At 27.7% G+C, this 115,343-nt stretch carries 102 protein-coding genes, 1 rRNA gene and 3 riboswitches (1 of these 106 running past the window's edge); of the genes, 86 read left to right on the top strand and 17 right to left on the bottom strand.

All coding sequences use genetic code 11. The features are described from left to right. The 11 genes from I4U66_RS05255 to I4U66_RS05205 all read left to right on the top strand — a co-directional run. Positions 1-662 carry the 3' portion of a M24 family metallopeptidase gene (locus I4U66_RS05255; RefSeq protein ID WP_195928576.1) on the top strand. 409 nt of this gene lie to the left of the window's left edge, so 662 of the gene's 1,071 nt are visible here — the last part of the coding sequence; its start codon lies beyond the left edge, outside the window; its stop codon occupies positions 660-662. A 4-nt stretch (positions 663-666) separates the two neighbouring features. Then, positions 667-1,863, top strand: coding sequence for a MalY/PatB family protein (locus tag I4U66_RS05250; RefSeq protein WP_195928575.1), 1,197 nt, complete (start codon positions 667-669; stop codon positions 1,861-1,863). A 114-nt stretch (positions 1,864-1,977) separates the two neighbouring features. Continuing rightward, the gene (locus I4U66_RS05245; RefSeq protein WP_092922759.1) at positions 1,978-2,163 is read left to right on the top strand and encodes a helix-turn-helix domain-containing protein; all 186 of its coding nucleotides are present in this window, start codon (positions 1,978-1,980) and stop codon (positions 2,161-2,163) included. A 30-nt stretch (positions 2,164-2,193) separates the two neighbouring features. Then, positions 2,194-2,394, top strand: coding sequence for a hypothetical protein (locus I4U66_RS05240; protein WP_092922762.1), 201 nt, complete (start codon positions 2,194-2,196; stop codon positions 2,392-2,394). Between the two features lie 25 nt (positions 2,395-2,419). Further along, on the top strand, positions 2,420-3,580 hold the full coding sequence (locus tag I4U66_RS05235; protein ID WP_092922765.1) for an iron-containing alcohol dehydrogenase: 1,161 nt from the start codon (positions 2,420-2,422) through the stop codon (positions 3,578-3,580). Positions 3,581-4,015: 435 nt separating this feature from the next. Continuing rightward, entirely contained in the window at positions 4,016-4,684 is a 669-nt protein-coding gene (locus I4U66_RS05230) for a response regulator transcription factor (protein ID WP_195581512.1), read from the top strand. Between the two features lie 2 nt (positions 4,685-4,686). Beyond that, positions 4,687-5,724 (top strand): sensor histidine kinase, encoded by a 1,038-nt coding sequence (locus I4U66_RS05225; RefSeq protein WP_195581513.1) that lies wholly within the window; start codon positions 4,687-4,689, stop codon positions 5,722-5,724. Between the two features lie 223 nt (positions 5,725-5,947). Continuing rightward, complete coding sequence (locus I4U66_RS05220; RefSeq protein ID WP_092922774.1) at positions 5,948-6,715, top strand: ABC transporter ATP-binding protein; 768 nt, start codon at positions 5,948-5,950, stop codon at positions 6,713-6,715. Further along, complete coding sequence (locus tag I4U66_RS05215; RefSeq protein ID WP_195581514.1) at positions 6,705-8,735, top strand: ABC transporter permease; 2,031 nt, start codon at positions 6,705-6,707, stop codon at positions 8,733-8,735. Before I4U66_RS05220 ends, I4U66_RS05215 begins: the two co-directional genes overlap by 11 nt. A gap of 250 nt (positions 8,736-8,985) precedes the next feature. Beyond that, positions 8,986-10,101, top strand: coding sequence for a 4-hydroxybutyrate dehydrogenase (locus I4U66_RS05210; protein WP_092922780.1), 1,116 nt, complete (start codon positions 8,986-8,988; stop codon positions 10,099-10,101). 276 nt (positions 10,102-10,377) lie between these two features. Continuing rightward, positions 10,378-10,818 (top strand): N-acetyltransferase, encoded by a 441-nt coding sequence (locus I4U66_RS05205; RefSeq protein ID WP_092922783.1) that lies wholly within the window; start codon positions 10,378-10,380, stop codon positions 10,816-10,818. 201 nt (positions 10,819-11,019) lie between these two features. Here I4U66_RS05205 and I4U66_RS05200 read toward each other — a convergent pair whose 3' ends face one another. Further along, positions 11,020-12,381 carry a D-serine ammonia-lyase gene (locus I4U66_RS05200; protein WP_195581515.1) on the bottom strand — a complete coding sequence of 454 codons (1,362 nt, stop codon included), beginning with the start codon at positions 12,379-12,381 and terminating at the stop codon, positions 11,020-11,022. 300 nt (positions 12,382-12,681) lie between these two features. On the opposite strand from I4U66_RS05200, the gene I4U66_RS05195 reads away from it, so the two are divergent. The 4 genes from I4U66_RS05195 to I4U66_RS05180 all read left to right on the top strand — a co-directional run bounded on the left by I4U66_RS05195 (position 12,682) and on the right by I4U66_RS05180 (position 16,796). Continuing rightward, positions 12,682-13,236: a helix-turn-helix domain-containing protein gene (locus I4U66_RS05195; protein WP_195581516.1), complete on the top strand. Its 555-nt coding sequence runs from the start codon at positions 12,682-12,684 to the stop codon at positions 13,234-13,236. A 200-nt stretch (positions 13,237-13,436) separates the two neighbouring features. After that, positions 13,437-14,240, top strand: coding sequence for a hypothetical protein (locus tag I4U66_RS05190; protein ID WP_195928574.1), 804 nt, complete (start codon positions 13,437-13,439; stop codon positions 14,238-14,240). Positions 14,241-14,252: 12 nt separating this feature from the next. Then, positions 14,253-15,383 carry an ATP-binding protein gene (locus I4U66_RS05185; protein ID WP_195928573.1) on the top strand — a complete coding sequence of 377 codons (1,131 nt, stop codon included), beginning with the start codon at positions 14,253-14,255 and terminating at the stop codon, positions 15,381-15,383. Positions 15,384-15,386: 3 nt separating this feature from the next. Continuing rightward, complete coding sequence (locus I4U66_RS05180; protein ID WP_092922798.1) at positions 15,387-16,796, top strand: vWA domain-containing protein; 1,410 nt, start codon at positions 15,387-15,389, stop codon at positions 16,794-16,796. A gap of 316 nt (positions 16,797-17,112) precedes the next feature. Here the strand turns inward: I4U66_RS05180 and I4U66_RS05175 are convergent, their stop codons facing one another. Continuing rightward, on the bottom strand, positions 17,113-17,871 hold the full coding sequence (locus I4U66_RS05175) for a SagB/ThcOx family dehydrogenase (protein ID WP_195928572.1): 759 nt from the start codon (positions 17,869-17,871) through the stop codon (positions 17,113-17,115). 258 nt (positions 17,872-18,129) lie between these two features. Continuing rightward, positions 18,130-18,216, top strand: a riboswitch (cyclic di-GMP riboswitch). A 210-nt stretch (positions 18,217-18,426) separates the two neighbouring features. Between I4U66_RS05175 and I4U66_RS05170 the strand changes: the two genes are divergently transcribed. From I4U66_RS05170 to I4U66_RS05150, 5 genes are all read left to right on the top strand, one after another. Then, complete coding sequence (locus I4U66_RS05170; RefSeq protein WP_195928571.1) at positions 18,427-24,870, top strand: NPCBM/NEW2 domain-containing protein; 6,444 nt, start codon at positions 18,427-18,429, stop codon at positions 24,868-24,870. A 562-nt stretch (positions 24,871-25,432) separates the two neighbouring features. Then, positions 25,433-26,824: an MFS transporter gene (locus tag I4U66_RS05165; RefSeq protein WP_092922807.1), complete on the top strand. Its 1,392-nt coding sequence runs from the start codon at positions 25,433-25,435 to the stop codon at positions 26,822-26,824. Between the two features lie 263 nt (positions 26,825-27,087). Next, positions 27,088-27,927, top strand: coding sequence for an HAD family hydrolase (locus I4U66_RS05160; protein WP_092922810.1), 840 nt, complete (start codon positions 27,088-27,090; stop codon positions 27,925-27,927). Positions 27,928-27,983: 56 nt separating this feature from the next. Further along, positions 27,984-29,753 (top strand): glycoside hydrolase family 3 protein, encoded by a 1,770-nt coding sequence (locus I4U66_RS05155; protein WP_166504794.1) that lies wholly within the window; start codon positions 27,984-27,986, stop codon positions 29,751-29,753. Between the two features lie 221 nt (positions 29,754-29,974). After that, complete coding sequence (locus I4U66_RS05150; RefSeq protein WP_195928570.1) at positions 29,975-30,559, top strand: helix-turn-helix domain-containing protein; 585 nt, start codon at positions 29,975-29,977, stop codon at positions 30,557-30,559. 134 nt (positions 30,560-30,693) lie between these two features. Here the strand turns inward: I4U66_RS05150 and I4U66_RS05145 are convergent, their stop codons facing one another. Beyond that, positions 30,694-31,068: a MerR family transcriptional regulator gene (locus tag I4U66_RS05145; RefSeq protein ID WP_092922819.1), complete on the bottom strand. Its 375-nt coding sequence runs from the start codon at positions 31,066-31,068 to the stop codon at positions 30,694-30,696. A 170-nt stretch (positions 31,069-31,238) separates the two neighbouring features. Between I4U66_RS05145 and I4U66_RS05140 the strand changes: the two genes are divergently transcribed. The 20 genes from I4U66_RS05140 (at position 31,239) to I4U66_RS05045 (ending at position 55,130) form a co-directional block, all read left to right on the top strand. After that, complete coding sequence (locus I4U66_RS05140) at positions 31,239-32,999, top strand: 1-deoxy-D-xylulose-5-phosphate synthase (RefSeq protein ID WP_195928569.1); 1,761 nt, start codon at positions 31,239-31,241, stop codon at positions 32,997-32,999. Positions 33,000-33,435: 436 nt separating this feature from the next. Continuing rightward, entirely contained in the window at positions 33,436-35,937 is a 2,502-nt protein-coding gene (locus I4U66_RS05135) for a heavy metal translocating P-type ATPase (RefSeq protein WP_195928568.1), read from the top strand. Positions 35,938-36,366: 429 nt separating this feature from the next. Continuing rightward, on the top strand, positions 36,367-36,822 hold the full coding sequence (locus I4U66_RS05130) for a C-GCAxxG-C-C family protein (protein WP_092922828.1): 456 nt from the start codon (positions 36,367-36,369) through the stop codon (positions 36,820-36,822). Between the two features lie 18 nt (positions 36,823-36,840). Then, positions 36,841-37,794, top strand: coding sequence for a TDT family transporter (locus I4U66_RS05125; RefSeq protein ID WP_195928567.1), 954 nt, complete (start codon positions 36,841-36,843; stop codon positions 37,792-37,794). Positions 37,795-38,038: 244 nt separating this feature from the next. Then, entirely contained in the window at positions 38,039-38,230 is a 192-nt protein-coding gene (locus I4U66_RS05120) for a (2Fe-2S)-binding protein (protein ID WP_092922834.1), read from the top strand. A gap of 207 nt (positions 38,231-38,437) precedes the next feature. After that, positions 38,438-39,532, top strand: coding sequence for a sensor histidine kinase (locus I4U66_RS05115; RefSeq protein WP_195928566.1), 1,095 nt, complete (start codon positions 38,438-38,440; stop codon positions 39,530-39,532). A 4-nt stretch (positions 39,533-39,536) separates the two neighbouring features. Beyond that, the gene (locus tag I4U66_RS05110; protein WP_195928565.1) at positions 39,537-40,181 is read left to right on the top strand and encodes a response regulator; all 645 of its coding nucleotides are present in this window, start codon (positions 39,537-39,539) and stop codon (positions 40,179-40,181) included. Positions 40,182-40,398: 217 nt separating this feature from the next. Next, positions 40,399-41,331, top strand: coding sequence for an ABC transporter ATP-binding protein (locus I4U66_RS05105; protein WP_092922843.1), 933 nt, complete (start codon positions 40,399-40,401; stop codon positions 41,329-41,331). 13 nt (positions 41,332-41,344) lie between these two features. Then, positions 41,345-42,463, top strand: coding sequence for an ABC transporter permease (locus tag I4U66_RS05100; protein ID WP_092922845.1), 1,119 nt, complete (start codon positions 41,345-41,347; stop codon positions 42,461-42,463). Position 42,464: 1 nt separating this feature from the next. Further along, the gene (locus I4U66_RS05095) at positions 42,465-43,595 is read left to right on the top strand and encodes an ABC transporter permease (RefSeq protein WP_092922848.1); all 1,131 of its coding nucleotides are present in this window, start codon (positions 42,465-42,467) and stop codon (positions 43,593-43,595) included. 186 nt (positions 43,596-43,781) lie between these two features. After that, complete coding sequence (locus tag I4U66_RS05090) at positions 43,782-45,065, top strand: hypothetical protein (RefSeq protein WP_195928564.1); 1,284 nt, start codon at positions 43,782-43,784, stop codon at positions 45,063-45,065. Positions 45,066-45,221: 156 nt separating this feature from the next. Then, positions 45,222-46,148 carry a chemotaxis protein gene (locus tag I4U66_RS05085; protein ID WP_092922854.1) on the top strand — a complete coding sequence of 309 codons (927 nt, stop codon included), beginning with the start codon at positions 45,222-45,224 and terminating at the stop codon, positions 46,146-46,148. A gap of 246 nt (positions 46,149-46,394) precedes the next feature. Next, positions 46,395-47,339, top strand: coding sequence for an iron-hydroxamate ABC transporter substrate-binding protein (locus I4U66_RS05080; protein ID WP_092922857.1), 945 nt, complete (start codon positions 46,395-46,397; stop codon positions 47,337-47,339). A gap of 154 nt (positions 47,340-47,493) precedes the next feature. Continuing rightward, on the top strand, positions 47,494-48,507 hold the full coding sequence (locus I4U66_RS05075; protein ID WP_195928563.1) for a FecCD family ABC transporter permease: 1,014 nt from the start codon (positions 47,494-47,496) through the stop codon (positions 48,505-48,507). Between the two features lie 3 nt (positions 48,508-48,510). After that, on the top strand, positions 48,511-49,524 hold the full coding sequence (locus I4U66_RS05070; RefSeq protein WP_166504805.1) for a FecCD family ABC transporter permease: 1,014 nt from the start codon (positions 48,511-48,513) through the stop codon (positions 49,522-49,524). A 47-nt stretch (positions 49,525-49,571) separates the two neighbouring features. Then, positions 49,572-50,357: an ABC transporter ATP-binding protein gene (locus tag I4U66_RS05065; RefSeq protein ID WP_092922867.1), complete on the top strand. Its 786-nt coding sequence runs from the start codon at positions 49,572-49,574 to the stop codon at positions 50,355-50,357. Between the two features lie 9 nt (positions 50,358-50,366). Continuing rightward, the gene (locus I4U66_RS05060) at positions 50,367-51,710 is read left to right on the top strand and encodes an MATE family efflux transporter (protein ID WP_195928562.1); all 1,344 of its coding nucleotides are present in this window, start codon (positions 50,367-50,369) and stop codon (positions 51,708-51,710) included. 169 nt (positions 51,711-51,879) lie between these two features. Further along, positions 51,880-52,182, top strand: coding sequence for a hypothetical protein (locus tag I4U66_RS05055; RefSeq protein ID WP_092922873.1), 303 nt, complete (start codon positions 51,880-51,882; stop codon positions 52,180-52,182). Positions 52,183-52,567: 385 nt separating this feature from the next. Continuing rightward, positions 52,568-53,962: an MATE family efflux transporter gene (locus I4U66_RS05050; RefSeq protein WP_195928561.1), complete on the top strand. Its 1,395-nt coding sequence runs from the start codon at positions 52,568-52,570 to the stop codon at positions 53,960-53,962. Between the two features lie 103 nt (positions 53,963-54,065). Next, complete coding sequence (locus I4U66_RS05045) at positions 54,066-55,130, top strand: 4Fe-4S dicluster domain-containing protein (RefSeq protein WP_240276177.1); 1,065 nt, start codon at positions 54,066-54,068, stop codon at positions 55,128-55,130. Positions 55,131-55,202: 72 nt separating this feature from the next. Here the strand turns inward: I4U66_RS05045 and I4U66_RS05040 are convergent, their stop codons facing one another. Genes I4U66_RS05040 through yedE form a run of 3 tightly spaced genes read right to left on the bottom strand, consistent with a single transcriptional unit; the run spans position 55,203 to position 56,636 of the window. Next, positions 55,203-55,370, bottom strand: coding sequence for a hypothetical protein (locus I4U66_RS05040; protein ID WP_243278790.1), 168 nt, complete (start codon positions 55,368-55,370; stop codon positions 55,203-55,205). Between the two features lie 11 nt (positions 55,371-55,381). Beyond that, entirely contained in the window at positions 55,382-55,564 is a 183-nt protein-coding gene (locus I4U66_RS05035) for a sulfurtransferase TusA family protein (RefSeq protein WP_195928560.1), read from the bottom strand. Continuing rightward, entirely contained in the window at positions 55,548-56,636 is a 1,089-nt protein-coding gene (yedE, locus tag I4U66_RS05030; protein WP_195928559.1) for a YedE family putative selenium transporter, read from the bottom strand. Before yedE ends, I4U66_RS05035 begins: the two co-directional genes overlap by 17 nt. Before the next feature lie 200 nt (positions 56,637-56,836). Here yedE and I4U66_RS14925 point away from each other — a divergent pair, with 200 nt between their 5' ends. The 5 genes from I4U66_RS14925 (at position 56,837) to I4U66_RS05010 (ending at position 59,487) form a co-directional block, all read left to right on the top strand. Beyond that, entirely contained in the window at positions 56,837-57,112 is a 276-nt protein-coding gene (locus I4U66_RS14925) for an aminotransferase class V-fold PLP-dependent enzyme (protein WP_330617295.1), read from the top strand. A 142-nt stretch (positions 57,113-57,254) separates the two neighbouring features. Further along, the gene (locus tag I4U66_RS14920; RefSeq protein WP_334298730.1) at positions 57,255-57,521 is read left to right on the top strand and encodes an aminotransferase class V-fold PLP-dependent enzyme; all 267 of its coding nucleotides are present in this window, start codon (positions 57,255-57,257) and stop codon (positions 57,519-57,521) included. Between the two features lie 83 nt (positions 57,522-57,604). Then, positions 57,605-58,165: a DUF4269 domain-containing protein gene (locus I4U66_RS05020; RefSeq protein ID WP_195928558.1), complete on the top strand. Its 561-nt coding sequence runs from the start codon at positions 57,605-57,607 to the stop codon at positions 58,163-58,165. Between the two features lie 137 nt (positions 58,166-58,302). Further along, positions 58,303-58,767, top strand: a complete 465-nt coding sequence (locus I4U66_RS05015) for a methylated-DNA--[protein]-cysteine S-methyltransferase (RefSeq protein WP_195928557.1) — start codon at positions 58,303-58,305, stop codon at positions 58,765-58,767. 36 nt (positions 58,768-58,803) lie between these two features. Beyond that, positions 58,804-59,487 carry a DNA alkylation repair protein gene (locus I4U66_RS05010; protein WP_195928556.1) on the top strand — a complete coding sequence of 228 codons (684 nt, stop codon included), beginning with the start codon at positions 58,804-58,806 and terminating at the stop codon, positions 59,485-59,487. A 192-nt stretch (positions 59,488-59,679) separates the two neighbouring features. Here the strand turns inward: I4U66_RS05010 and I4U66_RS05005 are convergent, their stop codons facing one another. Beyond that, positions 59,680-60,501: a nitroreductase family protein gene (locus I4U66_RS05005; RefSeq protein ID WP_166504814.1), complete on the bottom strand. Its 822-nt coding sequence runs from the start codon at positions 60,499-60,501 to the stop codon at positions 59,680-59,682. Between the two features lie 221 nt (positions 60,502-60,722). Between I4U66_RS05005 and I4U66_RS05000 the strand changes: the two genes are divergently transcribed. After that, a complete protein-coding gene (locus tag I4U66_RS05000) occupies positions 60,723-61,631 on the top strand; it encodes a LysR family transcriptional regulator (RefSeq protein WP_166504815.1) in 909 nt (302 codons plus the stop codon). A 44-nt stretch (positions 61,632-61,675) separates the two neighbouring features. Here the strand turns inward: I4U66_RS05000 and I4U66_RS04995 are convergent, their stop codons facing one another. Continuing rightward, positions 61,676-63,142, bottom strand: coding sequence for an amino acid permease (locus tag I4U66_RS04995; RefSeq protein ID WP_195928555.1), 1,467 nt, complete (start codon positions 63,140-63,142; stop codon positions 61,676-61,678). A gap of 276 nt (positions 63,143-63,418) precedes the next feature. Next, a riboswitch (Lysine riboswitch) is annotated at positions 63,419-63,589 on the bottom strand. A gap of 190 nt (positions 63,590-63,779) precedes the next feature. Between I4U66_RS04995 and I4U66_RS04990 the strand changes: the two genes are divergently transcribed. The 8 genes from I4U66_RS04990 to I4U66_RS04955 all read left to right on the top strand — a co-directional run bounded on the left by I4U66_RS04990 (position 63,780) and on the right by I4U66_RS04955 (position 73,642). Further along, positions 63,780-66,347, top strand: a complete 2,568-nt coding sequence (locus tag I4U66_RS04990) for a cell wall-binding repeat-containing protein (protein WP_195928554.1) — start codon at positions 63,780-63,782, stop codon at positions 66,345-66,347. A gap of 174 nt (positions 66,348-66,521) precedes the next feature. Next, positions 66,522-66,734, top strand: coding sequence for a hypothetical protein (locus tag I4U66_RS04985; RefSeq protein WP_195928553.1), 213 nt, complete (start codon positions 66,522-66,524; stop codon positions 66,732-66,734). 206 nt (positions 66,735-66,940) lie between these two features. Continuing rightward, entirely contained in the window at positions 66,941-67,321 is a 381-nt protein-coding gene (locus tag I4U66_RS04980) for a hypothetical protein (protein ID WP_195928552.1), read from the top strand. Between the two features lie 418 nt (positions 67,322-67,739). Continuing rightward, positions 67,740-69,869 carry an anaerobic ribonucleoside-triphosphate reductase gene (gene nrdD, locus I4U66_RS04975; RefSeq protein WP_092922912.1) on the top strand — a complete coding sequence of 710 codons (2,130 nt, stop codon included), beginning with the start codon at positions 67,740-67,742 and terminating at the stop codon, positions 69,867-69,869. 16 nt (positions 69,870-69,885) lie between these two features. Then, a complete protein-coding gene (nrdG, locus tag I4U66_RS04970) occupies positions 69,886-70,389 on the top strand; it encodes an anaerobic ribonucleoside-triphosphate reductase activating protein (RefSeq protein WP_092922915.1) in 504 nt (167 codons plus the stop codon). 690 nt (positions 70,390-71,079) lie between these two features. Then, the gene (rpsD, locus tag I4U66_RS04965; protein WP_092922918.1) at positions 71,080-71,673 is read left to right on the top strand and encodes a 30S ribosomal protein S4; all 594 of its coding nucleotides are present in this window, start codon (positions 71,080-71,082) and stop codon (positions 71,671-71,673) included. A 137-nt stretch (positions 71,674-71,810) separates the two neighbouring features. Further along, on the top strand, positions 71,811-72,146 hold the full coding sequence (locus I4U66_RS04960) for a winged helix-turn-helix transcriptional regulator (protein ID WP_092922921.1): 336 nt from the start codon (positions 71,811-71,813) through the stop codon (positions 72,144-72,146). A 128-nt stretch (positions 72,147-72,274) separates the two neighbouring features. After that, positions 72,275-73,642, top strand: coding sequence for a cation:dicarboxylate symporter family transporter (locus I4U66_RS04955; protein ID WP_092922924.1), 1,368 nt, complete (start codon positions 72,275-72,277; stop codon positions 73,640-73,642). 76 nt (positions 73,643-73,718) lie between these two features. Here the strand turns inward: I4U66_RS04955 and brnQ are convergent, their stop codons facing one another. Next, entirely contained in the window at positions 73,719-75,008 is a 1,290-nt protein-coding gene (brnQ, locus tag I4U66_RS04950; protein ID WP_092922927.1) for a branched-chain amino acid transport system II carrier protein, read from the bottom strand. Positions 75,009-75,614: 606 nt separating this feature from the next. On the opposite strand from brnQ, the gene I4U66_RS04945 reads away from it, so the two are divergent. Both I4U66_RS04945 and hpf read left to right on the top strand, forming a co-directional pair. Then, on the top strand, positions 75,615-77,066 hold the full coding sequence (locus tag I4U66_RS04945; protein WP_166504819.1) for a DEAD/DEAH box helicase: 1,452 nt from the start codon (positions 75,615-75,617) through the stop codon (positions 77,064-77,066). A 140-nt stretch (positions 77,067-77,206) separates the two neighbouring features. Next, complete coding sequence (gene hpf, locus I4U66_RS04940) at positions 77,207-77,737, top strand: ribosome hibernation-promoting factor, HPF/YfiA family (RefSeq protein WP_092922933.1); 531 nt, start codon at positions 77,207-77,209, stop codon at positions 77,735-77,737. Positions 77,738-77,825: 88 nt separating this feature from the next. Here hpf and I4U66_RS04935 read toward each other — a convergent pair whose 3' ends face one another. After that, a complete protein-coding gene (locus I4U66_RS04935) occupies positions 77,826-78,602 on the bottom strand; it encodes a CPBP family intramembrane glutamic endopeptidase (protein WP_092922936.1) in 777 nt (258 codons plus the stop codon). Between the two features lie 224 nt (positions 78,603-78,826). Further along, a riboswitch (TPP riboswitch) is annotated at positions 78,827-78,938 on the top strand. 130 nt (positions 78,939-79,068) lie between these two features. On the opposite strand from I4U66_RS04935, the gene thiS reads away from it, so the two are divergent. The 5 genes from thiS to I4U66_RS04910 are packed head-to-tail and all read left to right on the top strand — an operon-like array spanning position 79,069 to position 82,604. After that, positions 79,069-79,263, top strand: a complete 195-nt coding sequence (gene thiS, locus I4U66_RS04930; protein WP_092922939.1) for a sulfur carrier protein ThiS — start codon at positions 79,069-79,071, stop codon at positions 79,261-79,263. Between the two features lies 1 nt (position 79,264). Beyond that, positions 79,265-80,077 carry a sulfur carrier protein ThiS adenylyltransferase ThiF gene (thiF, locus tag I4U66_RS04925; protein WP_092922942.1) on the top strand — a complete coding sequence of 271 codons (813 nt, stop codon included), beginning with the start codon at positions 79,265-79,267 and terminating at the stop codon, positions 80,075-80,077. 19 nt (positions 80,078-80,096) lie between these two features. Beyond that, positions 80,097-80,873, top strand: coding sequence for a thiazole synthase (locus I4U66_RS04920; RefSeq protein WP_092922945.1), 777 nt, complete (start codon positions 80,097-80,099; stop codon positions 80,871-80,873). A 1-nt stretch (position 80,874) separates the two neighbouring features. After that, the gene (gene thiH / locus I4U66_RS04915; protein WP_195928551.1) at positions 80,875-81,978 is read left to right on the top strand and encodes a 2-iminoacetate synthase ThiH; all 1,104 of its coding nucleotides are present in this window, start codon (positions 80,875-80,877) and stop codon (positions 81,976-81,978) included. Further along, positions 81,978-82,604 (top strand): thiamine phosphate synthase, encoded by a 627-nt coding sequence (locus I4U66_RS04910; protein ID WP_092922951.1) that lies wholly within the window; start codon positions 81,978-81,980, stop codon positions 82,602-82,604. The genes thiH and I4U66_RS04910 overlap by 1 nt, the downstream gene beginning before the upstream one ends. 150 nt (positions 82,605-82,754) lie before the next feature. Here the strand turns inward: I4U66_RS04910 and I4U66_RS04905 are convergent, their stop codons facing one another. Beyond that, a complete protein-coding gene (locus I4U66_RS04905; RefSeq protein WP_195928550.1) occupies positions 82,755-83,579 on the bottom strand; it encodes a MerR family transcriptional regulator in 825 nt (274 codons plus the stop codon). Positions 83,580-83,941: 362 nt separating this feature from the next. Here I4U66_RS04905 and I4U66_RS04900 point away from each other — a divergent pair, with 362 nt between their 5' ends. The 7 genes from I4U66_RS04900 (at position 83,942) to I4U66_RS04870 (ending at position 90,318) form a co-directional block, all read left to right on the top strand. Beyond that, positions 83,942-84,142, top strand: coding sequence for a hypothetical protein (locus I4U66_RS04900; RefSeq protein WP_092922958.1), 201 nt, complete (start codon positions 83,942-83,944; stop codon positions 84,140-84,142). Positions 84,143-84,175: 33 nt separating this feature from the next. Then, positions 84,176-84,364 (top strand): hypothetical protein, encoded by a 189-nt coding sequence (locus tag I4U66_RS04895; protein ID WP_092922961.1) that lies wholly within the window; start codon positions 84,176-84,178, stop codon positions 84,362-84,364. 264 nt (positions 84,365-84,628) lie between these two features. Next, a complete protein-coding gene (locus tag I4U66_RS04890; protein WP_092922964.1) occupies positions 84,629-85,582 on the top strand; it encodes an ABC transporter permease in 954 nt (317 codons plus the stop codon). Continuing rightward, on the top strand, positions 85,572-86,585 hold the full coding sequence (locus I4U66_RS04885; protein WP_092922967.1) for an iron chelate uptake ABC transporter family permease subunit: 1,014 nt from the start codon (positions 85,572-85,574) through the stop codon (positions 86,583-86,585). Before I4U66_RS04890 ends, I4U66_RS04885 begins: the two co-directional genes overlap by 11 nt. Then, positions 86,585-87,340 carry an iron ABC transporter ATP-binding protein gene (locus I4U66_RS04880; RefSeq protein WP_092922970.1) on the top strand — a complete coding sequence of 252 codons (756 nt, stop codon included), beginning with the start codon at positions 86,585-86,587 and terminating at the stop codon, positions 87,338-87,340. The genes I4U66_RS04885 and I4U66_RS04880 overlap by 1 nt, the downstream gene beginning before the upstream one ends. Before the next feature lie 67 nt (positions 87,341-87,407). Then, positions 87,408-88,367, top strand: a complete 960-nt coding sequence (locus tag I4U66_RS04875) for a siderophore ABC transporter substrate-binding protein (protein ID WP_092922973.1) — start codon at positions 87,408-87,410, stop codon at positions 88,365-88,367. Between the two features lie 250 nt (positions 88,368-88,617). Continuing rightward, positions 88,618-90,318, top strand: a complete 1,701-nt coding sequence (locus I4U66_RS04870; RefSeq protein ID WP_195928549.1) for an ABC transporter ATP-binding protein — start codon at positions 88,618-88,620, stop codon at positions 90,316-90,318. A 50-nt stretch (positions 90,319-90,368) separates the two neighbouring features. Here the strand turns inward: I4U66_RS04870 and I4U66_RS04865 are convergent, their stop codons facing one another. Next, positions 90,369-90,563 carry a zinc ribbon domain-containing protein gene (locus I4U66_RS04865; RefSeq protein WP_092922979.1) on the bottom strand — a complete coding sequence of 65 codons (195 nt, stop codon included), beginning with the start codon at positions 90,561-90,563 and terminating at the stop codon, positions 90,369-90,371. Positions 90,564-90,783: 220 nt separating this feature from the next. Between I4U66_RS04865 and I4U66_RS04860 the strand changes: the two genes are divergently transcribed. Further along, the gene (locus tag I4U66_RS04860; RefSeq protein WP_092922982.1) at positions 90,784-91,551 is read left to right on the top strand and encodes an ABC transporter ATP-binding protein; all 768 of its coding nucleotides are present in this window, start codon (positions 90,784-90,786) and stop codon (positions 91,549-91,551) included. Beyond that, complete coding sequence (locus I4U66_RS04855; protein ID WP_092922985.1) at positions 91,541-93,550, top strand: FtsX-like permease family protein; 2,010 nt, start codon at positions 91,541-91,543, stop codon at positions 93,548-93,550. Before I4U66_RS04860 ends, I4U66_RS04855 begins: the two co-directional genes overlap by 11 nt. Before the next feature lie 147 nt (positions 93,551-93,697). On the opposite strand, the gene I4U66_RS04850 is transcribed toward I4U66_RS04855, so the two are convergent. The 3 genes from I4U66_RS04850 to I4U66_RS04840 all read right to left on the bottom strand — a co-directional run bounded on the left by I4U66_RS04850 (position 93,698) and on the right by I4U66_RS04840 (position 96,093). After that, positions 93,698-93,922 carry a helix-turn-helix domain-containing protein gene (locus I4U66_RS04850; protein ID WP_092923282.1) on the bottom strand — a complete coding sequence of 75 codons (225 nt, stop codon included), beginning with the start codon at positions 93,920-93,922 and terminating at the stop codon, positions 93,698-93,700. 13 nt (positions 93,923-93,935) lie between these two features. After that, positions 93,936-94,427, bottom strand: coding sequence for a DUF2975 domain-containing protein (locus I4U66_RS04845; RefSeq protein WP_092922988.1), 492 nt, complete (start codon positions 94,425-94,427; stop codon positions 93,936-93,938). A 145-nt stretch (positions 94,428-94,572) separates the two neighbouring features. Beyond that, positions 94,573-96,093 carry a hypothetical protein gene (locus I4U66_RS04840; protein WP_092922991.1) on the bottom strand — a complete coding sequence of 507 codons (1,521 nt, stop codon included), beginning with the start codon at positions 96,091-96,093 and terminating at the stop codon, positions 94,573-94,575. A 333-nt stretch (positions 96,094-96,426) separates the two neighbouring features. On the opposite strand from I4U66_RS04840, the gene I4U66_RS04835 reads away from it, so the two are divergent. From I4U66_RS04835 to trxA, 4 genes are all read left to right on the top strand, one after another. Continuing rightward, on the top strand, positions 96,427-97,725 hold the full coding sequence (locus I4U66_RS04835; RefSeq protein WP_195928548.1) for a conjugated bile salt MFS transporter: 1,299 nt from the start codon (positions 96,427-96,429) through the stop codon (positions 97,723-97,725). Between the two features lie 226 nt (positions 97,726-97,951). Further along, positions 97,952-99,115, top strand: coding sequence for a class I SAM-dependent methyltransferase (locus tag I4U66_RS04830; RefSeq protein ID WP_092922997.1), 1,164 nt, complete (start codon positions 97,952-97,954; stop codon positions 99,113-99,115). Between the two features lie 110 nt (positions 99,116-99,225). Beyond that, on the top strand, positions 99,226-99,594 hold the full coding sequence (locus I4U66_RS04825; protein ID WP_092923000.1) for a C-GCAxxG-C-C family (seleno)protein: 369 nt from the start codon (positions 99,226-99,228) through the stop codon (positions 99,592-99,594). A 171-nt stretch (positions 99,595-99,765) separates the two neighbouring features. Next, positions 99,766-100,077 (top strand): thioredoxin, encoded by a 312-nt coding sequence (gene trxA / locus I4U66_RS04820; RefSeq protein WP_092923003.1) that lies wholly within the window; start codon positions 99,766-99,768, stop codon positions 100,075-100,077. A 607-nt stretch (positions 100,078-100,684) separates the two neighbouring features. Here trxA and I4U66_RS04815 read toward each other — a convergent pair. After that, positions 100,685-101,410, bottom strand: coding sequence for a hypothetical protein (locus I4U66_RS04815; RefSeq protein ID WP_092923006.1), 726 nt, complete (start codon positions 101,408-101,410; stop codon positions 100,685-100,687). Positions 101,411-101,621: 211 nt separating this feature from the next. Between I4U66_RS04815 and I4U66_RS04810 the strand changes: the two genes are divergently transcribed. The 4 genes from I4U66_RS04810 (at position 101,622) to I4U66_RS04795 (ending at position 106,351) form a co-directional block, all read left to right on the top strand. Then, complete coding sequence (locus I4U66_RS04810; RefSeq protein WP_092923009.1) at positions 101,622-104,798, top strand: ligand-binding sensor domain-containing protein; 3,177 nt, start codon at positions 101,622-101,624, stop codon at positions 104,796-104,798. 92 nt (positions 104,799-104,890) lie between these two features. Then, on the top strand, positions 104,891-105,067 hold the full coding sequence (locus I4U66_RS04805) for a hypothetical protein (protein ID WP_176698638.1): 177 nt from the start codon (positions 104,891-104,893) through the stop codon (positions 105,065-105,067). A 398-nt stretch (positions 105,068-105,465) separates the two neighbouring features. Beyond that, a complete protein-coding gene (locus I4U66_RS04800; RefSeq protein WP_195928547.1) occupies positions 105,466-105,837 on the top strand; it encodes a VOC family protein in 372 nt (123 codons plus the stop codon). Positions 105,838-106,051: 214 nt separating this feature from the next. Then, positions 106,052-106,351 (top strand): PTS sugar transporter subunit IIBC, encoded by a 300-nt coding sequence (locus I4U66_RS04795; protein ID WP_092923015.1) that lies wholly within the window; start codon positions 106,052-106,054, stop codon positions 106,349-106,351. Positions 106,352-106,709: 358 nt separating this feature from the next. On the opposite strand, the gene I4U66_RS04790 is transcribed toward I4U66_RS04795, so the two are convergent. Then, positions 106,710-107,162 (bottom strand): MarR family winged helix-turn-helix transcriptional regulator, encoded by a 453-nt coding sequence (locus I4U66_RS04790; RefSeq protein ID WP_166504835.1) that lies wholly within the window; start codon positions 107,160-107,162, stop codon positions 106,710-106,712. A 316-nt stretch (positions 107,163-107,478) separates the two neighbouring features. Here I4U66_RS04790 and I4U66_RS04785 point away from each other — a divergent pair, with 316 nt between their 5' ends. From I4U66_RS04785 to I4U66_RS04750, 8 genes are all read left to right on the top strand, one after another. Further along, positions 107,479-109,701, top strand: a complete 2,223-nt coding sequence (locus I4U66_RS04785; RefSeq protein WP_195928546.1) for an ABC transporter ATP-binding protein — start codon at positions 107,479-107,481, stop codon at positions 109,699-109,701. After that, complete coding sequence (locus I4U66_RS04780; protein WP_202819465.1) at positions 109,691-111,541, top strand: ABC transporter ATP-binding protein; 1,851 nt, start codon at positions 109,691-109,693, stop codon at positions 111,539-111,541. The genes I4U66_RS04785 and I4U66_RS04780 overlap by 11 nt, the downstream gene beginning before the upstream one ends. 259 nt (positions 111,542-111,800) lie before the next feature. Then, complete coding sequence (agaB, locus tag I4U66_RS04775) at positions 111,801-112,277, top strand: PTS galactosamine transporter subunit IIB (RefSeq protein ID WP_092923024.1); 477 nt, start codon at positions 111,801-111,803, stop codon at positions 112,275-112,277. A gap of 22 nt (positions 112,278-112,299) precedes the next feature. Then, complete coding sequence (locus I4U66_RS04770; RefSeq protein ID WP_092923027.1) at positions 112,300-113,067, top strand: PTS mannose/fructose/sorbose/N-acetylgalactosamine transporter subunit IIC; 768 nt, start codon at positions 112,300-112,302, stop codon at positions 113,065-113,067. Continuing rightward, positions 113,057-113,896, top strand: coding sequence for a PTS system mannose/fructose/sorbose family transporter subunit IID (locus I4U66_RS04765; RefSeq protein ID WP_092923030.1), 840 nt, complete (start codon positions 113,057-113,059; stop codon positions 113,894-113,896). Before I4U66_RS04770 ends, I4U66_RS04765 begins: the two co-directional genes overlap by 11 nt. Before the next feature lie 9 nt (positions 113,897-113,905). Next, complete coding sequence (locus I4U66_RS04760) at positions 113,906-114,307, top strand: PTS sugar transporter subunit IIA (RefSeq protein ID WP_092923033.1); 402 nt, start codon at positions 113,906-113,908, stop codon at positions 114,305-114,307. Between the two features lie 128 nt (positions 114,308-114,435). Beyond that, on the top strand, positions 114,436-114,717 hold the full coding sequence (locus I4U66_RS04755; protein ID WP_166504837.1) for a hypothetical protein: 282 nt from the start codon (positions 114,436-114,438) through the stop codon (positions 114,715-114,717). 426 nt (positions 114,718-115,143) lie between these two features. Next, positions 115,144-115,343 (top strand): 16S ribosomal RNA (locus tag I4U66_RS04750); the annotation flags it as partial.

Below are 115,343 nucleotides of genomic sequence, written 5' to 3'. Positions count from 1 at the left end.
TTAAAAAAGCTTGTGAGATTACAGATGAAGTATTTAGTGAGGTCATATCTGAAATAAAAGAAGGTATGACTGAACTAGAAGTTTCAGCCCTACTTCAATATCATGCACTTAAAAAGGGTGCAAGTGGCATGTCATTTGAACCAATAGTAGTATCTGGTGAAAGGGGAGCAATGCCACACGGAAGACCTACAACTAAAAAATTAAAAAAAAATGAAGCTATAACAATAGATTTTGGTGTTGTTTACCAAGGATATCAATCTGATATGACTCGTACAATATCTATAGGTAAGCCACCTAAAATTATTCAAGAAATATATGATGTAGTTTTAAAAGCACAACTATCGGCAATAGGGTCAATTAAACAAGGTATGAAAGCTAGTGATGTTGATAAAATTGCTAGACAAATTATAGAGAATCATGGATTTGGTGATTATTTTAACCACGGATTAGGTCATGGAATAGGTCTTGGTGATGGGGAAGTGCCAACACTAAACCCAAGAAGTGATGATATTCTAACAGAAGGTATGGTAATGTCCTGCGAGCCAGGTATTTATATTCCAGATGTAGGGGGAGTTAGAATAGAAGATGATATTGTCATAATCGATGGTAAAGGTATTTCACTTAATAAGACATCTAAGGACTTTATAATATTAGGAGAGTAAAGCTATGAAATATAATTTTGACAAAGTATTAAATCGTAAAGAAGGTAATTGTAGAAAATGGAGCAATAATGTAATTCAAGAAAAATTCGGATTAGGTGAATATGCAATTCCTATGGATTTAGCTGATATTGATTTTGAGTGTGCTCCAGCTATAAAAGAAGCTATTACAAAAAGAGCATCTGTGGGAGATTATAGTTATACCTTTATAGGAGATGACTTCTATGAAGCCGTGATAAATTGGAACAAAAGGAGATTTGATGTTCATATAGAAAAAGAGTGGATAAAATTAACTTTCGGAACAGTTTCAACTCTTCATTATATAGTTCAAGCGTATACTAAAGAAGGAGAAGGAGTATTAATAAATACACCTGCTTATGATCCTTTCGCAGAAGCTGTAGTTAATAATAGTAGAAAGTTATATTGTAGTCCATTAAAGCTAGAAAATAATAGATATTACCTTGACTTTGAGGATATGGAAAATCAAATGAAGTCTGGTAATATAAAGGTATTTATATTCTGCAGTCCACAGAATCCATCAGGCCGTATATGGACAAAAGAAGAACTATATCAAGTGTCAGAATTATGCTTGAAGTATAATGTACTTTTAGTAAGTGATGAAATTCATAGAGACGTAGTATTTAAAGGTCATACATTTATATCTTTATGGAATGCTCATCCAGAAATTTATAAAAATAGTATAATATGTGTATCTCCTAACAAAGGATTTAACTTAGGTGGGCTAAAAACATCTTATGTAGTAATAAGAGATGCTAAGGTTAGAGAAACTTTATTGGAAAGACTAAAAAGTAACTCAATAACTTCTCCAAATGTATTTGCTATTCCAGCCATTGTTGCAGCATACAAAGAAAGTGAAGAATGGTTAGATGAGATGAGAGATTATGTAGAAAGTAATTTCGAAATAGTTTATGACTTCTTTGAGAAATATATGCCAAAAGCAAAAGTTATGAAGTCTGACTCTTCTTTCTTAGCATGGATAGACGTAAGAGAAGTATTTAAGGATGAAGAAGAGTCTAAAGAATTCTTTAGAAGTGCAAATTTAACTATGGTAGTTGGAAGTTATTTTATAAAAGATGGAGAAGGATTTATTCGCCTTAATATAGGATGTCCTAAAGAAACATTAAATGAAGCTCTAAATAGAATAAAAGAAACTTATATAAGTATGTATTGTCAAAAAGCTTAAATCAATTTTAAGGCATAAAAGGTAAGTCCCATATATATTGAATTTTAATCGATATATATGGGATTTATTTTTATTTAGGAGCTATGATGACAAGTCAAATTTTATTTGAGGAAAATGGGAATTAATCTTATCGAATATTTAAATATGAAAAAGATAGCAGGGGCAAAACCACTGTCAATGGATATAGACAAATCAATAAATAGTATTTCTTTATATTTAAGATTTGAAAATTGTGGCTACCTTATAAGGGTATTTAAAAAGTTAGAGGGAATAACGCCAAAAGAATTTAGATATATATAACTAGTCTTATTGAAAAATAGGACTTTTTTTATGGGAAAAATAGCAAAGAACAAAAAATTACATTTTTTAAATAAAAATAGACTAAAATTTTACATAGAAAAACAAGATATTAAGATGTATTTGATAAGAAAAAAAGTTAAAATTATAACAAGGAAAACGAAAACATTAAATTGGGGTAGGATACAAAATTTAATCCCAAAATATTTTATGCTTTTTATAAATAAAAAATAATGTATACAAATTGGAGGAATATAAAATGGGCAGAATGTATGATTATTTAGTACCAAGTGTCAACTTTATGGGACCAGGATGTTTAAAAGTTATTGGCGAAAGGGCTAAAATGTTAGGCGGGAAAAAGGTTTTAATAGTTACAGATAAATTCTTAAGAAACCAAGAAAATGGAGCAGTTGAACAAACTATAAAATATTTAACAGAAGCAGGTCTTGAAGTTGTTATATACGATGGAACTGAACCAAATCCAAAAGATACAAATGTAGCTGATGGTTTAAAAGTTTTCAAAGATAAAAACTGTGATATGATAATTACAGTAGGTGGAGGTTCTTCTCATGACTGTGGTAAAGGTATAGGTATAGCTGCAACTCATGAAGGTGATTTATATGAATATGCAGGTATAGAAACTTTAACTAATGCACTACCACCAATATTAGCAGTAAACACAACAGCAGGAACTGGAAGTGAAGTTACTAGACACTGTGTTATAACTAATACAAAGACAAAAGTAAAATATGTTATAGTAAGTTGGAGAAACTTACCATTAGTATCTTTCAATGATCCAGAATTAATGGTTGGAAAACCAGCAGGACTTACTGCAGCTACAGGAATGGACGCTTTAACTCATGCAGTAGAAGCATATGTTTCTAAAGATGCTAACCCTGTAACAGATGCTTCTGCCATACAATCGATAAAATTAATATCTAATAACTTAAGACAAGCAGTTGCTATGGGTGAGAATTTAGAAGCTAGAACAAATATGGCTTATGCATCATTATTAGCTGGTATGGCATTTAATAATGCTAACTTAGGTTATGTTCATGCTATGGCTCACCAATTAGGTGGATTATATGATATGCCACATGGTGTTGCTAATGCAATGTTATTACCTCATGTTTGTAAGTATAATATAATATCTAACCCACAAAAATTTGCTGATATAGCTGAATTTATGGGAGAAAACATAGATGGTTTATCAGTTCATGAAGCAGCTGAAAAAGCGATAGATGCAATGTTTAGATTATCTAAAGATATAGGTATACCAACTTCACTAAAAGAAATGGGAATAAAAGAAGAAGATTTTGAATATATGGCTGAAATGGCCCTTAAAGATGGAAATGCATTTAGTAATCCTAGAAAAGGTAACAAACAAGATATAATAAATATATTTAAAGCAGCATATTAATAAAAACATCTCATAATATTTAAAATACCATATCAAAAAGGGAATGTTAATTAACAATATAAAAGTTGGGACAAGTATTTATTTACGATACTTGTTTCAACTTTTTTATTTTAAAAATTTCGTAAATACTTTATTAGAGATTTTCAAGCATGCTTACTATTATAAACCTATAAAACAAAATGAAATAAAAAGTACTGCACAATTAAACTAGAAAAAGAAAGTAATTTAATAAAATTAACAATATTAATAATGATTAATAAAAATGAATACTCAATACCTAAAAATATATTTAAAATATTAGAAACTTATATTTTGCTATAAAATATGTATTTTAGCTAAAACTTATTAAACTGTTCATATAATATTTAAAATTAATAAATTGAAAGAATCAACCAAAATGATATAATTATCTTTAAAATGGAGGTAAAAAATATTATGAAGAAAATTATTATAGTAGAAGATGAAGAAAAAATTAGAATGGAGCTAAAAAATTTCTTATTAAAATATAAATATGACGTTGTATGCTTAACAAAATTTGAAAATATTATAGAAGATATTTTAAAGTTGAATGGACATCTAATTTTATTAGATATAAATTTACCTATATATGATGGGTATTATATTTGTAGAGAAATAAGAAAAAAATCTGATATACCTATAATTGTAGTAACGAGTAAAGATACAGAAATGGATGAGCTTATGAGTATGAATTTAGGAGCAGATGATTTTATAACAAAGCCGTATAATACTCAAATTTTATTAGCACGAATAAATTCAATTTTAAAAAGAACATATAAAGAATCTAATACAAACATACTTTTATATAAAGAGTTGGCATTGGATTTATCTAAAGATATTGCTATATTTGAAAATCAAGAAGTAGACTTAACTAAAAATGAATTTAGAATACTAAATTGTTTAATGAAAAATAAGGGGAAGATAGTATCAAGAGGAGATTTAATGGATTATTTATGGGACTTAGATTTATTTATAGATGATAATACTCTAACTGTTAATATAAATAGGCTTAGAAAGAAATTAAGTGAAATTGGATGTAGTGGATATATAGAAACTAAAAGGGGGAGAGGCTATATAATGCCGTAACTATGAATATAAAATATTATTTAAAAGATAGAAGCTTAGGTATATTATTAAATTTTATATTTCTTGCTTTTGTAATTTTTATACTAAAAGCATCTCAAGTTGAAAGAGTAACAATAATTTTTACAACAATGCTTTGGATAGTTTTAAGTAGTATAGAAATTTTTTATGGATATTTTAAAAAGAAAAGTTACTACGATCAAGTAATAAATTCCTTAAATGAACTAGACAAAAAGTATTTACTACCAGTAGTTATAAAAAGACCATCTTTTTGCGAAGGAAAAATTTTATATGATGTACTTAGCATTACAGATAAATCTATGAATGAAGAAGTCAATAAATATAAATTTAATCAAGAAGAATACAGAGAATACCTTGATTTGTGGGTTCATGAAATAAAAACTCCAATAGCAGCTAGTAAGTTAGTTATAGAAAATAATAAAAATGAACATACATTAAGTATTTTAGAAGAAATAGAAAAAGTAGAAGGTTTTATAGAACAAGCTCTTTATTATTCAAAATCTAATGAAATAGAAATAGATTACATAATAAAAGAAACAGATTTAAGAAAGTGTATAAATAACACTATTAAAAGAAATAAAAACTTAATTAGGGAAAAGAAGATTTGTATAGATATACAAGATTTTAGAGAAATAGTTTATTGTGATGCAAAATGGATGGAGTTTATACTAAATCAAATTATAGTAAATTCTATAAAATACATAGGAGATAAAACTATAAATAAAAAGTTAGAAAAAGAACTTCCAAAGATATCTATATACACAAAGCTTAAAGACAATAGCCTAGAATTGTATATAAAAGACAATGGAATTGGAATTGATAAGAAGGATTTAAAAAAAGTTTTTAACAAAGGTTTTACAGGGATTAATGGAAGAAAACTAAAAAAATCAACAGGAATGGGACTTTATATATCAAAACGATTAGCAGAAAAGATGTATTTAGGATTAGATATATACTCTGTTGTTAATAAAGAAACTACTGTAAAAATAACTTTTCCAAAAAGTAATATGATTCAAATATAAAAAATTCGCTTTGCTCATGTTGCCAACGACCTTGAAAAACAGGTCCGTTACTCAAGTTTATATGTTGGAAATTATATTTATCCACAAATCAGGATTAAATATAATTTCCTAAGAAGTAAATAAACTTACATTTTCGTAAGATAGTCGTAAGGTTATCTTATTAATTAAATCCTCTAAAGACTATAAAATAAAGTTATAAATTAAAAAATATGGAGGAGATAAAATGAGTACAGTTCTTAAGGTTAAAAATATAGAAAAATATTATGGGAATAAGAAAAATCTAACAAAAGCTATTAATAATATTTCGTTTGAAGTTGATAAGGGTGAATTTATAGGGATTATGGGACCTAGTGGAAGTGGTAAAACTACACTTTTAAATTGTATAGCAACAATAGATAAGGTAACTACCGGAAACATACAAATTGAAGATAAAGATATAACAACTTTATCAAGAAAAAATATAGAAAAGTTTAGAAGAGAACATTTAGGATTTATATTTCAAGAGTTTAATTTACTAGATACTTTAACTGTATATGAGAATATATCCTTAGCATTATCTATACTAGGAGTAAAGGGATCAGAAATAGATAAAAGAGTAAAAAGTGTATCAAGTAGACTTGGAATATCAGAGATATTAAGTAAATTTCCATACGAAATATCAGGAGGACAAAAGCAAAGAGTAGCTTGTGCAAGAGCTATAATAAATGAGCCGTCTTTGATTCTTGCAGATGAACCAACAGGGTCTCTAGATTCAAAATCAGCAAGAGTTTTACTTGAAAATTTATCTGACCTAAATGAAAGTATGAATTCTACAATAATGATGGTAACTCATGATGCTTTTACAGCTAGTTATTGTAAAAGAATTTTATTTATAAAAGATGGAAAAATCTTTAATGAGTTAGTAAGAGGAAATGATGATAGAAAAGAATTTTTCAAAAGAATTATAGAAGTTGTTACTCTTTTAGGAGGTGACAATAACAATGTTATTTAAGCTTTCCAAAAGAAATGTTCAAAGAAGTATGAAAGATTATAGTATTTACTTTTTTACACTTGTTCTAGGAGTTTGTATATTTTATATATTCAACTCAGTAGAAGCTCAAACAGCTATGATGGATATGACAGAAAATCAAAAAAAGCTAATGGAAGTTACAACTATGATAATTTCAATAGTATCAGTTTTTGTGTCTTTCATATTAGGTTTTTTAATAATATATGCAAATAACTTTATAATTAAAAAAAGAAATAGAGAATTTGGTATATATATGACACTAGGTATTAGTAGAAGTAAAATTGCTTTTATGCTATTTTATGAAACTATAATAGTTGGGGTTATGTCTTTAGCAGTAGGACTATTTGTAGGTGTATTTTTATCTCAAGGACTAGCTTCAGTTACTGCAAAATTATTTTCACTGGATATGAAAAAATATCAATTTATATTTTCAAAGGAAGCTTGTATAAAAACAATAATATATTTTAGTATAATGTTTTTTATAACTATGATTCTAAATTTTGTAGTAGTTTCAAGATATAAACTTATAAATTTAATAAATAGTCAAAGAAAAAATGAAAAGTTAAAAGGCACAAATTTAATATTATCTGTAGCACTATTTATAATATCTATAGTTTGTTTAGGATTTGCATATAAATTAATTTTAGAAAATGCTCTTGTAGACATAACAGATAATAATTTTAAACTATCTATACTTTTAGGCGTTGTAGGAACAGTATTATTTTTTAGATCTTTGGCAGGATTTTTAATAAAATTAGTTCAAAATGATAAAAACTTATATCTAAAAAATCTTAACACTTTCACTTTAAGACAATTAAACAGTAAAATTAATACAAACTATATATCAATGAGTATTATATGTTTAATGTTATTTATATCAATTGGGATGTATTCTTCAGCAATAGGACTAAAAAATGCCATGGAAAAATCAGCAGAGTCTCAAACCCCATATGATGCAACTTTTATAGAAACGTACAATCCTCAAGAAAAAACAAACTATAACAATGAAAAATTAAGTGAAATACTTAAAAAGTTAGATTTAAATGTAAATGATTATTCAAAAGAATATTTAGATTATAATTTTTACAAATCTCCTATAAAGTTTATTAAAATGTTTGAAAATACTTCAGATGATTTTTTATCTAAGCAATTAAAAGTTACGATGGATCATAATATTCCTATTATAAAACTATCAGATTATAATAAGCTAAATAAAATGGCAGGTAAAAAAACAATAAATTTAAAAGATAAAGAAGTACTTTTTGTTACAAATTCATCTACTATGGAGAACCCAATAAAAGATTATATAAAAAATAATAAAAGTATAAAAATAGGAAATGATGAATTTAAAATAAATGAAAACTATCAAAATCAATCTTTAGAAAATGATTTAGCAAAAGATAATTTTATAACATTTGTAGTTGAAGATAAATACGCAGATAAATATGATATAAGTCAAAAGTGTTTAAGTTTTAATTATGTAGGAGATAAAAAAGATACAGAAAATAATCTAACTAAAAATCTTGAAAAAAGTAAAAATAAACAAATTCAATATCAAAAAGACAATGGTTCAATCTTAATATTTATAAGTAAACAAATGGTTTTAGAAATTAATATGTCTAATGCAGCTATGTTTTTATACATTGGTTTATATATAGGGATAATATTCTTAATATCTAGTGCAGCAGTACTTGCACTTAACCAATTATCAGGAGCAACAGAAAGTTTAGGAAGATATGAAATACTTAAAAAACTTGGAGTAAGCTCAAAAATGATAAACAAATCAATTTTTATACAAGTATTTATATATTTCTCACTTCCAATAGCCTTAGCCTTAGTTCATAGTTATTTTGGAATAAAGGTAGCAAATAACGTAATTAAAATATTTGGAGACTATGATACAGTAGGAACTAATGTGGTTGCAGTAGTGAGTATATGTGTAATTTATGCTATATACTTCTTTGGAACATGTAAAGGATATAGGAGAATTGTAAATAAGTAATTAAAGTATGTACTATTGAAAGAACATAGATAGTCAATATTGCATATGATTCTTAATGATTGTATCAACCATTGAATAAAAATAACTCATCCTATAATTGAAAGTTTAAGTTATCGGATGAGTTATTTTCTATATTTAAATTATAGCATATAAATAAATTTAATTATAGACTAGTTGGATAGACTGTATTTTTATATACTATTTTAAGTACAAATGATATACAGAAAATATAAACATCGGGGGTAAAATAATGAACTTATTTATGGCAAAGACAAATATTCATAAATTTGAAAAGGCAAAAGAGTTTATTGAAGAATTTAAAATAGGAGAGAATGACTTTATTTTTGCAAGTAAAGGTATATATGAACGAAATTTTAAAGAGTTAGACATAAAGGCAACGGTAGCTTATAAAGATACATATGGAAATGGTGAGCCTACAGATATAATGATGGATGCTCTATTAAAAGATTTTAATAAAGGTAACTACAAAAGAGTTATAGCCATTGGTGGTGGTTCAGTAATAGATATGGCTAAAATATTAGTTCTAAAAAATGGAAAGTGTACAGCAGATTTATTTGAGAAAAAGATAAAGTTAGAAAAAGTAAGAACATTGATAACAATTCCAACAACTTGTGGATCGGGGTCAGAGGTATCAAATGTTAGTATAACAGAAATAACTAAGTTAAACTCTAAACTTGGACTGGCAATTGATGAGTTATATCCAGATTATGCGGTACTTATTCCAGAGTTACTAGTAAATTTACCATATAAATTCTTTGCAACAAGTGCAATAGATGCGTTAATTCATTCTATAGAATCATTTCTTTCACCAAAGGCTAATGTTTATACAGAGATGTTTAGTAAGCAAGCTATGGAAATAATAATAAAAGGGTTTAAAAGAATTGTTAAAGAAGGGCAAGATGCAAGAGTTTCGATGCTAGATGATTTTCTTATTGCTAGTAATTTAGCTGGAATTGCTTTTGGTAATGCAGGAAATGGAGCAGTGCATGCTTTATCATCTCCTTTAAGTGGAACATATCATGTACCTCATGGTGAAGCTAATTATCAATTTTTCACATCTGTTTTTAAAGTCTATAATAAAAAAAATCCAAGTGGAAAGATAATGGATTTAAATATTATTTTAAGTGGATTACTAGAATGTGAAGTTTGTAATGTATATGATGAAATGGAAAAGTTACTAAGTAATATTATAGAAAAAAAATCTTTAAGAGAGTACGGTATGAAGGAATCTGACATATTACTATTTACTGAAAATGTTATAGCTAACCAACAAAGATTACTTAGTCAGAGTTATACTTCATTATCAAAAGAAAATATTAAATGTATTTATAATGAGTTATTCTAAATGTCTAATGTTAAATTTTACATTTATTTTATTTTTATATAAATATAAATAAGCTTTTATATTTAATAAAGTAAGATGTATTTTTTAATCTGAAAACATAGATGAATATATTTATATTAGATTAATAAAAAATAGGTGCGTTAAAGTAATTAAAAAATTAGTTAATGCACTTTTTTATAGTACAAAAATTATACAAAGTATATATGTACTAAGTATTACTTAAAAGTTAATGATAACATTAAAATAAAATACGTAGGTAGGGGGAAAGAAGTCAATATGATAAGAATGTTAGAGAATAAAGATATAGATAGAATAATGGAAATATGGTTAGAAAGTACTATAAAAGCTCACGATTTTATAGAAAAAAAATATTGGGAAGATAATTATAATACAGTAAAACATGATTATATACCTGTATCAGATGTCTTTGTTTATGAAGATGAAGAAAATATAAAAGGATTTATAGCAATTATAAATAATGAATTTATAGGTGCATTATTTGTTGATAATAATTACCAAGGTTGTGGAATTGGTAGAAAGTTAATTGAACATACAATTAATTTATACGATAACTTAACTTTATCTGTTTATAAAGATAATACAAAATCTGTTGAATTTTATAAAAAGATGAATTTTGAAGTTGTTAGTGAAAGTATTGATGAGGGCACTATGTGTATTGAATATACTATGAAAAATAAAAGTAAAATTCATAGATAAATTAGTTGGTTAGGTAAGTAATATAGCTACACTTGATAAATAGATACAGTTGTTAGATTTAGTCTGAAGATTTATATAGAAGAATAATTTAAAATTTAAAAAAATGAAATCGAAGTCATATAAAAAGTAGGGGAATTTAAATAGAAAATTAAATTTATAAATAAAAGGTATTATCAAAATCTTGATAATACCTTTTATTCACTACTTAAGTAGTGAAACACCTTTGTTATAGTATTCATCCATCATATCCTTAGGAACCATACTTCCTCCAGTTGCCCAAGCTATATGAGTTATATTTTCTATCTTATCTTCAAGATTATTAGCTTTTAAATATTTCTTACCTTCTTCAGAAGTAAGTACATTTATTATACCTGGGACACCAGCAAGAGCTGAAGGTTCTAAGAATATATTTTCACTATCAGCCATTTTAGTTAATAATCTGTACATATTTTCATCAGTAACAGAGTAGCATCCACTCATTAATTTTTCTAATGTTTTACCAACAAATCCAGAAGCTCTACCAACAGCTAATCCATCAGCAGCAGTTATATTGTCTATTCCAAAGTCTTGAACAGAAACTTTATCATGCTCACCAGTCATGCATCCTATCATCATACATGGAGAGTGTGTTGGCTCAGCAAAGAAGAAATGTACATTATCTTTGTATAAAAGCTTAAGTCCAAAGGCAACTCCACCAGGACCTCCACCAACACCACATGGTAAGTATACAAATAATGGATGATTATCATCTACTTTTACATTCATATCTTTTAATTGTTTATCTAATCTTTTAGCGGCAACAGAGTATCCTAAGAATAAGTTTTTAGAGTTTTCATCATCTACAAAGTAGCTATTAGCATCTGCTTCAGATTGTTTTCTTCCTTCTTCAACAGCTTTGCTGTAATCAGACTCATACTCTATAACTTCAACGCCTCTGCTTCTTAATAAATCTTTTTTCCATTGTCTAGCATCTGCAGACATATGAACTGTAACTTTAAAACCAAGTTTAGCACTCATTATACCTATACTTAAGCCTAAGTTTCCAGTAGATCCAACTACTACAGAATATTGAGAAAAGAACTTTCTAACTTCATCGCTATCTAATTTAGCATAGTTGTCTTCTAATGATATTATATTGTTTGCTAAAGCTAAATCTTCAGCATGTTTTAATACTTCATATATTCCACCTCTAGCTTTTATAGATCCTGATACTTTAAGGTGACTGTCACATTTTAATAATAGATTTCCAGCAAGTTCTTTACCACAGATTTCTTCTAGCTTAGCTTTCATGTTATCTATTTTAGCTATTGGAGATTCTATTATTCCATTTTCTGATTGAGTTTCAGGAAATACCTTTGCTATGTATGGAGCAAATCTATTTAATCTTGCTTCTGCATCTAGTACATCAGCTTTAGAAAGCGAAACATTTTCCATACCTTTATCAAAATTAGTATGAAGTGGATTTATCCATATTGATTCTTTTAAATCTATTATTTCTTGTAATAAAGGATATTCATCAATCCAAGTTGATATTTCTTTGTTTAAAACTTTTGTATTAGACATAATAATAACCACCTTTATATTTTTATTTTTAATTCTTAAAGATAAATATTTATATAAATTTACCTAAGATAAATGAAGTTTATATTAAAACTATTTGTTAATTCAAATAAGTATTAATTAATTTTATTTCAAATAATTAAATAATACTTAACTAATACTAACATTTTTTATGATTGACGTCAATTGAATTTAATTATTATTATAAAATTTAAATAAAATTTAATTAAATTGATAAGAATAAGTTATATTGATATAATATGTAATGATAATTTCAAATACACAAAAGAGGTAAATTAACATATGAATGAAGTAGATATATCAAGAAATATTACTGAATATAGAAAAAGTAAAAATTTAACCATAAAAGAATTAGCTAACTTAACAGGTGTAACACCTTCTTTACTTAGTCAAATAGAAAAGGGAACATCAAACCCGTCTATAAATACGCTAAAACAAATTTCTAAGGCTTTAGATATACCCCTATTTAATTTTTTTATAAATGATAATCCTACTGAAAATTTAGTAGTTAGAAAAGATAGTCGAAAAAAAATAATGTTTGCTGAGGATGATAGCTTTGCTTATGAATTATTGACTCCAAACTCGCGAGGAACCATAGAGTTTATGCTTATGAAGATACCTAAAAGAGAGTCATCTTCAAAAGAACTTTTTAGTCATAAGGGCGAAGAAGTGGCTTATGTTATGAAAGGCTGTGTAAGTTTACATTTGATGAATACAGTTATTGAGTTAAATTGTGGAGATAGTGTAAAAATACCACCATACTCAAATCATAAGTGGGAAAATAATTCTGATGAGGATTGTGAGGTTATATTTGCAGTAACACCGCCATCATTTTAAAAAATAAAAAATTTAAAATAAATTAGAAAAATAGAAGGATTTGTATAAAAAAGTACCTAAAGCTAAAATAGTTTTAGGTACTTTTTTTATATATTGCCATAATTATTCTGTTTAAATTTATTAAAAAGGTATATTAATTATAATAAGAAATAATTAAAATAGATAAAAATTAAAAATAAACATAGAGGGAAAGGTATGCTATGGAAGAAGCAAAACTTATAAAGATGATAAATAATAATCCATTTGTTATAAAAACTATAAACAATCCGACAGATGAGATTAAGTTATTAGCTATAAAGAAAAATGGGCTTGTATTAGAGTATATAGAAAATCCAACTATAGAGATGCAAGAATTAGCTATAGACAACAATGCTAGAGCAATTAAATATATAGATAAACCAACAGAAGATATGATGATAAAAGCTGTAAGTGATGGATGGACTATTTTAGAGTGCATTAAAAATCCAACTGATAAGGTAATTAAATTAGCTATAGATAAAGCTGGATGGGCTATTAAATATGTTGAAAATCCAAATGAGGAGCTACAATTATTAGCAGTAAGAAAAGATTATGATTCATTAAAATATATAAAAAATCCTTATGAAAGTGTTCAAGAAGAGGCTGTAAAAATAAATTATACTGCATTAAGATATATAGATTCACCTAGCTATAATGCACAGATTTTAGCTATTAAAAGCAATGAATCGGCTATTAGATTTATAAAAAACTTAGATAAAAATAAAATGTTAGAATTTTTAAAGGCAAACATTTTAACCATTAAATATATTTCAAATAAGATATCTAAAGAAGAATTAGAAGAAGTATTAAAAGAAATGCTATTAAAGGAAGATGTTGAAGAAAAATATGTTAGAGATTTTTTAAACTGTAAAACTATAGATAAAAATAATGATAATATATCCATGGATAAGATAATATTCATTCATAAATACGGAAGTAAAAAAGCTAAAAAAATAGCTGTAGATGAAAAACTTAAGATGATATAGGAGAAATAAAAAATGAATTTTATAGAGACATTAAAAAGCGTTGACTTAGTTTTAGCTACTGGGGAAGTACCTTTAGTAGTTGGCGAAAGTGGAATAGGAAAAACTGCATTAGCAAAAAAGCTTGCTAAAGAAAATGAGTGGAGTTTAATTGTTATTGATGGAAACTTACTTAAAGAAGGTGAAATAGGAGGCTTGCCAACTGTAGAATCTTATATAATGAGTGATTCTAATGGTCAGGAGATAGTAAAGAAAACAACAGTATATGCTGTTCATAACAAGTTAAGAGAAATTGATGAAGAAATATCTAAAGGAAGAAATGTTCTTTTATTTATAGATGAAATAAATCGTTGTGAGCATACGGTACAACAAGAGCTTATGAACTTAATATTAAATAGAGAAATAAATGGATATAAGTTACATGATGATGTAAAGATTTTAGCAGCAATGAATCCATCAAGTAAGTATGGTTCAGATTTTGATTATCAAGTTGTAGATATGGATGCAGCTCAAGAAAATAGATTTGTATGGTTAAATATGGAGTCTGATTATAATCAATGGCTAAAATGGGCAATAGATGAAGGGCTTGAACAAAAGGTTATAGAGTTTATTTCAACATTCCCAGAATATTTACACAAAACAAATGAAGGAGATGTATCTGCAACTCCAAGAAGTTATGAAAGAGTTTCTAAAAGTTATAAAGCATACAAGGATCAAAAGGACTCAATACCAAAAGCTGTATTTTTAAATGTTATAAAAGGAAATGTAGGTAAAGTTATCGCAGAGGAATTTATAAGTTTTGTTGAATCAGATTATAGCCCATTAATATCTTATGAAGATGTTTTTTGTGGAGATACTTTAAGTGAATCTGTTATAGAAAGAGTAAAAACTGAAAGTCATACAAGACTTTACTTAGCAGCAATGAATATTTTAAGAAACTTAGAATCAAATATTAAAAGTGAAAATTATGAATCAAGCTATTATATTAGTAGATTTATACAGTTTTTAAAAGTATATCCTATAGATTTAATGGTAGGAATTATGAAAGAGATTAAAAATAGCTATAAAAAAGTATACGAAAAAGCTATAGAAAATGAAGAATTCGTAGAAGCTTACTTTGAATCTTATAAATTAATAAGGGGATAGCCTATGGAAACTTACTTTGATAAACAAAAAAGAGATCTTTATTATAAAGCAGAGAAAATTATAGATACGTATGCTATGTTAAAGGCAAATCACAAGGGTGAAAAATTTGAGATAGATATACCACAAGATTTCAAAAATGAATTTTTTAGTTTAGTAGATAAAGTTAATCTAAGCCTTATGGAAGATAAAGATAATTTCTATGGATATTTTTTATTTCAAACATCAAGAGAAATAAGATTTGATATAAGTAGTCCCACTGCTATAAATTTTAAAGGTGCTAAGTATGTCATATACTTTAACCCAATAATTTTTTTAGACCTTAATATGAGACAAATGGAAAGTACAATTAAACATGAAATTCTTCATGTAATATCTATGCATTTAGTAAGAGCAAGAGAATTAAAAGGAAAATACAGTACATTAGCTATTAATATGGCGATGGATATAGTGGTTAATAAATATTTAAATAATTTACCACCATATGCTGTTACTTTAGAAAATGTAAATGTAAAATATAATTTAAAACTTGAGCCTTATGAGCCTTTTGAATACTATGTAGAAAAAATTCAAACTGAATTAGATTTACAAGAAGTAGATAAAGATGGCGAAGAAGATGATACTCGTCAGTCTGATGATATAGAAACTGAATACAATCCAGAAAAAACTCATGATATTTGGGAAGATTCTAGTAATATAGATGAGGAAACTCTTAAAGAATTTACCCAAAAAGCTATTAATAATTCTCAAAAAGGTAAAATTCCAGAATACTTAGATGGTATGATATCATCACTTAAAAATAGTAAAGGTGAATTGCCTTGGAACTTATATCTTAATAGATTGATGGGAACAATCGAAAGTAATAAAAAGAAGACTATAACAAGAAGAAATAGAAGACAGCCAAATAGATTAGATTTGAGGGGGCAGTTGAGATCTCATAAAGCAGAGATAGCTGTTGCACTTGATATAAGTGGAAGCATTAGTGATGAAGAATTTAAACAAGCTATTAAGGAAGTACTTAATATAGTAAAAAATTATAACCATGAAATTACAATCATAGAATGTGACAATGAAATTAGACGTGTGTATAAAGTCAAATCTGTAAAAGATATAAAAGAAAGGCTTAAAAGAAGAGGATCAACTAAATTTAGCCCAGTTTTTGAATATGCTAATAATAAAAAAATTAATTTATTGGTATACTTTACTGATGGTAAAGGAGAAGATAAGTTACAAGTAATACCTAGAGGGTATAAGATTTTATGGGTTATTTCTGGTAGAGGAGATAAACTTTCATTAAGAGAGCCTTATGGAGCAATTAAAAAACTTAGCAAGGTTAAAATAAAAGATGATACATTAGATATGAGTGATGTTAGAAATGATGGATATTCAATGAATAACCAAGCTCCAATTTTATAAATTTATGTATTAAATTCTGGTTATTCTAATAACATAATAATAAAATTTCAATGAGAAATATAATTTCTAAAGGAGATAATAATATTATGAAAGAAGCAGAAAGATTATTAAATGAATAATTTGCGATTATTTTAAATATTTCTCCTGATGAAGTAACCTCATATATATTAAGTCAAATATCAAAATAAAGTACTTTATACTATACTTTATTTAAAAATATTAAAATTAAAAAATCTCAAAAAGTATCTTAATTTAAGATATTTTTGAGATTTTTACTTTAAAGTAATACAATTATATTAATAATTAAGCTAATTTATTAAAGTTTTTTACCTAAACAAGCCATATAAATTACAAACTCATTTTCTCCATCTAAATCTAACATATTATCAATTATATCCTGATCATATATTCCGATAGCACAAGTCCCGTAATTAAGAGATTCTGATGCTATGTAAAGATTCTGGCAAACATGTCCAATATCTATAAGTATTTTCTTATGAGCAGTTATACTAAATCTATGTTCACTTCTATATGGAATACAACTCCAAGCAAACACAACGGCACTTTTAGATACGAAACCTTGAACAAAAGGTTGGTTTGGAGTTGCTTTATCTATTTCATCATCTATATTGCTTAAAGTCTTTATAAATAAAAGTTTATGTTCTAAAGGTAAATATCTGTAAACTCCACTCTTTAAACCATCAACATTATTTATTATTAAATATGTTTCAAATGGGTGAGTGCAACCAGCAGAAGGTACAGTTCTTAAGGCACTAAATTTATCTTTTACAGTTTGGATTCCTTGAGTAGCCCATAGTAAATACGAAAGTTCAGATAAATTTATTTTTTCATCACTATATTTTCTTATACTTCTTCTATCATTTATACAATCTAGTACGTTAGGTTTAACTAAAATGTCTTTGCTTACAGGAGGTAACTCTATTAAATTAGAATTTGAATCATATTCTTTTTGGAAAGAAGGAGTGGGTATTCCTTTTTGTTTATCCGTTTTTATCTGTTTTAGTATTTCAAAATCAGCTTTGAAAAATTCTCTGTTTTGTGCAATTTTATCCATAGATGTCTCCTTATTAAAATGTATAAATTTTTACACTTATTATACCATATATATAAATATAAGTGGAAAAAGCCTAAATGGTAAAAATTTCATATTAGAAGCTTAATTACAGATAAAAATTAATAAATATTTTTGTGTAGTAATAATTAATATTTGCTTTAATAGAATATATTCAAAAATATATTAAAATTATTTTAAATTAAAAAAAACTATTTTAATTTATAAAAAATTATGTATAATTAATATAGATGACTAAAAATTACATATTAGCAAACCTAGAGAAATCTAGCGACGCAAAGCTAAAGGGGCTAAGGTAAAATTAGACTATGCCAGCCAGTTGCCAAAGAATTGATATTCTTTGTTTTTATAGAGTTATCTTATGATATAATTGTAAGATTGTTTTATAATGTTTACTTTAGATGGCAACTACCCTTTATAAAGGGTAGTTTTTTATTTAATAAAAACAACTATAGCTCTATAGCAAGACTATATTTTGAAATTTGGGGTAAAATATTTAGTTATTGTAAATTCATATAATATAAGAGGGAGAATATTATGAAGAAAAAGATAGCATCAATATTGGCCATATCTGTTATAGCAACAAACAGCACACCTGCTTTAAATGTTTTTGCTAACGAAGTAATAAAGGAAAAAGCATTAGCGATAGAGGAACAAGTTTCTAAAAGTATGACAGTTAGTGATTTTAAAATTAAGAACAATCCTAACTTCGCTAAGTATAATGAACTTTATAGAGTTGAGATACAGTCTATAACAAACAATGGAAGAAGTTACCCAGGAACTAAGATAGAAAATGCTATAGATGGAAAACTTAATACACATTGGGAAACATACACTAGAAATACAAATGAATTTAAAAATGAAGTAATTGTGGAGTTTAAAGATATAGCCGAGATAAATAGATTAGCTTATGCTACAAGACAAGACGGGGCTAAAGGTAAAGGATATCCTACTAGTGCAGAGATATATGTTTCAGAGAGTGAAATAGGTGAAGATTTTAAACTAGCAGGAAAAATAGAAGGAAGTAAAGTTACAGGTGGAATGGTTGAATTTAAATTTGATACTGTAAGAGCAAAGAGAGTTAAATTCAAATTCGTAGAAGCACATGACGAGTGGGCAAGTGCCGCAGAGTTTTGGTTCTATAAAGAGGATAGAATTCTAGATAAGATGGAAAGATTATTTACTAATGCAAACATGAATGAAGTAAGTAAAGAGTTTGCAACTCCTGAAGCATTAAACACTTTAGAGAAAGAAACTGAAGGACATCCATTCCGCGATAGCTTTAAAGAATATATAGATAATGCAAGACTTGTTCTAGAGAACAAAGAGGTTAACTTTATTGAAACTAAAGTATCTAAGTTATTAGGGTATGGAACTGAAAACCAAAAAGCTTATGATGACAAGTTTATGTTAGGTAAAGACCACATCGTTAATACACAAGTAAATGGTGGAACTTACTCTACAACAAAAATAGAATATATGTATGATGGTGACCCTAATACACATTGGGAAACAAACAGAAGCAATGGTAATGGTTTCACTAATGAAGTGGTATTCACTTTTGATGAAATAGAACAACTTGATAGAATAGCATTATTACCTAGAAGCGGAAATCAAAAAGGATTTCCTACTAAGTATGAAATATATGCTTCAGAAACTTCTCAAGGGGATACATTCAAATTAGTTTCTAGCGGTACTGCAGAAGTTACTAAAGACTTTATGCAATTTAAATTTAACCCAACAAACTTTAAGAGACTGAAGTTTGTATTTAAAGAGTGCCATGAAAATAGACCATTCATATCAGAAGCTAGGTTCTATAAAGAAGATGCTTTATCAGAGAAAATGGATAAACTATTTACAGACAGTAATAAGAATACAGTAAACCCTGATTTTGGGACTTTAGAGAAACTTACTGCTTTAGAGAATGAAGCGAAGGCACATCCTTTATACAGTAAGTTCAAAGAAGATTTAGATGATGCTAAACTTGTATTAGAAGGTAACGAGGTAACTTATGCAGATGCTAAAGTTTCGAAGTTTAAAGCTTTTGGAACTCCAGAGTTAGCAGAGTATGATAAGACTTATAAGATAGATAATAGTCATATAAAGAATATAACTACTAACGGTAGACATTGGTCAAATCAAACTATAGATAAAGCTATAGATGGTGATCCTAACACTAATTGGCATTCTGATGCTAGAAATAGCGAAACTCATACAAACGAAGTTATAATGACTTTAGACCAAATAAGAACTTTAGATAGAATAGTATATTATTCTCCGAGAGATAGAGGTTTCGCAGAGAAGTTCGATATCTATACTTCTAAGACTAGTGCAGGAGACACATTTACTAAAGTAACTAGTGGTAGTGCTTCAAGAACTGGAGACTCTATATCTATAAAGTTTAATCCAACTCAAGCTAAAAGAGTTAAGTTTGTTTATAAGCAAGGATATGAAGGTTGGGCTTTAGCGTCAGAGTTTGGTTTATATACTCAAGATGTTACAATGGATAAAATGGATAGATTATTTACTGACAACACTATGAGTGCCTTAAGCGAAGAGTTCAATAGTATAGATAAGCTTAATGCTTTAGAAGAAGAATGTAAGAAGCATCCATTTTATAATGACTTCAAAGAGGATTTAGAAAATGCTAGAAATATTTTAGAGCAAGAAGAAATAGTAAGTGGTGTTGCATTTACTAAATCATTTACTCATTTAGATAATAAGGAATATATAGAACAATTTAGAATTCCTTATGAAAACATAAAGAGTATAACTAATAATGCCGGGAGATATGCATCACAAACTATAGATAAAGCGGCAGACAATGACATAAATACTTACTGGGAAACTAATAAGTCTAACGATACAAATTGGAGTAACGAAGTAACAGTTGAATTCGTTAACCCTGTAACTATCGATAGATTAGCTTACGGTGCTAGACAAAGCGATGCTAAAGGTTTTGCTCAAGAGTTTGAGATTTATGGTTCTACAACTAGCAAAGGTGAGACATTTAAGTTAGTTGCTACAGGTAAAGCTAACAAGACTAAAGACTTAATAGAAGCAAAATTCCAACCTACTAAGTTTAAGAGAATAAAATTAAAATGGACTAAGGGTGACCAAAACTGGGCTACTTTAAATGAAATAATGTTCTTTAGAAAAGATTTAGTTTCGGATAATGTTAACGATATGTTTACAGATGGATTAATGAGTGAGCTTAAAGACAAATACAAATCTCTAGAAGCAATAGAGTCTTTAGAAAAAGAAGTTATGAAACACCCTTTAAAGGATAGTTTAATGCCTACTATAGAGTTAGCTAAGAAGGTTTTAAATGGCGAACAAACTGAAACTGAAAATATGTCTAGAACTTTGGTAGGAGAGCAAAGAGGTAATTTCGGTACAGAAGGTGCTAAGAGAAGTATTAACGGTGGAGCATATACTTCATTAGAGTCTTTCGGAAGATACGTAACTCCAGGTGAAGAAATAATAGTATATGTTGATGCAGACCCAACAGGTAAAATGCCTCAATTAGGATTTGGTCAAGTAGGTAAGACACAAGGTACCTGGAGAAGAACAGTAAACTTACATCCAGGTAGAAATGTTGTTAAAGTTCCAACTGACATGAACTGTGCGGCAGTTTATTTAATAAATGAAGCATATCCTGAAGAACAAGCTTATGCTCCTAAAGTAAGATTTGAGGGTGGAACTAAATTTCCTACGTATTTCCATGGTGAAACTGACCCTAAGGAATTTGCTAAGGAATTGGAGGAATACGAAAGAAAAGTAGCAGTTAATGACGAAGATTTTGTTAATGGAAACCCTAAAGGTAAAGTTTACAATATAGCTGAGTTCGTATCTGAGAACGTTGTAATAACTACAACTGCAAAAGGTGCATTGAAAGGAATTAAACAAGCAGAAGCAAAAGGGTATGACTCTGCGGATACTATGGCAGGTTGGGAAGAAATATATGACATGTTCCAATCATTTATGGGATTTGAAGAAAATGCAAAAGAAGAGAAGGATAGTCTTTTCCCTAATAAGTTCGTAGCCAGAGCATTCCAAGGAGGACCTCATGCATATGCGGCTTATGGTTATACAGGATATAGAGGTTCAGATAATATAGAGAAAGACGAAGGTTTCTTTAAGTTATTAGCAATGCCACCACAAATGCCAGGTAACGATAACTGGGCTTATAACCATGAATTTGGACATATATTTAATACTAAGCATATAGTTCATGGAGAAGTTACAAATAACCTTTATGCTCAAGAGTATAGAAGATTACACCCAGGTACAGGTGGAGACCGTGCAAACTGGAATGAGGTACTAAAGAGATTTAAAGGAGAAGAGTATAACTTAAGTCACTTTGAGAACTTAGCAATACTATCTCAATTAAACATTGCTTATGGATACGACGCTTATACTAAAGCATCTAAAGCAGTTAGAGATAACACAGATTTAATTAAGTCTATAAAAGGTTCAGATACACAAAGATTAACAGTAGCTTATTCTTTAGGATTAGGTGTAAACTTAATGGACTTCTTTGAAGGATGGAAGTATGTAGAAGTTACTCCTCAAATGAGAGAAGCAGTTGCTCACTTACCTAAGCCTGATAAGAAAATAGAATATCTTCATGGTGGTGCTTATGATTATAAAGGCACAGGCTTTAGTGAAGATGTTAAGGTTACAGTATCTTCTAATATAAACAAAGAGGATAAAACCAATACATTAAAGTTTAATATAGATACTAATAACAGTGACGATTTATTAGGTTATGAAATACTTAAAGATGGTGAAGTTATAGGTTATACAAAGGATAGTAGTTTCGTAGTTAAGAATATAGATATAGAAGAGAATGCTAAGTATGATGTAGTGGCTTATGCTAAAGATTTAAGTACTGCAAAACCAGTAAGTATAGAAGCATTCCAACCGATAGTAAAAACAGTTGGTGGTTTAACTTTAGGTTTACGTGAAGAGTTTAATCCTCTAGATTATGTTAAAGCAACTGATTATGAAGGAAATGATTTACGTGACATTAAGGTTGTAAATAATGTTGATAATACTAAAGCAGGAGTTTATGATGTTGTTTATGAAGTTAGTTACAAAGGGTCAACAACTAGAGAAACTATGAAGGTAACAGTTGCTAGTGCTTATGATTATCTATCTGACAGAGAATGGGATAGCGTTAAAACTGACTGGGGAACTCCTTCTCGTAACAATTCTATAAAAGGTAGAACTTTAGGTGAAATTAAAGATTACGATAAGGGTATAAGACTTCATGCTAATGGTAATGTAGTTTACGATTTAGGCGAGCACAACTATGAAGAGTTCGAAGTTAAAGTTGGCGTGGATATGAATATACCAGTCCAAAACAATTCAAGTATAACTTTCAAAGTTGTAGGTGACGGAAAGACTTTAGCTACTACTAAAGTAATAAAACATGAGGATGATTTACAATATATAAAAGTACCTATTAAAGGAGTTAAACAACTTAGATTAGAAGTTAACAATGGTGGAAACGGAAATACTTCAGATCACGGTGTATTTGTAGAACCTAAGTTAACTACTAATAATGCTAAGCCTGAATTAACTATACCTAAATCTCAAACAGTTAAAGTTGGTCAAACTTTAGAAGATTTAGCAGGAACATATAAAGCTACTGATGCGGAAGATGGAAATATAACTGGAAGTGTTGTAGTTACTGGTCAAGATAAAGTTAACTTTAATAGAGTTGGTAACTATCCTATAGTATATACTGTAACAGATAGAGATGGTAACAAGACAGAGAAAAATAGAATTATAAGTGTAGTAAACCCTGAAGACTTTAGATACTTATCTGATTATGACTGGAAGTCTGCAACATCTGGATACGGTGGAGTTAAGAAAGATAAATCTATAAGTAACAACAAAATAAGACTTAATGGCGAAGATGGAAGTGAAGTGGTTTATACTAAGGGATTAGGTACACATGCACATTCCGAGATAGTATATGATTTAACAGATAAGAATGTAAATATGTTTAGTTCATTTGTAGGTGTAGACCGCCAAGTATATAACAGAGATATAGCTTTAAGTTTCGAAGTTCATTTAGATGGCGAGAAAGTTTATGATAGTGGCGTAATGAAAGCTAAAGATGCACAGAAGTTTGTGGAGGTAGATACAACTGGTGCTAAGCAGTTAAAGTTAATAGTTAGAGATGGGGGCAATGGTACTGACTATGACCATGCAAACTGGGCAGATGCTAAGCTATACTTTGTTAATACTGACAGAGTTGATACTACTGAATTAACTAAGACGATAGAAGAAGCTAAGAAGGTTGATAAAGATAATTATACTGAGGACAGTGTAAAAGTTTTAGAAGACAAATTAGCTAAAGCAGAAGCTTTATTAAAAGAAGAGAAGCCTAGCCAAGAAGCTATAGATAATATGACTATTGAACTTCAAGATAGTGTAAAAGGTTTAATAGAAATAAATCTACAGGAAGTTGTTAATATTCCAGATAAATATTTAGTTAAATCTATCCAAAATCAATTAGGTAAAACTGAAAATATAACTTTAGGTGATATGCGTAGTTTAACTACTTTAAGGTTATCAGGTGTTGTTGATTTAACAGGTATTGAACATGCTAGAAACTTAGAGACTCTAGAAATGAGCTATAATGAGGTTAAAGATTTAAGACCATTAGCAAATCTAAAAAAACTTAAGACATTAAATGCAAAAGATCAAATTATTGCAGTAGGAGAATTAACTCCATCTAATGGTAAAGTTGTAGTTGACTCTAAAGCATATAATAGAGAAGGAAAAAATGTAGCTAAAACTGTTAAACTTGTAGATAAAGATGGTAATACAGTGATAGAACAAGATGCTAAAGATGAGTCTGTTATAAGTATAGAAGGTTTACCTAAAGGTTTATATGGTGTTCATGTATTATTTGAAGATGAAAATTTTGATGGCATAATGATATATCTATTTGATATAAATTAAAAAAGTATTCAAAATATTACTTTTGTAACTGTAGAAAATCACTGCTTATTTTTAATAGGCAGTGATTTTTTTATTTTATTAAGCATATTGAATTATTAGAAATATATTTTCAAATAATTTTATGAAAAAGGCACACCACATTAATGGTTTTGTTTTAAATATATAGGTGAATGATTAAATAAATAATTAATATCAGAGTGATATAAAATATTAAAGCTAAAAAAACGTGACAAAACTTGATAAATTTCTAGAAAACGGTTGCAAAAAAAACAAAAAGTGTGTTAGTATACTAGTATAAATGCGAAGGACTTGGATAGATAAAAAAATAACAAAGGTAATTATACGGATAATGACTAAGTCCAAATCAGATATTTCAAATTACATACTAAATTGTACTTAGTAATAATTAATAATTAATAATTAATAATTAATAATTAATAATTAATAATTAAAAAGGCTGCCAATTCATTTTAAAAGTATTAGTATACTAGTATAAAACATGATGGGTATTTGAAATATTATAAGGAAAAAAGAATAATAATATGTTCTAAGGAGTGGGGAAATGGAAATATCAACAGAGAAAGTTCTAAAGCAGGATGTAGTAAAACCTTTTGGTATGCAAGACAAGATAGGATATATGTTAGGGGATTTAGGAAATGACTTATTCTTCCAATTTGTAAGTGGATATTTAATGCTTTTCTATACGGATGTATTAGGAATAACTGCAGGGGCAGTAGGGACTATGTTAGTAGTTGCTAGAATATGGGATGCAATAAATGATCCAATGATGGGGACATTTGTAGATAGAAGAAAAGTTGGTAAAAATGGTAAGTTTAGACCTTATTTATTATACGGAGCATTACCTGTAACAATTATGGGATTTTTAACATTTACAGCTATACCTGGAATACCAGATAATTTAAAGTTAGTATATGCATATGTAACTTATATAGGTTTTGGTATGTGTTATACAGCTATAAACATACCTTACGGGTCATTGGCATCAGTAATGACAACAGATCCAGTGGAAAGAACATCTTTATCTACGTTTAGATCAATAGGGGCATTAGTTGCAAATTTAGCAATAATGATTATAGTACCTAAATTAGTATTTAGTGATGGTGTGGCCACAGCAGGTGGGTTTATGAAAGCTTCGGCTGTCTTTGTAGTATTTTCTAATTTATGTTATTTTGGGGCATTTAAATTAACAACAGAGCGTGTTAAGCATAAAGTTCAAGAAACAAAAGAAAAGTCAAGTTTTATAAAAACAGTTAAAACTTTACTAAGTAATAGAGCTTTAATAGGGTTAATGTTAGCTTCATTTGGTATGTTAGCATCTATGATGGCAGTTAATGCTTTAACACCATACTTATATAAAGATTATTTTAAAGCACCAGAACTAATATCTCTTGGTGGTGTAATTGGAATGATTTCATCATTTTTAATATTACCATTCTTATCACCACTTGTTAATAAGTTTGGAAAGAAGGAGCTTTCAGTAGGAACTATGTTAATTGCTGTAGCAGCAAACTTAGCATTATTCTTAATGCCTATAAAAAGTCCATATGTGTATATGGCTATAAACTTTATAGCATCTATAGGAACTGGGTTCTTCAATGTATTAATTTGGGCATTAGTAGGTGATGCAATAGATTATCAAGAATATATAACTGGTAAGAGAGAAGAAGGTATTGTTTATGCATCTTACTCTTTAGTTAGAAAGCTAGGTCAAGCTATAGCTGGTGGAATAGGTGGATTTGCGCTTACTTTCATTGGATACAAAGCAGGGGTAGCAACACAAACACCAGAAGTTGCTCAAGGGATAAAATACATAATAACAATACTACCTTTCGTATCAGCTTTAATTTCAACTATAGCTATGACATTTGTGTATAACTTATCAAAAACTAAATTAGCAGAAATGACAAAGGAGTTAGAACTTAGAAGGGGATAAATATAGGAAATTACTATAAAATTATAAGAAAATTAAGCAAAACAGATATAAATACTTAATTAGCCCTTGTATGTACAAGGGCTTATAGTTTATAGGCTAAATTATATTAGGTATTAGAATTTTATCAATTTATTTTTTATTAACTTTAAAAAGCAAAATTTTTGTAGAAATGAATTGAAAAACGATTGCCTTTAATTATTGCGTATGTTAGTATACTAGTATAAAGGAAAGAGCTATATAATTGCTTACTAATGGAGGATATTATGGCGAATATATTTGATAAGTATGAAAAGACACAAGAATTTTTAATATGTATTGACTCTGATGGATGTGCAATGAATACTATGGAAATAAAGCATAGAAGATGTTTTGCACCAGAGATGATAAAAACATGGAACTTATATGAAAAAGAAGATTATATATTAAACCTTTGGTATGACATAAATCTTTATACAAAAACTAGGGGTATAAACAGATTTAAAGGTTTAGCTGAAACCTTTAAAATCATAAGCAACGAAGGTATAGAAATAGATGACCTTGATAGTCTTGTAAATTGGGTTGAGACTACAAATGAATTATCAAACAAATCCTTAGAAAGAGAAATAGAAAAGACTAATAGTAAGGCCTTAAAAATGGCATATGAATGGTCTTTAAATGTAAACAAATCTATAGAACAATTACCAAAGGGTGATGAACCATTTGAAAATGTAAAAGAAGGATTAGAAACATTATCTAAGTTAGTAGATGTTGCAGTAGTATCATCAGCAAATGGAGAAGCTTTAGATGATGAGTGGAATAGACATAATTTTGTTAGGCATCTTAAAGCACTACTAGGGCAAGAAGCTGGAACAAAACAATATTGTATATCTGAGCTTAAGAAAAAAGGATATGATGAGAAGAAAATATTAATGGTAGGAGATGCACCAGGAGATTTACAAGCTGCTAAAAATAATAATGTAAATTTCTATCCTATATTAGTAAATAAGGAAGGTTATTCTTGGAAAAGATTAGTAAATGAAGTAGTTCCTAAATTAATGAATGGTACATTTGATGAAGCTTATCAAAATCAATTAATAAAGGAATTTAATGATTCATTAAAATAATAAAAATATTTGTAATAAAAAACATCCATAATAAATACAATAGGGGGAATAATTATATGTTAAATTTAAAATCAAAACCTTATAATCTTGATGAACAATCTATACAATGGGTAAAAGACACAATTGCAAATATGACAATAGAAGAAAAAATAGGTCAACTATTTGTAAATATGGGTGCAAGCCGTGATGAACAATACTTAAAAGGTGTTTTAAATAATTATCATATAGGGGCAGTTAGATACAATCCAGGTAAAGCTGAAGATGTATATGATCAAAATAAAATATTACAAGAAAATAGTAAAATACCACTATTAATAGCTGCAAATACTGAAAATGGTGGTAATGGAGCATGTACAGATGGGACATATGTAGGAAGCCAAGTTAAGATAGGAGCAACAAATGACCCTAAATATGCTTATGAAATGGGGCGTGTTTCTGGTGTGGAAGCAGCAGCAATAGGATGTAACTGGAGCTTTGCACCAGTAGTTGATATAAATAGAAACTGGAGAAATCCAATAATATCTTCTCGTTGTTATTCATCTAGTGCAGAGCAAGTATTAGAATTTTCTTTAGAGTACATGAGAGGAATAATGGAAAGTGGTATTATGCCTGCGGCGAAGCATTTCCCTGGAGATGGAATTGATGAACGTGATCAACATTTATCATTTGCTCCAAACTGGCTTTCAGTAGACGAATGGGATGCTACATTTGGAAAGGTATACGGAGGATTAATAGATGCAGGTCTTCCATCAATAATGGCAGGACATATAGCTTTACCTGAATATGTACGTTACTTTAATCCAGAAGCAACTATTGAAGAATTAACTATGCCAGCCACATTAAGTAAATATATATTAACAGATTTATTACGTAAAAAAATGGGATTCAATGGAGTAATAGTAACAGATGCAAGCCATATGGTAGCTATGACATCGGCAATGAAGCGTAGTGAAATGTTACCAACAGCTATAGCGGCAGGTAGTGATTTATTCCTATTCTTCAATGATCCAGATGAGGACTTCAAGTGGATGATGGATGGTTATAAGAATGGAATAATAACTGATGAGCGTCTTGAAGAAGCATTAACTCGTATATTAGGATTAAAAGCTGCTTTAGGATTACATAAAAAAGCTAAAACAGAAATACTACAACCAAAAGAAGAAGCTATGGCTAAAATAGGATTAGAAGAAAATAAAATACCTGCTTTAGAAATAGCAGATAAAGCTATAACATTAGTTAAGAATAAAGAAGATATATTCCCTATATCTCCAGAAAATCAAAAACGCGTATTACTTGTAGAGCCTAAAGGTCATGACGGTGGATTTGGAAAACTAATGGCTATGATGGGTGGAAAAGGTAAAAATGCAATCGAGTTAATGAAAGAGTTATTAGAAGCAGAAGGATTTGTAGTTGAAATATATGAATCTCCAATGGAAAAAGCAATGAAGTTACCACCAGAAGAGATGATGAAATCAATGATGGATATTTACTCAGGAAAGCGTCCTATATCTGAGTTAACTAGCAAATATGATTTAATAATAAACATAGCAGATATTGGACCAGGAACAGACCAACGTATACAATGGCCAATGAGTAAAGGTACTCCTGATATACCATTTTATGTAAATGAAATACCAACAATATTTGTGTCAGTACAATGTCCATTCCATTTAGCTGATGTACCTCAAGTAAAAACTTATATAAACACTTATGATAATAAAGAATACACTATAAAAGCATTAGTTGAAAAGATGTTAGGTAGATCAGAATTTGTCGGTGTAAGCTCAGTAGATGCGTACTGTGGATTATTAGATACACAATATTAATTTATAAATATAAATAATCAAATACTAATAGTTGTAGTTAAATATTGTATTTAACTACAACTATTTTTAATATATTACAAAACTTTTTATAATGATTAATGGATATAGTTAAATGATGTAAAATAAATAATATAAAATAAAATAACATAATACAAACTCTACGATTAGTTTATTGAAAGATTTTCTCTAATAGTTTAAATTATTAACAAGAGGTGAAACTGATGGATTGTAAGAAAGTTGGCAAATTAATATATGAACTAAGAAAAGAAAAAAACATGACACAAAAACAAATTGCCGAATTAATGAATATAAGTGATAAAACAATAAGTAAATGGGAACGAGGATTAGGTTGTCCGGATATTTCTTTACTTTTAAAGTTATCAGATATATTTGGTGTGAGTATAGAAGGAATTCTATCAGGAGAAATAAATTTAAACGAATTAGAAGGAGGAAATATGAAAAATATAAGATTTTATATATGTGATAAATGTGGAAATTTAATAACAACAACAGGTGAAGCATCTATATCTTGTTGTGGTAAGAAAATAGAACCATCAATTGCAAAAAAAGTAGAAGATGGACATAGACTTAATGTAGAAAATATAGAAAATGAGTTATTTATTACATCAGAACATGAAATGAAGAAGGAACATTATATTTCTTTTGTAGCACATGTAAAAGGAGATAGAGTTCAGATTGTAAAACAATATCCAGAGTGGAATATGCAGTTTAGGTTAAATCAAAATGGACGTGGAAAGTTATATTTTTATTGCACAGAACACGGACTATTTTACCAAATAGTATAGAGAAAAGATTAGTTATAAAAACAAATCTATTTATATAGATATATTAATTTTAAAGATAAAACCTACTATCGATTTATTGATGGTAGGTTTTTTTATAAGAAAATAATAGTAGAAAAATACTATATAAATTTTAATTATTTACATATGTTAGATTTTTGTTCTTTAATATAAAAGTTTATCTTATTATTGACAATTTTAAGAGAAGAATTAAAATTTTTTATCTCATCTTCGATATATTTTTTATGTTTTAAAAGTATATCTTCACGTTGGCATATAGTATCTGGACCTTCTATACATAAATTAACATATTCTTTAATTTTAGAAATAGGCATATGAGTATTTCTTAAACAGCATATTAGATTAAGCCACTCCAAATCTGTATCTTTAAATATTCTATTGCCTTGTTCATTACGTTCAATAAAAGGAAGTAACCCTTCTTTTTCATAGTATCGAAGTGTATGAGGTGACAAGTTATATTTTTGTGCTACTTCTTTAATAGTATATGACATATATAGCCTCCTAAAATATATGATAATATATTATACCTTTATAGTTAATTGTAAGCAAAATCAAAATAGATAAACTAAAAAATACTTATTGACTTAGAGTTTACTCTAAGGGGTATACTTATTAAAACAACGAAAATTACTTTAAAGACTAGCATCTAGGAGGAATTAATATGATATTAAATGTTTTAAATAAAATCGATGGACCAAAAGACTTAAAAGGACTTTGTAGTAATGATTTAAAAGTATTAGCCGATGAAATAAGGGAAATTTTAATAAAAAAAGTAAGTACAACAGGTGGTCACTTTGGTCCTAACTTAGGGATGGTTGAAGCAACTATAGCGCTACACTATGTATTTAACTCACCTATAGATAAGATAGTTTATGATGTTTCTCATCAATCATATACACATAAAATTTTGACGGGAAGAAAGAATGCATTTATAAATCCAGATAAATACAACAGCGTTACAGGATATACTTCACCTCAAGAAAGTGAACATGACTTCTTTACAATTGGACATACATCAACTTCAGTTAGTTTAGCATGTGGATTAGCAAAGGCTCGTGATTTAAAAGGCGGTAATGAAAATATTATAGCAGTTATAGGTGATGGTTCTTTAAGTGGTGGAGAAGCTTATGAAGGATTGAATAATGCAGCAGCATCAGGAAAAAATATAATAATAGTAGTTAATGATAATGATATGTCTATAGCTGAAAATCACGGAGGTCTTTATCAAAACTTAGCTTTACTTCGTGATACTAATGGAAAATCAGAAAATAACTTTTTTAAAGTATTAGGATTTGATTATCATTATATTAAAGATGGAAATAATATTGAGTCTTTAATTGAAACATTCTCAAAAGTTAAAGACACAAATCATCCAGTGGTAGTTCATATGCATACTATCAAAGGAAAGGGATATAAAGATTCAGAGGAAAATAAAGAAGCTTTCCATTGGGTAATGCCATTTGATTTAGAAACAAAAGAAACAAAATTTAAAAGTACAGGTGAATCTTACTCAGAGGTTGCAGGCGAATTTTTATCACAAAAGGCAAGAAAAGATAGTAGTATCGTAGCAATAACAGCTGCAACTCCTGGACCAGTTGGTTTAGGTTCATTTAGACATGAATTTAAAGATCAATTTATAGATGTTGGAATAGCTGAGGAACATGCAATAGCACTTGCATCAGGTATAGCATCACAAGGTGGTAAACCTGTGGCATCTTTTGTTAGTTCATTTATACAAAGAACTTATGACCAATTATCTCAAGATCTTGCTATAAATAATAATCCTGCACTTATCATGGTTTATTGGGGAGGAATAACAGATAGTGATGTAACTCATCTTGGATTATTTGATATACCTTTAATATCTAATATACCAAATATAGTATATCTTGCACCAACTAATAAAGAAGAGCATATTGCAATGATGGAGTGGGGAATAGAGCAAGATAGACATCCAGTTGCAATACGTGTTCCTAATATGGAGGTAGTGTCAACGGGTATTAGGGTAGAACCTAACTTCGATAAATTAAACACTTATGAAAAAGTTAAAGAAGGAAGTGAAGTAGCAATTATTGGACTTGGATCATTCTACCATTTAGGAAATAGGGTACAAGAGATGTTAAAAGAAACAACAGGAATAAATGCTACATTAATAAATCCTAGATTTATAAGTGGAATAGATGAAAAATTATTAACTGAGTTATTAGATAACCATAAATTAGTAGTAACATTAGAAGATGGAATACTTGATGGTGGATTTGGTGAAAAGATATCAAGGTTCTATTCAAATAAAGATATGAAAGTATTAAACTTTGGGGCAACAAAAGAATTTACAGACAGTGTATCATTACAAGAATTATATGAGCGTTATCACCTAACTGAAGAGTTAATAATTTCAGATATAAAGGATGCTCTTAAATAAGATTAAAATTTGATTATAGAGAGACTATAATCAACCTCATTATTGCGAATATTCAGAGGTAAGAACAGGAGTAGCTTTCACTAATAAGAGCCATATTGATGAATTTATCAATATGGTTTTTATTTATGTAAAAATAATTTATGTATAAATAAGGTATTGTATAACAAAGAACCATCTCAATTTAAATAAGGATTCATATCAATTTGATATAAAATTTAATTATAGCGTTAATTTTTACTGTATAGTACGTACCTAAATTAATTAAAATTACTTTAAGAGTATATTTTATTAAAATTATTGACAAATAAAAAAAAATAGATATACTTATAAATATAAATACCCCATGGGGGTATAAAAGATAGTATTCAAGCGGCTGAAATAAAAAATAAGACTTATAGATATATAAAGTCAATAAAAATATGAAAGGAGATTAAACATGAGTAATATAGTAAAAAAAAGTTACAAAGTAACAGGAATGACATGTTCAGCCTGTGGTAAAGCTGCAGAAAGGGCTATCAAAAAAATAGATGGTGTAGTTAGCCAAAGTGTAAATATGGCAACAGAAAAAATTAATATAGAATACGATAAAAATAAGGTTAGCTTTGAAGAATTGCAAAAGGCAGTAAAAAAAGCAGGTTACAATTTATTAGAAGATGTTAGTTATAGCAAAATAGATTTTAAAATAGGTGGTATGACTTGTGCTTCTTGTGCAAAAGCAATAGAGAGAGCGGTCAATAAATTGGATGGAATACAAAGTATTAATGTAAATGTAGCTACTGAAAAAGCAACTATAAGTTATGATTCATCTAAGCTAAAATTAACCGAAATAAGAAATACTATTGAAAAAGCAGGATATAAAGTATTAGAAAAAAGTATAGATAGTAAATCAAACAATGTAGATGAAGATAAATTAAGAAAAGAAAAAGAAATGAAAACACTATTTATAAAGTTTTTAGTGGCAATAGGATTTTCAATACCGCTATTTTATATAGCAATGGGACCTATGGTACCAAGTCCAATTGGACCGTGGCCAGTTCCGGATATTATAAACCCAATGACAAATTCTCTAAACTATGCTTTAATCCAAATAGTACTAGTAATACCAGTAATGATAGCGGGAAATAAATTTTACACTAATGGATTTAAAGCACTTATAAATAAAAGTCCAAATATGGATTCACTAGTAGCAATAGGAACATTATCAGCATTTTTATATAGTTTATATACAACAGTTCAAATGGCTACTACAAATATGGTAGCAGGACATGAACATCACCAATTATATTATGAAAGTGCAGGGATAATAATAGCGCTAATATTACTTGGTAAATATTTAGAGTCAAGATCAAAAGGAAAAACAAGTGAAGCTATAAAGAAACTTATGGGGCTTCAGCCTAAAACAGCAATAGTTATAAAAGATGGAAAAGAAATAGAAACTCCAATAGAAGAAGTAGAAGTTGGGGATGTAATAATAGTTAAACCAGGAAGTAAAATACCAGTGGATGGTATAGTAATAGAAGGACATACTTCTGTAGATGAATCTATGCTTACAGGTGAAAGTATACCTGTAGAGAAAAGTGTAGGAGATAAAGTTACAGGGGCAAGTATAAATAAAAATGGTAGTATAAAGTTTAAAGCAGAAAAAGTTGGATCGGATACAGCTTTATCTCAAATTATAAAATTAGTTGAAGATGCACAAGGTAAAAAAGCACCAATAGCAAAATTAGCAGATACTGTATCTGGATATTTCGTACCAACAGTTATAATAATAGCTGTAGTAACAGCATTACTTTGGTTTACAGTTGGAGGAAAAGGTGTAGAATTTGCACTTACAATATTTATATCAGTACTTGTAATAGCTTGCCCATGTGCACTAGGACTTGCAACACCTACAGCGATTATGGTAGGTACAGGCAAAGGTGCAGAAAATGGTATATTAATCAAAGGTGGAGAAGCATTAGAGTTAGCACACAAGATAGATACTATAATATTTGATAAAACAGGAACAATAACAGAAGGTAAACCTCAAGTTACAGATATAGTAGTAACTAACAATATTGATAAAGATTATTTATTAAAAATAGCAGCAAGTGCTGAAAAAGGTTCAGAACATCCATTAGGAGAAGCAATAGTAAGATTTGGTGAACAAAAAAATATTGGATTTATGAAAGTAGATAAATTCAAAGCTATACCAGGTCATGGTATAGAGGTAACTATAGATAATAAAAATGTATTACTTGGAAATAAAAAGCTTATGGATGATAGAAAAATAAGCTTAGGAAATTTAAGTAATAAATCAGATGAATTAGCAATGCAAGGTAAAACACCTATGTATATAGCTTTAGAAAATGAATTAGGTGGAATAATAGCAGTAGCCGATGTAGTTAAAGAAAGTAGTAAAAGAGCAATAGATAAACTTCACAGCATGGGAATAAAAGTTGCTATGGTAACAGGAGATAATAAAAAAACTGCTGATGCAATAGCAAAAGAAGTTGGAATAGATATAGTACTTGCAGAAGTTTTACCACAAGATAAATCAAATGAAGTTAAAAAACTTCAACAGCAAGGTAAATTCGTTGCAATGGTGGGAGATGGAATAAATGACGCTCCAGCGTTAGCACAAGCAGATATAGGTATAGCAATAGGTAGTGGAACAGATGTAGCCATGGAATTTGCTGATATAGTTTTAATGAGAAGTGACTTAATGGATGTTCCAACAGCTATAAAATTAAGCAAAGAAACTATAAAAAATATAAAACAAAATCTATTCTGGGCATTTGCATACAACACAGTAGGAATACCAGTAGCAGCAGGTGTATTATATATGTTTGGTGGACCATTATTAAATCCAATGCTTGCAGCAGCGGCTATGAGTTTAAGCTCAGTATCTGTAATAACTAATGCACTTAGACTTAAAGGATTCAAAGCATATAAATAATATTCTAGTTAATATAAGTTGATTAGACAGATATAAAGTATGAACATTAAATTAACTTATGAAATACAAAATATTCTTTTACAAAATGAATTTACGTAAATATCCATAAAAGATGATTCCATAAATTTAAAGGTCAATGAAAAAACTATAACTTTTATAATCATAAGGATAAAATGTATTTTTAATATAGTAAAAGATTAATAAATACCAAAGTGGTAAGATTATATCAAAATAAAATCATATATGGATTTTCAAGAGCTAGGGTAAAATCTAGCTCATTTTTATGTATAAATTTTTAAAAAATATTTTATAGGGAAAACTTATTCAAGTATTATTTCTATATTCAAGTACTTAATTATAGAAAATATCTATTTAACGTGGGAAAATTCCAATGTTATAATAATAACCAGAAAAAATAGGAGGGATATTATGAATAATATTGAACAAAAAGCAAAAGAAATAAGAAAAATAGGCGAAGGATACTTTGAAAGAGGAGAATTTTACTGTTCTGAAGCAGTAGTAAAAACTATAAATGACGCTTTAGGTAATCCTTTTAGTGATGATATAACTAAACTAGCATCAGGTTTTCCTATAGGAATAGGTAAAGCTGGATGTTTATGTGGAGCAGTAAGTGGTGGAGTAATGGCCCTAGGAATGGTATATGGTAGAAAACATGGAGAGCCTATGAATGAGGATATGTTTAAACGTTCATCTGGATTACATGACCACATAAAAGAACTTTACAAAAGCACTTGTTGTAGGGTTATGACTAGAAATTTTGAATTTGTATCAGAAGAAAGAAGACAACATTGTATAAAAATAACTGGTGAAGTTTGCGAATATGTAGCAAAAACTTTAATGGAAGATAATAAATTAAATAAATAGTCGAAGGATTTAGTTACTATGAAAGATAATTTTAAGAATATACCAATAGCATTATCAGCTATATCATTAGGTTTTATGGGATTGGGAACTGCCTTTGCAGGATTTAATATTTTATGGGTAAGACACATAGCAGTTTTATTTTCAGTAATTTGTTTAGGACTTATATTTTTAAAGTATGTTATGCACCCAAAAGTAGTTTTAGAAGAAATAAAACACCCTGTATTAGGAAGTGTTTATCCTACTGTCTGTATGACACTTATGGTTATAGCTGTCTATTTTAATGATTTTAATCATATGATAGGAAAAGGAACATGGGTATTTGCAATAGCTCTACATTTTATAATAAGTATATTTTTCTTTAAAGAAATGTTTAAAGAGTTTAAATTAGATAAAATGATACCAGGTTGGTTTATCCCTAGTGTAGGAATAGGAGTAGGAGCCGTTACCAGCGGTCCAATGAATATGCCTTTACTTTCGGACATTGTATTTTACTATGCATTAGCTATGTTTGTAATAATAACACCAGTTATGATTTATAGACTAAAAAAACATTCTAAATTACAAGGGCCTGCAAGATCTACAATAATGATATTTACAGCCCCAGCTAGTGTATGTTTAGCGGGTTGTTTAGCTACTAGCAGTATGGAAAATCAAATACTTGTAAGTATTCTTGCAATATTAACATACATATCTATTATTTATAGTTATGCATTATTACCACAACTTATAAGGGAAAAATCACTTCCGCATTTAGCACCATTGACATTCCCATTATCTATAGGAGTTATAGCTTCTCAAAGATATGTAAAATATCTTGGAAATAAAAATTCAAATTTACAAGGGATATGCGAAATATTATTATATGTCCAGTGTGTAGTGGCTACTTTAGTTATAGCATATGTAGTAATTAAAGCTGTTTGTTTATTATTTAGTAAATTTAAAACAGTAGATGACAAAGGATTAAGTGTATAAAGAAAGCAAGTGTAGTTTTTACACTTGTTTTTTATATGCCATTTTATATAAAAGAGTATAATGCGGATTTTGAATAAACGATTATTTATAGTCATTTTTATGTTAGTAAATAAATAAAAAACACATTTAATATTATAAAAATTTAAGGTAATAAAGATTTATTTAAGAATATAGAATTTCCATAGTTTAATTAAGTGTTTACTAGGTATAAATAAAATATACTTTAGCCTAGGGAGGTTTTACTATGAATAATGATAGAATATGTGGTTGCTGCAATGTGACTATTGAAGATATAATAAAAGCTAAAGAAAATGGATGCACAAGTGTTGAAGAGATAGTTAAAGAAACAAATGTAGGAAGAGCCTGTGGTAGATGCAAAGATAAAGCAGAGTTAATGATTTTAAAAGTACTTTTAAATAGACTTTATATAAAGTAATAATTGGCCATATTGATGAAAGATTCAATATGGTTTTTATTTTACAAAAAAATTATATTAGTTTTTAAGTATTAAATAATATATAATTTATGTGATATGATTGAAAAGAACACAATTAAGTAATTGAATAAAGTTTAAATAGGATTAAAGTGGGGGGCTTAAAGCTAATTAAATCATAGCTTTAAATTTTATATTGGGAGAATAATAATGATACTTAGAATAATTGTAAACATTATTTTGGCAGTAAATATATTTTTATATGGTATGGAAAATGATATATACTTCGACAAAGTAAGTTATCCAATATGTATAGCTTTAATTAGCATAAGCTTATCAGTTTATATGCTATACATAATCAAACTTAAAAATAAAAAAATACTATTAGGAAATATTTTATATATGATTATAGTAACCTACCTTTATCCTCCATCTTTAGTGATTTTGACATATATGATAACTGAATATATACAAGTTAAAGGCTATAAATGTAGGTATATTTTACTTTTTGTATATATAATGTTATCTATAAAGATAGGATTAAATTATAATGATATATTTATAGGAATAATTGCTAGTATTTTTACTTATGAAATTATGAGATATGAACAAAAAATCTTGAAAATAGAAAAAATTAACTATGATTTAAAAGAGAAAAACTATAACATTGAAGAAAGAAGAAAAAAAGAAAATCGTATAAGACATCAAAATGTTGAAGTTGTAAAAATCGAAGAAAGAAATATGATATCTCAAAAACTTCACGATAAGATAGGACATACTTTGGCAGGGAGTATAATGCAGCTAGAAGCTTTAAAAATAGTAATTGTAAATGATAAAGAAAAAGGCAATGAAATGCTAGAAAGTATAATTACAAACTTAAGAAATGGTATGGATGATATAAGGCAAACTTTAAGAAGAATAAAGCCAGATCAATCGCAAGTTAATATAAATAATCTAAGGTTAATGTTAGAGGATTTTTCTAATAAATCTAATATAAATACTAAATTAAATATAGAGGGAGATTTAAATGAGATAAATTTAGTTTATTGGAAAGCTATAATAGAATGTTGTAGTGAAATATTGACAAACAGCATGAAATATTCCAATGGGGAATTAATTAACATTGACATTAGCGTATTAAATAAAATTATAAGATTACATATAAAAGATAATGGTTGTTATCAGGGTGAAATAAAAAAAGGAATGGGGTTATTAGGGATTGAAGAGAGAATCATCAATTTAGGTGGAGATATTTATTTTAATAATGAAGATGGATTTTCAAACCTAATAATACTTAAAAGGTGAGAAAATGATAAAATTAATTATAGTAGATGATGATGTTTTAATAAGAGAAAGTCTAAAAATAATAATAGGGATAGATAATGAAATTGAAGTAGTTAAAGCTTTGGAAAATGGGAAAGAATGTATAGATTTTTTAAGTGAAAATGAAGTAGATGTAGTACTTTTAGATATGAGAATGCCAGTGATGGATGGTGCAGAAGTGCTAGAGGAAATTAGCAAGAGGAATATAAAGGTTAAGGTATTAATACTTACAACTTTTGATGAAGAAAAACTAATAAGTAGTGCTATAAAGCATAAGACTAGTGGATATCTGCTAAAGAGTAGTAAGCCAGAGAAAATCATAAGTGGGATAAAATCTGTTTATCTTGGAAATGGTGTGTTTGAGTCTGATATAGTGTCAAAATTGATAGTGGGTAGTAGTAATAAAAATGATAAGTCAGATGATGAGGGTTTAAATATTTATGGGTTAACAGATAGAGAAAAAGACATAGTAAGACTTATATCAAAAGGCTTATCAAATAAAGAAATTGCAAATAAGCTTTTTTTATCTGAAGGAACCATAAAAAATCATATAACATCTATTCTGTCTAAAATGGATTTGAAACATAGGACACAGATAGCTATAGAGTATTTAAATAGTAAAATACACTAATTACATAATTGATTTTGAAGGAAAACCACTTAGGTTTTCTTTTTTATTTAACAAGGAATTATTTTAAATGAAATTAGTAAATGATTAAGGTTATTTGATAATCATGAAATTTATGACTTTAGTCATGGTTAATCAATGACTATGTGCACTTAAGGAATTTATATATCTTTAATATAATTAAAATATAAACTAATGTAAATAAATGGGAGTGATATTTATGAAATATATTGAGATAAGTGGCTTATATAAACGTTTTGGGGATGTAAATGCTATAGAAAATTTAAATCTATATATAGAAAAGGGGGATATATTTGGCCTGCTTGGACCAAATGGAGCTGGAAAAAGTACAACAATAAATATACTTTGCCAACTACTAGAAAAAGATAGGGGAAGTATAAAAATATGTAATGAAGAGTTAAGAAGGAGTGATGCTAACATAAGAGGTAAGCTTGGGATAGTTCCTCAAGACTTAGCTATATTTGAAGATATGACAGCATTAGAAAATACAATGTTTTTTGGTAGCCTATATGGGCTAAGAGGAAAAGACTTAAAAGAAAAAGCATTAAAAGCTTTGGAATTTGTAGGATTAGAAGACACTAAAAAGTTAAGCAAGACTTTTTCAGGAGGAATGAAAAGAAGATTAAACATTGCTTGTGGAATAGTACACAATCCAGAGTTATTAATCTTAGATGAACCAACTGTTGGAATAGATCCACAATCCAGAAATCATATAATGAAATCTATAAAATTTCTAAATAAAAACGGATGCACAATAATATACACAACACATTATATGGAAGAAGTAGAAGCTATTTGCAATAATATCGCAATAATTGATAAAGGGAAGGTCATAGCAAGTGGAAGTAAGGAAAGCTTAAAATCAATTATTACAGATAAAAACAAGTTTGAAGTAATGGTTAATGATATTACAGAAATAAATGAAAAAGAGTTAATGGATATAAAAGGAATAGATAGTGTTGAATTTAAAGACAATAAAATTATTGTAAGTATAGATAGAGAAATTAATGGTTTAAATGAGTTCATACTTTATATAAGTAGTAAATCCATTAAAATTTTAGATATAAAAAGTAAGGCACTAACACTTGAAGATGTGTTCTTAAATCTCACAGGAAGAAAGCTTAGAGATTAAGGAGGAGGAAAAAATGAGTATAATACTATCTGCAATAAAAAGAAGTTTAAGAGATAAGAATACAATCATTGGTACTATATTTTTAGTTATAATGCTTCCTTATATATTCTCAATAATTTTTAGCTTTGATAGTGTAAAGGAAAGCCTTGATATAAGTATAGTAGGAAACAAAAATAGTGAAATAAACAAATCATATGTAAAAGCATTAGAAGAATTTGATAAAGAAAATGAGATGATAAGCTTAGATTATAAAATCTATAACAAAGAAGAACTTGATAAAAATATTGAAGAAGTAAATAAGAGTAATTTAACTGTAATTATAGATGATAAAAATAGGAATATAAAGTTTGAAGGAAGCAAAAAACTTAGTATGGGTGAAGAAGTTATTGAAGGGATTACAAAAGAATTTTTTAATTTAATGTCTGTATACGAATCAGTGGCCAAAGAAGGTGAAGTACCTAGTATAAGTAATAATTTAGTAAAGGTATCAGAATACAAAAGTGAAGGAAACAAAAACTTAATAGCAGAAGATATAGATTATGGTAAATACTTCAGTGTAGTCATGCTTCAAATGGCAATCCTTGCAGTAAGTGCTTGTTCTTTTAAAAATACCTTTTACATAAAAGAAAATATAGGAGAAAGGGCAAAGTCCTCTCCAATGAAAATATCTAAACTTATGTCACTAGAGTTAATAGGCTCATTCATAGTTATTTTTGGTCAAGGAATTATAATGTTACTTGCAATATCCATTTTATATGGTGTAAATATTACTAAACAAAATTTATTAGGAATGATAGCCTTGATAAGTGTACTTAGTATGCTTTCTGTTTGTATAGGACTATTTGCATCATCTATATGTAAGAAAAGAAGCGTTGGAGAAAATGTCTGCTCTATAATTGTAACTGTTATGGCTTTAGCTTCAGGCGAACTTATGCCGAAAATAGAACAATTTGCAAAAAATATTCCAATATTAAAGTTAAATCCATTTGTATGGATCAGTAAAGAATTTAATTCATTAGTAACTTTAAATTATAGTGAAAATTTATATACTGCATTAGGTGTTGGAATTATAGCATCTATTGTGTTAATGGCTATATCAATACTAATTTTAAGTAGAAAAGTGGTGAAATAATATGAAAAATATCATGATTATATTAAAGCATAATTTAAAAGGTACTATGAAAGGGTGGTTTTGGTTAGTATTAATATTTCCAATAGCTATTAATATACTTGTTAGCGTGTTGGTTGATAAAGTAGACTCATCTCTAGAAGATTCAAATAATAGTTTTAATGTAGGGATATATACAAAAGACAATAGTGAAATAGTAGATGGTTTATTGCCACCAGATAAAGTAGGTAGTTTTTTTAAAGTTAGTAGTGTAAAAGAGCTTAAAGAAACTTTAGATAAAGGAGATATATCTGTTGGAGTCATAATAAATAGTAAAGATATATATAAAGATATAAAAACTAATAAAGAAGGAACAATAGAAGTCATTTCTCAAAGTAATTCAGGAAACAAAGAGTATATACTTAGCGTTATAAATACTGGAATTATGCAAATTCAATCTTTTGGAGATAACAAAGATGAATACCTAAAATTATATAAAGAATATGAAAAGAATAGCTATAAATTTACTTATGAAAATAGTGATTTATCGTATGCTTTCCATTATATAATCATGTTTGGTTTATTTGAAATGGCATTTTTAATTATAGGAGGAAGATGTATAGCACCATTATTAAAAGAAAGGGAGCTCAAAATAGACAGGAGAATTTTAATGTCTAAGATAAGTAAGGTAGAATATACATTAGGACACATATTAGGATGCTTTGTATTATTGTTGTTTCAAGGTGTAACTTTAGTAGCTACTTTTTATATACTAAATCCACAGTTTGATATTAACTTAATATGGATGATGCTACTATCGTTTGCATTATCCATTGTAGGGATAGCAGTAGCTTTAGTAGTTTTAAGTATATCTAATAATTCAACAATGTATTATACACTACTTTCTGTAATAGTAACTCCAATGTGCTTATTAAGTGGTGGATTTCTTCCTATAGAATTTATGCCAGAATCAGTTCAACATTTTTCACTGATTTTACCACTAACTTGGATAAATTCAGCATTTAAAAAGATTATTATGGAGGGGAGTTATTTAAGTATAGGGTTAGATTTATTAGCAGCAGTATCAATATCATTAGTATTAATTATGCTATATTTAGTATTAGAACGTAAAAGAAAGAATAAATTAACTTATTAAATAATATCATTAAGAATAGAGAAGTTTTTATTTATATTATTTAATATTAGATACCACTTTTTCATAAATAAACTGAAGCTAATATTTAAGACGGTTTATAATGGATAGGTGGTTTTTATTTTTGTAATAAAATATAATAAAAGATAGTTTTACTTAAAATAAATATAATGCTAAAGAGGAGACAAGGTGATTAATAATATAAATAGTAATTCATATAGCAATTTATCTAAAGCAGTATTAACAAATAGAAATAATCAAGCTAAGACAATACAAGATAAGTCAGCAATAAAAATAGATTTAGAGGCAGTATCAAAGGAACAATTTGCTAAATTAAATAAATCTCAAAAAGAAGAAGTAGCAAATTTATTAAAGCGAATTCAAGGAGAGATAGCAAAGGCAGAAATAATAGCAGTAAAAATAGTTAAGGGAGAGACATTAAATTTTGAAGAAAAAAAGTTTATAAAAGAAAAATATCCAGATTTAAAGCAAGTAGCAGAAGAATCTGCAAAAGAGGTAAAAGAATTAAAGCATGAAATAAAAAATTTAAAAAGTGAAGAACAAAAACAACAAGTAATATCAAAAGCAATAAATAATATAAAACTAATGAATAAAAAAGGAATACTTTCTGAGGTACAAACTAGAATTAAAATGTCAGGAATAGAAGAAGTTGAAAAGTTCATAAAGAATATTCAAAAAGAACTTAAAAAGGCAGAAATGATAGCAGTAAAAATAGTTAAAGGAGAGATATTAAATTCTGACGAAAAAAACTTTATAAAAGAAAAATATCCAGATTTAAAGCAAGTAGCAAAAGAATCTGAAAAAGAAGTAAAAGAATTAAAGCATGAGATAAAAAACTTAAAAAGTGAAGAACAAAAACAACAAGTAATATCAAAAGCAATAAATAATATAAAACTAATGAATAAAAAAGGAATACTTTCTGAAGCACAAACTAGAATTAAAATGTCAGGAATAGAAGAAGTTGAAAAGTTCATGAAGAATATTCGAAAAGAACTTAAAAAGTCAGAAATAATAGCTATCAAAATGATTAAAAGTGAGAAATTAACTCCTAAAGAAAAAAATCTTATAAATGAAAAGTACCCAGAGTTAAGACATGAAGTAGAAAAATATATAAATAAAAGTAATAGCTTAAAGGAACAATTAAAGTTATGTAAAAATGAAGAAGAAAGGCAACAAATAGTATCAAAAGAAATTAAGAATATAGAAAATATGAGCAGTAAATGCATTATTTCAGAAAGTGAATTAAAAATAAATATGGCAGCAATAGAAGAAGCTGCCATATTTATAAAAGATAGCAAATTAGAAATAAATAAAGAAGAAAGAGAAAATGATGAAGGTAAGTTATTAAAGTTTATTATAAATCCATATTTCTATGTAGGTACGGTTTCAGATAATCTATCAAGCATATTTATTATCATAGCAATAATAACAATTATTTATCTGTTTTTATAAACATGCTATTCATATTAAAGAAGAGTATTTTTATTTATAGCGTTACAAGAGTTTAGTTACAATAGATGATTAATAATCCTATAGATTTATACATAAAAGACGTATATAGAATATATATACATCAAAATAGTTAGTAGAGAAAATTGGAGGATTATAATGGGACTTTCAGAAAATACAAGCCAAACGAAAATACTTTTAGAGTCTGGCACTAATGAACTTGAGATTATGGAGTTTACAATTTCAGGTGAAGTATTTGGTATAAATGTAGCAAAAGTACGTGAAATTTTAATGGCTCAAGAAGTAAAGAAAATGCCAAATTCACATGACGTTGTAGAAGGTGTATTTAAGCCAAGAGATGAGATTATCACGGTTATAGACCTTGGAAAATATTTAAATCTTCCTAAGCCAAAAGATATAGGACATGATATATTTATCGTTACTCATTTTAACAAGTTAAACTTTGCATTCCGTGTAAATTCAGTAGTTGGGATTGATAGAGTTTCTTGGAAAGATATAAAAAAACCTGATAGAGTTATATATGGTGGAGATGAAGGCGCAGCAACAGGTATTGCAGAATACAAGGATAGACTTATAACTATATTAGATTTTGAAAAAATAATTGCAGAAATTAGTCCGGAATCAAGTATTCAATTTGAAGCTATAGAAAAGTTAGGCGATCGTAAATGTAATGATAAAACTATTTTAATAGTAGAAGATTCAATGTTACTTTCAAAACTTATAATCGAGTGTTTACACAAAGCAGGCTATAAAAACACAGTTAAGGCAGATAATGGACAAGAAGCATGGGATTATTTATTAGAAGTAAAAACTTGTGGTGACCCAATTGAAAATCATGTTTCTTGTATAGTATCAGATATTGAAATGCCTCTAATGGATGGTCATAGGCTAACAAAACTTGTTAAAGAAGACAGTGTTTTAAAAGATATTCCACTAATACTATTCTCATCTTTAATAAGTGAAGAAATACGTATTAAAGGTCAGGCACTTGGAGCGGATGAACAGATAACTAAGCCAGAAATAGTTAATCTTGTTAGCATTATAGATAGATTAACAGAAAAATAATAAGGAAAAATTAAATAGGGTTAAGTAAAATACATTTTAAATATATCAAATATAAGAAAATATTATCATAAGCGTATGATAATATTTTTTTATTTATTTTAAAATATATAAAAAAATTTATAAAATAAAAATATATTGACTATAAAAAATTAGATGATATAATAATTATATAAATCAAATGATAATAATTATTAATAACAAAAAATAATGATAATAATTACATAAATAACAACACGGAGGAATGACATGAAAAGATTAAAATCATTAGTAGTATTAGGTGTAACAATAGCTACTCTTGGAATTGTTACTGGTTGTTCGGGAAACAGTAACAATGAAGATAGTAATAAAAAAGAAGAAACAAGAGTAGTACAATCAGTAAAAGGGGAGGTAGAAATACCAGCAGATCCTAAAAGAATAGTTGATATATCTGGAAGTAGTGAGGAGCTAGTTTTACTAGGTCACACTCCAGTAGCTACAGCAAATGTAGATTCATATGAAACAGATAAAGTTCCATCATACGTAGAGGATAAGTTAGGAAAGTCAAAAGTAGTTGGTCACTCAATGATGGATACTATGGATATAGAAGCAATATTAGCATCTAATCCAGATTTAATAATAATGGCACCAAGACAAGAAAAGATATATGATCAATTAAAAGAAGTAGCTCCAGTAGTTATGCTAAAAGATGAAGCAAATGATTGGGAAGCTAAACTTAAAGATGTAGCTAAGTTATTTGGACAAGAAGAAGAAGCTCAAAAATGGTTAGATAGCTACTATACAAAAGCTAAAAAATTAGGTGATGAAATAAAGAAAGCTAATGGGGACAAAACATACTTAACAGTATTAGCTAGTCAAGGTCAATTTATGGTATTTACTGAAGGTGGTATAGGGACAATATTAAAAGATGATATGGGATTACCTCAACCTGCTAATATGCCTAAGCAAGATGGAATAACTTTACCAACTGTTACTATGGAAGGTTTAACAGAGATAGATGCAGACCATATAATAGTTATAGCTACAGATTCAGATAAAGCCGATTTAGAAAAAAGTACAGTATGGCCAGAAATTAGAGCTGTAAAAGAAGGTAACGTAACAATACTTGATGCAAGTCCATACTTTAGTCAAGCATACAATCCAATAGGAAGAGAATTATTATTACAATCAATAAAAGATGAAGTTGTAAAATAATATAAGTATATAAAGTAGGTGGTAAAAGGATATAACTTTTGTCACCTACTATTTAATTTATAGAGAATTAATTTCAATTAAAAAATAATTACAATTAAATTTTATGGGTATATTTAAAAGAGTATTTCAGTTAAATTTAATCTAAGGAGGAACTATGAAAAAATTAAGCAAAAAAACTTTAGCTTATTCATTTATGCTTATAGGAATAATATTGCTTATAGCTGGAATAGTTATGTCTATTTCACTAGGAGCGAAAGATATAGATTTTCAAACAATAATACATAGCATATTTACAAATAGTAATGATGTAAGTATTAAGATAGTTAGAGATGTTAGGATACCAAGAGCTATTTGTGCAGCTCTTGTTGGAGGATTCTTAGCAGTAGCTGGAGCTATAATGCAAGGTATAACTAGAAACCCTATTGCAGAACCATCTGTAATGGGTATAACACAAGGAGCTACGTTTATGATAGCAGTAGCTTTTGTATTACAAAGGGTATATAAAAATTTAGTTATAGGAAGTTTTGGGTTGATGATATTTGCATTTTTAGGAGCTAGTATAAGTGGACTTTTAGTTTATTTTATAAGCTCAAGGTCGGCAAGGAAAGTAGATCCAGTAAAGCTTGCTCTTGCAGGAACTGCATTAGGTACTTTACTTATATCATTAGCTATGGGAATCTCAATGTACTTCAACTTATCTCAACAGCTAAGCTTTTGGATTTCTGGAGGACTAGTTAGTGCTAAGTGGGAAGGTGTTAAACTACTAGCTATAGTAGGAGGAACTGCATTTATAGGGGCTATGTTTATGGCACCTAAGATAACTATTTTAAGTTTAGGAGAAGAAGTTGCCATAGGATTGGGACAAAGAACAAATGCAGTTAGGTTTGTGAGTTTAATAATAGTAATATTTTTAACTGGAGCATCTGTTTCTGTGGCTGGAAATATAGTATTTGTAGGATTAATAGTTCCTCAAATTGCTAAAAGAGTAGTAGGAGCGGACTATAAATATATAATACCTAGTTCAATGATATTAGGTTCAGTTTTACTTGTATATAGTGATATTATGGCTAGAATGATTAATCCTCCTTATGAAACACCGATAGGTTCTTTAACAGCATTATTAGGAGTTCCTATGTTTATATACCTTGTTAGAAAGGATACAAAATAGATTATGAATATAAAAAAGAATAAAAAATTTATTATGATTATAGGCATTTTAATGGTATTAATATTTGCTACATTTTTAGTTAGTTTAAATATGGGATCGCTGTCTATAGAGCCATTAGATGTTATAAAAACTTTAGTAGGACAAGGATCTAAAAGTCATGAAATTGCTATATTTAAACTACGATTACCTAGAATAGTGATTGGAATTCTAGTTGGAACAGCTTTGGCAATAGCAGGTACTATTTTACAAGGTGTTACTAAGAATGATTTGGCAGACTCAGGAATACTAGGAATAAATTCAGGAGCTGCATTATTCGTTGTTATATACATTTATATTATGAATGGAAATGTATATGATGGTATAAGTAATATGACTATATTTACAATGCCAATAGTTGCATTATCAGGGGCTATATTTGGAGCATTTTTAATTTATATACTTGCATGGAAAAACGGAATAAATTCATCTAGATTATTGTTAATAGGTATAGGTATAAATGTAGCATTTACATCATTGCTTACAATATTCCAATTAAGATTTACAACACAAGAATTTAATAGAGTAATGGCGTGGACTTCAGGAAGTATATGGGGAGCAAGCTGGAAATATGTATTAGCAGTTTTACCTTTTATATTAATATTTACTTTGCTTACAATATATAAATCTAGATATTTAGATGTACTAAATTTAGGAGATGAAGTGGCAACAGGGTTAGGTATAGAGGTTGAAAAAGAGAGAAGAAGATTAATAATATATGCTGTAATATTAGCAGGTGTAGCGACTTCTGTAGCAGGAAGTATAGGCTTTTTAGGATTAGTTGCACCGCATATAGCTAGAAAATTAGTTGGGCCTAAGCATAAAAAGTTAATTCCTACAGCTGCACTTGTGGGAAGTTTAATTTTACTAGTGTCTGACACTATAGCTAGAAATTTAATAGCACCTATGGAAATCCCTGTAGGAATAGTAGTAGCAATAATAGGTGTTCCATACTTTATTTATCTGATGCTATCAGAATAAATAATTTCATTTTAAATAATCGAAATAATTAACCAAAGGAGATAAAAATGAACTGTATAAATACTAAAGATTTAAATATTTCATATGGAAATTTAGATATAGTAAAAGATTTAAATTTAGACATACCAAAAGGAAAAATAACTACGATAATAGGGTCTAATGGATGTGGAAAATCAACTATATTAAAAACTATAGCTAGAATTATACAACCTAAAAGTGGTGACATATATATAAATGATAAAAATATAAAGGAACAAAGTCCAAAAGAATTAGCAAAAACTATGGCAGTTCTTCCACAAAGTCCTCAGGCTCCAAGTGGCCTTACTGTAGAGGAGTTAATAGCTTATGGAAGATTTCCTCATCAAAAGGGATTTGGTAAATTAAAAAAAGAAGACAATGATATAGTTACATGGGCATTAAAATCAACGGGAATAGAGGAATTTAGAGATAGACCGATGGAAGCCTTATCTGGAGGTCAAAGACAAAGAGCTTGGATTGCCATGGCACTAGCTCAACAAACAGATATACTTATACTTGATGAGCCAACAACATATTTAGACTTAGCTCACCAATTAGAAGTATTAAAGTTATTAGAAGAATTAAACAGAAAACAGGGAACAACTATTGTTATGGTAATACATGAACTTAACAATGCAGCTAGGTTTGCAGACTATATGATAGGTGTTAAAAAGGGTAAAATAGCATGTCAAGGTAGTGCACATGAGGTTATGACAAAGGAAAATCTTAAAGAGTTATTTAATATAGATGCTGAGATTGTTGAAGATCCTAGAACTCAAAAACCAGTATGTATAACTTATGACATGGTGGTATAGGAGTAATTTATGGAAAGTCAACAAGCTTTAAAAGAAGATAAAATAGGAAGGTTACTACTTAAGTATTCAGTACCTGCTATATTAGCAATGATGGTAACATCTTTATATAATACAGTAGATAGAGCTTTTATAGGTTCTATTAAGGATGTAGGAGCACTTGCTATATCTGGACTTGGAGTGACAATGCCTTTATTTACAATACTAGGAGCATTTTGTGTAGGAATTGCTATTGGAGGAAGTACTAATATATCTATAAAGCTCGGTGAAGGTAATAAAGAAGAAGCTGAAAGAATATTAGGAAATACATTTGCTTTAGAAATAGTTGTTGCTATAGCAATAATGATAATAGGAGCATTCTTTTTAGATGATATACTTTATATGTTTGGAGCTAGTATTGATACTATTAAATATGCAAGAGATTATATGAGTGTAATATTCTTTGGTGCATGGTTTAATTTGCCAGGGTTTGCACTTAACAGCGCAATAAGAGCAGAAGGTAGACCTAAGTTAGCTGCTACGATGATGATAATAAGCTGTATTCTTAATCTAATACTAGATCCCATATTTATATTTGGATTTGATATGGGAATAAAGGGTGCAGCTATAGGAACTATAATGTGTCAACTTTTAGTATTTATATGGTCAACTTATTACTTTACATTAGGGAAATCAAATCTTAAGTTAAAAATTAAAAATACTAGGTTAGAAAAAAGACTTTTAAAAGCTATTATATTAATAGCATTAACTCCATTTTTTATGGAACTAGCATCAGGTTCTATACATCTAGTAACAAATAGAGTACTAAAAACATATGGTGGAGACTTAGCAATAGGAGCTATGACAACCATAACATCTATATACTTGATATTTTTAATGCCTGTATTTGGGCTAAGCCAAGGAATGCAAACTATAATTGCATATAATTATGGAGCTAAGCAATATGACCGTACTAAAAAGACATTGTTAATAGCTATGATAGTAGCAACAATAATATTAACTTTTGGTTTTATACTTATTAGACTATTCCCAGAGTTATTTATTAGTATATTTACAAAAGATAGTAAACTTACTGAATTAGCTATGAATGGAATAAGTATTTATACATTTACATTGCCAATAACAGCTATTACCATTTTAGGAGCAGTATATTTCCAATCAATTGGTAGTGCAAAGATATCTATGTTCCTAAGCTTATTAAGGCAAGTAATAATATTGATACCTGTTATACTTGTAGTACCTAGAATATACGGATTAAATGGAGTATGGTCATCACAACCGATAGCAGATATAATTGCTATGATTATAGTAGGTATATTTTTATTAAAAGAATTTAAAAAAGTAAAAAACATTTAAAAGTAAACACCCATATCAATATTTGATAGGGTGTTTTTATAACTACAATAAAATGGTAGTTACAAAAAAGTGCCTAATTGTTAATGTCAATTAAATTTGTTATATTAAACATATAAATATAATGAAAGGATTTTAAGTATTAAATGTACTTAGAAATAGGCATAAGATTATGACTGATAAATTAACTTACAAAATACAAAATTTACTTCTTACAAATGAATATACAGATATAAAAGTAAGCAGCAAAGTAAATGGTGAAGAAATGAATATAAAAGAGGCTAATATAAAATTTAGATATGAGCCTAAAGAAGATAAAGGATATCTAAGTTTTGGAGAATGTAAAAATACTACTGTATGTGAAGTAGAAGACAGTGCTATAGATGAGATAGTAGTATATGATGATTCTTTACGTATAGAAACAAAAGAAAAGACATATTACTGTTATAAAGATAGCGATAAGATGTATTTTTAATAATATAACGTTTAGTTAGGTAATGAATAAAATTTAATCTAAAAGTATTAAAGGTAAAAGAAGATGCTATCATAGTCTTATGATAATATCTTCTTTTATTTTTATTCAAAATCAGAAAGATCTAAAATCTCACTCTAAAAATAATAACTATGGACAAGTTAAATTATATTTTTAGCAAAAGGAATTTTATATAATTGTGATATTGTTTTAAGTTTGAATAATTTACAAATAAAATATTATATAATATAATAGAATAATCAAGCTAATAATTAAAATGTGCTTATAAATTAAGATTATATGCTGGATAAGAAGTGAGCTTTAAGCTTGCAACTTATCCAGCTTTTTATATCATAAATAAGTTATTAACATAAGGAGGAAAGAAAATATGAGTGTTTTTGTGAAAGAAAAATCTTTTTATAAAGATGTACTAAAAATTAGCATACCGATAGCTATGCAGGGACTTATAAATGTTGGTGTAAGTATGACAGATACTATGATGTTAGGCTCTTTTGGGGAGATAACACTATCAGCAGCATCCTTAGCGAATCAATTTTGTTTTATATTTTTAATTATTAACTTTGGACTAGGTGGAGGAGCAGGTGTATTATCTGGTCAATTTTGGGGCAAGAAGGATATAAATTCCATTAACAAAGTATTATCAATATTGATAAGAGCTAGTATAGCTTTTGCTATAATTTTCTTAAGTTTATCACAGTTTATGCCAGATAAAATAATGTCTATATATACTAGTGAATTACCTGTGGCAGATCAAGGAGTAATGTACCTTAAGATAATATCATTATCATTTATATTCCAAGGAATATCTACTACAGTAAATATTTTGTTTAGAACAGTAGGGTCAGTTAAAGTTGCTTTATTTGCATCTTTAACATCTTTTGGATTTAATATTTTTCTAAATTGGGTTTTAATATTTGGTAAATTAGGCGCACCAGAACTTGGAATACAAGGAGCAGCAATAGCTACTCTTATAGCTAGAATTATAGAATTTACAGTGGTAGTTACTTACTTATTTAAGGTAGATAAAAAACTTAACTTCAAATTAAAGTATTTACTTACTTTAGATAAAGAGCTACTTAAAAGTTATATAAAAATAGGTGGACCTGTTTTAGTAAGTGATCTTATACTTGCTCTTGGTCTTAACATGGTATCTGTAATAATGGGTAGAATGGGTTCAGACATGGTGGCGGCTAACAGTATATCTGCTGTTGTCCTACAGTTTACTAATGTATTTTTAATGGGTGTATCTAATGCAAGTGGAGTTATTACAGGAAATACTATAGGTAAAGGAGATTATGAATCAGCATATAAAAGAGCTGTTACGTTCTTGGCTATGGCTATTATATTAGGGTCATGCTCTGGAATAGTTATATTTAGCCTTAAATACATTGTAATAGATTTTTATAATATATCAGATTATACTAAATCTATTGCCTATCAATTAATGAACTCAACGTCAGTTTTAGTAGTATTTATGTCTGTCGCAACACTTCTTACAAAAGGGGTACTTAGAGCTGGTGGAGATACTAAGTTTTTAATGATTGCGGATGTATTATTTTTATGGATTATATCTATTCCACTAGGATATGTAGCTGGGATTGTTTTAGAATTACCTCCAGGAATAGTTCTTATTGTATTAAAATCAGATGAGATTTTAAAGGGAATTTGGTGTGTGTTTAGATTATTTAGCAAAAAGTGGATTAGAGATATTGATTATAAAGAAAAAGATAATAAAAATCTAGAGGCTTGTGTTAACAATTAATATATAAAAAGATACTACAATAAATTATGTAGTATCTTTTTTGTATAAAGGATTATAGGAGATTTAGTCGAATATATTATCTACTAACACTAAGTCAAAGGGGATGACAAGTAAAATAATGAATAGAGTTGATGAAAGAGATACAATGTTTGCTAGATCAAATTATGAAAAGGGTAGTGAGGCTTATGTAGATTACTACTCGAGAAATCCTGAAAAAAAGGATATAGATGATAGCATAAGAACTAGACCTTATCTATGCAGTGAGGAAAGTATGACGTATAATCCAACAAATTCACCAATGGCTTTGTCTGCATTTGAATTTTTATCAGACATAAAGCACTTATGTGAAAACAAACCTAAACCAGAAAAGGTAAAAGTAAATAAAAAAATAATAACTAAGAAAATAAAGGGGTTTGCAAAACAGTATGGAGCTAAATTAGTAGGGATAACAGAATTAAAAGACTATCATTATTATACTCATAGAGGAAGACATGAAGAAAATTATGGTGAAGAAATAACTAATCATCACAAATATGGAATAGTATTTGCAGTAGAGATGGATAAAGATATGATAAATAGAGGACCTATGATAGCAGAAGTTATAGAAACTAGTAAGTGCTATGTAGATGCATCTATAGTTGGGATGGTACTTAGTTATTACATAAGAAACCTAGGCTATGAAGCTAGAAATCATATGGACTCGAATTATTTATTGATGCCAGTTAGGGTGGCAAAAGATGCTGGACTTGGACAGATAGGAAGAAATACTATTTTAACTACTAAAGATTATGGCTCAAGAATAAGACTTGGAGTGGTAACTACAGATTTAGAATTAGATGTAGATGAGCAAATAGATTTTGGGCTAGATGACTTCTGTAAATTGTGCAACAAGTGTGCACATTTTTGTCCTTCGCAATCTTTATCCAATAAGCCAGATAAAGATTCTTGGGTAATAGAGCAAGAATCTTGTTACATAAAATGGTTGTATATGGGGACAGATTGTGGGATGTGTATATCAGTATGTCCATTTGCACAAGAGTTAGAAACTATAAAGGAAGTAAATACTTTTAAAGATAATCAAGAACTTATAAAAAAGGCTCTTGATGAATATAAAGAAAAGTTTGGTAAAAGACCTTTCGTTCCAGGAAATCCTGATTGGTTAAGGTAAACATATTGAATTAAAATAAGCTGTAGGTAAAGTTGTATTAAACAAACTTATCTACAGCTTTTATAAATTTATTTAATCATCAAAATCCTTATACAAAGAGTACTCATTACAATCTATAAAATAAATTTTTTCTATATCTTTTATATAAAGTTTATTTATGTCATCTGTATAAGAAAAGCTAACTCCAATACCACAGTTAGAGCTTAAATTTCTGGGAACTGGAGAAGACTCATTTTCCATACCACTTTTAGTTAAAAATCTAGAAAATTTAATAGCGCAAGAATGAGTAAACTTTTTATATTTTGACAAGCAGCATTATTATCTACCAAAACTTCTACACCTTGAGGATTTTCTTCTAAACCCTTCTTAGCCATGAGTACAGGTTGAAGACAAGAATATCCTCTAGCATCTATTTTTTTAGCCAATACTAACATCTACTTTTAATTTATTTTTTATATCTTTATCAGCCTTGCAACTGTAATATGAAATGATACCAAGTATAAAAAAGCATACAATCACAGCTATTTGACTATTAGATGTAGGTCCTTTTGAAGAAGATGCTAATTGGAAGTTGTGACAAAAAGCTGCTCCAACAAGCATACCAAATATAGTTATTACAGAGTCAATATTTCCCTCGCCAGATAAAATTAATTGTCTCATAGGACAACCACCTAATAATACAGAACCCCATTCTGCTAATACCATACCTAAAAAATTCCATAAACCATCTGTATGGGCTACTGGCTGATCAGTAAATCCAGGAGTGAAGAATCCAAAAGTTAAATTCCCTATAAAAGCAGCTACTAGCATAGCTAAAAATCCTAATAAAAAATAATAATCTTTAAACAATATTAAATCTCTAAATCCACCAACCATACACAATCTAGTTTTTTGACATATAACTCCAACGGCTAGCCCTATTGTTAAAGCTATAAAAGCTGGAGCATGCTGAGAACCAGGACCTTCTTTTGAGAATAATAATAAAGCAGAAGATGATATTAGCATAATGAATAATACAATATTTATAGCTGGGAATAAAAATCCTTCTAATTTAATTTGTTTGTAACTTCTTTTGAGAGAGAATCCTTTTCGCAAGCAAACTATACCAATAAGTATACCTACTACAAAACCACCTATACCAAATAAAGCATTTAAATCTCCACCTGCAAGTCTAAGCACCATTCTAGTAGGACAACCTAAGAACATTAATGCTCCTATCATTACTATAAATCCTAGATAAAATCTTATAAATGGAGAAGAGCCACCACGAGACTTAAATTCACGACTACCAAGTGCTAAAATAAAAGAACACAGCACCATTCCTATAATTTCAGGTCTTATATATTGAACTATTTCAGTTATGTGAAGACCTAATGAATCTGCAATATCCCTAATAAAGCAAGCTACACATATTCCCATATTCTTTGGATTTCCATAAAGTACGGATAAAACAGATATAATTCCAATTATAGCTCCACCGATAATGATGTTTCTTTTTTCCTTCATTAAAAATACCCCCATATGAAATTGTTAGATACAAAATACTTTTCCACGCAAAGTATAACATAGCCATTTTGTAGATAATTAGGTAAAAATGTAGTATAGAAAAATTCTAAAATACTCATGTAAAGATAGATAAAAACAGTATAGCAGTAATAAAAATGAATGATATATTAAACTTAAGATATATTTAATTAGGGGGAAAAATGGATAAGATACATTGTGATAATGGAGCAACATCATATCCAAAGACAACATTAAAGGGTGGAACTATGCTAGATTATATAAATAATGTAGGTTGTAATGTAAATAGAGGTGCATATTCATCATCCTATGAAGCGGAAAATGTTCTATATGAAACTAGAGAATTAATATGTGAATTATTCAATTTTGATAAACCTAAAAATGTTGTTTTCACACCTAATATTACAACTAGCTTAAATATGGTACTTAAAGGCTTACTAAAAAAGGTGACAATGTAATAGTTTCTTCTATGGAGCACAATGCAGTTATGAGACCGTTGAATTCTTTAAATGACATAACGATTACAAAAGTTAATTGTAACTTTTTAGGCGAAATCAAACTAAAAGATTTGTAGGTGGAATAAAAGGAATAGATAAAAGTTTGTTAGTTGGAAAGCTTGATACTAAAAATAGAACTTCGGTAGTTTCTCTTGATTTTAAAGAAATTGATAATGGGATAGTATGTTATATGTTAGATAAAAATTACGGTATATCAACTAGAAGCGGTCTTCATTGTGCACCTTCTGCTCATAAAACACTAGGAACTTTTCCTAATGGTACAGTTAGATTTAGTTTTGTGTACTTTAACACAGAAAAAGAAATAGATTATATTATTGATTGTGTGAAAAATATATGGATAAATAAATAATTCATGTTTTATAATATACTTTAAGAAAATGGATAATCATTTTAAAATCAATTTATATTTAAAGATCTGAATAAGGGGAAGATATGAAAATAAAGGACATAAACTGGAAGGATATATCATACCTAAAAGAGGGGAATAATACTCAAAGAAAAAGTTATGAAATACTTAAAAGAATAAATATATTTGAAGTACTCAAGGATTACAACCCAATACTGATAGGAACTATTCCAATACAAATAAACATAGAAAGTAGTGATCTAGATATTGTATGTGAAGTAGAAAACTTCGTTACTTTTAAAGAAGTATTAGTCAATGAATTTGAAATAAGAAAAGGATTTAAAGTAATAGAAAATAGTATAGAAAATATAATAGTATGTAACTTTTATGTGGATGATATAGAAATAGAGATATATGCGAGCAAAAATCATTCAGAGAAAACCAACGGATATAGACATATGGTGATAGAAGCTAGATTGATAGAGATTTTAGGAAAAGATTTTAAAAATAAGATAATAGCTTTAAAAAAGAGGGGATTAAAAACAGAGCCAGCTTTTGCTAAACAACTAGGATTAAAAGGTAATCCATATGAAAGTTTACTAGAATTAGAAGAATACTATGATGATGATTTAAAAAATTTAAAATAATATTAATATAGAAAAATATAAAGAAGTTATTATGCTTATTTTTAGTATAGTAACTTTTTTATTATATAAATATTATATAAAGTATTGTATATTAGATTATGAAATAACATATGCAAATTAACAAATGAGGTGTTTATATGAAAAATATTTTTTATTATGAAACAAAGTTTGGAAAGATAGGAATTGCTGAAGATGGAAAAGGAATAACAGATCTTTATCTAGCAGAGAAACTATCATCAGAAGATATGAATATTGAAGAAACACCCTTAATTAAAGAAACAGCAAAGCAACTTCAGGAATACTTATTAGGACAAAGAATAGAATTTAATGTACCACTTTCTCTTAACGGTACAGAATTTCAAAAGCTAGTATGGAATGAACTTAAAGATGTACCATATGGCAAAACATATAGTTATAAAGAATTAGCTCAAAAAATAGGTAAGCCAACAGCAGCTAGAGCAGTGGGAATGGCAAATAATAAAAATCCTATATTAATAATAATTCCATGCCATAGAATTATAGGTGCTGATGGAAGTTTAGTTGGTTATGCTGCGGGGTTAGATATAAAAAAACAATTATTGGATATGGAAAATAATAATTAAATAGAAGTATATTAACATTATATGGAGAAGGGATATATGAACGAAAAAATTAGAGAAGAACTTTTGAAATTATCAGAAGAAAAGTATAGAGAATTTTCTTCAAGGTTAATACCAGGAATTGATAATATACTAGGTGTTAGACTTTTGTATTTAAGAAAAATAGCAAAGAGCATAGCTAAAAAAGATTGGAGAGAATATCTAAAAAGTGCCAATAACACATATTTTGAAGAGGTTATGCTACAGGGGATGGTAATAGGATATGTTAAGGATAGTAATATAGAAGAAATATTAGTATATATAAAAAACTTTATTCCTAAAATAAATAACTGGTCTGTATGTGATAGTTTTTGTAGTGGGCTTAAAATAACTAATAAAAATAAAGAAATAGTATGGGAATTTCTAAAAAAATATTTATCATCAGAAAAGGAATATGAAGTAAGATTCGCAGTAGTAATGATACTTAATTACTACATTGATGAAGAATATATTAGAAAAGTGCTTAAAGAATTAGATAAAGTAAATCATGATGGATACTATGTAAAAATGGCTGTGGCCTGGGCAGTATCAATGTGTTATGTTAAGTTCGAAGATATAACACTAGAATATTTAAATAATAATAATCTTGATGATTTTACTTACAATAAATCTCTCCAGAAAATATGTGAATCTTTAAAGATTGACAAAGAAAGGAAAGTCTTAATAAAATCAATGAAGAGATAGTAAAAATGGGCTAATTTACCTTAACATAGCCCATTTCTATTTTTTTACATACAAGGATTTTATATTAAGAACAAAACTGTTGATAAATTATGGATATAAGATATATCAACAAGTTTGAAAATGTAGAAAAATATATTTTGAGCAACGGACGTAGTCGTTGGCGACATGAGCGAAGCGAATTTTTTATTTAGATTACTTCCAAGATATTTGTGCTTCTTTTCTTGGAGTTGTTCTTTGATATTTTACATCTGGATATCCGATAACCATGCAAGTTACAATTTTTTGATTTTCGTTCAGTCCTAAGAAGTCCATAATTTTTTTATTTCCTTCAGCAGATCTTGTAAAGAATCCACTAAAGAAAGTTCCAAGGCCTAGAGCATTAGTCATAAGTTCCATATTAGAGGAAGCTAAACTAGCATCTACAGGATTATCAGAAACTACAAGTATTACAGCAGGAGCATTGAAGAATAGACTATCCCTACCAGTAGGATTTGCTTTAAATTCTTCATACATTTTTACCCACATCTGGGCATATAGCTTTAAATTCATTGTTTCAGGTGTTAAGTTAGCAAGCATATATTTACCCATATCACTTAATCTTTCTAAAGACATTTCTTTTAAAGTTTCTATGCCATCTTTAACTACAATATAAGATACATCTTGTGCATTTCTTGCTGTTTGAGTAAATCTCCCTGCTTCTATGATTTTAGAAAGTTTTTCTATTTCTACATCCTGATTTTTAAAGTGTCTTACACTTCTTCTAAACTTGATAAAGTTTAGTAAATTATCTGCATCAATAGAGAAATCCTCTTTATTATAATCTTTAACTTCATTCATGTTATAATCATCAGTTGATACTGCATTTTTAGGGCATATTGCAATACAGTGACCACATTTAAAACAGGCTACATTTTTAATATGAGCCTTTTTATCTATAAGTTCAATATCTTTAACCATGCAATCTTTAACACATAGAGAACATCCTATACAAAGATCCTTATCTACTTTCATCATAAAAAACACTCCCTTTAATTTATATAATATCTTTCAATTTTAATTTATATGTCTTAATTATTTTGGTATACTAATAAGTAAAATTCATAAGAAAATACAAATATATTTATTAAGGATAATAGTGATTATAGCACTGTTATAACCACTATGTCTAATTTAAAATATTCATAAACATATAACTTTTAGTTATAGATTTGATAAATTATAAAAAGGAGTAGAAAATGAACCTACAACAACTAGAGTATTTCAAAACAGTCGCTGAAACCGAAAATTTTACTAAAGCTTCAAAGTTATTATTAGTTACTCAACCAGCATTAAGTAAATCAATAGCAAAGTTGGAAGGAGAACTAAAAGTCCCTTTATTTGAAAAGAGTGGCAGAAATGTCAAACTAACTAGGTTTGGGAAATTATTTTTAGTTCATGCAGAGAGAGCATTGGTAGAGATTGAAAAAGGGATAAAGGAATTAGATGAAATGGTTAGTGATACTACAGGGACAGTTTCTATTTCCTCTACATCTAGAGTAGGAGCTTATTTTATGAATTTTATAATAAGCGATTTCTTAAATGATAACCCTAATGTAAAGTTTCAATTTAACCAACAGTCTGTAACTGAAATAATAGAAGATTTAAAAAAAGGAAAAATTGATATTGGTTTCTATGATAATCATACAGAACCTATTTGGGATATTAATATAGAATCTATACCAATAAAAAAGCAAGAGTATATATTAATAGTACCAAAGAATCATAAATTAGCCGGTAGAGGAGAGGTATCTTTAAAGGAATTAGAAAATGAATCTTTTATAGCATTTTGTGAAGGTAGTAAAGATAGGATTCTTTCTTGTACTGATGCTTTAGGGTATACCCCTAAAATATCAATTCAGCCAAAAGGAGCTAATATAGGAAGTGTAATAGAAGGATTAGTATCTGCTGGAGCAGGGATTTCAGTAGTTCCTGATTCACCAACTATCAATACAAATACACTATCTAAAATAAATATTAAAGAAACTATTAAGGAAAGAATAATATATATGAGTTATTTAAAAAATTCATATATACCTCCAATAGCAAAGTTATTTAGAGATTATATATTAGAATATGTTGATAGAAATTATATAACTTCATCATAAAAAATGTAACTCCTAAGTTAAAGGAGTTACATTTTTTATGTTTATTAATTTAATTCAAGGATCTTTTTTTCTATATTATCTAAATTTTTATCTTCTCCATAAGTTAAATCAACCTTGTGAAGAGGGATAAGTTTAGTCTTGTGCTTAATTTTATAACCTATATATAAACTTAAAAATAGAGGTATACCTATATAAGAAGCTATTAAACCACTCCAGTCAATGCCATCTGGTTTAATACAAGAATAACCTTGACCTATTATTATAACTATACACATTATTAATGCTAGTATAGGTCCAAAAGGATACCATTTAGCAGTAAATTTTAAATCTTTTAAATTATTACCTTGATGAGTATATGCTTTTCTAAATCTATAATGGCATATTGCTATTCCAACCCATGCTATAAATCCAGCAAGGCCAGATGCAGAAACTAACCAAACATAAACAGTACTTTCGGCAAATACACCTGTTAAGAAACAAAAAGATGCAACTATAGTAGTTAATATTAAAGCATTTACAGGAACACCTCTTTTATTAGTCTTAGCAAATAGCTTTGGAGCAAGTCCATCCTTAGCCATAGAGTGAAGCATTCTGCTTGATGCATACATACCAGAATTTCCAGCAGATAATACAGATGTTAATATTACTGCATTCATAAGAGAAGCAGCTCCAGCTATACCTGCTTTCTCAAATACCATAGTAAATGGACTTTCAGAAACACCAGCCTGTGTAAAAGGTATTATAGCACCTAAAACTATTATCGTTCCTAAATAAAATATTAATATTCTCCAAAATATGGATTTTATAGCCCTAGGAATAGTTTTTTCTGGATTTTCACTTTCTCCAGCAGCAACTCCTATAAGTTCGGTTCCCTGAAATGAAAATCCTGCAACTAGAAAAATGGCAAAGATTGATTTTATTCCACCATGGAAAGGTCCATCTTTTATAAAATAATTATGAAATCCTATTTCATCAGAACCAATTATACCAACTATCATTAATACACCTATTATTAAAAATATAATTACAGTAACAACTTTAACACCAGCAAACCAATATTCAGACTCACCGTAGGCTTTTGATGATAGGAAGTTTAATCCGACAATTATTATTAAAAATAATAAACTCCAGTAAACTCCTGGTATGTTTGGGAACCAAAATTTCATAACTAAAGAACCTGCAACCATTTCGGCAGCTATTGTTATAGCCCAGTTGTACCAGTAATTCCATCCAAGTGCAAACCCAAGTGCTGGGTCAATAAATTTAGTAGCATAGGAACTAAAAGATCCAGAGATTGGCATAAAAGTAGCCATTTCACCTAAACTTGTTATTAAAAAATAAACCATAATGCCTACTAAACCATATGCAACTAATGCACCACCAGGTCCTGCTTGATAGATAGTATCTCCCATTGCAAGAAATATACCTGTTCCAATAGAACCACCTAGTGCTATCATGTTTAGATGTCTTGCTTTTAATCCTCTTTTTAATTCTTGATTTTGTTCACTCATTTGATTATCCTCCTTATGGTGTAAATTTTCCATAAGTAAGTAACTAAGATAATAAAATTTATCTAACAATAAAAATGCGCTTAGTTTATGTCGCTAACGACTTCGACGGTTACTCAGATATATTTTTATATTATTGAGTTATTGATATACCTTATATAAGTTATCAGTAATTTTAGGTTTACATAAGGTTTTTGTATACAAAAAAAGCCATGAGACTATACCCATGACAAAAATACGTAAATTATATACAAAAAATACAACGTACCGTACGTTTTCATTGAAAATAGCTCTCCACAAAAATGTGACAGTCTTATGCATATTTTACATAAGCCCAGTAAATAGTATCAAAGCCATTAACTATTTACTTCGGCGAAATTTCCTTTTGTATTATTTCATTGAGCTTACCTCCATAATACTACTCTTAAATTTCGCGCCTCTATCTCAGTTATCTACTTGTTGTTTTAAATTATAACCAAAACAAAAAATAAGTCAATAGAAAAGATTAGATTTTGTACAAAAACAATAAATAATAAGTTTACTAACAATAATTGCAAGTGTTAAAATAGAGTTAACATAGTTAGTAAAAATATAACAAGGAGCAAAAGCATTAAATAAAGAAAATTGAGGGGGAAAGCAAGTGACATTATTAAAAAAGAGCATAGCAAGCATAACAACACTATGTTTAATAACTATAAATCTAACTAGTTTGAGTTTTGCAAGTGAGGATATGCAAAAACAAGAATTAAAAAAAGCTATAGAAAAATCGGAACCATTTGTAGTAAGTGGTAATATAAAGGAAGAGAAAAAAGAAGGTATATCACCTCAACAAATCCTAATTAATTATTTAAGCAATGTAGAAAAAACTTCTACTTTCAAAGTCAAATCAAAAGAAGATGATAAAAATGATTCTCAGGTTATAGTAAGACTTCAACAGTATATAAATAATATACCTATCTATGGTTCAGATTTAGTAGGATGCGTAGATTATGACGGAAATATAAAATCAATTTCAGGATATATAGAGCCAACATCAAAGACATTAAAAGGATTTAACTATAATCCGACTTTAACTAAAGATGATGCGCTTAAGATAGCGAAGGAAAAACTTGAACTAAAAAATGAGTTAAATAAAAGTGAAAAAGTAGAGTTATATTTATATAAAAGCAAAGAAGAATATAAACTTGCATACAAAGTAGATGTAGATATAATAGGAAAAACAATTTATAACAAAACTGTATTTATAGATGCTAATAGCGGAGATATAATAAATCAATATGAAAACACAAATAATATAATAAAATCAGAAAAAATTAAAGCAAAAGGTGTATTTGGAGATGAAAGAGAAATACAAGTAATACATAGACAAGGTGAAGCCGGATTTAAAGATGGGTATTATTTTATAGATTTAAGTAGAGGACCAAAACCTATAAAAACTTTAGATATAAAAGGTCAATATTTTTATCAATATTATTACCAAAATAAAATTCCCTATGGAATGGATAATGATATAAAATATTTTAGTACAACACTAGAAAAGAGTGATGGAAAGTTTGTAGATGCAAACTATCATATAGTAAAAGCTTATGATTTTTATTTAAATAAATTTAATAGAGATGGATTAGATGGGAATGGAAGTAAGCCAGAATTACTTGTAAATGTAAATGAACCAGGAAATGCATTTTCTAGTTTAGTAAATGGAGTTGATATACTAGTTTTTGGAAATGAAAACTCAACAACTTATGATTCCGCAGGCTCATTAGATGTAATTGGACATGAATATACTCATTCAGTAGTAAGACATACTGCTAATTTAAATTATGTATCTCAATCTGGTGCTATAAATGAAGCATATGGAGATATTTTTGGGACTTTAATAGAACATACTTATAAACCAAGTAAAAATTGGACTATAGGAGAAGATTTCTCAAAATATGGATACTTGAGAAGTATGAAAAACCCAGATATAGATAATGTAGATAATATGGAAATATGTAGAAGATCTCATGTACATAATGATAGCTGTGATAATGATTATGTACATGAAAATAGTGGTATAATAAACAAATTAGCTTATCTAATATCTGAAGGTGGCACACAATATGGTATTAACGTTAAAGGTATCGGAGAAGAAAAAATGGGTCAACTTTTCTATGATGCACTTACAGAAGGATTATATTCTCAATCAGATTTTAATCATTTAGGAGAAGTATTATTATTAAAAGCTAAAACAGTAAGTGAAAAGGAAACAGTAGAAAATGCCTTAAAAGCTGTTGGTATAATGAAAGTAAGCCCAAATAATCCTCAAGTAGTTATAAGTAAAATGGTAGGAGAAACTAGATATGAAACATCTATAATGATAAGTCAAAAAGGTTGGGATACTTCTGATAATGTAGTATTAGTAAACTCTAGTTCTATAGCAGATGCTCTTTCAGCCACACCATTTGCAAAATCTATAAATGCACCAATACTTCTAACACCAAATGATAGCTTATATTATAATATTGAACAAGAGATAAAGAGACTAAAAGCTAAAAATGTATATATTATTGGAGGCACAAGTTCAGTATCAAATAATATAGTAAATGAACTTGAATACGATGGATTTAAGGTAAATAGAATAAGTGGAAGAGATAGATATGACACATCATTAGAAATAGCTAAAAGATTAGGCAACATATCAAATATAGCTGTTGTAAATGGAGTTAAAGGGTTAGCAGATGCAGTTAGTATAGCACCTGTCGCAGCCAATAAGAATATGCCTATAATATTAACATCACAAAATGAAAATTTTGATGAAGTTGATAAGTTTATTAAAAAAAATAATATACAAACATCTTATGTTATAGGTGGACAAAGCACTATACCTAATGATATAATAACTAAATTACCTAATTATAAAAGAATAGGTGGAAATGATAGAAATGAAACCAATGCTTTAATTTTGGAGAACTTTTATAAAGAAAAAAATCTAGAAAACATACTTATAGCAAAAGATGGTATGAATAAGCAAGATGATTTAATTGATGCCCTATCAGCGGGAGTATTAGCAGCTAAGAAAAACTCTCCAATTGTAATAGTCGGAAGCAATTTAAATTGGAAGCAAAAAGAAATTTTATCATCTAAAGAAACAAATGAAGCAACTCAAGTTGGTGGAAATGGAAATGAAAATTCATTTAGTCAAATAATTGATATATTAAACAAATAACTAAACCATTTATAAAAAATACTAACAAATAAAGTTAGTATTTTTTTGTTTAAAATCTAACTTATCTGTTTTATATGCAAAAATATGGGAATAAAATTAATATAATAGGTAGAAAGTTTTATCTAAGCAAAAAGAACTTGAAGAATTTAAAGAATGTAGTTAGGAGATATTAAAATGAAGTTGGAAAAAGAAATAATATTAGAAAAAAGAGAAGCTAAAAAGATAGAAAGAAAATCTGAAGAATGTGATAAAAGAGAATTAGAAGTTAACAACGAAAGAAACTACAAAGAAGCGCAAAAAGAAGCTAAAGCTCAACAAAAAGCTATGAAAAAATTAGAAAATGAAAAGTTTGAAGAAAAAAGGGAAGAAAGAAAAATAAATAAATAAATTAAATAGGTATTTATAAAGGTATATAATTTAAGTATTATATGTTTATATAAGTATCTATTTAGATTATTTACTAAAACACTAACTTATTAAAGTTAGTGTTTTTTAATATATTTAAATAATAAATACAAAGATATAAAAAAGTGGATTAATTAAAGGAATTTGTTTAAATTTGTAAAAGTATATTAATAAAGAGGTGAGTTCATATGTTTAACCAAAGTATTGTTTTAGAATTTGACAAAAGGTTAGTTTCAGAAGAAGAGATGATTGAGAATATAGATTATTATATTTCAAGGTCTAGTGAAGGTATGAAGCTCATATCACAGGGAAGGCAAAAGGAGGCTATGAAAGTTTTAAAAGAAATTAAAACGTCATTAAAGAAAGAATACATATATTATAATAAAGAGAAGATTAAACCATATATACATAGAAATAATGTATATAGAACTTATCAATGGGGGATAGTTTTAGCTTATTCTAAATTATATAAAGTCTATTCTTATAAGTATTTGTATGACAATTTGTTTAATGTATGGGATAGTATTTCTAATCATGATTCTTGTTTATTTTTAGGGTATAGAATATAAAGACACTTGTATTAATTAATATAAGTGTCTTTTTAGTATAAAATAAATTTTATTTGTATAAAAAATTGGGTAAATATTATCTATAACTAATTTTATATTTATCCAAATATTTACATAAACATGTTATAAAATTATGAAAAAAGTATATAAAAATTAAGGAAATTTACTGAAAAATATAAAATTTAAGCTAGAATTAGGTGGTATCAAGGGGTATAAGAAAAGTGAATATAAATAGCTTGAATATACACTATATATGGTATAAAATAGAGGTTGTGTTACTACATATAGTGCTTATACAAAGTTAAGTAAAGTGCTAAAAAACAAAAAAGTCAATACTTTTTGCTAAAAAAGTTATTGTTTTTTTATCGAGTAAGACTTGACAAATAAATTAGGAAATATTAGGCAAAAGGAGAGTTTTATGACCAGAAAATTAAATATAATAAAAAGAGATGGAAGAGTTGCAGAGTTTGATAAAATGAAAATCGAAAATGCAATATTAAAAGCTATGAAATATGGTAGTGGTATATATGAAGAAGAAATAGCTAAAAAAATAGCTAATGAAATAGAAGAAAATTGTTATGAAAAATCGCCTTCGCCGACAGTATATCAAATAGAAGATATAGTATATAAGAAGTTAATAGATTATAAACATGAATTGACTGCAAAAGCTTATGAAGGATATAGAGCTGTACAGTCATTTAAAAGAGAAGTGAATACAACTGACGAAAGTATATTAGGATTACTAGACAATAGTAATGAAGATGTTATAAATGAAAATTCAAATAAAAATGGATTATTAGCGTCTACTCAAAGAGACTTAATAGCTGGAGAAGTTTCAAAAGATATAGCAAGAAGAAAATTAATACCAGCACATATAGCGCATGCCCATGATGAAGGTGTACTTCACTATCACGATATGGATTATGCAATTCAACCGATTCATAACTGTATGCTTATAAATTTAGAGGATATGTTAAATAATGGTACAGTAATAAGTAATAAATTAGTAGAATCACCAAAATCATTTACAACAGCTTGCACAGTTACAACGCAAATAATAGCTCAAATAGCAAGTGGTCAATATGGTGGAAACTCTATAACTATAAAGCATATAGCACCATTTTTAAGAGTATCATATGATAAATATTTCAATAAATACAAGGAAAAGTACTCGGAAGAAATGGCCAAAGAATTAGCTGAAGAAAGAATGTTAGAAGAGCTAAAGGCAGGTATACAAACTATAAGATATCAATTATCAACATTATATACAAGTAATGGACAATCGCCATTTTCAACTATATATTTAGAAATTGAAGAAGGTCATGAATATGAAAGGGAAATGGCTTTAATTTGCGAAGAAATGATAGCGCAAAGATTAGAGGGAATGAAAAACTACAAAGGACAAGAAGTAGGAGAAGAATTCCCTAAACTAGTTTATTTATTAGATGAACATAACTGCCTAGAAGGTGGTAAGTATGACTATATTACAAGGCTAGCAGCTAAATGTAATACGAAAAGATTAGTTCCAGATTATCAAAGTGCTAAAATAATGAGAAAGAATTATGAAGGAAATACTTTCCCACCTATGGGATGTAGAAGTCACTTATCTCCATGGAAAGATGAAAATGGAAATTATAAGTGGTATGGAAGATTCAATCAAGGTGTAATATCATTAAACTTAGTACAAGTTGCATTAACTGCAAATAAAGATATGGATAAATTCTGGGAGATATTAGATGAAAGATTAGAACTTTGTAAAGAAGCTTTAATAGTTAGACACGATTTATTAAAAGGAGTAAGATCAGATGTATCTCCAATACATTGGCAACATGGAGGAATAGCTAGACTTAAAAAAGGAGAGAAGATAGATGCCCTTTTAGAGGGTGGATATTCAACTCTTTCATTAGGATATGTTGGAGTATATGAAATGACTCAAGCAATGCTTGGTGTAAGTCACACAACTAAAGAAGGAGAAGCATTTGCATTAAAAGTTATGCACCATTTAAATGATGCTTGCCAAAGTTGGAAGGAAGAAACTGGTCTTGGATTTGGATTATACGGAACTCCTGGAGAAAGTTTAACTTCAAGATTCTGTAGAATAGATAAGCAAAAATTCGGAGAAATTAAAAATGTAACTGATAGAATGTATTATACAAACTCATATCATGTTCACGTAACTGAAGAAATAGATGCTTTTGAAAAATTAAAGTTTGAAAGTCAATTCCACGATATAAGCTTAGGTGGATGTATAAGTTATGTAGAAGTACCAGATATGAGCAAAAACCTACAAGCAGTAGAACAAATAATAAATTACATCTATCACAATATACAATATGCAGAAATAAATACTAAGCCAGATATATGCTATAAGTGTGGATACACAGGTGAAATAAAACTTGATAATGATTTAGAATGGTATTGTCCAAATTGCGGAAACAGAGATAAAGATGAAATGCAAGTTATGAGAAGAACTTGTGGATACATTGGGGCAAATATGTGGGGTAAAGGACGTACTCAAGAGATAGGTGAGAGAGTACTTCACTTATAGAATTTGGAGTGATAATATGAGATTTGCCAAAATAAAAGACAATGACATAGCTAATGGACTTGGAGTAACAATGTCTTTTTGGACACAAGGATGTCCCCACCACTGTAAAGGATGTTTCAATGGAGAAACATGGGATTTTAACGGAGGTCAAGAATTTACACAAGAAGATTTACAATATATTATTGATAATATAAATAAAAATAATATAGATAGAGACTTATCTATATTAGGAGGAGAGCCATTATGCCCTCAAAATGTAGAAGGTGTATTTAATTTATGCAAAGAATTTAAGAAACATTACCCAAATAAAATGATATACCTATGGAGTGGATATACACTAGAAAATTTTGATGAAAGTCAAAAGAAAGTATTAAAATATATAGATGTATTAATAGATGGTAAGTTTGAAGAAAACAATAGAAATCTAAGCCTAATGTTAAGAGGTTCATCAAATCAAAGAGTTATAGACGTAAAAAAGACATTATTAAGTAATAAAATAGTATTTTATGAGCTAGGTTAAGTATGTAGAATGCATCAAGATAAATATAAATTTTATCTTGATGCATTTTTTACATGTAAGTAAATTATATTAAGCACAAAAATGTTAACAACTCATGAAAGTAAAATATGTCAATAGGATTGAAAATGTAAAACGTGACATTTGAGGAACGGACAAAGTCGTTGGTGACATGAAGTGTAGCGCCCACGCAGTGGCTTAAGCGAAGCGAATTTTTTACAAAATAAAAAATTATTATGCTAGAAGAAGTAATTTCATAGAATACTTTAACGTTTAGTTTCAAAAAATGAAATTAATAATTATTATCATTTACAAAAATGATTAATTATGATATACTTTAAATAAATAGAGAATTAATGAGTAATTTACTAGCAAGTGAACATAAAAGTGTAAATTATATCATAGCTTACATAAATTTTTTAAATCCGATGATCTTCAGCACGTTGTTAGATTTAATACAGAAAGTATAATATTCCCCTATATGATAAATTACATTATAAATGTTATGCTAATTATACTCTTAATTTACTAATATAACTACACAACTTCTATATAAAGACCACGATTCATATCGTGGTTTTTATTTTAAAAAATGATAATGAAATTCATTTACAAAAAATAAAAATTATGATATATTAAAAATAGGCTTAAAATTATCGCGGCAAATTTCTGATTTTATAGGAGATGATAATTATGGCAAGAATGATGGGACCTAGATTTAAACAATGTAGAAGACTAGGGTTAAATGTATGTGGGCATCCAAAAGCAATGGATAGAGCTACAAAAGGAACGTCTAGAGCGGACAAAAAGCTTTCACCATATGGAGTACAGTTATTAGAAAAGCAAAGATTAAAGGCTTACTATGGTGTGTTAGAAAAGCAATTTTCTAACTATGTAAAAAAAGCGATGAAATCTAAAGACTCTACAGGTACAGCATTAGTACAAATGTTAGAATGTAGATTAGACAACTTAGTATATAGATTAGGGTTAGCAAGCTCTACAAGACAAGCTCGCCAAATGGTAGTTCATGGACATATACTAGTTAATGGGAAAAAAGTAGATATACCTTCTTATGGAGTGTCAGTAGGAGATGTTATATCTTTAAGAGAAAAATCTCAAAAAAATACAATGTTTAAAGATAGTTTTCAACAAAATGCTACTAGCCAATATCCTTACTTAACTAAGGATATAGAGAACTTTTCAGGTGTTCTTACTAGAAAGCCTGAAAGAAATGAAGTACCAATAGAAATTGACGATATTTTAGTTGTTGAGTACTACTCAAAATAATCTAAATATAAAATTACCATAAATCTTAGGGTTTATGGTAATTTTTTTATTTTAAGTATTTTATAAAGATAAAAATGGACAAAATGATAGTTATATTATAAGCTAATCTATATAAAATAATTAAAAGGAGGTCGTTAATGTATAGTTTGAACAATATCAAGCAAAATAATTGTCCACTAAAATTCATATCAAACATACTCGGAAAAAAATGGGTATGTGAAATAATATGGGAAATTGGTAATGATAAAAAAAGATTTGGAGAATTACAAAGGTGCATAGAAGGATGTAGCAAGAAGATGTTAATTCAACAATTAGAATTTTTAATCGAAAATGGAATAGTAATTAATGACAAAAAAGAATTAAAAAATAATATCCAATCAACATACTATTTAAGTGAATGTGGTGTTTCGTTACTTCCAATAATGGAAACTATGATACTTTGGAGTAACAAACATATTAAATGTGATTGTTAATTTTATATAGATATTAATCTGGTTACAAAAAAGTTACCAGTTGATACAAGAGCTCATACTTGTTATATTATAAAAAACAGGTATGAGCTCATTTACTTTATATAAAAATAATCGGAAGGAGGCAATACATGAATTATACGTTTTTTTCAGAATTTCTTATGGTCACGAATTATATGACTTTAATATCAATAGCAATTTTAATAGGAATGTTTTTTGTAATAAATAAATTAAGTAAAAAGATAAAATTTAATAAATTAATGATTTTATCAATAGTATTAGGGATTGGACTAGGAGTATTAGTCCATGCTATAGCAGGATTCCCAGAAGATCCTACTAAGGTAACTTGGTTAACAGAAGTATCTAAATGGTATGGGCTATTTGGATATGGTTTTATGGATTTATTAAAAATGTTAGTAGTTCCACTTGTGTTTGTTTCAATAGTAAGAGTAATAATGAACTTAAAGCAAGGTGAAAACCTAGGTAAATTAACAGGAAAGACTATTGTAATGTTATTAGGAACAACAGCGATAGCAGCAATAATAGGTATAGTAGTTGGAAATTTATTTAACTTAGGAGTAGGACACGAAGCGATAGTAAAAAGTGGAGAAATAAGAGAGGTTACACCAATAGTCGATACTATAAGAGGTTTATTACCATCAAATCCAGTAAATGCAATGGCACAAGCTAATGTAGTTGCAGTAGTAATATTTGCAGGATTTTTAGGTATAGCAGTAAAGAGACTTAATAAAAAGTATTCAGAAATAATAAAACCATTTGTAGATTTAGTAGAAGCATTTTATAAAATAATAATAAGTGTTTCTATAACAGTAATAAAACTAATGCCTTATGCAGTAGTTGCTTTAATGGCTACTACGATAATAGATAGAGGTGTAACATCAATATTAGATGTTATGGACTTTATAATAGCTCTTTATGTAAGTGTAGCAATAATGTTTATTGTACATTTAGTAATAATAACTTTAAGTGGGGTAAATCCTATAAAATACTTAAAAAATGTATCTAAACCACTTATATTAGCATTTACATCTAGATCAAGTTTAGGAACATTGCCTGTAACAATAGAAACACTTACAGATAATGTTAAAGTAGATCAAGGTATAGCAAGTTTTGTAGGAAGTTTAGGTTCTAATATGGGAATGAACGGTTGTGCAGGAATCTATCCAGCATTAATGGCAATTACTGTAGCTAATATGTCTGGTACTCCTATGAACTTTAGTTTTTATATCATGTTACTTATAGTAATAACTATAAGTTCGTTAGGAATAGCTGGGATACCAGGTACTGCAACAATGTCAGTTTCAGTAGTTATATCAGGTATGGGTATGGGAGCATATTTCCCGCTATTAGGTGGAATACTTGCTATAGATCCAATATTAGATATGGGACGTACAATGCTTAATGTTAATGGAACTATGGCTTCAGCAATAGCAGTTGCTAGTTCATTAGATAAAATTGAAAAAGATAAAATAAGTTAATAAAATCTATAAAAAACCTTCAAACAACTATTAATTATTTGAAGGTTTTTATTAGTTTTTTATATGAATATTTTTATTAAGAAATCTTTGAATTTATACATATACTATTTTCTTTAATTATTAGTTTGCCTAAAAAAGCTCCAATTAGTGCAGGAATAACCCAGTTAAATCCTATATTAGCAAATGGAAGATTGTTAATAAAAGGGATATTTATACCTAGATTACTAAGTACTGTAAGCAAGCTTGTTAATAATGTTGCATAAGCAGCACCCTTAAAAGCAGAATCTCTCTTAAATATTTTTCCAAACAAGCTCATTAGAACTAAAACTATTGAAACAGGATATAACACTGTTAGTATAGGAGCAGCAATAGCTATTATTTTATCTACGCCTAAATTAGAAAATATGGCACTAAATACACATATAAAGGTTACTATGTATTCATATTTTAGTTTTCTATTAGTTACATCTTCGAAATACTTAGCTGTAACAGAAGTTAATCCTATGGAAGTTGTTAAGCAAGCAAATGCAACAACTATACTTAATAATATAGTACCAGTATTTCCTAATAAAAGATTTGTTATATTAACTAGTAATTCTGTCTGAGAAATGCTAGCATCATACACCGTAGAAACTGTAGCTCCAAGATATGCTAGTCCACCATAAACTAGTGTAAGCCCAATACCTGCAATTAAAGATGCTTTTATCGTAAGGCTTATATTTTCTTTCTTATTTCTGTAACCTTTACTTAAGAAAGATGACATAACAAGTGCAGTTATACCACCTAATCCAAGGGCATCCATAGTTTGATAACCTTGAGTTACACCTCTCATAAATAGATTATCAGAAGAAATATTAGTATTTAACTCACCAATAGGAGATAATATCCCCTTGATTATTAAGATCGCTAACGCTGCTAAAAGTATAGGCGTTAAAAATTTACCTATAATATCCATAACCTTACTTGGTTTTATAGTTAATATAAACACTAGTGTAAAGAATAAAATTGAAAATATTATTGGATTAAATGAGTTATTTAGAGGAAGTATACTCATTTCAAATGTAGTTGCACCAGTTCTAGGCACTACTAATATTGGACCTAAGCACAACATCATTATTACTTCTAAAGTAAGCCCAAATCTTTTGCCAGCTTTTCCAATAACATCTTGGAATGAACCAGCCTTTGCTATTGCATTGATAGAAAGTAGTATTATACCAACATCTGCAATTATAAACCCTAAGAAACTCATTAGCCAATTGCTACCAGAGGTAACACCTATGTATGGTGGGAAAATCAAATTACCTGCTCCAAAGAACATTGAAAATAGTGCGAAACCAATAACAATAATATCAATATTTTTTTTCATAATAACACCTCTTTTTTTATTTTATATATAAAAAAGCCACATAGTATGTACCATGTGACTTTTATTTTGCCTAGGATAAATAAAAAAGCCACATAGTATTATCTATGTGGCTTTACATAACAAGTTAGCTTTCACCATCATAGATACAAACAAGTACCAGTTTGTATCTACGATTAATCTATCGTTCATAAATACAAACCAACTACAATAGCCAAAAGCTAAAATAAGATATATTTAATTGTTTATTGTTAGTTAGATTTGTATTAATTATCATATTTATATTCTCCTAAAAAATTTATATTTAAATTGATTATATATAGTTAAAGGGAATATGTCAATAATATTTTTCAGAAAATTTATACAAATTATTTTATAATTAAAGTAAAAAATATTTTATAAATATGCAGTAAATTATAAAGGCTTAAGTAATAGCAATTATAGAAAAAAATAAAAATTTAGTGTATATTAGTTAAATGCTAATATAAAAGTAATAAAATAAAAAGACAATCATAATACAATAAAACATTGAAATAAAATAAACATATTAGCCATATTCTATGATGGTTAATAAAACAATAATAGTAAAATTAGATAAGGTGGAATTAAATGAATAATAAATTTGAGAGTTTAAAATTAAATAAAGATATATTAAAAGCATTGTATAATTTAGGCTATAATTCACCATCGAAAGTTCAGAGTGAAGTTATACCAAGGTTATTAAGATATGAAAATATAATAGTCAAATCAAAAACTGGGAGTGGAAAAACTGCGAGCTTTGCTATACCAATATGTGAAACAGTAGAAGTGGATAATAACAATCTTCAAGCACTAATAGTTGTACCCACTAGAGAGTTAGCACTTCAAGTAAAAGAAGAGATATCTAATATAGGTAGATTGAAGAAAATAAGATGTAGTGCTATATTTGGAAAACAACCTATGAAAGATCAAATAAAGGAGTTAAAGCAAAGAGTTCATATTGTAGTAGCAACTCCAGGAAGAATAATTGATCATATAAGTAGGGGTACAATTAACCTTGAAAGTATAAGATATTTTATAATTGATGAAGCAGATAAAATGCTTAAAAAAGGGTTTGTAGAAGATATGGAGTTTATATTTAATAGTATACCTAAAAATAGCATTAAAGGACTATTCTCAGCGACTATAGATAAAGATATAAAAAATATTTGCTTAGAATATATGAAAGATGCAGAAATGGTAGAAGTAAAAAATGAAAATTTATTAAATAATAAACAAATATCAGAAAAGACAGTCAAAGTAGAGGATAAAAAAAAGTATGATACTTTAAAAAATATAATATATTCTCAGGCTCCAGTATCAGTTATGATATTTTGCAATACAAAAGAAACTGTTACAAAACTTTATAAAAATTTAAAGGAAGATAGGTTTTTAGTAACAGAACTTCATGGTGATATGTCTCAAGACAAAAGAAATTTTACGATAAAAGATTTTAAAAATGGTAAGTTTAATATACTAGTAAGTACAGATGTAGCTGGTAGAGGTATACATATAGATGACATATCTTTAGTTATAAATTTTAATGTGCCTAGAGATAAAGAAAACTATATACATAGAATAGGTAGGACAGGTAGAAAAAAAAGCTTTGGAAAATCTATAACTATGGTAAATCAAAAAGATGAAAAGTATATGGAAGAAATAGAACATTATATTGGATATAAAATAGAAGATCTAGATGACATAAAAAAAGAAGATATTGCTTTAGGAAAAGCTAAGTTTGAAGAAAATAATAAAAAAGTTTTAAAAAATAGAAAAAATAGAAATGAAGAAAAAAAGGTTCACAGTGAAGTAACGAGACTATACCTAAATGCTGGAAAGAAAAAGAAAATAAGAGTTATAGATATTGTTGGAGCTCTTAATAGTATAGAGGGAATAAATAATGAAGATATAGGTGTAATAGAGGTACAAGACCTTTGTTCTTATGTAGATATATTAAATCACAAAGGTGAAATTATATTAAAGAAGTATAAAGAGATTAGTGTAAAAAAGAAGATGGTAAAAATAAAAAAAGATAATAGATAAAAAACCCCCTTAACTTCTATAATACACCAAAAAAATATATAATAATAGCCTTAAAATGTAATTGTTTTCCTGTTATTATTTAAATATACAAGATATCTTGTATATTTAAAAATGTAGTCCAGATACAGGAGGTACATACTATGAGCGTAAAAATAATTTCAAAGCATGTAAAAGTTACAGAGGCAATAAGAGAAAAAATTGAAAGTAAGTTTGAAAAGCTAGAAAAATATATTAATGATGATTTTGATGTACATGTTAAAATAGATGTAAAGAGAAAAAATCAAAGTATTGAAGCGACAGTATATACTAAACATGGAACTATCGTTAGAGCTGAAGAATGCCAAGAAGATTTATATTCAGCAATAGACTTATTATATGATAAGCTTTATAAACAGCTTAGAAAATACAAAACACAAATGATAAGAAGAAATAGAAAAAATGAAAGTATAAGATTTGATAATATAGAGGAATATGAAGAAATAGATTTAGATGACGATGTAATAAAAAGAAGAAAGAAATTTAAAATGGACAAGCCAATAACTCCAGAAGATGCAATTGTTCAAATGAATTTATTAGGACATCAATTCTTTTTATTTAGAAATATAGAGACAAATAAAACAAGTATTATATATAAAAGACATGATGGATATGGCCTTATAGAACAAGTGTAGTGCCATAAACATTTAATAATAAAAACGTATTGAAATTTTCAATACGTTTTTATTATTAAATAGCTTATTATTATTAATATAACTTTAATTATTTAGATTTTAATTTTATATATTTGTGTGATATATAAAATATAATAAACCCAGCTAGACAAGTTGCTAGGGCTATAATTATATGTAAATCCACATCGTACTCAAATACATAAGAACAAGCATTATCTAAAGCATGGAACAATATACAAAGCCAAATGCTATTAGTTTCTATGTATATGTAAGTAAGTACAAAAGAAGAAGCAATACAACTAAGTGCAAATGGAATAAAACTAGTATGTTGTTGTGGTGTACCAACTACAAACCATAAAGGTAGATGCCATAAAGACCAAATAATACCTATTATTAGAGAACTCTTAAAAGGAGAAAATTTCTCTAGTAACTTAGGAAGTAAAAAACCTCTCCATCCTATTTCCTCTAATCCTCCCCCAAATATCATTACAGGAGTTAACCAACTTAAAAATATTAATGGAGATTTTAGTAGGGCACCATAACCTCTAAACATTTCAACTACTATATATGGAACAGTCCAAAGTATTAAAGCCGTAATAATAACATATAAATATTCCTTTAGACTCCTGTTTGCATTTACACAGTTTCTTAAAAATTTATCAAACTCATCTTTAGATAAAAACTTTTTAGAGGTAATTAATCCAGCTAAAGCAGGAGAATACCCTGAAATTGCATAAAACACCATGAAAATAGGAGAACCATATATTAAAATATTTAATTGTGTTGTAGATATAGTTACTGTAAATCCAATTATACAAAAAAGTATTAGTACTACAAAAAAGTACTTTGTATCTTTTGAAATCAATTTTTTTCGCCTCCGAATTTTTTATAAGAATTAATTTATAGAATAATTCAAAGTATATTGAAATTATTGAATAACTATATAATTATTATACATAAGAAAGTTAACTAATTTAATAGGAAAATTAAATAAAATTCGTATAATGAATATATATATCTAATTTATTTATAAACTAATAATTTGTTGATTATAAAAATATATTGTGCTACACTCAACTTGTAAAAATAAATAAAAGCTAGGGGAGCTATAATTGGATAGCTGAGAAGTAAAGCCATAACTTTCAGACTCTAAGAACCTGATTAAGATAATTCTTACGTAGGGAAGCTCGTATATTTTAATGTACCTAGATTTTTAGTTAAATAAGGCGCTCTCTATAAAAAGAGAGTGCTTTTTTAATGCTATTAAAGTTAAATTTATATAATTATTTTTGTATCTTATAAAAGATAATCCTTAAAAGGGGGAAACGTAAGTGAAGGTAAATGGGAAAGAGTTTGAATTTAAACCAGATATGACAATATCAAAATTATTAGAAGATATTGGAGTTAAAAAAGATAGAGTAGTAGTAGAGATAAATTTAAACATAATTGAAAATAATCAATACGATAGTTATATAGTAAGAGAAGAAGATGTTATAGAGGTCATAAGATTTGTTGGAGGAGGCTAAGATGCAACTTTTTATAAATGATCTACCTGTAAATATTGATAAGGATATAGTTACAGTAGATAAAGTTAAAGAAAAATATAAAAAAGATGCAGATATAATAATACTAAATGGTCATCCAATAGATACAGATGCAGATTTAGATTTAAAATTATATGAAAATGATAGAGTTACATTAATAAAAAAGGGTGAAATTCCAAAATTTGAAGAATTAGAAAATCTTATGGTTAGCAGACATACTCCAAATGTACATTATAAATTAAAAAATGGAAAAGTAGCAATATTAGGCATTGGTGGATTGGGTTCAAATATAGCTATATCTTTAGCTAGGATAGGTGTAGGAACATTAATACTAGCAGACTTTGATATAGTAGAACCATCTAATTTAAATAGACAACAATATTTTATAAGTGATATAGGAAAATATAAAACCGATGCACTTAAACATAATATAGAAAATATTAATCCATTTATAGAGGTTAGAACTATAAATAAAATAATAGATTCATCAAATATACATGAATTTGGGAATGTAGATATAATAATAGAGGCTTTTGATAATCCAAAGTACAAAGCAGAAATTGCAAATAGTATTTTAACTAAAATGAGAGATAAATATTTAATATCTTCGTCTGGAATGGCAGGATATTATGATTCTAACATAATAAAAACAAGAAAAATTAGAGATAAATTTTACATATGTGGAGATGGGATAAATGAAGCTAAAGAAGGTGATGGGCTTATGGCACCAAGGGTGGCTATATGTGCTAATCACATGGCTAACTTAGCAACAAAAATATTAATAGAAGATAAATAAGATTAGATGGGGGATAAAAATGGATAAATTAATATTAAATGGTCATGAATTTAATAGTAGACTTTTAATAGGAACAGGAAAATATAGTTCAAATGATATGTTACCAAGAGTAATTGAGTCAAGTAACAGTGAAATAATAACTATGGCATTAAGAAGAGTAGACTTAGACAATACAGAAGAAAATATACTATCACATATACCTAACAATATGACAATACTTCCTAATACATCAGGAGCGACTAATCATATGGAAGCTGTCAGGATAGCAAGAATAGCTAGAAAAATGGGATGTGGAAACTTTATAAAAATAGAAGTAATAAGTGATACAAAATACTTATTACCCGATAATGAAGAAACTATAAAAGCAACTAAAATACTTGCTGATGAAGGATTTGTAGTTCTTCCATATATGAGTCCAGATCTATATGCAGGCAAAAGGCTAATAGAAGCAGGGGCAGCAGCAGTTATGCCACTTGGGGCACCAATAGGTTCTAATAGAGGGCTTAAAATGAAAGAAATGATAAAAATAATGATAGAAGAATTAGATATACCAATAATAGTAGATGCAGGAATTGGAAAACCATCTCAGGCTATGGAAGCTATGGAAATGGGGGCAGCAGCAGTACTTGTAAACACTGCAATAGCTAGTGCAGGCGACCCTATAAAAATGGCGAATGCTTTCAAATTAGCAGTTGAAGGTGGAAGAGAAGCATATTTAGCTAAAACAGGAAGAGTAAGCAATTTTGCAAATGCATCTTCACCTCTTACTGGATTTTTAAGTGAAGTAGGTGTTTAATTTGAGTTTTTATAATGTTATAGAAAAGTATAAAGATATTGATATAGATAAATATCTAGAAAATGTATCAAATTATGATGTTTTAAGAAGTTTAGAAAAGGATAATTTAGATGAATATGATTTATTAAATTTATTATCGAAAAAAGCCACTAAATACCTGGAAGAAATGGCACAAAAAGCACACGAGATAACTAATAGATATTTTGGAAAGACTATACTTTTGTATACTCCTATGTATATAGCAAACTATTGTGTAAATAAATGTCTATACTGTGGATATAATATAGATTCTGGAATAAGTAGAAAAAAGCTCAACATTAATGAAATTAAAATAGAAGGAAATGAAATATCTAAAGAGGGATTTAAGCATTTGTTGCTTTTAACTGGAGAAAGTAAGATTCATTCAGACGTAGAGTATATAGGTGAAGCTGTAGAAGTTCTTAAAGATAAATTTCCATCTATTACAATAGAAGTTTATCCAATGGATGAAGAAGAGTATAAATATTTAGTAGATAAAGGCGTTGAAGGGCTTACTGTATACCAAGAAGTATATGATGAAAATATTTATAAAGAGGTACATTTAAAAGGTCCAAAATCTAATTATAAATATAGATTAGACTCACCAGAAAGAGGAATAAAAGCTGGAATGAGAAGTGTATCAATAGGTTCGTTACTTGGTCTTAATGATTTTAGAAAAGAAACTTTTTTTACATTAATGCATGGAAGATATTTAAGAAAAAAATATCCACATGTAGACGTTTCATACTCAATACCTAGAATAAGAACATTTAAGGGATGTTATGAAAAAATAATTGATATCAATGATAATGATTTAGTACAAGCTATGGTTGTTATGAGATTATTTGATAATCAAGGTGGTATAAATTTATCGACTAGAGAAAGCTTATCATTGCGAAGAAATTTAATACCTTTGGGAGTTACAAAATTAAGTGCAGGTGTATCAACAAATGTAGGAGGGCATTCTCAAAATAGTAAAGATACATCTCAATTTAAAATTAGTGATGAAAGTAGTGTTAGTGATATAAAAGCCATGTTAAAAGATATTGGATACCAACAAATATTTAAAGATTGGGAAAGGTTTTAATGTATCTAATAACGAATAGGCATCTATGCAAATATGATAGGTATATTGAAGTTATAAAAGAAGCATCTTATTGTGGCGTTAAAAATATAATACTAAGAGAAAAAGATCTGAGTAATGATGAGCTAGAAAATTTATATCTTAAGATTAAAAAAAATATAAATAAAGATACTAAGATAATAATAAATAGCAATATAGAAGTATTTAAAAGAGTTAATGCCGACGGTATACATTTACCATTTGATAAGTTTATAGATATTTATGATGAAAAAAATAAAAAAGATACAAATGAGTATATAGATATCAAAAACTTTAATAAAATATTAGGAGTATCAACTCATAGTATAAAAGATATAGTAGAAGTACTAAAAAGAAATGCAGATTATATATTTTTATCACACATATATGAAACTAAATGTAAGGAAAACTTAAAACCTAAAGGAATTGAAATATTAAAAGAGGCCAATTCTTTACTTACTAATTCAAATATAAATTTAATTGCATTAGGTGGAATAACACCTAGCAATGTCAAATACATAGTAGATTATTGTGATGATATAGCTGTTATGTCTAACCTAATGAGTAGTAAAAATATAAAAAAAACAATAAATGAATATAATATAGATTAAAAGTTAGCGTCTAAAATAATTTTTATTATTTTAGACGCTAACTTTTATTATAAATAGGTATTTTTATGTATTTTACTATTTAAAATAGTTACAATCTTTGATCTAGTAAAGGATTAGAATTTAAAGTTAATACCATTTAAATCATGAGTTTTATTTAGATAAATTAACTTTTATTGAGATTTTTATTACATAATCATCATATTCTTGAACTGCTAAATCATCAAGTATTATATCTTCATAGAAATGACCTTGAACAGACAGATTATTTTCTTCTATAAACTTTAAAATCTTATTATAAGTAATGCTAGTGTTATAATAACTACCACTATGATATGCAACAATGTACAATCCCTTAGCTTTAGTAAAATTAGAATATTCTTTATTAGGAAGTTTATTATATATACATTTATAATCTAAGTAATTACCATTAGCTATATCACTGTATTCAAGCATTTCACCTAAAAAATGGGGGTAAGCTATACCTCTATCTTCACAACGACCTATATGAGCAGAAAAAGCCTCATAAACTTCTTTATCTGTAGAACAATTAAAAACTTTTGAAATAAATATGTATTCTTCTTGTAATGGTAAAATGCTGACTTTATCTGTATAATTATTAATAAAATCTTTTGAGTATTCAATTTTTCTATCAATAAAGAGTTTTATCTGGTTTAACTTATCTATTTTATTGATTACATTTATACGTTCCTTTTCTAGTAAATTAATTAATTCATTGGGATTTCTCTTACTTAAGTATTCTTTTATTTCTTTTAAAGGCATACCAATATCCTTTAGCATTGTTATAGCTCCAAACGTTTCTATTTGTTGATAAGAATAATATCTATAATTATTATCTCCTTTTATTTCAGGAGAAAAAATTCCAACTTGATCGTAATGATAAAGAGTTTGCTTACTAGTTTTGCAAAGCTTAGCAAATTCTCCAGTAGTAAAATGTATATTCTTATTAATTTTCATATAAAACACTCCAGATAATATAATAGTTTAATTATAAATATAACACAAAATGTTTAAGATTAAACTAATTAGCATTAATTTATGATAGTCTCCAATTCAAAAGTAAATACTATAAAAATAATAAAATTTTTATAGTAGGAAGATATGGAAAGTGTAAGGGAAGTTTTAACAAATGGAAATTTTACTTATTAGTAAAAATTAAATTAAAATTTTTTAAGGAAAATATAAGTATTTTATATCCACAAATGGATATTAATTAAAAAAAAGAAGATAAGTAGATTTTATTGCAAAAATTATGGTGTATTTGATTTTGTATAATGAACAAACTAATGTTAAATAGATTATAAAAAGGAGTGAAGGTAGTGGAAGATAATAATTCTTTTATGGATGGATTAAGAAATTTGGGAAAGCAACTACTTTACACAGAAAGTGAGAATACAAATACTGATAGAGAGAATATAACAGAAATAAACAGTAATGGGAATAAAAGATGTATAACTAGAGCAGGCGCAGGGCCTAAAAGTCATAATAGAGTAGATAACCCAAATAATAAATTTAGATAAATAATAAAATAATATCATTATGGAGGTAGTAATATGAAAAAAGGATTAATACCAGTAGCTTTAGGAACAGTAGTAACAGCAACAGGATTGATGTTAGATGCTAAGCAAAATAAAAAAGAGAAGTTCAATAGAAAAGATTATAAAAATATGGCAGGTGCACTTCTAGTGGGAGCAGGAGTTGCTCATATTGCCTTAGGTGGAATAGACATAGCTAAATATTAAAATAAGAGGAGATTATTCATTCTCCTCTTATTTTATATTATATTTAGAAATCACCATTATTAGGTATTTGTCATATAAATGAAAACAAGTCGTTAATATATGTAAGAGCTTATTTTTGTTTTTGAAGATAAAAATTTAAATTAATAATTATTAATAAATAAAAAAATATTGACAATGATAATAATTATCAATACAATAAAAGTAAGTTGAAAATTAATTTCAAGAGATATGTGTTTTCATATAAGGTTATAGCTAGGAGGAAAGATGAAGAAAAGATACTTAGGAATAATATTGATAATATTATCTGCAATATCAGTATTTTTAGGAGTACATAACATAAAGATAGTAGATATATTAACTTTAAATGAAGAACAATTAAATATTTTATTAATAAGCAGATTGCCTAGATTAATAAGTATATTAGTTGCAGGAATAGGAATGAGTATATGCGGTCTTATAATGCAACAAATAAGTAGAAATAAATTTGTATCTCCAACAACAGGAGCTACTATTGATTCAGCTCAATTAGGACTGATATTTGCGATGCTAATTCTACCAAATGCAACTATGGGTAGCAAAATGATAACATCTTTTGTATTTGCTCTTGGTGGGACCTTTATATTCATGAAAATATTAAAAAGTTTAAAGTTTAAAAATGCTGTGTTTGTACCGTTAGTTGGTATAATGTTTGGAAATATAATAGGTTCAATGACGACTTTTATAGCATATAAATATGATTTAATGCAAGATATAACTTCTTGGATGCAAGGAAATTTCTCTATGATACTTAAAGGAAACTATGAAATATTATACATAACAATACCAATGATAATACTTGCATATATTTATGCAAATAAATTTACTATAGCTGGTATGGGTGAAGATTTTGCGACAAACCTAGGACTTAATTACAATAAAGTTGTGAACTTAGGGTTAATTATCGTAGCAATAGTTACAGTATGTGTAGTAATAACAGTAGGAAGTATACCTTTTATAGGATTAATAGTACCAAATATAGTATCAATTTATAAAGGTGATAATGTAAAAGATAGTATATGGCATACAGGGTTATTTGGAGCAATATTTGTGTTAACATGTGATATATTCTCAAGGATTGTAATATATCCTTATGAAATACCAATAGGATTAACAGTTGGTGTTATAGGAAGTATAGTTTTCCTTTATATGATATTAAGGAGGAAGTCATATGCAAGTTAGTAGTGTAAATAAATTACCTAGTAAAAATATAAATATTAGATTACAAAAAGAAAACAGGCAAAAAAGAATTATATATTTAATAGGATTAATGGTTATTGCATTTTCAGCACTATTCTTAATAGCAGGGGTAAATCCAGAACATATAGATTATGCTATGAGCCAAAGAATACCTAAGTTAATAGCAATAGTATTAACAGGTGGATGTATAGCTTTTTCATCCATGATTTTTCAAACCATAACTAATAATAATATACTTACACCAAGTGTATTAGGTTTAGATTCTTTATACATATTAGTTCAGACGCTTATAGTATTTATTGTTGGAATAGATAGCAAATTTATAGCAAGTAAAAGTCATAACTTTTTATTATCAGTAGTAATAATGGTTGTAGCATCTTTTGTTTTATATAAGAAACTTTTTGAAAAAAGTGGGAATAATATATTTTTCTTACTTCTTGTAGGGATGATATTTGGAACTTTGTTTAAAAGTATGTCTACTTTCATGCAAGTTGTAATAGACCCAAATGAGTATGCTACTCTTCAAAATAGCCTACATGCAAGTTTTGGGAATGTAAATACAGAAATACTTTTAATAGCATCCATAATTTTAATAGCAATAATACCATTTATATATGATGAACTTAAGTATTTAGATGTATTATGTTTAGGTAAAGATAATGCCATAAATTTAGGTGTGGATTATGATAAAGTTGTTAAAAAGATGATAATAGTAGTATCTATATTAGTATCAATATCTACAGCTTTAGTAGGTCCAATAACTTTCTTAGGACTATTAGTAGTAAATATAACAAAGCAACTGCTAAGCACATATAAGCACAGTTACTTAATAGTAGCATCGATTCTTATAAGTATATCAACATTAGTTGGTGGTCAATTCTTAGTAGAAAGAGTATTTAGCTTTAATACAACTCTAAGTGTAATTATAAACTTTGTAGGAGGAGTATATTTTATATACTTATTGCTAAAGGAGAGTAAAGCATAATGATAGTAGTAAAAGATATAATAAAAAAATATTCAAATAAGTCAGTAGTTGACAATGTTTCAATAAATATAGAAAAAGGAAAAATAACATCCTTTATAGGCCCAAATGGAGCTGGAAAAAGTACTGCCCTATCTATAATAACTAGGTTAATGAAAAAAGATGGTGGAGAAGTTATTATAGATGGAAAGAGATTAGAAGATTGGGATAATAAAGAATTATCTACTAAAATAGCTATATTAAAACAATCTAATCATATAAATCTAAAGCTTACAATAAGAGAGCTTGTTGCCTTTGGAAGGTTTCCACATAGTCAAGGAAGGCTTACAGAAGAAGATAATAAATATATAGATGAAGCAATAGAATATATGAAGCTTAAAAGTATAGAAGATAGATACTTAGATGAATTAAGTGGAGGACAAAGACAAAGAGCTTACATAGCAATGGTTATAGCTCAAAATACGGAATATGTATTTTTAGATGAACCACTTAATAATTTAGACATGAAGCACTCAGTTGAAATGATGAGGGTACTTAGAAATTTATGTGATGAGCTAGGAAAGACTGTAATTTTAGTTATGCATGATATAAATTATACATCTTGCTATTCAGATTATATAGTAGCACTTAAAGATGGAAAAATAGCAAAGCATGGAAAGACTGATGAGATAATAAATAAGGAAGTATTAGAAGCAATATATGAGATGAAATTTGATATTCAAGAGATAAATGGAGATAAAATTTGTATTTATTTCTAAAAAATTTAAGGTTTTAATGATAAAGATAATCAATATAAAATAATAGAAATTATTAGGAGGACTTATTATGAATAAAAAAGTAGCAGCTATATCAGGTTTGGTTATAGCAGGATTAATAGGAGGGGCATTAGTATTTTCAAATAAAGGAGATAAAGAAGTTGCATCTAAAGCAGATGAAACAGTTAAGGTAGAGCATGCCTTAGGAACTACGGAGGTAGGAGTTAATCCTAAGAGAGTGGTAGTGTTTGACTATGCAGCATTAGATGCAATGCAAAGTTTAGGTATAGATGGTGTAGTAGGAACTCCGCAATCATCTTCGATACCAGAATATTTAAGCGAATACAAAGGGTCTAAGTATGGAAATGTTGGAGGCTTAAAAGAACCAAATTTAGAAAAGGTAAATGAACTTAAGCCAGATTTAATAATAATAAATGGAAGACAACATAGTTTCTATGATAAGTTTACGGAAATAGCACCAACTATATCATTATCAAAAGAAGATGGGAAGTACATGGAATCTTTTACTCACAATATGGAGGTTATAGGAGATATATTTGATAAAGAAGATAAGGTAGATGCTGAGTTAGCTAAGATAAATAAAAAAGTAGAAGAAATAAATAAGAAAGTAACAGAAAAAGATTTAGATGCAACAACTTTAATGGTTAGTGATGGATCATTAAGTGTACTTGGATCAGAATCAAGATTTGGGATAATATATAAGAGTTTAGGATTTAAAGAGACAGATGAGAATGTGAAAAATTCTGATCATGGACAAGATGTTTCATTTGAATATATAGCAAGTCAAGATTCAGATTATATATTTGTTGTTGATAAGTCAGTTATATCTAGTGATGAAGGTCAAAAGCCAGCACAGGAAATATTAAATAATGAATTAATAAATAATACTAGGGCAGCTAAAGATGGAAATATAGTTTATTTAGATACTCATTCATGGTATTTAAGTGATGGTGGAATAATATCTACAAATACTATGCTAGATGAGGTAGATGAAGCAATAAGCAAATAATAATTCACGTATAATACAAATAAATGTAACTTACTAAAAGTTGTATGAGGATGGGTTTAATTCTTATACAACTTTTGTTCTTTAGTAACTATTATACAAGTTATATTATTTGTAAGAATAATATAGATATCATTTACTTATAGATAAATTAGAAATATAATTATGTGGAGTGCATAAAATCTTTGAAATATAAAATGGTTTTAAAATATTATATACAATGTATAAATATATTGAAAGATGGAGGTAGACAATGATAAAAGAATTCATAAAATATTACAAACCTTATAAAAAATTGTTTGTACTTGATTTACTAGCTGCTTTCACAGTGGCACTATGTGACTTAGTTTATCCAATGATAACTAGAAGTATAATGGATGATGTTGTACCAAATAAAGATACAAGAATGTTAGTTGTATTTGCAATATCTCTATTAGTTATATTTATTAAAAAAGCAGGATTAAACTATTTTATGCAATACTGGGGGCATGTAGTAGGTGTAAGGATGCAAGCTGATATGAGAAGCTATGTATTTACTCATCTTCAAAAACTTCCAAGTTCTTATTTTAATAATAATAAAACAGGTGTTATAATGTCTAGAATAATAAATGACCTTATGGAGATATCTGAATTGGCTCATCATGGACCAGAAGACTTATTCATATCTATTGTCATGTTGGTTGGTTCATTCTTTATATTATTAGGAATAAATATAGAGCTTACACTAATAGTTTTTGCTATATTACCTATAATACTTTTATATGCTATAACTCAAAGAAAGAGAATGAATAAGGCATTTAAAGAAACTAGAGTAAAAACTGGTGATGTAAATGCTACTTTAGAAAATAGTATAGCAGGTATGAAAGTTACTAAATCATTCTGTACACAAGAAGAAGAATTAGAAAAATTTAATAAATCTAATAACATATTTAAATACGCAAGAGAAAGTGCATATAAAGTTATGGCACAATATTTTTCGGGAATGTTTTTATTTATAGATTTATTAGAGTTAGTTGTTTTAATAGTAGCAGGATATTTTACTTATATGAATCGTATAACGTTAGGTGATTTCGCAGCATATCTTTTATATGTAAAAATGTTTATACAGCCAATTAGAAAATTAATAAACTTTACTGAGCAATACCAAAATGGTATGACAGGATTTGAAAGATTTATGGAAATAATAAATGAAGAAACAGAAAAGGAAGCTAAAAACCCAATAGAACTTAATGGTGTAAAAGGTAATATAGAAATAGAAAATGTATCTTTTACATATGAAGATGAAAATCAAGTTTTAGATAATTTAAATTTATCTATAGAAGCTGGAAAAACAATAGCCTTAGTTGGTCCATCAGGTGGAGGTAAAACAACTTTATGTAATCTTATACCTAGGTTTTTTGATTTTGATGAAGGTAGCATAAAGATAGATGGAATAAATATTAAAGACGTAAGCTTAGATTCCCTAAGAAAAAATATAGGGGTTGTAGCACAAGATGTATTTTTATTTACAGGAACTATAAGAGATAATATTGTAATAGGAAAAACTGGTGCTACTGATGAAGAAATAGTAGAGGCTTGTAAAAAGGCTAAAATACATGATTTTATACAAACTCTTCCTAAAGGTTATGATACATATATAGGAGAAAGAGGAGTTAAGTTATCAGGAGGACAAAAACAAAGAATTTCTATAGCTAGAATATTTTTAAAAAATCCTCCAATAATGATACTAGATGAGGCTACATCAGCACTTGATAATGTCACAGAATATGAAATACAAAAATCTTTAGAAGAGCTAAGTAAAGATAGAACAAATTTAGTTGTGGCACATAGATTATCAACTATAAAAAATGCAGATGAGATAGTAGTATTAACGGAAAAAGGTATAGAAGAGAGAGGAACTCATAAGGAACTTATAGAAAAAGGTGGAGTTTACTCAAAACTTCATAGAAAATAGTAAGTTATATAACAAAAAGATGATTCTAACTTTAGAATCATCTTTTGTTTTTATAAATCAACCCAAGTTGATTTACCTGTATATATAAACTCTGTATGTCTACACTTAGGACAGACGTAAATTTTAAACATTAAATGCTCCTCTACATCAAAGATAGCTTTAAAAAATCCACGGTCAGCCTCTTGAGAATCAAATCTATATTCTTTTAAAAATTCAAGACTTGTGTCACATCTTAGACAGTTCATAAAATATTCCCCCTTAATAAACAAGTAAGTAATATAATTGTAAGATATATTTAGACAAATTTGGTTGCAATATGGTTACATATACCTAAATTAGACAATAAGAAATATTAGAAAGTTATAGAATCTTACAAAAGTGTAATGAAAATGAAAGACAAATGAATATGTAGATTTTTGGATTTAGTATAAAATACATATATAAGAAATCTAAGGAGGTTATTAAATGAATAATATATTAAAAGTTGAAAATATAGAAAAATACTATGGAAATAAAGACAATATAACAAAGGCAATTGATAATATAAGTTTTAGAGTAGATGAAGGAGAATTTGTTGGTATAATGGGTCCTTCAGGAAGTGGTAAGACAACTCTACTAAACTGTATATCGACAATAGACAATGTATCTACAGGAAATATAATAATAAATGGTCAAAATATAACGAATTTAAAATCAAAAAAACTAGATAAGTTTAGACAAAATGAATTAGGATTTATATTTCAGGACTTTAATCTTTTAGATACTTTAACAAATTATGAAAATATAGCATTAGCTCTTACTATAAAAGGAGAGAAGCCATCTAATATAGACTCTAAAGTAAAAGAAGTAGCAAAATATCTAGAAATAGAAAAAGCATTAAATAAATATCCATACCAAATATCAGGAGGACAAAAGCAAAGAGTAGCATCAGCAAGAGCGATTGTTACAAATCCATCACTTGTACTTGCAGATGAACCTACAGGAGCATTAGATTCAAAATCAGCAAGATTATTACTTGAAAGATTTGAAAGTTTAAATGAAGACTTAAAAACAACAATACTTATGGTTACACATGATGCCTTTACTGCAAGTTATGCTCATAGAATCTTATTTATAAAAGATGGAAAAATATTTAGTGAGTTAGTAAGAGGTAGTGATACTAGAAAAGAATTTTTCAACAGAATAATAGAAGTTATAACCCTTCTTGGAGGTGATGACAACGATGTATTCTAAGATAGCAATAGGAAATGTAAAAAAGAGTTTTAAAGATTATGCTATATATTTTTTAACACTAACTTTAGCTGTAAGTATATTCTATAGTTTTAACTCAATAGAATCTCAAAAAGCTATTTTAGAGATGAACAATTCAACAATGGGATTTGTAGATACACTATCTAAGATTATAGGTGGAATATCTGTATTTGTATCATTTATATTAGGTAGTTTAATAGTATATGCAAATAATTTTTTAATCAAAAAACGTAAAAAAGAGCTTGGAATATATATGACTTTAGGTATGGGTAAAGGAAAAATATCTAAAATACTAATTTTAGAAACACTTATAGTTGGGGTAATATCATTAGCAAGTGGGCTTATATTAGGACTAATAATGAGTCAAGGGTTATCATTATTTACATCTAAATTATTTGAAGTAAATATGAGTGAGTATAAATTTATTTTTTCTACAAGTGCAATAATCAAAACCATAATATACTTTGGAATAATATTTTTAATTGTTATGGCATTTAATGTAATTGTAATATCTAGATACAAGATAATAGATTTATTAACTGCAGGGAAAAAGAATGAAAATATAAGATTTAAAAATCCAATTATATACCTAATAACATTTATCTTATGCTTAATTTCAATAGGAACTGCATATAAGCTAATATTAGATGCTAAACTTAATATTGAAGATATAAGATTTTCAATGTCAATAGGACTTGGTGTGGTTGGTACATTCTTATTTTTCTATAGTTTAGCTGGATTTGGATTATATATATTTAAAAATAGTAAAAATATTTATTTTAGAGGATTAAATATTTTTATAACAAAGCAAATAAATAGCAAAGTTAATACAAACTTTATATCAATGTCTATTATATGTCTAATGTTATTTTTAACTATGGGAATGTTATCAACTGGAATAGGGTTTAAAAATGCATTAGAAAAAGGACTTGAGAAAACAACACCATTTGATGCTAGTGCGAGAGTATTTGCAAATGAAGATGGTAAAATTAAAAGTATAAAAGATGCTTTAAATAATTTAGGATTTAAATTTAATGATAAAGACAAATATTTATACTATAATACATATGACTCAGGATTTGAGATAAAGAATCTAAATAAAGGTTTAGATAAGGAAAATCAAAAGAATTTAGACAAGATAGAGGACATAGGTGCTGATTTTATAAAAATATCAGAATACAATGACATAAGAAAGCTAGAGGGTAAAAAAAGTATAAGCTTAGGTAAGAATGAAGTTTTAATTATGTCAAATAATAATATGGCTAGCAAAATAATAAATAACTTTTTAGAAAATAATAAAGAGATAAAAATAGATAAAAAAAATTATAAGGTTAAAAATGAAAAGGCTATAGAGGACTCTCTTCATACAACTGCTTTAGCTGACAATATGTTTACTATAGTAGTTAATGATGATTTAACAAACAAACTTCAAGTTAGAGAATCTTATTTAAATGTGAATTTTGGAGAAAATAGCAAGAACTCAGAAGAAAAACTATCTAAATTATTTGATGATTTTAAAAATGGTAAGATTGACTATAAAAATTCAGCATTTATCTACGGAGAAACTAAGGTTCAAGTATATGCAGAAAGTAAAGGTATGACAACAATTATGTTATTTATAGGTATATACCTAGGAATAATATTCTTAATATCTAGTATGGCAGTATTAGCATTACAACAGTTATCAGAAGCAAGTGATAGTATAGAAAGATATAAATCACTAAGAAGAATAGGTGCAAATGATAAAATGATAAATAAGAGTATATTTATACAAACATTAATATATTTTAGTTTACCAATAGTACTTGCATTTATACATTCTATAGTTGGTATAAAAGTATCAAATGAGTTTATAGCTATGTATGGTAAGCCAGATATAGGATTATCATCTTTAGTAACTGCGTTAATATTTGTGTTTATATATGTTGGATATTTCTATGCAACTTATACTGGATATAAAAATATAGTCAAAAATTCATAATATAAAAATAAGCTAGATACAATATATGTATCTAGCTTGTTTTGTATATTAAAAAAGTATTTGTTTAATGTGGAACTTGTAGTAACTTAAAATATTAAACTAAAAAAGGAGCTATTAGAAATCTAATATAGCTCCTTTTTTAATTATTTACTTTAATCTTTCATCATCTTCATCTACATATTCTAATATGTCTCCAGGTTGACAGTTTAGTATTTTACATATTGAATCTAATGTAGTAAATCTTACAGCTTTGGCTTTATTATTTTTTAATATAGATAGATTAGCCATAGTTATACCAAGTTCCTTTGAAAGTTCGGTAGAACTAATCTTTCTTTTAGCCATCATAACATCTAAATTTACAAGAATTGGCATAAAATATTCCTCACTAAATTGTTTTATCATTTTCATCTTTTATCTTTGTAGCTGTCTCAAATAATTGAGATAAAGTAAGACATAATAATCCTATAACTAGGCAGATAAAAGTAACTACTATAATTGCTGGAATTATAAGAGTGTCATTAAATGGACTTACAAAGTATTTTAGATACAACATGCATACAGCAAATATAATAATCTCACTAAAAGAACATATAGATATAGTTTTTAGAGCTTTTGAGCTGGCCATAGTAAAAGGTATATTCTTTATAATTAATCTACAAAGCTTTTTTAATTTAAATAAAGATATCATATAAGGTATAAAACATAAGTATACGCAAATTGATACATTAATCATTATTGGGTTAAGTTCTGACACAGGTACTTGTGTTTTACATAAAGCTATACTTATCATTGGTGTAGCTAGGAGTAAAACACCTGTAATAAATATTCCTATTAATATAATAACATTTAATATTTTAGAATTTAAGCTTTTTATCATTTTTATTTACCTCTCTTAAAAAATATATATTATACACCTATAATAAATATGTAATTATCGTTTGTAAATAAAAAAATATAATATTACAATAATGTAATGTACAAAAAAACTGTAGATAGCAAAAGGCTTTTCTACAGCTTTGATTTTATTCTATATTTTCTCCGAAATTTTCGCTTATTATTCGCGTATAACTTATAGATTTTGATATTCTGTCTAATATTTCTTCTTTTTTATCTAATACTATATCTTTTCTATCATTCCAAAGTGTATCAAATAAATTATTACACATATTTTTGAAATCATTATCACTTATTATAAAGTAATCATTTTGTCCTGAATTAGGATGTACTTTTGTAAACTTTAAATTCTTAGATAAATATAAAGATGGATTCTCTTTTTCTCTAAAATCATCAACAAAATCTCCATCAACTAATCGTATTTCAACATCATTAGATTCCATTAATATTTTTTCTATATATTCAATATGTCTTTCCCTTTCTTTGAATGTAAGAGTTACTGGTATATTGAAAAAGTGTAAGCAACCTGAAGACATATACTTTCTAAGTTCTGATTCATATATAAGTACTTTAAGATTAGATTTATAAGTAACATTATGAAGGAATACATTTATCTTTTTTAGCTCATTTATAATTTTTTTATTATCTCCAAAAACTCTTTCGGCAATCTCCATGAATAAATCCGGAGGCATAAAGAATTCATTAATAGAACCTAAAAGACATCTTAAATCATTGTTCATTATATATTGTATATAAGTTTGATTTTCTATCATAGAGGTACAATCTCTTTTGTCGTATAAAAGTTTTCCTTTATTTTTTAAAGTATACTTTATATTTGCATAAAAATCTTCTACTAATTTTCTGTCTTTAGAGGTTGTGGTAAACATACATTCACCTTCTTCAAAGAATAGATTTGTAGATAAGAATTTATTTTTAATTGCAAATATTGCAGTATTGGAATTTATACTACAGTTGTATAACTTAAAATTAAGTGAAGTAGATGTTGAAATTAAGTTTATAGCAAGGAGTGTATTAATAACGTCCTCATCTTCATAGTCATTAAGACCGATTAAAAAACTCGCTTTAACATTAACTTTTTTACTTAATTCATTTAAAAAAGCTTTCAAATTAGATAGTGTTAATTTATCTTTATGGTTTAGATAAAGTAAATTTACAGAAATCAGTACTTCTAAATCTTCATCTTTATCAGCATAAAAGCTCAATTCTTTAAAAAAGGTTTTATAAATTATGCCTGGATTAACTAAAGAAGTACTATTATAATATTCCTCTGAATGCGTAGTTTTAGGCATGGATTTTACCTGAGTATTGTTTACATTGACAGTATCCATATAAACTTCTTTGAGCTTAGTTTCTATATATTCTCCAATGAATTCATTACTGCTATCAGAAGATATTTCAAAATAATCTATTAAATTATCTAATGTATCGTCATTTAAAGACTCCATAATAAAGTCTGATATATTTTTACATATTTCATTTATTCTTTTTGAGCTTGGAAGATGTTTAGAAAGAATCCACTTATTTACATAAGAAACATCATAGCCTACATACTTTGCCAAACTACTTTTCTTTTGATTTGATAAGTATAGTAGATTCTCTAATAAACTTCCAAAAGTAATGGTTTTCAAGTTATATTCCCCCCAATAATTCGTTTTATGTCAGCTTTTAAATTATATTATATCACTTACTAAGGTATATTATAAGAGTTCGAAATAGATTGAAATATAATAAAATAGAAGCAATTTGAAGAAAGTTTTTTCAATGAAAAATGCAGAGGCATATAAAAAATGCCTTATATCCTTAAGTTTCGTTATTATTCGTAAAAGTAAGTAGATGATACGTGTTATTATATAAGCATAGACAATGAAAAATACGTTTTCTCAACAAGGGAATACGAAATATACTAAAATTACGGTAAGGAAAAACTAGAAAATTTCTAGGCAATAAAATTAGGAGGATATATGGGCAATTTAAAGAGTAACAAAATAGCAAAGGGATGGATGATAGTAATAGCATGTATGCTTATACAAGCAATACCATTTGGTGTAGCATCAAATATTCAGCCATTATTTATACATCCAGTAACAACAGATAAGGGGTTTAGTCTGAGTTCATTCTCATTAATATTTACAATAGGAACAATAGTATCAGCAGTAGCATCTCCATTTATAGGTGCGCTTTACGGGAAGATAAATGCTAAATTAATATATATAGTAGGATGTTTATTATCTGGTGGAGGATTTATGTTATTCTCTATGTGTACAGAGTTATGGCAATTCTACTTAGTAGCAGGAATAGTTAATATAGGAACATCAGCTATATCAGCTATAGGAGTTCCACTTTTAATAAACTCATGGTTTGATGAAAGTACAAAAGGAAAGGCAATGGGAATTGCTTTTGCTGGAGGATCTATAGGTAATATATTCCTTCAACAAATGGCTATATACTCAATAGCATCTAATGGATATTCTAAAGCTTATTTCTTATTTGGGGTATTATCTTTAGCTGTTGGTATACCAGTCGCATTATTAATGATAAGAATGCCTAAAAATAAAGATGAGATAGTAGTAGGAAATAAAAAATTAGATAAGGCAGAAGATAAAAAGAAAGAAAAAGCAGATTTAGCATATACATTAAAAGAAGTACAGAAGATAAAATATTTTTGGATGATGGCAATAGGATTCTTATTTGTAGGAATATATGTATCTGCATATTCGGTACAATATGCTGCATATTTCCAAGGAGAGTTAAAGTTAAATCCTAGTGTTGTAGCAATGTCAGGTTCAATATTTGCAATTACATCATTATGTGGAAACGTAGTTGGTGGGATATTATTTGATAAAATAGGTGTTATGAAGTGCTTAGTAATATCATCAGTAGCAGTATTTGTGTCAGGAATATTCTTGACTATGTCTGGAACATCTCCAATATTTGCATATGCATTCTCTGCTATAAAAGGTATAGCTGTTTATATGTATATGATGGGACCAGCATATCTTACAGGTTCATTCTTTGGAAGAAAAGAATATGGTAGTATATTAGGTATGATAAACTTAGTATTTGCACTTGGATTCTCAGGAGGATCAGCTATATTTGGTTTATTTACAGATAAGTTTGGTTATAACACTGCATGGATGGGTATATTAGCTTGTGTTGCAGCAGCATACATATTACTTATAATAGCATCTAGAGGAATGAATAATCTAAACAAAGATAGAAGACAAAGATTAGAAGATGAAAAGGAAATTAAAATAGCTTAATAAAAAGTCGCCTTTAATTAAAGGCGACTTTTTAATTTATTTCATTAGAAATGACCATATTCTCAAAGAAATTTTACAAAATGAAGGAATAGAGATAAGTGTGTAAGGTAAACATTAAAAAATGACTATACATGATGGTATTATGCAAAAAGAGTTTGAATTAATCTAATATATATAATAATATCTTAATATGGACATAAAAATATGAGATGATAGGTGTGAATGAATGGAAGAACTAATAAAATCAATTGATGAAATAACTAAAGATGAAGTTATTAAAGTAGTTATAAGTAATAAAAAAAATAAAGATATAAAATACAATAAAATAAATATAGTTTTAAAAGAAAAAAACAATAAAGAATACTATCAAATAGAAAAGTATACGGATAAACAAGTTTTTCATGAGAATATAGAAAAAGATGAGCTAAATACTAAATTATTAGAGTATATAGGCGATAACTATAAACAATTAGCAGCATGGACTATATCTAAAACTTTTGATCTAAAAGTATCTAAAAAAGGTAAAATATTTTTAGGAAAAAAAAATAGTGATAACTCAAATATGGTAAACAAGAGCCATAATAAAGAGAAAAACTATATATTAAAAGAAGGAATGATAATACAACCACTTATAGACTTAGGAGTATTTACTAAGGAAGGGAAGGTTGTTAAATCAAAATATGATAAATATAAGCAAATAAATAGATTTATAGAGATTATTGATGATGAAATTAAGAAGAATAACTATAAAGAACTTACTATATTAGACTTTGGATGTGGAAAATCTTATTTAACATTTGTCTTATATTATTATTTTGTAGAGATAAAAAAAATAGATGTAAAAATGATAGGTCTAGATTTAAAAGCTGATGTCATTAAAAAGTGTAATGATATAGCTAAAAAGTACAATTATGATAATTTAAGCTTTGAATTAGGAGATATAAATGGATATAGATTTACAGATAAGGTAGATATGGTAATAACACTTCATGCATGTGATACGGCTACTGATTATGCTCTATATAATGCTATAAAGTGGAATACAAAGATGATATTCTCAGTTCCTTGTTGTCAACACGAGTTTAATAGTCAAATGAAGTCAGATGAATTTTCTCTACTTACAAAGTATGGGATAATCCAAGAAAGAATGGCTGCACTTATGACAGATGCTGTAAGAGCAAATTTACTTGAAAGTATAGGGTATAAAACTCAATTACTAGAATTTATAGATATAGCCCACTCACCTAAGAATATATTAATAAGAGCGGCTAAGGGAAAAGTGTCTAAAGAGAAGAGAGAAAAAGCATTAAATGAAGTAAATAATTTAATAAGTGAATTTAACTTTAAGCCGACATTATACAAACTTTTAAAAGATGATAAATTAATATAATAAATCTTTATAATTATAAGGGTTATTTATATGTGTGATAAAGTCACAGAAATATGTAGTAAAGTATGGTAACATATATTCATGAACTAAAGTACTTAAGGAGTGATAGTATGATAAGACCATCAGAATACCATAGTCAAGGGTATACTTGTGCAGAAGCATTAATAAAAGCATATAACGAAGAACATAATACAGACATACCTGTTGCACTAGGTAGTGGTATGGGAGTTGGCATGACAGTAGGAAGTATATGTGGTGCTGTAAATGCAGGTATAGTAGTTATAGGATTTATAAAAGGAAGAGAAAATAATACAGAGGCTAATATAGCTAGAAAATATTCAAATAAGTTGATGAAAAAAGTTAGAGAAAAATATAATTCTGAAATATGTGTAGACTTAAAGAAAAATAAAGTTGGATGTGATGAAATAATAAACTTTACTTATGATGCTATAAATGAGCTACTTGCGGAGGAAATGTAAAAATACAAATTAATAACTATTAAATATAAATAAATTTTACCAAGATATAAAATTTTGAAAAATTGATTTAACAGTTATTAAAGGTAATAAATATACTATTAATATATTTTACGCTAGAAATAGTATGTATTAATTTAATAAGGATTAAAGAGGCAATTTTGGAGGGAAAAAATGGGAAAAATAATTAATAGCACTAATTTTGAACAAGAAGTAAATGATGGAGTTGTAGTGGTTGATTTCTTCGCTACTTGGTGTGGACCTTGTAAAATGCTAGCTCCTATATTTGAGCAACTTAGCGTTGAAATGAAAGATGACGCTAAATTTGTTAAGGTAGACATAGATAAAAGTCTTGAAATAGCTAGAAAATATATGATATCTAGTGTTCCTACAATGATGATTTTTAAAGATGGAAAGCCTGTAGATACTATGGTTGGATTTATGCCAAAGGAATCTATAAAGAGCAAAGTAGAATCACATATATAATAAAAATGGATGCCTAAAAGTTTAGGTATCCATTTTTATTGTATTAAGAAATTGATTAAATAAAACAAATATATAAATTATATTATAAAAATGAGAAAAATATAAAATTTATTTTATAGGATGTTTAAAAATAATTAATTAAAAAATACATAAAAATAAAATTTTACATAAAAAAGAAATTATAATATGGTAAAAAATGTAGAAATATATTATATTATTAATAGTCACCGACAGGAACGGACATAGAAGGACACAACCACAATTTATATCATAAGAATAAATTAATTTACTCAGATTATTTTTAAATGATGAATAATATAAGAGTAAATCTAATGACATGGAAAATACTATCCCCCTGAATAGTATTAAAAAAGCTTAAGACTGCATATGCAGTCTATTTTTTTACAAAAAATTAGCTTGCATATTGAGAGGATATATATAGGAAGTTAAGATAAAAGAATTAGTAAAACACAAAAAATGGTATTGATTTAATTAAAACAATACCATTTTTAATTTATTGATATTTACAGATATACTATTATATATGTAGTGCAGGCATTTTCTATAATGATTAGCTATTAAATATAAATAGTTTTTATAAAATTTATTAAAGATTATAATTAAATGAACTAATAAGGTTATCTAACTTGAATTTAGGATATATAGGTTTCGAATTGCACATAGAACGTAATATTAAGTAATGCTTATATTCATTACTATCAGATTTAAAATATTTATTTATAGATATTTCTAACATGTCTTCTTTATCACTAAAATTCATATATTTTAAATAAGAGTCCTTTAAATTAGGGTAATCTAAAGTAAGAGAATAAAACTTTCTTTCTACTATTTTCAAATCTTCTATAAGTTTATATGTTCGATTATTTATTTCTTGATTTAAAAAATCACAATCTCTAGAACTATTAGTTAAATCTGACATAATTTCATACTGGATATGCTTGATTTTTTTATTTAACATAAGGGATAAGCAAAATAGTTCACCTAGTTCTTTTTCTTTTTCAAATTCTCCTTTTAACAAAAGCCTTATAGATGGCAAATCTTTTTTTGAAAATATTTTAAGCTGTCTTCCTTTACCAAATACTATTTTTAATGGAAATTTTAAGTTATCAGGGCTTATAGACTGAGTTAAAATTCCATCTTCTACAATATAAAATTCTTCCCCTTGGTAAATAGCAAAGTTTTTACTGTAATTATAATAAAGTGTTTTTGTTGGGACTTGATCTCCAAACTCAAACTCTTTTAAATTTATGTTAGATCTTATGACTTTACCATCGTCATTTACTGTAGGATAATAAAAACAATCAAATCTCATAAAGTTTATTCCCCCTAATACATAAATTATATATCTATAATAATTATAGTCCTTATATGATGTTTTGTAATTAAGTAATGTAAAATATTTAAATAAATACAACTGTATAGTAAATACAATAAGATAAGCAATACTATATACTTGTGTAGAAAAATGTAAAATTATGTAATATAATGAAAGAGTTAAAAAATACAGATAAAGAGAGGGCAATATGACATATATAAAGAAGTTAAATATTTTTAAAGTGTTAGTAGTATTAATAATGATATTATCTATAAATACTATTAAAATATTTGCTCAAACAAGTCTGAAATTTAGGAACATAACGATTGAGCAGGGATTGTCGCAAGGTACTATAGAAGATTTGTATCAAGATAGCAAGGGATACATATGGATAGGAACTCAAGATGGTTTAAATAGGTATAATGGATATGAGTTTAAACAATATAGACATAATGAAAAATCTAAAAACTCAATAGTAAGTAATAATATTATAAAGATAAAGGAAGATAAGGAAAATAATATATGGGTAGGAACTATAGATGGAGTAAGTAAGATTTCTAAAAATGGAAAGATAAAAAACTACAAACAAGGTAGTAAAAATGGGAATATTTCTGATGACAATGTTTGTGATATACTAGTAACTTCTGATGGAAAAGTTTTAGTTGGTACTACAAATGGACTAAATATATACAATGAGGACAAGGATAGATTTGAAAGAATATTATCGAAAGAATCTGATTTAACAGATCAATTTATTTATTGCTTAGATGAAGATAAGAATAAAAATATATGGATAGGGACTAGTGATGGATTAAATAAAATAAATACAAAAAATAAAAATATAGATAAGATATATCTGACAAAGGATAAGAAACCTAATGAAAAAGATACAATATATGGACTTTATATGGATAAAGAAGGATATGTATGGATAGGAACTATGAAAAATGGTTTATTAAAAATAGATATTAATACAAATAAGATAAAGTTGCATAAAGTAAGTAAACAAAATAAAGAATTAGACTTTGTAAAAAATATATTAAAGGATAGTGAAGGAAATATATGGGTATGTACTGATGATGGATTATTAGAGCTATCTGAGGATGGAAATCATGAAGAATTGTATAAAAATAAACCTTATGATAGTCATAGTTTAATTAGCAATAGTACAAGGTGTATTATGCAAGATAAAAATGGTTTAATTTGGGTAGGTACATACACAGGTATAAGCATATTTGATCCTAAAAATAGAGTGACTCAGTATCAAAGTGATCCTTATGACAAAAACTCTTTGAGTAGCAGTGTAATTCATGGAATATATGAAGATAAAGACGGCTTAATTTGGGTAGGTACAAGATCTGAAGGCGCAAATATAATTAATAGAAAAAAAGGCATAATAAGGCAAATAGAAAAAGGAATATTAACTGATGATAGAATTAGATATATAACAGGTAAAGATGATGATATATGGATTGGAACAAATAGTGGATTAAATAGGATAAATAAAAAAACAAAGAAAATAAAGTATTACACTTTAGATAATGGATTATTAGATAATTATATAAGAACCATTTATATCGATGGAGAATATGTATTTGTAGCCACAAGGGGTGGAGTTAATGTAATTAATTCTAAAACCAATGAAATAAGTAATATAAATGATTTGCTAGAAAGATATAAAATTCCTAAAGACTATATATCTTGTATTTATAAAGATAGGGAAGGTATTTATTGGTTAGGTACATCCACTGAAGGCGGTTTAATAAGCATAAATTCTAAAACTAAAAAAGTAAAAATATACAACAAAAAAGATGGATTAAGCACTAATGAAATAAGGAATGTAGTTGAAGATAATAAAAAGAATTTATGGATAGCCACTAATTATGGTTTAAATAAATTAAACAAAGAGACTGGAAAAATAATACATTTTACAGAACAAGAAGGCTTGCCTAATAATACGATATATGGTGTAGTTCTTGATTATGAAAATAATCCTTGGATGAGTACAAATAATGGGATTTCTAAATTCGATGTAAAAAATAATAAATTTATAAATTTAAATGTTACAGATGGACTTCAAGGTAATGAGTTTAATGCTAATGCTTGCTTTAAAAACTCTAAAGGAGAGATCTTATTTGGAGGGATTAATGGATTAAATATAATTAATCCAAAAAATTTAGTAACATCAAAAGATATATCTAGAGTAATGATTGATGATATATCAGTTAATGGAGTTGTGTTTGAAGAGGGAAAAAATTTAAACTTTAAAAGTGATGAAAATACTATAGAGATAAAATTCTTCTTACCAGATTATAAAAATACTCAAAGAATACAATATGTATATAAGTTAGAAGGGAGTAAGGATAGTTGGCATACCATAAAGGATAATAAAGTAACATATACAAATTTAAGTCCAGGAGATTATAAGTTTGTGGTAAAAGCTATAAATAATGATGGTGTAATGAGCGAAAAAACTAGTATAAACTTTAAGATAAATCCACCATGGTGGAGAAGTAAAGAAGCAATAGTTATTTATGCACTTATTATAATAGCCATTATTGTCCACAATCAAAGAAAAATGAAAAGGCTAGACAAATTAGTAGGAGAAAGAACAGAAGAACTACGAGAAGAGATGGAAAAAAATAAAGTTCTTTTTGATAAGGTTATTGAACTTGAAAAAAATAAAAATAATTATTTTATAAACTTATCTCATGAATTAAGAACACCATTAAATCTTATACGTAGCACAGAGCAGCTAATAACAGGGCTTAATAATCGTGGAAAGCAAATATCAAGTGAAAAAATAGAATATTATATGAGTATTTTAAGAAAAAATTCAAATCGATTATTAAGGCTTATTAATAATATTATTGATACATCAAAAATAGAAAATGGGAACTATATACTTAATATAAACGAGCATGATATAGTCTACTTAGTAGAGGAAAGTGCATTAAGCTTGAGCAATTTAGCTAATGATAAGGGAATTGAATTGATAGTAGACCCTTATATAGAAGAAAAAACAATACTATGTGATTCATATGATATTGATAGATGTATAGTAAACTTAGTAAATAATGCTATAAAGTTTACAGATGAAGGTGGAAAGGTAGAAGTTATAATTAAAGAAGTTGGAACAAACGTACAGATAGAAATATCTGATACAGGAGTAGGAATAGAAGAAAAATATCATCATTCTATATTTAATAGATTTAACCAAGTGATAGATGAATATGGTGAATCAAAACAAGGTAGTGGACTAGGTCTTACTATAACAAAACATATTATCAATTTACATAAAGGTGAAATATATGTAGAAAGTGAATTAGGGAAAGGAACTAAATTTACAATAATATTACCAGAAAATATGTACAAAAATAACTAGCTTATAGCTAGTTATTTTTGTTACATAGATTGATTAAATACCATAAGAAATGTCAAAGATAGTATTAACAATTAATTTAGGGGGTATATAGAATGGTTTTAAGTAGAGAGAATATAATAGAGGGGCTAATAGATTTAAAAAATGAAAGAGAAAATGAAAGTAAAAAAATAATAATAAACATAAAGGAAATAGTAGAGAGTCAAAATATAGATGATATGGAAAAGTTAAAGCTGATTAATAATGAATTAGGTAAAATACTAGTTATATAATAAAACTATACACAAAAATAATTTAATATAGTTAGCATTATAGTAAGCTAAATTAGTTTATATACAAATTTTTTTATTATTATATAGGAGACTTAGAATTGATACTAGCTTAATAAAAGTTATATAAATACAAAGTAAATTTAATATTATAAGAATATATTATTAATAACACACGAATAAGCATAAAATGTTAAGGAGTAATTATATATTTAAGAAATTTTTCTAAAATTGTTAGTTAAATTTTCCACTATATTTATGTTAATTTGTGGATAGATTATTATATTTTTTAAATAATTACATATGTTTAGATACTAGTGTAACATTAAAATTAGGTTAATATATTTATTTAAATCAATAAATAAATTATAATAAATAAAAAGATATATGGAGGGGAATCTATGAATTTTAAATTTTGCCACAATAACTTTAATGTATTAAATCTTGAGAAAAGTCTTGAGTTTTATGAAAAAGCATTAGGTCTTAAAGAAGTAAGAAGAAAAGAAGCTGAAGACGGAAGTTTCATATTAGTTTATTTAGGTGATGGAGAAAGTAATTATACGCTAGAATTAACTTGGTTAAGAGATTGGGATAGACCGTATAATTTAGGAGATAATGAATTCCATCTAGCTCTTAGAGTAGATGACTTTGAAAAAGCTCACAAATTACATAAGGATATGGGATGTATATGTTTTGAGAATGAAGCTATGGGAATTTATTTTATAGCAGATCCAGATAATTACTGGATAGAAATACTTCCTCAAAATATGTAATTTGTTTAACTAGTTAAATAACATTTGAAACAGTATATAAAAAGTATTGTAGCTAATATAGCTAACAATACTTTTTTTATTAGAGTGTACTTGTATCAAATAAAAAACTATATTGATTTATATAGGACGGTTTATTTATAAGATTAATATTGACTCAGAGAATAATAAAATATAATAATATAAAGATAGATTATAAAATAGAGAGGTATTAGATATGAAGAATATAGTAGCTATATGTGAAAATTTACAAAGTGCTGAAGCAATAAAGTTAGCAGGAAAAGAATTAGGGATAAATGTAGTTTGTGAAATACAAGAAAATTGCAAAATACAAAATGAAATAAGTGAAGCTGAAATTAGAAAAGCATGTGCAGTATTATTTGTAATAAGCTTTGAAGTGGAAGATATAGAAAAGATAGAAAGATTTATAGATTGTGAATACTATGAAGTAGAGCCTAAGTATGTTATAAATGATGCAAAATCAGTAATTAAAGAGATAATGGAAGAAATAAATTAGTAGGTTAAGTAATAGAAATTAAAGTATTATATCATTAAATGTAAATTAAGAGAATATATTAATGCAAGCGGTGATATAATTGAAAATATTTAATAAAGAAAGTCTATTATTTAATATATTTGGAAATGTAAGAAAAGTAATTGCGTTGTTGCTTACATTAGTATTTTGTTATCTAAGTATTAGTGGAACCATAACACAATAACAATTTATATCTGTCTTTAGTATGGTTTTAGGATATTATTTTGGTAAGTCAACAGCACTAGATGTTCCAGATAAATTAAGAAAAAAAGAAAATACTATCACTAAAGAGATTAGTGAAGCAGATAAAAACATATTTGATTAAAATAAAAGCTCAGACTTAATTGTCTGAGCTTATTTCCATTAATACCTCTTTTAAATTCTCAAGAGATGTATTTAATTTATTAAGTTGGTCGTCTGGAATAGTTGAAAGCCTATTTTTTAAAGTATCTTTCATAAGATTAAACTTATCTTTTAAATATTGATCTCCTTTATCAGTTAAGCTAATATTAACTATTCTACGATCTTTTGTATCATGAGCTCTTTCAACCATTCCTTCATTTATAAGTTTATTAAGAAGTTTTGTCATATTTGGTGTTGAAATTAACAGCTTTTTAGCAACTTCAGAAATTGGTTGAGTACCCTTACGTCTAAGAACTTCCATTATTTGGAAGTGAGAATGATTGAATGTATCATTTCTAAAACCACATTCATTCCTAATTATTTTCTTTTGAAATAATGGCATTATCTTTACAAAATTTTGAACTATAGATTCTAATTTATCATCAGCCATAATAATACCTCCATAAAAATTTATTTTAACACAAATTTTACCCATAAAAATTATTTCATACTATATACAACATTAAATTTATTTTCAGACTGTAGGGAAATACAATATATATAAATTTTACAATATTTTATATACTATTTTTAGTTATAAAAATAGTATATAAAATATTGACTTTTTTTTAAAATACTATATACTTAAAAAATATAATAGTTAAAAAGTATAACTATTAACTAGTATAAGTAGTTTAATATTATTATACATCAAAAACTATAAATTGTGTAAAAAGACTAAAATTAAATGGAGGGAATTTTAAGCTATGTTTAAGATTTTTAAATACTCAAAACCGTTTATTGTGTCAATTATTATGGCGGTTATGCTTTTAGTAGTTCAAGCAATGTGTGATTTATCATTGCCTGATTATACTTCAAACATAGTAAACGTAGGAATTCAACAAAGTGGTATAGAAAATGCAGTACCAGTTGTTATAAGAGAAACAGAATTTAAGAAGTTAAAAATATTTATGAACGACACTGAAAAAGAAAAGGTTGAAAAATATTATAACTTGATAGACAAAGAAGACTTAAGTGACAAGGAGTATAACAAAGAAGTTGAAAAGTATCCTGCACTTAAGAATGAACCTTTATACCAATTAAATACTAAAGATAAAGATGTTATAGATAGCTTAAACAAGATAATGTCTGACTCTATGATGAGAGTAGCAGCTATAAATATGGCTAGTGATAAAGGCGATATACCAAATGTACCAAAGGGTACTGATATATGGCCTATGATAGAAAATATGCCAAAGGCTCAATTAGATACTATGATGAAGCCTATTGATGAAAAAATAGATGATTTAGATCCTAGCATGCTTACTCAATCAGCTATTTATGCAGTTAAAACTGAATATGAAAAAATAGGCATGGACTTAACTAAGTTACAAAACAATTATATATTCAAAACAGGAGCGATAATGATAGTAATAGCTCTTGTAGGTATGGCAGCTACAATATCAGTAGTTTATATAGCTGGTAGAGTTGGTGCAGGTGTAGGAAGAAATATACGTAAAGATGTATTTAGAAAAGTTGTAGGATTTTCTAATGTAGAATTTAACAAATTTTCTACAGCATCACTTATAACTCGTAGTACAAATGATATACAACAGATACAAGTATTTACTGCGATGTTTATAAAGATGGTATTTTATGCTCCAATACTAGGGATAGGTGGGGTATTAAAAGTACTAGATACAGATACTTCTATGTCTTGGATAATAGGAGTGGCTATTGGTGCAATACTAATAGTTGTTACAGTATTATTTAGTTTAGCTATACCGAAGTTTAATAGAGTTCAAAAGCTTATAGATAAATTAAACCTAGTAACACGTGAATCATTAACAGGAATGTTAGTTATAAGAGCTTTTAGTACTCAAAAAATAGAAGAAGAAAGATTTGATGAAACAAATACTCTTTTAAGAAAAACAAATACATTTGTAAATCGTATAATGACTATGATGATGCCGACTATGATGCTTATTATGAATATAACAACTGTACTAATAGTATGGGTTGGGGCTAAGCAAATAGATGCAGGTGCGATACAAGTCGGGGATATGATGGCATTTATACAATACTCTATGCAAATAATAATGGCATTCTTAATGATATCAATGTTATCAGTAATACTTCCAAGAGCAGCTGTATCAGCTAAGCGTATAATGGAAGTACTAGGTACAGAAGTATCTATAAAAGATGTTGAAAACACTAAAAAATTTGATGATTCAAAAGATGGAGAAGTTGAATTTAAAAACGTATCATTTAAATACCCTAATGCAGAAGATAATGTATTAAGTGATATAAGTTTTGTTGCTAAGCCAGGTCAAACAACTGCATTTATAGGAAGTACAGGAAGTGGTAAATCAACTCTAATAAACCTTATACCTCGTTTCTTTGATGCTACTGAGGGAGAAGTTTTAGTAAATGGAGTTAATATAAAGGACGTAAGCCAACACGATCTTAGAGAAAAAATAGGATATGTACCTCAAAAAGGAGTTTTATTCTCTGGAACAATAGATAGTAATATAAAATATGGTGCAAGAGATATAAGTAAGGAAGAAGTTGAAAGAGCAGCACAAACAGCTCAAGCAATGGAGTTTATATCTACTAAGCCAGAAAAATTCGAAACTGAAATATCTCAAGGTGGTACGAATGTATCTGGAGGTCAAAAGCAAAGACTTTCTATCGCTCGTGCTTTAGCTAAAAAGCCTAAGATATTTATATTTGATGATAGTTTCTCAGCTTTAGATTTAAAAACAGATGCAAAACTTAGAAAAGAACTGAAAAATCAAACTGGAGATTCAACAGTTTTAATAGTAGCTCAAAGAATCAGTACTATAATGAATGCAGAGCAAATAATAGTGCTTGATGAAGGAAAGATGGTAGGTAAAGGAACTCATCAAGAGCTAATAGAAAACTGTGACGTATATAAGCAAATTGCACTATCTCAGTTATCAAAGGAGGAGTTAGTCAATGAGTGTTAAGAAAAGCAAAAGACCTATGAGAATGGGTGGAGGACCTTCTATGATGGCAGGTTCAGAAAAAGCAAAAGACTTTAAAGGGACTATGAAAAAATTACTTAATCGTTTAAGTCCATATAAAGTGTCATTAATATTTGTTGTATTATTTGCTATAGGTAGTGCGGTATTTACTATAGTGGGACCTAAAATATTAGGTAATGCAACAACAGAAATATTTGAAGGATTAGTAAGCAAAGTAAGTGGAAGCGGAAGCGGAATAGATTTTACTAGCATATCAAAAACACTAGCTATGCTAGTTGGATTATATGTTATAAGTGCACTGTTTTCATTTGTTCAGACATTTGTTACATCTGATATATCACAAAAGGTATCTTATAATTTAAGAAAAGAGATATCAGAAAAAATAAACAAATTACCTCTTAAATACTTTGATGGAACAACAAACGGAGAAGTATTATCGAGAGTTACTAACGATGTAGATGCAATAAGTCAAAACTTAAACCAAATACTATCACAGATGATAACTGCAGCGACAGTACTTATAGGTGTACTAGTGATGATGTTATCAATAAGTGTAAGTATGACTTTAGTAACTTTAGTAATAATACCTTTAGCATTAGTATTTATAAGTATTGTTGTTAAAAAATCTCAAAAACACTTTAAAGATCAACAAGAGTACTTAGGTCACACTAATGGTCACATAGAGGAAATATATAGTGGGCACAATATAATGAAAGCATTTAATGGTGAAGAAAAAGCTATTGAAGAATTTAATGAGCTAAACAATACATTATATAATTCTGCTTGGAAATCTCAAGCATTATCTGGAATGATGATGCCTATAATGACTTTTATAGGAAACTTAGGATATGTAATGGTAGCTATAATGGGTGGATATCTTACAATAAAGAAAAAAATAGAAGTTGGGGATATACTATCATTTATTCAATATGTAAGATCATTTATGCAACCAATAGCACAAACAGCTCAAATTGCCAATGTAATGCAACAAACGGCAGCTGCTGCTGAAAGAGTATTTGAATTCTTAAGTGAAGATGAAGAAATGGAAGAAACTAAAACACCTGTATCAACTGAAAATATTAAAGGTGAAGTTGAATTTGAAAATGTAAACTTTGGATACAGTGATGATAAAATAATAATAAATGATTTCTCAATAAAAATAAAATCAGGTCAAAAAGTAGCGATAGTAGGTCCTACAGGAGCAGGTAAAACTACAATAGTAAAACTTCTTATGAGATTCTATGAGTTAAATAGTGGAAAGATATTAATAGATGGACACGATATAAAAGAATTTACAAGAAGAGATTTAAGAAATCTATTTGGTATGGTTTTACAAGATACTTGGTTATTTAATGGAAGTATAATGGATAATATACGTTATGGAAACCTTAAAGCGAGTGATGAAGAGGTTATAAAAGCAGCAAAACTTGCGCATGCAGATCACTTTATAAAGACATTAAGTGATGGATATAATATGGAAATAAATGAAGAGGCTAACAATATATCTCAAGGTCAAAAACAATTACTAACAATAGCAAGAGCTATACTTGCAGACCCAAAAATATTAATATTAGATGAAGCAACAAGCTCTGTTGATACTCGTACAGAAGTATTAATACAACAAGCTATGGAAAATCTTATGGAAGGTAGAACAAGCTTTATAATAGCTCATAGATTATCTACTATAAGAAATGCTGATTTAATATTAGTAATGAAAGATGGGGACATAGTAGAACAAGGTAGTCATGATGAATTACTAAAAGAAGGCGGATTCTATTCTGAATTATACAATAGTCAGTTTGAAGAAGTAGAAGCCTGTTAATAAAATAAAAAGCGATTCTTAAGTTTAATAACTTATGAATCGCTTTTTATTTTATTAAAATATTGTATTTTAAATTATAGAGAAAAGAGTTTTCGTATATATAATTACACATATTTTTATATGAATCTAGAATATAAAAGTACAAATCATAAACACAAAATTACAAATACACAGATTGAAAAAGTTACTACAATTAAAGTAAGTAATATAATTTTATAAAACATAACAAATAATATCAAAATTTAAGGAGTGGGGGATTATGCCAAATATAGTATTAACAAGAATCGATAACAGATTGATACATGGTCAAGTAGCGACAATGTGGTCTTCAAGTGTAGGAGCAAATTTATTATTAGTTGCAAATGATGAGGTATGTGCTAATGAATTTAGACAAGGTCTTATGGATATGGCAGCACCAAGCTTTGCGCAAACTAGATATTTTAGTATAGAAAAAACTATAAATATAATAGACAAAGCAAGTGATGCTCAACATATAGCAATAATATGTGAAACTCCACAAGATGTAGTGAGATTAGTAGAAGGTGGAGTACCAATAAAAGAAGTTAATATAGGAAATATGCATATGGCAGAAGGGAAAAGACAAGTATCTAAAGCTGTATGCGTAGATGATGATGACGTCAAAGCATTTAGACGTCTTCAAGAACTTGGTGTGAAGCTAGAAATCAGAAGGGTTCCAAGTGAATCTGCTGAGAGTCTAGATGAACTATTTAAATAAAATTCAATAAGGGGGTAAGTTTATGGAATTAAGTTTTATTCAAATTGGTCTTATATTAATAGTTACAATGATAGCAGCAATAGACCAATTTAACTTCTTAGAGTCCTTTTATAGACCGATAGTAATTGGTCCTATAATAGGAGCTATAATGGGAGATTTACAAACAGGACTTATAGTTGGTGGTTCATATGAACTTATGATGATAGGAGCAATGCCAGTAGGAGGAGCACAACCTCCAAATGCAGTTATAGGTGGAATAATGGCTACAGTATTTGCTATTCAATCAGGATTAGATACTTCAGCTGCACTACCTCTTGCAATACCATTTGCATTACTTGGTCAATATGCAGTAACAGCTTTATTTACAGTAATGTCTCCATTAATGGGACTATGTGATAAGGCAGCAGATGAGGCTAATCCAAAAGGTATAGATAGAGTCAATTATATGGCTATGGGAATATTAGCAGTATCATTTGCATTGATAGTTTTAGCTGGATTATTATCAGGTCAGGCAATAGGAGAAACTTTAACAAAAGTATTACCACAATGGGTTTGGGATGGACTAACTGCAGCAGGTAAGATGATGCCAGCACTAGGATTTGCAATGTTACTTAAAGTTATGTTAAGTAAAGAATATGCATTATTTATGATGTTAGGATTTGTTTTAGTAGCATATGGTAAATTACCACTTTTAGCTATAGCTATAGTAGGTATAGCTGCAGCAGTTTATGACTTCCATGTAAGTATGAAAACTAAAAATACAGGAGGAGGTATAGGCGATGGCATCTAATACAGAAGCATTAAAAAGTCAAAGAGAGTATATCGATAAAACAGAAGGCGAAACTCTTGACAATAAAACATTAAATCAAATGGCTTGGAGATCAATGTTTTTACAAGCATCATTTAACTATGAAAGAATGCAAGCTGGAGGATGGTTATACTCTATACTTCCAGGGCTTAAAAAAATACACAAAAACAAAGAAGATTTATCAACATCAATGAAACATAATATGGAGTTTTTCAACTGCCATCCGTTTTTAATAACATTTGTTATGGGGATAATATTATCTCTTGAACAAAAAAAGGCAGATGTTCAAACTATACGTGCTCTAAGAGTTGCAGCAATGGGACCTTTAGGTGGTATAGGAGATGCAATATTCTGGTTTACATTATTACCAATATCTGCAGGTATAGGAGCGAATCTTTCTTTACAAGGAAGTATATTAGGACCAATTATATTCTTTGTGTTATTTAATATAGTACATTTAGGATTGAGATTTGGTCTTATGCATTGGTCATATAAAGTTGGTGTTGAAGGTATAACTAAGCTTACTAAAAATGCTAAAGAATTTACTAGATCAGCTACAGTACTTGGTATGATAGTAGTAGGAGCATTAATAGCATCATATGTAAATATAAATATAGTTACTCCAGAATACTTAAGTATGTCTGGAACTATAGACTTACAAAAGATACTAGATTCTATAATGCCATGTTTATTACCTCTTGGATTAACATTTGGAATGTATGGATTAGTTAAGAAAAATGTTTCCCCGTTAGTTAATATATTAGTATTAGTAGTAATAGGATTAATAGGAGCATTCTTAGGTATACTCTAGGAGGATAAAATGATAATAATAACAGGACATGGGAATTTTGGAAGTGGACTTAAAAGTAGTTTGGATTTAATTGCAGGAAAATATGATTTTATAAAAACTGTTGATTTTACAGAAAATAAATCATCAGATGATTTAAAAGAAGAAATAAGAAACATAGTTAAAGATACTTATAATAAAGTATATATATTTACAGATTTACCTGGAGGAACTCCTTTTAAGGTTAGTAGTGAATTAACATTAGAACATTCGAATATAGAAGTTTTTTGTGGAACTAATCTGCCAATGCTAGTTGAATCTACTATGATGGTGTCTCTAGGATTTGAGATTGATAGTGAGGCTATAAAGACAGCTGGAATAAACAGTATAAAACCGCCAATAAGAAAAGTTGTGTTGGCTGAAGATGGAATATAAATTATAAAAAAGGAGGATGCAAAATTGCATTCTTCTTTTTTTATAATTTATTTAAGCTTTTTATAATAAAAAATAATATTATGGAAAAATTAAATATAATTATGCTATTTCTTACAGGAGGAAGTAATATGGACAATATAAGAGAAACTAGATATAAAAGAGAAGATGGAACATATGATATATCTTTAGAAGTTAAAGATTCTGCATACTTTAATGTATTTGATAACGCAGACACAACATCAGGTAAAGAATTTCTAAGAGATTATTTAAAAAGTAATGCAGATGATGCTAGATATGCGGATATTTCTGTAAATCATAATAAGGGTAGACGTATAGTAAGCATAAAAGCTAAACTAGATTATGAAGGTAATATGCACACATCATATGATAACAGAAGAAAATTATATTAAATAAAAAATAATATACATATTGTACTAGTTAAAATTAATTATAAAAATAAAGATAAGAAAAAATTAACTAGTACAATATATTTAAAACTAAGTGAATATAAGTAATTTATTGATATTAATATTAAATAATAAATATAAAAATAAAAAAGTTTATAAAAAGTATTGACGATATAAAATTATGGTGATATAGTATTACTTGTCCTTAAGAAAAGGGCAAAGCAAAAAAGTAAGCGCCGACACAGTCGCTTAAAATGAACTTTGAAAATTAAACAGTAGGTTAATTTATATAACTGATTCTTAAAGAATCGAAAACAAACCAAGCCAGATATTCAGATAATGATAGTCTGAGCAGGAAAACTTATATTTGAGCAACAGAATAAGTTGAGTGAATACGAAACTTGTTTGTTGGCGATATAAATTCAAATTTATTTTGAGAGTTTGATCCTGGCTCAGGATGAACGCTGGCGGCGTGCCTAACACATGCAAGTCGAGCGATTTACTTTTAGTAAAGAGCGGCGGACGGGTGAGTAACGCGTGGGTAACCTGCCCTGTACACACGGATAACATACCGAAAGGTATGCTAATACGAGATAACATGTTTTTATCGCATGGTAAAAACATCAAAG

It is taken from the genome of Romboutsia sp. D33t1_170424_H2, assembly GCF_015669105.1.
In the GTDB taxonomy this organism is placed as follows: domain Bacteria; phylum Bacillota; class Clostridia; order Peptostreptococcales; family Peptostreptococcaceae; genus Romboutsia_C; species Romboutsia_C hominis.
Note: the sequence above shows the minus strand (reverse complement) of the source record. Positions and strands in the feature narration are given on the sequence as shown.

Excerpts from the sequence above, each read along its gene's own strand:
- I4U66_RS05250 (WP_195928575.1), top strand. The coding sequence starts at position 667 with ATGAAATATAATTTTGACAAAGTATTAAATCGTAAAGAAGGTAATTGT.
- I4U66_RS05245 (WP_092922759.1), top strand. The coding sequence starts at position 1,978 with ATGGGAATTAATCTTATCGAATATTTAAATATGAAAAAGATAGCAGGG.
- I4U66_RS05240 (WP_092922762.1), top strand. The coding sequence starts at position 2,194 with ATGGGAAAAATAGCAAAGAACAAAAAATTACATTTTTTAAATAAAAAT.
- I4U66_RS05235 (WP_092922765.1), top strand. The coding sequence starts at position 2,420 with ATGGGCAGAATGTATGATTATTTAGTACCAAGTGTCAACTTTATGGGA.
- I4U66_RS05230 (WP_195581512.1), top strand. The coding sequence starts at position 4,016 with ATGAAGAAAATTATTATAGTAGAAGATGAAGAAAAAATTAGAATGGAG.
- I4U66_RS05225 (WP_195581513.1), top strand. The coding sequence starts at position 4,687 with ATGAATATAAAATATTATTTAAAAGATAGAAGCTTAGGTATATTATTA.
- I4U66_RS05220 (WP_092922774.1), top strand. The coding sequence starts at position 5,948 with ATGAGTACAGTTCTTAAGGTTAAAAATATAGAAAAATATTATGGGAAT.
- I4U66_RS05215 (WP_195581514.1), top strand. The coding sequence starts at position 6,705 with ATGTTATTTAAGCTTTCCAAAAGAAATGTTCAAAGAAGTATGAAAGAT.
- I4U66_RS05210 (WP_092922780.1), top strand. The coding sequence starts at position 8,986 with ATGAACTTATTTATGGCAAAGACAAATATTCATAAATTTGAAAAGGCA.
- I4U66_RS05205 (WP_092922783.1), top strand. The coding sequence starts at position 10,378 with ATGATAAGAATGTTAGAGAATAAAGATATAGATAGAATAATGGAAATA.
- I4U66_RS05200 (WP_195581515.1), bottom strand. The coding sequence starts at position 12,381 with ATGTCTAATACAAAAGTTTTAAACAAAGAAATATCAACTTGGATTGAT.
- I4U66_RS05195 (WP_195581516.1), top strand. The coding sequence starts at position 12,682 with ATGAATGAAGTAGATATATCAAGAAATATTACTGAATATAGAAAAAGT.
- I4U66_RS05190 (WP_195928574.1), top strand. The coding sequence starts at position 13,437 with ATGGAAGAAGCAAAACTTATAAAGATGATAAATAATAATCCATTTGTT.
- I4U66_RS05185 (WP_195928573.1), top strand. The coding sequence starts at position 14,253 with ATGAATTTTATAGAGACATTAAAAAGCGTTGACTTAGTTTTAGCTACT.
- I4U66_RS05180 (WP_092922798.1), top strand. The coding sequence starts at position 15,387 with ATGGAAACTTACTTTGATAAACAAAAAAGAGATCTTTATTATAAAGCA.
- I4U66_RS05175 (WP_195928572.1), bottom strand. The coding sequence starts at position 17,871 with ATGGATAAAATTGCACAAAACAGAGAATTTTTCAAAGCTGATTTTGAA.
- I4U66_RS05170 (WP_195928571.1), top strand. The coding sequence starts at position 18,427 with ATGAAGAAAAAGATAGCATCAATATTGGCCATATCTGTTATAGCAACA.
- I4U66_RS05165 (WP_092922807.1), top strand. The coding sequence starts at position 25,433 with ATGGAAATATCAACAGAGAAAGTTCTAAAGCAGGATGTAGTAAAACCT.
- I4U66_RS05160 (WP_092922810.1), top strand. The coding sequence starts at position 27,088 with ATGGCGAATATATTTGATAAGTATGAAAAGACACAAGAATTTTTAATA.
- I4U66_RS05155 (WP_166504794.1), top strand. The coding sequence starts at position 27,984 with ATGTTAAATTTAAAATCAAAACCTTATAATCTTGATGAACAATCTATA.
- I4U66_RS05150 (WP_195928570.1), top strand. The coding sequence starts at position 29,975 with ATGGATTGTAAGAAAGTTGGCAAATTAATATATGAACTAAGAAAAGAA.
- I4U66_RS05145 (WP_092922819.1), bottom strand. The coding sequence starts at position 31,068 with ATGTCATATACTATTAAAGAAGTAGCACAAAAATATAACTTGTCACCT.
- I4U66_RS05140 (WP_195928569.1), top strand. The coding sequence starts at position 31,239 with ATGATATTAAATGTTTTAAATAAAATCGATGGACCAAAAGACTTAAAA.
- I4U66_RS05135 (WP_195928568.1), top strand. The coding sequence starts at position 33,436 with ATGAGTAATATAGTAAAAAAAAGTTACAAAGTAACAGGAATGACATGT.
- I4U66_RS05130 (WP_092922828.1), top strand. The coding sequence starts at position 36,367 with ATGAATAATATTGAACAAAAAGCAAAAGAAATAAGAAAAATAGGCGAA.
- I4U66_RS05125 (WP_195928567.1), top strand. The coding sequence starts at position 36,841 with ATGAAAGATAATTTTAAGAATATACCAATAGCATTATCAGCTATATCA.
- I4U66_RS05120 (WP_092922834.1), top strand. The coding sequence starts at position 38,039 with ATGAATAATGATAGAATATGTGGTTGCTGCAATGTGACTATTGAAGAT.
- I4U66_RS05115 (WP_195928566.1), top strand. The coding sequence starts at position 38,438 with ATGATACTTAGAATAATTGTAAACATTATTTTGGCAGTAAATATATTT.
- I4U66_RS05110 (WP_195928565.1), top strand. The coding sequence starts at position 39,537 with ATGATAAAATTAATTATAGTAGATGATGATGTTTTAATAAGAGAAAGT.
- I4U66_RS05105 (WP_092922843.1), top strand. The coding sequence starts at position 40,399 with ATGAAATATATTGAGATAAGTGGCTTATATAAACGTTTTGGGGATGTA.
- I4U66_RS05100 (WP_092922845.1), top strand. The coding sequence starts at position 41,345 with ATGAGTATAATACTATCTGCAATAAAAAGAAGTTTAAGAGATAAGAAT.
- I4U66_RS05095 (WP_092922848.1), top strand. The coding sequence starts at position 42,465 with ATGAAAAATATCATGATTATATTAAAGCATAATTTAAAAGGTACTATG.
- I4U66_RS05085 (WP_092922854.1), top strand. The coding sequence starts at position 45,222 with ATGGGACTTTCAGAAAATACAAGCCAAACGAAAATACTTTTAGAGTCT.
- I4U66_RS05080 (WP_092922857.1), top strand. The coding sequence starts at position 46,395 with ATGAAAAGATTAAAATCATTAGTAGTATTAGGTGTAACAATAGCTACT.
- I4U66_RS05075 (WP_195928563.1), top strand. The coding sequence starts at position 47,494 with ATGAAAAAATTAAGCAAAAAAACTTTAGCTTATTCATTTATGCTTATA.
- I4U66_RS05070 (WP_166504805.1), top strand. The coding sequence starts at position 48,511 with ATGAATATAAAAAAGAATAAAAAATTTATTATGATTATAGGCATTTTA.
- I4U66_RS05065 (WP_092922867.1), top strand. The coding sequence starts at position 49,572 with ATGAACTGTATAAATACTAAAGATTTAAATATTTCATATGGAAATTTA.
- I4U66_RS05060 (WP_195928562.1), top strand. The coding sequence starts at position 50,367 with ATGGAAAGTCAACAAGCTTTAAAAGAAGATAAAATAGGAAGGTTACTA.
- I4U66_RS05055 (WP_092922873.1), top strand. The coding sequence starts at position 51,880 with ATGACTGATAAATTAACTTACAAAATACAAAATTTACTTCTTACAAAT.
- I4U66_RS05050 (WP_195928561.1), top strand. The coding sequence starts at position 52,568 with ATGAGTGTTTTTGTGAAAGAAAAATCTTTTTATAAAGATGTACTAAAA.
- I4U66_RS05045 (WP_240276177.1), top strand. The coding sequence starts at position 54,066 with ATGACAAGTAAAATAATGAATAGAGTTGATGAAAGAGATACAATGTTT.
- I4U66_RS05040 (WP_243278790.1), bottom strand. The coding sequence starts at position 55,370 with ATGGAAAATGAGTCTTCTCCAGTTCCCAGAAATTTAAGCTCTAACTGT.
- I4U66_RS05035 (WP_195928560.1), bottom strand. The coding sequence starts at position 55,564 with ATGTTAGTATTGGCTAAAAAAATAGATGCTAGAGGATATTCTTGTCTT.
- yedE (WP_195928559.1), bottom strand. The coding sequence starts at position 56,636 with ATGAAGGAAAAAAGAAACATCATTATCGGTGGAGCTATAATTGGAATT.
- I4U66_RS14925 (WP_330617295.1), top strand. The coding sequence starts at position 56,837 with ATGGATAAGATACATTGTGATAATGGAGCAACATCATATCCAAAGACA.
- I4U66_RS05020 (WP_195928558.1), top strand. The coding sequence starts at position 57,605 with ATGAAAATAAAGGACATAAACTGGAAGGATATATCATACCTAAAAGAG.
- I4U66_RS05015 (WP_195928557.1), top strand. The coding sequence starts at position 58,303 with ATGAAAAATATTTTTTATTATGAAACAAAGTTTGGAAAGATAGGAATT.
- I4U66_RS05010 (WP_195928556.1), top strand. The coding sequence starts at position 58,804 with ATGAACGAAAAAATTAGAGAAGAACTTTTGAAATTATCAGAAGAAAAG.
- I4U66_RS05005 (WP_166504814.1), bottom strand. The coding sequence starts at position 60,501 with ATGATGAAAGTAGATAAGGATCTTTGTATAGGATGTTCTCTATGTGTT.
- I4U66_RS05000 (WP_166504815.1), top strand. The coding sequence starts at position 60,723 with ATGAACCTACAACAACTAGAGTATTTCAAAACAGTCGCTGAAACCGAA.
- I4U66_RS04995 (WP_195928555.1), bottom strand. The coding sequence starts at position 63,142 with ATGAGTGAACAAAATCAAGAATTAAAAAGAGGATTAAAAGCAAGACAT.
- I4U66_RS04985 (WP_195928553.1), top strand. The coding sequence starts at position 66,522 with ATGAAGTTGGAAAAAGAAATAATATTAGAAAAAAGAGAAGCTAAAAAG.
- I4U66_RS04980 (WP_195928552.1), top strand. The coding sequence starts at position 66,941 with ATGTTTAACCAAAGTATTGTTTTAGAATTTGACAAAAGGTTAGTTTCA.
- nrdD (WP_092922912.1), top strand. The coding sequence starts at position 67,740 with ATGACCAGAAAATTAAATATAATAAAAAGAGATGGAAGAGTTGCAGAG.
- nrdG (WP_092922915.1), top strand. The coding sequence starts at position 69,886 with ATGAGATTTGCCAAAATAAAAGACAATGACATAGCTAATGGACTTGGA.
- rpsD (WP_092922918.1), top strand. The coding sequence starts at position 71,080 with ATGGCAAGAATGATGGGACCTAGATTTAAACAATGTAGAAGACTAGGG.
- I4U66_RS04960 (WP_092922921.1), top strand. The coding sequence starts at position 71,811 with ATGTATAGTTTGAACAATATCAAGCAAAATAATTGTCCACTAAAATTC.
- I4U66_RS04955 (WP_092922924.1), top strand. The coding sequence starts at position 72,275 with ATGAATTATACGTTTTTTTCAGAATTTCTTATGGTCACGAATTATATG.
- brnQ (WP_092922927.1), bottom strand. The coding sequence starts at position 75,008 with ATGAAAAAAAATATTGATATTATTGTTATTGGTTTCGCACTATTTTCA.
- I4U66_RS04945 (WP_166504819.1), top strand. The coding sequence starts at position 75,615 with ATGAATAATAAATTTGAGAGTTTAAAATTAAATAAAGATATATTAAAA.
- hpf (WP_092922933.1), top strand. The coding sequence starts at position 77,207 with ATGAGCGTAAAAATAATTTCAAAGCATGTAAAAGTTACAGAGGCAATA.
- thiF (WP_092922942.1), top strand. The coding sequence starts at position 79,265 with ATGCAACTTTTTATAAATGATCTACCTGTAAATATTGATAAGGATATA.
- I4U66_RS04920 (WP_092922945.1), top strand. The coding sequence starts at position 80,097 with ATGGATAAATTAATATTAAATGGTCATGAATTTAATAGTAGACTTTTA.
- I4U66_RS04910 (WP_092922951.1), top strand. The coding sequence starts at position 81,978 with ATGTATCTAATAACGAATAGGCATCTATGCAAATATGATAGGTATATT.
- I4U66_RS04905 (WP_195928550.1), bottom strand. The coding sequence starts at position 83,579 with ATGAAAATTAATAAGAATATACATTTTACTACTGGAGAATTTGCTAAG.
- I4U66_RS04895 (WP_092922961.1), top strand. The coding sequence starts at position 84,176 with ATGAAAAAAGGATTAATACCAGTAGCTTTAGGAACAGTAGTAACAGCA.
- I4U66_RS04890 (WP_092922964.1), top strand. The coding sequence starts at position 84,629 with ATGAAGAAAAGATACTTAGGAATAATATTGATAATATTATCTGCAATA.
- I4U66_RS04885 (WP_092922967.1), top strand. The coding sequence starts at position 85,572 with ATGCAAGTTAGTAGTGTAAATAAATTACCTAGTAAAAATATAAATATT.
- I4U66_RS04880 (WP_092922970.1), top strand. The coding sequence starts at position 86,585 with ATGATAGTAGTAAAAGATATAATAAAAAAATATTCAAATAAGTCAGTA.
- I4U66_RS04875 (WP_092922973.1), top strand. The coding sequence starts at position 87,408 with ATGAATAAAAAAGTAGCAGCTATATCAGGTTTGGTTATAGCAGGATTA.
- I4U66_RS04870 (WP_195928549.1), top strand. The coding sequence starts at position 88,618 with ATGATAAAAGAATTCATAAAATATTACAAACCTTATAAAAAATTGTTT.
- I4U66_RS04865 (WP_092922979.1), bottom strand. The coding sequence starts at position 90,563 with ATGAACTGTCTAAGATGTGACACAAGTCTTGAATTTTTAAAAGAATAT.
- I4U66_RS04860 (WP_092922982.1), top strand. The coding sequence starts at position 90,784 with ATGAATAATATATTAAAAGTTGAAAATATAGAAAAATACTATGGAAAT.
- I4U66_RS04855 (WP_092922985.1), top strand. The coding sequence starts at position 91,541 with ATGTATTCTAAGATAGCAATAGGAAATGTAAAAAAGAGTTTTAAAGAT.
- I4U66_RS04850 (WP_092923282.1), bottom strand. The coding sequence starts at position 93,922 with ATGCCAATTCTTGTAAATTTAGATGTTATGATGGCTAAAAGAAAGATT.
- I4U66_RS04845 (WP_092922988.1), bottom strand. The coding sequence starts at position 94,427 with ATGATAAAAAGCTTAAATTCTAAAATATTAAATGTTATTATATTAATA.
- I4U66_RS04835 (WP_195928548.1), top strand. The coding sequence starts at position 96,427 with ATGGGCAATTTAAAGAGTAACAAAATAGCAAAGGGATGGATGATAGTA.
- I4U66_RS04830 (WP_092922997.1), top strand. The coding sequence starts at position 97,952 with ATGGAAGAACTAATAAAATCAATTGATGAAATAACTAAAGATGAAGTT.
- I4U66_RS04825 (WP_092923000.1), top strand. The coding sequence starts at position 99,226 with ATGATAAGACCATCAGAATACCATAGTCAAGGGTATACTTGTGCAGAA.
- trxA (WP_092923003.1), top strand. The coding sequence starts at position 99,766 with ATGGGAAAAATAATTAATAGCACTAATTTTGAACAAGAAGTAAATGAT.
- I4U66_RS04815 (WP_092923006.1), bottom strand. The coding sequence starts at position 101,410 with ATGAGATTTGATTGTTTTTATTATCCTACAGTAAATGACGATGGTAAA.
- I4U66_RS04810 (WP_092923009.1), top strand. The coding sequence starts at position 101,622 with ATGACATATATAAAGAAGTTAAATATTTTTAAAGTGTTAGTAGTATTA.
- I4U66_RS04805 (WP_176698638.1), top strand. The coding sequence starts at position 104,891 with ATGGTTTTAAGTAGAGAGAATATAATAGAGGGGCTAATAGATTTAAAA.
- I4U66_RS04800 (WP_195928547.1), top strand. The coding sequence starts at position 105,466 with ATGAATTTTAAATTTTGCCACAATAACTTTAATGTATTAAATCTTGAG.
- I4U66_RS04795 (WP_092923015.1), top strand. The coding sequence starts at position 106,052 with ATGAAGAATATAGTAGCTATATGTGAAAATTTACAAAGTGCTGAAGCA.
- I4U66_RS04790 (WP_166504835.1), bottom strand. The coding sequence starts at position 107,162 with ATGGCTGATGATAAATTAGAATCTATAGTTCAAAATTTTGTAAAGATA.
- I4U66_RS04785 (WP_195928546.1), top strand. The coding sequence starts at position 107,479 with ATGTTTAAGATTTTTAAATACTCAAAACCGTTTATTGTGTCAATTATT.
- I4U66_RS04780 (WP_202819465.1), top strand. The coding sequence starts at position 109,691 with ATGAGTGTTAAGAAAAGCAAAAGACCTATGAGAATGGGTGGAGGACCT.
- agaB (WP_092923024.1), top strand. The coding sequence starts at position 111,801 with ATGCCAAATATAGTATTAACAAGAATCGATAACAGATTGATACATGGT.
- I4U66_RS04770 (WP_092923027.1), top strand. The coding sequence starts at position 112,300 with ATGGAATTAAGTTTTATTCAAATTGGTCTTATATTAATAGTTACAATG.
- I4U66_RS04765 (WP_092923030.1), top strand. The coding sequence starts at position 113,057 with ATGGCATCTAATACAGAAGCATTAAAAAGTCAAAGAGAGTATATCGAT.
- I4U66_RS04760 (WP_092923033.1), top strand. The coding sequence starts at position 113,906 with ATGATAATAATAACAGGACATGGGAATTTTGGAAGTGGACTTAAAAGT.
- I4U66_RS04755 (WP_166504837.1), top strand. The coding sequence starts at position 114,436 with ATGGACAATATAAGAGAAACTAGATATAAAAGAGAAGATGGAACATAT.